The sequence below is a fragment of the Mesorhizobium sp. P2_E9 genome (assembly GCF_056403815.1).
The window spans coordinates 57,368-168,155 of record NZ_JBFUET010000012.1; the positions used below are offsets into that span (position 1 = coordinate 57,368).

General features: G+C 59.9%; 119 protein-coding genes, 1 tRNA gene and 5 pseudogenes (2 of these 125 cut by a window edge). 61 read left to right on the plus strand and 64 right to left on the minus strand.

Annotated features, from left to right (window positions below):
• From AC1D05_RS21835 to AC1D05_RS21855, 5 genes are all read right to left on the minus strand, one after another.
• On the minus strand, positions 1-544 hold the 5' portion of the coding sequence (locus tag AC1D05_RS21835; protein ID WP_477443842.1) for a replication initiator protein A. The gene continues 332 nt to the left of window position 1, outside the view; 544 of the gene's 876 nt are visible here — the first part of the coding sequence; it begins with the start codon at positions 542-544; the stop codon falls past the left edge of the window.
• Positions 545-552: 8 nt separating this feature from the next.
• Positions 553-843, minus strand: a complete 291-nt coding sequence (locus tag AC1D05_RS21840; protein WP_129554795.1) for a helix-turn-helix transcriptional regulator — start codon at positions 841-843, stop codon at positions 553-555.
• 134 nt (positions 844-977) lie between these two features.
• Positions 978-1,496: a DUF2285 domain-containing protein gene (locus tag AC1D05_RS21845; protein ID WP_477443843.1), complete on the minus strand. Its 519-nt coding sequence runs from the start codon at positions 1,494-1,496 to the stop codon at positions 978-980.
• 70 nt (positions 1,497-1,566) lie between these two features.
• Positions 1,567-1,773: a transcriptional regulator domain-containing protein gene (locus AC1D05_RS21850; protein ID WP_477443844.1), complete on the minus strand. Its 207-nt coding sequence runs from the start codon at positions 1,771-1,773 to the stop codon at positions 1,567-1,569.
• Between the two features lie 140 nt (positions 1,774-1,913).
• On the minus strand, positions 1,914-2,192 hold the full coding sequence (locus tag AC1D05_RS21855; RefSeq protein ID WP_477443845.1) for a DNA -binding domain-containing protein: 279 nt from the start codon (positions 2,190-2,192) through the stop codon (positions 1,914-1,916).
• Between the two features lie 125 nt (positions 2,193-2,317).
• On the opposite strand from AC1D05_RS21855, the gene AC1D05_RS21860 reads away from it, so the two are divergent.
• Positions 2,318-2,533, plus strand: a complete 216-nt coding sequence (locus tag AC1D05_RS21860) for a helix-turn-helix domain-containing protein (protein WP_352485883.1) — start codon at positions 2,318-2,320, stop codon at positions 2,531-2,533.
• A 256-nt stretch (positions 2,534-2,789) separates the two neighbouring features.
• Here the strand turns inward: AC1D05_RS21860 and AC1D05_RS21865 are convergent, their stop codons facing one another.
• Positions 2,790-3,995 (minus strand): DUF932 domain-containing protein, encoded by a 1,206-nt coding sequence (locus tag AC1D05_RS21865; RefSeq protein ID WP_477444012.1) that lies wholly within the window; start codon positions 3,993-3,995, stop codon positions 2,790-2,792.
• A 416-nt stretch (positions 3,996-4,411) separates the two neighbouring features.
• Here AC1D05_RS21865 and AC1D05_RS21870 point away from each other — a divergent pair, with 416 nt between their 5' ends.
• Positions 4,412-4,942, plus strand: a complete 531-nt coding sequence (locus tag AC1D05_RS21870) for a Ros/MucR family transcriptional regulator (RefSeq protein ID WP_477444013.1) — start codon at positions 4,412-4,414, stop codon at positions 4,940-4,942.
• Between the two features lie 87 nt (positions 4,943-5,029).
• Here AC1D05_RS21870 and AC1D05_RS21875 read toward each other — a convergent pair whose 3' ends face one another.
• The 7 genes from AC1D05_RS21875 to AC1D05_RS21905 form a co-directional block, all read right to left on the minus strand.
• Complete coding sequence (locus AC1D05_RS21875; protein ID WP_292661628.1) at positions 5,030-5,341, minus strand: DUF736 domain-containing protein; 312 nt, start codon at positions 5,339-5,341, stop codon at positions 5,030-5,032.
• Between the two features lie 430 nt (positions 5,342-5,771).
• On the minus strand, positions 5,772-5,936 hold the full coding sequence (locus AC1D05_RS21880; RefSeq protein ID WP_477443846.1) for a hypothetical protein: 165 nt from the start codon (positions 5,934-5,936) through the stop codon (positions 5,772-5,774).
• Between the two features lie 294 nt (positions 5,937-6,230).
• The gene (locus tag AC1D05_RS21885; protein ID WP_477443847.1) at positions 6,231-8,327 is read right to left on the minus strand and encodes a ParB/RepB/Spo0J family partition protein; all 2,097 of its coding nucleotides are present in this window, start codon (positions 8,325-8,327) and stop codon (positions 6,231-6,233) included.
• A gap of 439 nt (positions 8,328-8,766) precedes the next feature.
• Positions 8,767-9,597, minus strand: a complete 831-nt coding sequence (locus AC1D05_RS21890; protein ID WP_477443848.1) for a hypothetical protein — start codon at positions 9,595-9,597, stop codon at positions 8,767-8,769.
• Between the two features lie 11 nt (positions 9,598-9,608).
• A complete protein-coding gene (locus tag AC1D05_RS21895; protein WP_477443849.1) occupies positions 9,609-11,318 on the minus strand; it encodes a hypothetical protein in 1,710 nt (569 codons plus the stop codon).
• A gap of 312 nt (positions 11,319-11,630) precedes the next feature.
• Complete coding sequence (locus tag AC1D05_RS21900) at positions 11,631-12,518, minus strand: hypothetical protein (protein ID WP_477443850.1); 888 nt, start codon at positions 12,516-12,518, stop codon at positions 11,631-11,633.
• 285 nt (positions 12,519-12,803) lie between these two features.
• On the minus strand, positions 12,804-13,790 hold the full coding sequence (locus AC1D05_RS21905) for a 5'-nucleotidase (protein ID WP_477443851.1): 987 nt from the start codon (positions 13,788-13,790) through the stop codon (positions 12,804-12,806).
• Between the two features lie 288 nt (positions 13,791-14,078).
• Here AC1D05_RS21905 and AC1D05_RS21910 point away from each other — a divergent pair, with 288 nt between their 5' ends.
• From AC1D05_RS21910 to AC1D05_RS21925, 4 genes are all read left to right on the plus strand, one after another.
• Complete coding sequence (locus AC1D05_RS21910; protein ID WP_477443852.1) at positions 14,079-15,167, plus strand: hypothetical protein; 1,089 nt, start codon at positions 14,079-14,081, stop codon at positions 15,165-15,167.
• Positions 15,157-15,867, plus strand: a complete 711-nt coding sequence (locus tag AC1D05_RS21915; protein ID WP_477443853.1) for a class I SAM-dependent methyltransferase — start codon at positions 15,157-15,159, stop codon at positions 15,865-15,867. Before AC1D05_RS21910 ends, AC1D05_RS21915 begins: the two co-directional genes overlap by 11 nt.
• Positions 15,868-16,234: 367 nt before the next feature.
• Positions 16,235-16,828 (plus strand): SOS response-associated peptidase, encoded by a 594-nt coding sequence (locus tag AC1D05_RS21920; protein WP_477443854.1) that lies wholly within the window; start codon positions 16,235-16,237, stop codon positions 16,826-16,828.
• A 247-nt stretch (positions 16,829-17,075) separates the two neighbouring features.
• Positions 17,076-18,395: a hypothetical protein gene (locus AC1D05_RS21925; RefSeq protein WP_477443855.1), complete on the plus strand. Its 1,320-nt coding sequence runs from the start codon at positions 17,076-17,078 to the stop codon at positions 18,393-18,395.
• A gap of 181 nt (positions 18,396-18,576) precedes the next feature.
• Here the strand turns inward: AC1D05_RS21925 and AC1D05_RS21930 are convergent, their stop codons facing one another.
• The 4 genes from AC1D05_RS21930 to AC1D05_RS21945 all read right to left on the minus strand — a co-directional run bounded on the left by AC1D05_RS21930 (position 18,577) and on the right by AC1D05_RS21945 (position 24,814).
• Positions 18,577-19,248: a hypothetical protein gene (locus AC1D05_RS21930; protein WP_477443856.1), complete on the minus strand. Its 672-nt coding sequence runs from the start codon at positions 19,246-19,248 to the stop codon at positions 18,577-18,579.
• A gap of 103 nt (positions 19,249-19,351) precedes the next feature.
• On the minus strand, positions 19,352-22,618 hold the full coding sequence (locus tag AC1D05_RS21935; protein WP_477443857.1) for an error-prone DNA polymerase: 3,267 nt from the start codon (positions 22,616-22,618) through the stop codon (positions 19,352-19,354).
• Positions 22,615-24,138: a DUF6504 family protein gene (locus AC1D05_RS21940; protein WP_477443858.1), complete on the minus strand. Its 1,524-nt coding sequence runs from the start codon at positions 24,136-24,138 to the stop codon at positions 22,615-22,617. The genes AC1D05_RS21935 and AC1D05_RS21940 overlap by 4 nt, the downstream gene beginning before the upstream one ends.
• A complete protein-coding gene (locus AC1D05_RS21945) occupies positions 24,050-24,814 on the minus strand; it encodes an ImuA family protein (RefSeq protein ID WP_477444014.1) in 765 nt (254 codons plus the stop codon). The genes AC1D05_RS21940 and AC1D05_RS21945 overlap by 89 nt, the downstream gene beginning before the upstream one ends.
• Positions 24,815-25,376: 562 nt before the next feature.
• Between AC1D05_RS21945 and AC1D05_RS21950 the strand changes: the two genes are divergently transcribed.
• The 4 genes from AC1D05_RS21950 to AC1D05_RS21965 all read left to right on the plus strand — a co-directional run bounded on the left by AC1D05_RS21950 (position 25,377) and on the right by AC1D05_RS21965 (position 26,959).
• Complete coding sequence (locus AC1D05_RS21950) at positions 25,377-26,132, plus strand: hypothetical protein (protein ID WP_477443859.1); 756 nt, start codon at positions 25,377-25,379, stop codon at positions 26,130-26,132.
• A 113-nt stretch (positions 26,133-26,245) separates the two neighbouring features.
• Complete coding sequence (locus tag AC1D05_RS21955) at positions 26,246-26,443, plus strand: hypothetical protein (RefSeq protein WP_082826783.1); 198 nt, start codon at positions 26,246-26,248, stop codon at positions 26,441-26,443.
• Positions 26,444-26,704 carry a hypothetical protein gene (locus AC1D05_RS21960; protein ID WP_063170768.1) on the plus strand — a complete coding sequence of 87 codons (261 nt, stop codon included), beginning with the start codon at positions 26,444-26,446 and terminating at the stop codon, positions 26,702-26,704.
• 3 nt (positions 26,705-26,707) lie between these two features.
• Positions 26,708-26,959: a hypothetical protein gene (locus AC1D05_RS21965; protein WP_477443860.1), complete on the plus strand. Its 252-nt coding sequence runs from the start codon at positions 26,708-26,710 to the stop codon at positions 26,957-26,959.
• A gap of 8 nt (positions 26,960-26,967) precedes the next feature.
• On the opposite strand, the gene AC1D05_RS21970 is transcribed toward AC1D05_RS21965, so the two are convergent.
• Together AC1D05_RS21970 and AC1D05_RS21975 are read right to left on the minus strand one after the other, a co-directional pair.
• Positions 26,968-27,195, minus strand: a complete 228-nt coding sequence (locus AC1D05_RS21970) for a hypothetical protein (protein WP_063170770.1) — start codon at positions 27,193-27,195, stop codon at positions 26,968-26,970.
• Complete coding sequence (locus AC1D05_RS21975; protein ID WP_015314855.1) at positions 27,182-27,448, minus strand: DUF982 domain-containing protein; 267 nt, start codon at positions 27,446-27,448, stop codon at positions 27,182-27,184. The genes AC1D05_RS21970 and AC1D05_RS21975 overlap by 14 nt, the downstream gene beginning before the upstream one ends.
• A 380-nt stretch (positions 27,449-27,828) precedes the next feature.
• Here AC1D05_RS21975 and AC1D05_RS21980 point away from each other — a divergent pair, with 380 nt between their 5' ends.
• The 6 genes from AC1D05_RS21980 to AC1D05_RS22005 all read left to right on the plus strand — a co-directional run bounded on the left by AC1D05_RS21980 (position 27,829) and on the right by AC1D05_RS22005 (position 32,473).
• A complete protein-coding gene (locus AC1D05_RS21980) occupies positions 27,829-28,602 on the plus strand; it encodes an HAD-IIA family hydrolase (protein ID WP_477443861.1) in 774 nt (257 codons plus the stop codon).
• A 417-nt stretch (positions 28,603-29,019) separates the two neighbouring features.
• Positions 29,020-29,271 carry a helix-turn-helix transcriptional regulator gene (locus AC1D05_RS21985; protein ID WP_477443862.1) on the plus strand — a complete coding sequence of 84 codons (252 nt, stop codon included), beginning with the start codon at positions 29,020-29,022 and terminating at the stop codon, positions 29,269-29,271.
• A complete protein-coding gene (locus AC1D05_RS21990) occupies positions 29,268-30,503 on the plus strand; it encodes a tyrosine-type recombinase/integrase (RefSeq protein ID WP_477443863.1) in 1,236 nt (411 codons plus the stop codon). Before AC1D05_RS21985 ends, AC1D05_RS21990 begins: the two co-directional genes overlap by 4 nt.
• A 721-nt stretch (positions 30,504-31,224) precedes the next feature.
• The gene (locus AC1D05_RS21995) at positions 31,225-31,689 is read left to right on the plus strand and encodes an Hsp20 family protein (protein WP_477443864.1); all 465 of its coding nucleotides are present in this window, start codon (positions 31,225-31,227) and stop codon (positions 31,687-31,689) included.
• A gap of 182 nt (positions 31,690-31,871) precedes the next feature.
• A complete protein-coding gene (locus AC1D05_RS22000; protein ID WP_477443865.1) occupies positions 31,872-32,174 on the plus strand; it encodes a DUF982 domain-containing protein in 303 nt (100 codons plus the stop codon).
• 14 nt (positions 32,175-32,188) lie between these two features.
• Positions 32,189-32,473 carry a DUF982 domain-containing protein gene (locus AC1D05_RS22005; RefSeq protein WP_477444015.1) on the plus strand — a complete coding sequence of 95 codons (285 nt, stop codon included), beginning with the start codon at positions 32,189-32,191 and terminating at the stop codon, positions 32,471-32,473.
• Between the two features lie 886 nt (positions 32,474-33,359).
• On the opposite strand, the gene AC1D05_RS22010 is transcribed toward AC1D05_RS22005, so the two are convergent.
• On the minus strand, positions 33,360-33,989 hold the full coding sequence (locus AC1D05_RS22010) for a response regulator (RefSeq protein ID WP_477443866.1): 630 nt from the start codon (positions 33,987-33,989) through the stop codon (positions 33,360-33,362).
• Between the two features lie 279 nt (positions 33,990-34,268).
• On the opposite strand from AC1D05_RS22010, the gene AC1D05_RS22015 reads away from it, so the two are divergent.
• Positions 34,269-34,463, plus strand: a complete 195-nt coding sequence (locus AC1D05_RS22015; RefSeq protein WP_477443867.1) for a hypothetical protein — start codon at positions 34,269-34,271, stop codon at positions 34,461-34,463.
• Here AC1D05_RS22015 and AC1D05_RS22020 read toward each other — a convergent pair.
• Both AC1D05_RS22020 and AC1D05_RS22025 read right to left on the minus strand, forming a co-directional pair.
• Positions 34,460-34,732, minus strand: coding sequence for a DUF6894 family protein (locus tag AC1D05_RS22020; RefSeq protein WP_477443868.1), 273 nt, complete (start codon positions 34,730-34,732; stop codon positions 34,460-34,462). The genes AC1D05_RS22015 and AC1D05_RS22020 overlap by 4 nt on opposite strands.
• Positions 34,733-34,790: 58 nt before the next feature.
• Positions 34,791-35,501, minus strand: coding sequence for a Crp/Fnr family transcriptional regulator (locus AC1D05_RS22025; RefSeq protein WP_477443869.1), 711 nt, complete (start codon positions 35,499-35,501; stop codon positions 34,791-34,793).
• A 778-nt stretch (positions 35,502-36,279) separates the two neighbouring features.
• Between AC1D05_RS22025 and AC1D05_RS22030 the strand changes: the two genes are divergently transcribed.
• The 4 genes from AC1D05_RS22030 to AC1D05_RS22045 all read left to right on the plus strand — a co-directional run bounded on the left by AC1D05_RS22030 (position 36,280) and on the right by AC1D05_RS22045 (position 37,667).
• Positions 36,280-36,468 (plus strand): DUF3606 domain-containing protein, encoded by a 189-nt coding sequence (locus AC1D05_RS22030; RefSeq protein WP_477443870.1) that lies wholly within the window; start codon positions 36,280-36,282, stop codon positions 36,466-36,468.
• Positions 36,469-36,662: 194 nt separating this feature from the next.
• Complete coding sequence (locus tag AC1D05_RS22035) at positions 36,663-36,881, plus strand: KTSC domain-containing protein (protein ID WP_477443871.1); 219 nt, start codon at positions 36,663-36,665, stop codon at positions 36,879-36,881.
• 186 nt (positions 36,882-37,067) lie between these two features.
• Positions 37,068-37,259: a hypothetical protein gene (locus AC1D05_RS22040; protein WP_477443872.1), complete on the plus strand. Its 192-nt coding sequence runs from the start codon at positions 37,068-37,070 to the stop codon at positions 37,257-37,259.
• A gap of 240 nt (positions 37,260-37,499) precedes the next feature.
• Positions 37,500-37,667 carry a hypothetical protein gene (locus AC1D05_RS22045; protein WP_477443873.1) on the plus strand — a complete coding sequence of 56 codons (168 nt, stop codon included), beginning with the start codon at positions 37,500-37,502 and terminating at the stop codon, positions 37,665-37,667.
• A gap of 25 nt (positions 37,668-37,692) precedes the next feature.
• On the opposite strand, the gene AC1D05_RS22050 is transcribed toward AC1D05_RS22045, so the two are convergent.
• Positions 37,693-38,055, minus strand: a complete 363-nt coding sequence (locus AC1D05_RS22050) for a low affinity iron permease family protein (RefSeq protein ID WP_477443874.1) — start codon at positions 38,053-38,055, stop codon at positions 37,693-37,695.
• A 520-nt stretch (positions 38,056-38,575) separates the two neighbouring features.
• Here AC1D05_RS22050 and AC1D05_RS22055 point away from each other — a divergent pair.
• Positions 38,576-38,875 carry a DUF1236 domain-containing protein gene (locus AC1D05_RS22055; RefSeq protein WP_477443875.1) on the plus strand — a complete coding sequence of 100 codons (300 nt, stop codon included), beginning with the start codon at positions 38,576-38,578 and terminating at the stop codon, positions 38,873-38,875.
• A 197-nt stretch (positions 38,876-39,072) separates the two neighbouring features.
• On the opposite strand, the pseudogene AC1D05_RS22060 reads toward AC1D05_RS22055, so the two are convergent.
• A pseudogene (locus AC1D05_RS22060) lies at positions 39,073-39,680 on the minus strand (cysteine hydrolase family protein).
• A gap of 154 nt (positions 39,681-39,834) precedes the next feature.
• On the opposite strand from AC1D05_RS22060, the gene AC1D05_RS22065 reads away from it, so the two are divergent.
• The gene (locus AC1D05_RS22065) at positions 39,835-40,263 is read left to right on the plus strand and encodes a GFA family protein (protein WP_477443876.1); all 429 of its coding nucleotides are present in this window, start codon (positions 39,835-39,837) and stop codon (positions 40,261-40,263) included.
• Positions 40,264-40,286: 23 nt separating this feature from the next.
• Positions 40,287-40,706 carry an HD domain-containing protein gene (locus AC1D05_RS22070; protein WP_477443877.1) on the plus strand — a complete coding sequence of 140 codons (420 nt, stop codon included), beginning with the start codon at positions 40,287-40,289 and terminating at the stop codon, positions 40,704-40,706.
• A gap of 12 nt (positions 40,707-40,718) precedes the next feature.
• On the opposite strand, the gene AC1D05_RS22075 is transcribed toward AC1D05_RS22070, so the two are convergent.
• The 3 genes from AC1D05_RS22075 to AC1D05_RS22085 form a co-directional block, all read right to left on the minus strand.
• The gene (locus AC1D05_RS22075) at positions 40,719-41,126 is read right to left on the minus strand and encodes a DUF427 domain-containing protein (protein WP_477443878.1); all 408 of its coding nucleotides are present in this window, start codon (positions 41,124-41,126) and stop codon (positions 40,719-40,721) included.
• Positions 41,127-41,275: 149 nt separating this feature from the next.
• Positions 41,276-42,553 (minus strand): PQQ-dependent sugar dehydrogenase, encoded by a 1,278-nt coding sequence (locus AC1D05_RS22080; protein ID WP_477444016.1) that lies wholly within the window; start codon positions 42,551-42,553, stop codon positions 41,276-41,278.
• A 68-nt stretch (positions 42,554-42,621) separates the two neighbouring features.
• Entirely contained in the window at positions 42,622-43,062 is a 441-nt protein-coding gene (locus AC1D05_RS22085; protein WP_477443879.1) for a DUF2231 domain-containing protein, read from the minus strand.
• Positions 43,063-43,314: 252 nt separating this feature from the next.
• On the opposite strand from AC1D05_RS22085, the gene AC1D05_RS22090 reads away from it, so the two are divergent.
• Positions 43,315-44,895 (plus strand): M20/M25/M40 family metallo-hydrolase, encoded by a 1,581-nt coding sequence (locus tag AC1D05_RS22090; protein ID WP_477443880.1) that lies wholly within the window; start codon positions 43,315-43,317, stop codon positions 44,893-44,895.
• Positions 44,896-44,965: 70 nt separating this feature from the next.
• Here AC1D05_RS22090 and AC1D05_RS22095 read toward each other — a convergent pair whose 3' ends face one another.
• The gene (locus tag AC1D05_RS22095; RefSeq protein ID WP_477443881.1) at positions 44,966-46,360 is read right to left on the minus strand and encodes a phospholipase D-like domain-containing protein; all 1,395 of its coding nucleotides are present in this window, start codon (positions 46,358-46,360) and stop codon (positions 44,966-44,968) included.
• Positions 46,361-46,754: 394 nt separating this feature from the next.
• Here AC1D05_RS22095 and AC1D05_RS22100 point away from each other — a divergent pair, with 394 nt between their 5' ends.
• The 8 genes from AC1D05_RS22100 (at position 46,755) to AC1D05_RS22135 (ending at position 54,845) form a co-directional block, all read left to right on the plus strand.
• On the plus strand, positions 46,755-49,151 hold the full coding sequence (locus AC1D05_RS22100) for an FdhF/YdeP family oxidoreductase (RefSeq protein ID WP_477443882.1): 2,397 nt from the start codon (positions 46,755-46,757) through the stop codon (positions 49,149-49,151).
• Between the two features lie 61 nt (positions 49,152-49,212).
• Complete coding sequence (locus AC1D05_RS22105; protein WP_477443883.1) at positions 49,213-49,770, plus strand: c-type cytochrome; 558 nt, start codon at positions 49,213-49,215, stop codon at positions 49,768-49,770.
• A 17-nt stretch (positions 49,771-49,787) separates the two neighbouring features.
• On the plus strand, positions 49,788-50,759 hold the full coding sequence (gene coxB, locus AC1D05_RS22110; RefSeq protein ID WP_477444017.1) for a cytochrome c oxidase subunit II: 972 nt from the start codon (positions 49,788-49,790) through the stop codon (positions 50,757-50,759).
• Positions 50,756-52,666, plus strand: coding sequence for a cytochrome c oxidase subunit I (ctaD, locus tag AC1D05_RS22115; RefSeq protein WP_477443884.1), 1,911 nt, complete (start codon positions 50,756-50,758; stop codon positions 52,664-52,666). Before coxB ends, ctaD begins: the two co-directional genes overlap by 4 nt.
• Positions 52,663-53,265, plus strand: a complete 603-nt coding sequence (locus tag AC1D05_RS22120; protein WP_477443885.1) for a cytochrome c oxidase subunit 3 — start codon at positions 52,663-52,665, stop codon at positions 53,263-53,265. Before ctaD ends, AC1D05_RS22120 begins: the two co-directional genes overlap by 4 nt.
• A 122-nt stretch (positions 53,266-53,387) precedes the next feature.
• Positions 53,388-53,570: a hypothetical protein gene (locus AC1D05_RS22125; RefSeq protein ID WP_477443886.1), complete on the plus strand. Its 183-nt coding sequence runs from the start codon at positions 53,388-53,390 to the stop codon at positions 53,568-53,570.
• On the plus strand, positions 53,558-54,436 hold the full coding sequence (locus tag AC1D05_RS22130) for a cytochrome c oxidase assembly protein (RefSeq protein WP_477443887.1): 879 nt from the start codon (positions 53,558-53,560) through the stop codon (positions 54,434-54,436). Before AC1D05_RS22125 ends, AC1D05_RS22130 begins: the two co-directional genes overlap by 13 nt.
• On the plus strand, positions 54,429-54,845 hold the full coding sequence (locus AC1D05_RS22135; RefSeq protein ID WP_477443888.1) for a c-type cytochrome: 417 nt from the start codon (positions 54,429-54,431) through the stop codon (positions 54,843-54,845). Before AC1D05_RS22130 ends, AC1D05_RS22135 begins: the two co-directional genes overlap by 8 nt.
• 38 nt (positions 54,846-54,883) lie before the next feature.
• Here the strand turns inward: AC1D05_RS22135 and AC1D05_RS22140 are convergent, their stop codons facing one another.
• From AC1D05_RS22140 to AC1D05_RS22155, 4 genes are all read right to left on the minus strand, one after another.
• Positions 54,884-55,804 carry a c-type cytochrome gene (locus tag AC1D05_RS22140; protein WP_477444018.1) on the minus strand — a complete coding sequence of 307 codons (921 nt, stop codon included), beginning with the start codon at positions 55,802-55,804 and terminating at the stop codon, positions 54,884-54,886.
• Between the two features lie 365 nt (positions 55,805-56,169).
• Positions 56,170-56,529, minus strand: coding sequence for a hypothetical protein (locus AC1D05_RS22145; protein WP_477444019.1), 360 nt, complete (start codon positions 56,527-56,529; stop codon positions 56,170-56,172).
• Positions 56,529-57,749: an Nramp family divalent metal transporter gene (locus AC1D05_RS22150; protein WP_477443889.1), complete on the minus strand. Its 1,221-nt coding sequence runs from the start codon at positions 57,747-57,749 to the stop codon at positions 56,529-56,531. The genes AC1D05_RS22145 and AC1D05_RS22150 overlap by 1 nt, the downstream gene beginning before the upstream one ends.
• 1,066 nt (positions 57,750-58,815) lie before the next feature.
• Complete coding sequence (locus AC1D05_RS22155) at positions 58,816-59,154, minus strand: hypothetical protein (RefSeq protein WP_477443890.1); 339 nt, start codon at positions 59,152-59,154, stop codon at positions 58,816-58,818.
• Positions 59,155-59,454: 300 nt separating this feature from the next.
• Here AC1D05_RS22155 and AC1D05_RS22160 point away from each other — a divergent pair, with 300 nt between their 5' ends.
• Positions 59,455-61,206 carry a PAS domain S-box protein gene (locus AC1D05_RS22160; RefSeq protein WP_477443891.1) on the plus strand — a complete coding sequence of 584 codons (1,752 nt, stop codon included), beginning with the start codon at positions 59,455-59,457 and terminating at the stop codon, positions 61,204-61,206.
• A gap of 4 nt (positions 61,207-61,210) precedes the next feature.
• Here AC1D05_RS22160 and AC1D05_RS22165 read toward each other — a convergent pair whose 3' ends face one another.
• The 3 genes from AC1D05_RS22165 to AC1D05_RS22175 form a co-directional block, all read right to left on the minus strand.
• Complete coding sequence (locus AC1D05_RS22165) at positions 61,211-61,393, minus strand: hypothetical protein (RefSeq protein WP_477443892.1); 183 nt, start codon at positions 61,391-61,393, stop codon at positions 61,211-61,213.
• A gap of 298 nt (positions 61,394-61,691) precedes the next feature.
• Entirely contained in the window at positions 61,692-63,800 is a 2,109-nt protein-coding gene (gene katE, locus AC1D05_RS22170) for a catalase (RefSeq protein ID WP_477443893.1), read from the minus strand.
• Between the two features lie 183 nt (positions 63,801-63,983).
• Positions 63,984-64,277 carry a hypothetical protein gene (locus tag AC1D05_RS22175; protein ID WP_477443894.1) on the minus strand — a complete coding sequence of 98 codons (294 nt, stop codon included), beginning with the start codon at positions 64,275-64,277 and terminating at the stop codon, positions 63,984-63,986.
• A gap of 100 nt (positions 64,278-64,377) precedes the next feature.
• Here AC1D05_RS22175 and AC1D05_RS22180 point away from each other — a divergent pair, with 100 nt between their 5' ends.
• The 5 genes from AC1D05_RS22180 (at position 64,378) to AC1D05_RS22200 (ending at position 66,230) form a co-directional block, all read left to right on the plus strand.
• A complete protein-coding gene (locus AC1D05_RS22180) occupies positions 64,378-64,542 on the plus strand; it encodes a hypothetical protein (protein WP_477443895.1) in 165 nt (54 codons plus the stop codon).
• 2 nt (positions 64,543-64,544) lie between these two features.
• Entirely contained in the window at positions 64,545-64,736 is a 192-nt protein-coding gene (locus tag AC1D05_RS22185) for a hypothetical protein (protein WP_477443896.1), read from the plus strand.
• Positions 64,737-65,035: 299 nt separating this feature from the next.
• Positions 65,036-65,320: a hypothetical protein gene (locus AC1D05_RS22190; RefSeq protein WP_477443897.1), complete on the plus strand. Its 285-nt coding sequence runs from the start codon at positions 65,036-65,038 to the stop codon at positions 65,318-65,320.
• 124 nt (positions 65,321-65,444) lie between these two features.
• Positions 65,445-65,957: a YciE/YciF ferroxidase family protein gene (locus AC1D05_RS22195; protein WP_477443898.1), complete on the plus strand. Its 513-nt coding sequence runs from the start codon at positions 65,445-65,447 to the stop codon at positions 65,955-65,957.
• A gap of 87 nt (positions 65,958-66,044) precedes the next feature.
• A complete protein-coding gene (locus AC1D05_RS22200; RefSeq protein ID WP_477443899.1) occupies positions 66,045-66,230 on the plus strand; it encodes a hypothetical protein in 186 nt (61 codons plus the stop codon).
• 8 nt (positions 66,231-66,238) lie between these two features.
• Here AC1D05_RS22200 and AC1D05_RS22205 read toward each other — a convergent pair whose 3' ends face one another.
• A complete protein-coding gene (locus tag AC1D05_RS22205; RefSeq protein WP_477443900.1) occupies positions 66,239-67,162 on the minus strand; it encodes a glycoside hydrolase family protein in 924 nt (307 codons plus the stop codon).
• A gap of 299 nt (positions 67,163-67,461) precedes the next feature.
• Between AC1D05_RS22205 and AC1D05_RS22210 the strand changes: the two genes are divergently transcribed.
• The 6 genes from AC1D05_RS22210 to AC1D05_RS22235 all read left to right on the plus strand — a co-directional run bounded on the left by AC1D05_RS22210 (position 67,462) and on the right by AC1D05_RS22235 (position 74,204).
• Positions 67,462-68,634 carry a glycosyltransferase family protein gene (locus tag AC1D05_RS22210; RefSeq protein WP_477443901.1) on the plus strand — a complete coding sequence of 391 codons (1,173 nt, stop codon included), beginning with the start codon at positions 67,462-67,464 and terminating at the stop codon, positions 68,632-68,634.
• 2 nt (positions 68,635-68,636) lie between these two features.
• On the plus strand, positions 68,637-69,764 hold the full coding sequence (glf, locus tag AC1D05_RS22215) for a UDP-galactopyranose mutase (RefSeq protein WP_477443902.1): 1,128 nt from the start codon (positions 68,637-68,639) through the stop codon (positions 69,762-69,764).
• Positions 69,761-71,464, plus strand: coding sequence for a family 1 glycosylhydrolase (locus AC1D05_RS22220; protein ID WP_477443903.1), 1,704 nt, complete (start codon positions 69,761-69,763; stop codon positions 71,462-71,464). The genes glf and AC1D05_RS22220 overlap by 4 nt, the downstream gene beginning before the upstream one ends.
• Before the next feature lie 240 nt (positions 71,465-71,704).
• On the plus strand, positions 71,705-72,460 hold the full coding sequence (locus AC1D05_RS22225) for a DUF4142 domain-containing protein (protein ID WP_477443904.1): 756 nt from the start codon (positions 71,705-71,707) through the stop codon (positions 72,458-72,460).
• 33 nt (positions 72,461-72,493) lie between these two features.
• Entirely contained in the window at positions 72,494-73,111 is a 618-nt protein-coding gene (locus AC1D05_RS22230; protein WP_477443905.1) for a hypothetical protein, read from the plus strand.
• Positions 73,112-73,328: 217 nt separating this feature from the next.
• Positions 73,329-74,204 carry an alpha/beta fold hydrolase gene (locus tag AC1D05_RS22235; protein WP_477443906.1) on the plus strand — a complete coding sequence of 292 codons (876 nt, stop codon included), beginning with the start codon at positions 73,329-73,331 and terminating at the stop codon, positions 74,202-74,204.
• 18 nt (positions 74,205-74,222) lie between these two features.
• On the opposite strand, the gene AC1D05_RS22240 is transcribed toward AC1D05_RS22235, so the two are convergent.
• On the minus strand, positions 74,223-75,200 hold the full coding sequence (locus tag AC1D05_RS22240; RefSeq protein WP_477443907.1) for an SDR family oxidoreductase: 978 nt from the start codon (positions 75,198-75,200) through the stop codon (positions 74,223-74,225).
• Here AC1D05_RS22240 and ku point away from each other — a divergent pair.
• Both ku and AC1D05_RS22250 read left to right on the plus strand, forming a co-directional pair.
• Entirely contained in the window at positions 75,175-76,218 is a 1,044-nt protein-coding gene (gene ku / locus AC1D05_RS22245) for a non-homologous end joining protein Ku (RefSeq protein ID WP_477443908.1), read from the plus strand. The two genes, AC1D05_RS22240 and ku, sit on opposite strands and share 26 nt — an antisense overlap.
• 19 nt (positions 76,219-76,237) lie before the next feature.
• Positions 76,238-76,543: a helix-turn-helix domain-containing protein gene (locus AC1D05_RS22250; protein WP_477443909.1), complete on the plus strand. Its 306-nt coding sequence runs from the start codon at positions 76,238-76,240 to the stop codon at positions 76,541-76,543.
• Positions 76,544-76,567: 24 nt separating this feature from the next.
• Here AC1D05_RS22250 and AC1D05_RS22255 read toward each other — a convergent pair whose 3' ends face one another.
• The gene (locus AC1D05_RS22255) at positions 76,568-76,876 is read right to left on the minus strand and encodes a hypothetical protein (protein WP_477443910.1); all 309 of its coding nucleotides are present in this window, start codon (positions 76,874-76,876) and stop codon (positions 76,568-76,570) included.
• A complete protein-coding gene (locus AC1D05_RS22260; RefSeq protein ID WP_477443911.1) occupies positions 76,873-77,103 on the minus strand; it encodes a hypothetical protein in 231 nt (76 codons plus the stop codon). The genes AC1D05_RS22255 and AC1D05_RS22260 overlap by 4 nt, the downstream gene beginning before the upstream one ends.
• Positions 77,104-77,474: 371 nt before the next feature.
• Between AC1D05_RS22260 and AC1D05_RS22265 the strand changes: the two genes are divergently transcribed.
• Positions 77,475-77,630, plus strand: a complete 156-nt coding sequence (locus tag AC1D05_RS22265) for a hypothetical protein (protein ID WP_477443912.1) — start codon at positions 77,475-77,477, stop codon at positions 77,628-77,630.
• A 152-nt stretch (positions 77,631-77,782) separates the two neighbouring features.
• Here the strand turns inward: AC1D05_RS22265 and AC1D05_RS22270 are convergent, their stop codons facing one another.
• From AC1D05_RS22270 to AC1D05_RS22285, 4 genes are all read right to left on the minus strand, one after another.
• Positions 77,783-78,793, minus strand: coding sequence for an ATP-dependent DNA ligase (locus AC1D05_RS22270; RefSeq protein WP_477443913.1), 1,011 nt, complete (start codon positions 78,791-78,793; stop codon positions 77,783-77,785).
• The gene (gene ligD, locus AC1D05_RS22275; RefSeq protein WP_477443914.1) at positions 78,790-81,435 is read right to left on the minus strand and encodes a DNA ligase D; all 2,646 of its coding nucleotides are present in this window, start codon (positions 81,433-81,435) and stop codon (positions 78,790-78,792) included. The genes AC1D05_RS22270 and ligD overlap by 4 nt, the downstream gene beginning before the upstream one ends.
• A gap of 114 nt (positions 81,436-81,549) precedes the next feature.
• The gene (locus AC1D05_RS22280) at positions 81,550-82,704 is read right to left on the minus strand and encodes a zinc-dependent alcohol dehydrogenase (protein ID WP_477443915.1); all 1,155 of its coding nucleotides are present in this window, start codon (positions 82,702-82,704) and stop codon (positions 81,550-81,552) included.
• 195 nt (positions 82,705-82,899) lie between these two features.
• Positions 82,900-83,172, minus strand: a complete 273-nt coding sequence (locus AC1D05_RS22285; RefSeq protein ID WP_477443916.1) for a DUF6894 family protein — start codon at positions 83,170-83,172, stop codon at positions 82,900-82,902.
• A 428-nt stretch (positions 83,173-83,600) separates the two neighbouring features.
• On the opposite strand from AC1D05_RS22285, the gene AC1D05_RS22290 reads away from it, so the two are divergent.
• From AC1D05_RS22290 to AC1D05_RS22305, 4 genes are all read left to right on the plus strand, one after another.
• Positions 83,601-84,320, plus strand: coding sequence for a Crp/Fnr family transcriptional regulator (locus tag AC1D05_RS22290; protein ID WP_477444020.1), 720 nt, complete (start codon positions 83,601-83,603; stop codon positions 84,318-84,320).
• 151 nt (positions 84,321-84,471) lie between these two features.
• Entirely contained in the window at positions 84,472-84,978 is a 507-nt protein-coding gene (locus AC1D05_RS22295; RefSeq protein WP_477443917.1) for a YciE/YciF ferroxidase family protein, read from the plus strand.
• A 126-nt stretch (positions 84,979-85,104) separates the two neighbouring features.
• Positions 85,105-85,929 carry an amidohydrolase family protein gene (locus AC1D05_RS22300; RefSeq protein ID WP_477443918.1) on the plus strand — a complete coding sequence of 275 codons (825 nt, stop codon included), beginning with the start codon at positions 85,105-85,107 and terminating at the stop codon, positions 85,927-85,929.
• On the plus strand, positions 85,875-87,125 hold the full coding sequence (locus AC1D05_RS22305) for a glycosyltransferase family 4 protein (protein WP_477443919.1): 1,251 nt from the start codon (positions 85,875-85,877) through the stop codon (positions 87,123-87,125). Before AC1D05_RS22300 ends, AC1D05_RS22305 begins: the two co-directional genes overlap by 55 nt.
• 162 nt (positions 87,126-87,287) lie before the next feature.
• Here the strand turns inward: AC1D05_RS22305 and AC1D05_RS22310 are convergent, their stop codons facing one another.
• The 9 genes and pseudogenes from AC1D05_RS22310 to AC1D05_RS22350 form a co-directional block, all read right to left on the minus strand.
• A complete protein-coding gene (locus tag AC1D05_RS22310) occupies positions 87,288-87,965 on the minus strand; it encodes a methyltransferase domain-containing protein (RefSeq protein WP_477443920.1) in 678 nt (225 codons plus the stop codon).
• Between the two features lie 264 nt (positions 87,966-88,229).
• On the minus strand, positions 88,230-88,742 hold the full coding sequence (locus tag AC1D05_RS22315) for a DUF6894 family protein (RefSeq protein WP_477443921.1): 513 nt from the start codon (positions 88,740-88,742) through the stop codon (positions 88,230-88,232).
• A 235-nt stretch (positions 88,743-88,977) separates the two neighbouring features.
• Positions 88,978-89,211 (minus strand): hypothetical protein, encoded by a 234-nt coding sequence (locus tag AC1D05_RS22320; protein WP_477443922.1) that lies wholly within the window; start codon positions 89,209-89,211, stop codon positions 88,978-88,980.
• Complete coding sequence (locus tag AC1D05_RS22325; protein WP_477443923.1) at positions 89,208-89,429, minus strand: DUF768 domain-containing protein; 222 nt, start codon at positions 89,427-89,429, stop codon at positions 89,208-89,210. The genes AC1D05_RS22320 and AC1D05_RS22325 overlap by 4 nt, the downstream gene beginning before the upstream one ends.
• A 178-nt stretch (positions 89,430-89,607) precedes the next feature.
• Entirely contained in the window at positions 89,608-90,618 is a 1,011-nt protein-coding gene (locus AC1D05_RS22330) for a sensor histidine kinase (RefSeq protein ID WP_477443924.1), read from the minus strand.
• Positions 90,619-90,715: 97 nt separating this feature from the next.
• Positions 90,716-92,636: pseudogene (locus AC1D05_RS22335) on the minus strand (hybrid sensor histidine kinase/response regulator).
• 905 nt (positions 92,637-93,541) lie between these two features.
• Positions 93,542-93,844: a hypothetical protein gene (locus tag AC1D05_RS22340; protein ID WP_477443925.1), complete on the minus strand. Its 303-nt coding sequence runs from the start codon at positions 93,842-93,844 to the stop codon at positions 93,542-93,544.
• Between the two features lie 147 nt (positions 93,845-93,991).
• Positions 93,992-94,207, minus strand: coding sequence for a hypothetical protein (locus tag AC1D05_RS22345; protein ID WP_477443926.1), 216 nt, complete (start codon positions 94,205-94,207; stop codon positions 93,992-93,994).
• A 36-nt stretch (positions 94,208-94,243) separates the two neighbouring features.
• Positions 94,244-94,366 carry a hypothetical protein gene (locus AC1D05_RS22350; RefSeq protein ID WP_477443927.1) on the minus strand — a complete coding sequence of 41 codons (123 nt, stop codon included), beginning with the start codon at positions 94,364-94,366 and terminating at the stop codon, positions 94,244-94,246.
• Positions 94,367-94,621: 255 nt separating this feature from the next.
• Between AC1D05_RS22350 and AC1D05_RS22355 the strand changes: the two are divergent.
• Positions 94,622-94,762 (plus strand): annotated as a pseudogene (locus AC1D05_RS22355) (SDR family oxidoreductase); the annotation flags it as partial.
• A gap of 138 nt (positions 94,763-94,900) precedes the next feature.
• Here AC1D05_RS22355 and AC1D05_RS22360 read toward each other — a convergent pair.
• The 4 genes and pseudogenes from AC1D05_RS22360 to AC1D05_RS22375 all read right to left on the minus strand — a co-directional run bounded on the left by AC1D05_RS22360 (position 94,901) and on the right by AC1D05_RS22375 (position 97,922).
• Complete coding sequence (locus AC1D05_RS22360) at positions 94,901-95,125, minus strand: DUF2274 domain-containing protein (protein WP_477443928.1); 225 nt, start codon at positions 95,123-95,125, stop codon at positions 94,901-94,903.
• Positions 95,126-95,127: 2 nt separating this feature from the next.
• Positions 95,128-96,285, minus strand: a complete 1,158-nt coding sequence (locus AC1D05_RS22365; RefSeq protein WP_477443929.1) for a TraB/TrbI/VirB10 family type IV secretion system protein — start codon at positions 96,283-96,285, stop codon at positions 95,128-95,130.
• Positions 96,282-96,575: pseudogene (locus AC1D05_RS22370) on the minus strand (TrbG/VirB9 family P-type conjugative transfer protein); the annotation flags it as partial. The gene AC1D05_RS22365 and the pseudogene AC1D05_RS22370, both read right to left, overlap by 4 nt.
• 384 nt (positions 96,576-96,959) lie before the next feature.
• Complete coding sequence (locus AC1D05_RS22375) at positions 96,960-97,922, minus strand: ArdC family protein (protein ID WP_477443930.1); 963 nt, start codon at positions 97,920-97,922, stop codon at positions 96,960-96,962.
• 707 nt (positions 97,923-98,629) lie between these two features.
• Here AC1D05_RS22375 and AC1D05_RS22380 point away from each other — a divergent pair.
• The 3 genes from AC1D05_RS22380 (at position 98,630) to AC1D05_RS22390 (ending at position 100,378) form a co-directional block, all read left to right on the plus strand.
• Entirely contained in the window at positions 98,630-98,878 is a 249-nt protein-coding gene (locus tag AC1D05_RS22380; protein WP_477443931.1) for a helix-turn-helix transcriptional regulator, read from the plus strand.
• Positions 98,879-98,941: 63 nt separating this feature from the next.
• The gene (locus tag AC1D05_RS22385) at positions 98,942-99,157 is read left to right on the plus strand and encodes a helix-turn-helix domain-containing protein (protein ID WP_477443932.1); all 216 of its coding nucleotides are present in this window, start codon (positions 98,942-98,944) and stop codon (positions 99,155-99,157) included.
• A 30-nt stretch (positions 99,158-99,187) separates the two neighbouring features.
• Entirely contained in the window at positions 99,188-100,378 is a 1,191-nt protein-coding gene (locus tag AC1D05_RS22390; protein ID WP_477443933.1) for a site-specific integrase, read from the plus strand.
• 117 nt (positions 100,379-100,495) lie between these two features.
• Here the strand turns inward: AC1D05_RS22390 and AC1D05_RS22395 are convergent.
• A tRNA-Ile gene (locus AC1D05_RS22395) sits at positions 100,496-100,571 on the minus strand.
• Between the two features lie 134 nt (positions 100,572-100,705).
• On the opposite strand from AC1D05_RS22395, the gene AC1D05_RS22400 reads away from it, so the two are divergent.
• Positions 100,706-101,419 (plus strand): SIMPL domain-containing protein, encoded by a 714-nt coding sequence (locus AC1D05_RS22400; protein WP_477443934.1) that lies wholly within the window; start codon positions 100,706-100,708, stop codon positions 101,417-101,419.
• Between the two features lie 236 nt (positions 101,420-101,655).
• On the opposite strand, the gene AC1D05_RS22405 is transcribed toward AC1D05_RS22400, so the two are convergent.
• Both AC1D05_RS22405 and AC1D05_RS22410 read right to left on the minus strand, forming a co-directional pair.
• Positions 101,656-102,036, minus strand: coding sequence for a hypothetical protein (locus AC1D05_RS22405; protein WP_477443935.1), 381 nt, complete (start codon positions 102,034-102,036; stop codon positions 101,656-101,658).
• A 142-nt stretch (positions 102,037-102,178) separates the two neighbouring features.
• Positions 102,179-102,625 carry a YcgN family cysteine cluster protein gene (locus AC1D05_RS22410; protein WP_258582123.1) on the minus strand — a complete coding sequence of 149 codons (447 nt, stop codon included), beginning with the start codon at positions 102,623-102,625 and terminating at the stop codon, positions 102,179-102,181.
• Between the two features lie 197 nt (positions 102,626-102,822).
• On the opposite strand from AC1D05_RS22410, the gene AC1D05_RS22415 reads away from it, so the two are divergent.
• The gene (locus AC1D05_RS22415) at positions 102,823-105,108 is read left to right on the plus strand and encodes an OmpA family protein (RefSeq protein ID WP_477443936.1); all 2,286 of its coding nucleotides are present in this window, start codon (positions 102,823-102,825) and stop codon (positions 105,106-105,108) included.
• A gap of 295 nt (positions 105,109-105,403) precedes the next feature.
• A pseudogene (locus tag AC1D05_RS22420) lies at positions 105,404-105,524 on the plus strand (TIGR00645 family protein); the annotation flags it as partial.
• 142 nt (positions 105,525-105,666) lie between these two features.
• Here the strand turns inward: AC1D05_RS22420 and AC1D05_RS22425 are convergent.
• The 3 genes from AC1D05_RS22425 to AC1D05_RS22435 form a co-directional block, all read right to left on the minus strand.
• The gene (locus AC1D05_RS22425) at positions 105,667-106,533 is read right to left on the minus strand and encodes an SDR family oxidoreductase (RefSeq protein WP_477443937.1); all 867 of its coding nucleotides are present in this window, start codon (positions 106,531-106,533) and stop codon (positions 105,667-105,669) included.
• Positions 106,534-106,635: 102 nt separating this feature from the next.
• The gene (locus tag AC1D05_RS22430; protein WP_477444021.1) at positions 106,636-107,307 is read right to left on the minus strand and encodes a helix-turn-helix transcriptional regulator; all 672 of its coding nucleotides are present in this window, start codon (positions 107,305-107,307) and stop codon (positions 106,636-106,638) included.
• Positions 107,308-107,360: 53 nt separating this feature from the next.
• Positions 107,361-108,233 carry a S1C family serine protease gene (locus AC1D05_RS22435; RefSeq protein WP_477443938.1) on the minus strand — a complete coding sequence of 291 codons (873 nt, stop codon included), beginning with the start codon at positions 108,231-108,233 and terminating at the stop codon, positions 107,361-107,363.
• Positions 108,234-108,401: 168 nt separating this feature from the next.
• Here AC1D05_RS22435 and AC1D05_RS22440 point away from each other — a divergent pair, with 168 nt between their 5' ends.
• The gene (locus tag AC1D05_RS22440) at positions 108,402-109,352 is read left to right on the plus strand and encodes a S1C family serine protease (RefSeq protein ID WP_477443939.1); all 951 of its coding nucleotides are present in this window, start codon (positions 108,402-108,404) and stop codon (positions 109,350-109,352) included.
• A 9-nt stretch (positions 109,353-109,361) separates the two neighbouring features.
• Here AC1D05_RS22440 and AC1D05_RS22445 read toward each other — a convergent pair whose 3' ends face one another.
• Positions 109,362-109,787 carry a VOC family protein gene (locus tag AC1D05_RS22445; protein WP_477443940.1) on the minus strand — a complete coding sequence of 142 codons (426 nt, stop codon included), beginning with the start codon at positions 109,785-109,787 and terminating at the stop codon, positions 109,362-109,364.
• A gap of 66 nt (positions 109,788-109,853) precedes the next feature.
• Here AC1D05_RS22445 and AC1D05_RS22450 point away from each other — a divergent pair, with 66 nt between their 5' ends.
• Positions 109,854-110,480 carry a TetR/AcrR family transcriptional regulator gene (locus AC1D05_RS22450; protein ID WP_477443941.1) on the plus strand — a complete coding sequence of 209 codons (627 nt, stop codon included), beginning with the start codon at positions 109,854-109,856 and terminating at the stop codon, positions 110,478-110,480.
• Here the strand turns inward: AC1D05_RS22450 and AC1D05_RS22455 are convergent.
• On the minus strand, positions 110,413-110,788 hold the final stretch of the coding sequence (locus AC1D05_RS22455) for a LysR family transcriptional regulator (protein ID WP_477443942.1). It continues 584 nt past the right edge of the window; only the last 376 of its 960 coding nucleotides appear in the window; its start codon lies beyond the right edge, outside the window; the stop codon is at positions 110,413-110,415. The genes AC1D05_RS22450 and AC1D05_RS22455 overlap by 68 nt on opposite strands.

Sequence of the window (110,788 nt, forward strand, 5' to 3'; positions counted from 1 at the left end):
GAGCATCGTCGACAACGCCGGCATAAAACCAGTCGGCCAGAATGAGCTCGATGCCGAGCGGGCGCCCGCTGGCGTCCATTCGCTCCTTCCACTCGTTGATCCATGAGAAACGATGCCGCCGCCGTTCGGCCGGCTGTCGGATCGACGTGGCAACCGTGGTCGACTGCAGCCGGTCAAGCGCGGCCTTCAGCCTGTGATAACTGTGGACGGAATCGCCTCGGCCGATGAAGGCAAGAATTTCGTAGGGCGTGGCCGCCATGAGACGCGACGTGCGAAGACCGTTGTCTCGTGCGTCCACGATCTGGCTGGCGGCCCAGATCAGAATGTCGGCGTCCCAGATGGTCGCCATGCCATGTTCGACCGTCGCCTCGACACGGATCGACACGTCGCCCATGCGAAAGTCGATCGGTGTCACGCGGCGGGATTTGGCTAGCGAAAAGAACGGCCACGACATGAGATCCTGAGCGTCGCGCGGCGTGACGACACTGGCGCGAGCGTGAAACAGATCGAGTTGGCCTTCGGAACGGTACCGCACTGACGCCATCCCAGTGGTCAGGAGGCGCGATCGCGTCTGCCGGCATAGGCAGGTGCGCGGGCGGCATGTGGCTTGGCCGGCGGAACAAAGGTCGCGTCCGCATCACTGGTGGAGGTGCGCGCGCCGAGTTCGATCCAGGCATGAAGATCGTCAATGTCGTAGAGCACGCGCCCACCGACTTTCCGATACTTTGGGCCGGTGCCGTAGGTTCGATGTTTCTCCAGTGTTCGGGCGCAAAGACCGACGATCGGTGCTGCCTCCTTGGTTCGCAGGTATTTTTGGGGCGCGTCCGCGGGACCCTTCGACATCGCTCGATCTCCATCCGGTTTTGCTGTCATCCTGGCCTGCCGGGACGCGCGAAACGGACGATGGTCGAATTGAGGAAAAGCGAGGGAGGGCAAAGATCGGGGGATGTGTTTTTGCTCCCCTGCGAAGAAGGACTTCAGCGCCCGGGTTTCTGGCTGCGGCTATGGGGATAGAAGAGAAGGTCGCGGTAGTCGCCGGCGACCAGGCGATCGGCTCTTCGCAGGATCGCCCGCACCCTGTGCCTGAGGTGATGGTCGCGCCAATCCCGTGGCGCGATTGGATCTCGTGACAGCAGCACCTCCGCGATCGTGCGATAGGAGGCCGCTGCGCGGCGGGCGTCGTGAGCGCGCAGATTGAGGACATGCCTGATCTTCGTCTGCGGCGGCAGCGCGCCGTAGACTGGGCCGGGCGGTCGACCGTTCAGAGCCCGCCAGAATTGGCGTGCGGCGTCCAGTCTTGTTTCGAAGGCTTCGTCGAGCGGGAGAATGATGGCATCGATGCCAAGTGAACCGTCGTAACTCTCGGCAATCAGGCGATGCGTTGCGGTAGATGCCGACCAAAGAGCCTCAAGGTCTTCGCCCTGCTCCCAAACGCTAGCGTTGCGGAGCTCGCGAGGAAGCACGCTCTTATGCGAAGAGTCGATCGAGGCAGCCATCCGAGTGGCCCGGAGAACGCGCGGCGAGGCCTGTTCCGTCCAGACGATGTTCTCGGCATATGGAAGTCCGTCACCGGTGACAGTGAAATCGCGCGCCCCACCGTGCGGCGAAGTCAGATTGTCCCAGCAGGTCTCCGGTATTTGCGCCCAGCGACGCAAGCTGACTGCACTCGACGATGAAGGCGTCGTTCCGGATCAGATATTCGGCAGCGAACTCCTGCGCTTCGTAGTCGCGCATGTGCACATAGGCCGCTGGATTGGTCCAATCGCCTTGCAATTTGCCAGGCCCTCTCCCGATGCCAGCACCAAGCTGCGAGCTTCGGAATCAGCATCGAGGTCGATGCGCGGGCTGGGTAGTTGGAGAGTCAGCAAACCGCTGTGCTAATTCAGCAAATCGTGGCGCATGGCAGACTACGCCTAGTGGGGCGCACCGCCCGCCAGAAGATACCGGTAGCCGCTCGTCGTCATCCACCGCGCACGGGCAAGATGGGTCTCCCACGACTTGAAGGCTCGCTCCGGCTCCTGCTCAGGATCGATGTGCAGAACGATCCTGGCCACCTCGCGCCAGTCCGCTTCTTCGGCGGCGGCATCGAGAAGGCGGATGTAAGTGAGCAGCCGCTCCTCGTCATAGCCGGTCAGGATCGGCGCTTCCGGCGCAACGTCGGCGACATCGGGATCGAGCAGAGGCTTAAGCACAGTATTGATCGCTCATGTTTCGACTGCGGTTAGAAGGAACCTTCCTTTGGATTTGAGTTCTCATCATAGCGAATAGGAACGATCATTCCTAGAACGATAGTTCCCTTTCTGGTCCCTAATCCGTCATGGATCTCAAGGAGATCATGGCGGTCAATATGCGTCGTCTGCGCCATGACCAGAACGTGACGCAGGAGGAATTGGCCGCTCGCTCAGGACTGAGCATGCGTTACGTCGGATCGATCGAACGCGCCCGGGTCTCGGCCAGCGTCAGTGTTCTTGGTCGGATCGCAAGTGCGCTAAATGTGGACCCGTGTGAGTTGATCAGAAAGTCGGGACGGTGAGTTGGCGCGGGAATCACGATCGAACTTTCGATGGGTGGCGAGATCACACGAACGATTAGGTTGCTCCAGTCGCGGATATGACAGAAGTTGCATTGCGAGCCGGGCGGAGCCCGGCGAGCCGCGCCGTGCCTCATAGAGGCGCGCATGTCGATCCGGTTACTGGTCGTCTGTTGTTCCTATGATATGACAATCCGGTTGATGTGGCGGACCTGAAAGGCCGCGCGGCGAGATGTTCGCCGTGCGGTCTTTCGTTTTCTCATGCCGCCTTTTCTAACAAGGCTTTCGCCCTGCCTTCCAGCTCCAATCGGCTATCCTGATGCGCCTTAGTACGCGCATGCGCGGTCATGCCCTGGACGAAATCGAAGATGCTTTCGGGCGGGCGGCCTTCCTCCTGCAACACGGTGTCGATGATCTTGCCCGTTTCGCCCTTGGAGAAACCGCGCTTGCGCAGGAAGTTTTCGCGGTCTTCGTCGCTACGGGCGACGATCCTCTCACGCGCGGCCTTGATGCCGGCGATGAACGGCGCGGGGCTTGAGTTCGCGAACCTCGTCAAAGCGGGCGCTGCTTCGTGCGCAAAACGCTGCGCAGCAAACTTCGAATGCCGGATTGTGATTTCCTCGAAACCTTCCACGCCCCATAGATTGCGGTTCATGCACACGGCGCGGAGATAGAAACTCGCAATGCCCAGCGTCTTGCTGCCGACTTCCGAATTCCAGCAATAGAAGCCGCGAAAATACAAATCCGGGTCTCCATTCGGAAGACGTCCGGCTTCGATCGGATGTGTGTCATCCACCAGAAACAGGAACACGTCGCGGTCGCTGGCGTAAAGCGTGGTGGTGTCCTTTGTGATGTCCACGAAAGGATTGTGGGTCATCGTCGCCCAATCAAGAACGCCCGGCACCTTCCACATGGTGTCGCCGGTTCCATTGCCCGCTATCTTCATGACGGCGGCGACAAGCTCGTGATCCCAGATGCGGCCATAGTCCGGACCCGTGACGGCGCGAAGCTCAATGCGTCCGTCCTCTGTTTCCAGGGTCTTCATCAACTCTGTCCGATGGCTCAAAAGGCCATGCTGCAAATTGATGCCTGCCAGCGGCGCGGGAAGCTGGCGCATGTAGGTGGCCGGTGCGCTGACAAGACTGCAAAGCTGGCCAAAACTCCAATGCGTGGGCGCAATTGGTTGCTCCTGTCCAGGGAGGATAAGCGAAAGCCGCTCTGCATTGTCGCGGGCGGCTTCCACACGCACGGCGCGGCTCTCGACTGTGCGGGCGGTGGCTTGGTCCGCTCTCTGTTTGACGACATTATAAAGCTCGGTCAGGCTCAAATAGCGCTCGTCATCGGGACGCGAAAACCATTCCGAAGAAACGCGTCCGATCCTCTCGCCGCGCGAGATATCGACGCGAAAGCCGCTGGAAATCGCCTGCTGCTGGGTGTTGCTCTCGCTGTTGATAATGGTGGTCATGTTCATTGTACTCACTCCTTTTTCCGTCAATGCCGAAGGCATGTCTCCGGCATGCCTTCCGGGGGCGCGTGAGCGCGCGGGAGTGATGGGGGCCAATGCCGACGCGCGGAGCCGGGTTGCACGGTCGAGCGGAGCGGATGGAAATTGATGGCCACTGTTGCTGCAGTCGGCCGCTTTGCGAGCCTGCGGCCCTGCTCTGCACAGGCGGCAATGGCGGGGAAGCGAGGGGAAGTTCCTCGCTTCCCATCGGGTCGACAAGGGTATCCGCAGTCGATCAGAACGATGAAAGCGAAGCTTACTCTTACAATGTTGTGCAAGAGACGTAGATTTTACAAAGAAATGTACTATTTGCCTCGTTGGCGGGACGGGGAAATCAAACGTCGCTCAATTCGTCCGATACAATAAGAGGAAATTATATGACCACTGCTCTCGAACAAGACGGCCAACTGGATACCGTGTCGATCGCGGCCGACATCGTCGCCGCCTATGTGTCGAACAATCCATTGCCGGTTGGCGAGTTGCCGAAGCTGATCGGCGATATCCATGCCGCTCTGAAAGGCATCGGCACGCCGGCGATAGACCCCGGGATCAAGCAGGAACCGGCAGTATCGATCAGGAAGTCGGTGACGCCGGATTTCATCATCTGTCTGGAAGACGGAAAAAAATTCAAATCGCTCAAGCGGCATCTTCAGCACTTTAACCTGACCCCCGACCAATATCGGCATAAGTGGAACCTGCCGGCCGACTATCCGATGGTGGCGCCGAACTATGCGGCGACCCGGTCGGCCCTGGCGAAATCAATTGGACTCGGGCGCAAAGCGCCAGCGCCCACATCTGCCGCGGCAGAAAAACGGAAACCGGTCGTGCGTGCGGCGGCAGCGAGAACAACTGCGGCTGCAATCAAGTCGCCGGTGAAGAAGGCGCGCAAGGCGCCGGCCAAAGCGTAGGCTGCTGCGTCTGACATAGGCCTAGGCTGCGCCTGACCTGAACATGGCGAAGCCCCGCCTTGCGGCGGGGCTTCGTGTTTTGTCGGGTCACTCTGCGGTGCGGCGTGACCAGATGAGCGAGAAATCGCCCTCGGTGTCGGTCTCGACCAAGCTCGCATAGATCGGAGCGGGGAAGCTGGGATCGTCGAGCTTGACGGAGTGGTAGTCGCGGCCCTCGCGCGAGGTCTTCTTCCATGCTGCCCCGAACTCGGTGGCGCCGGCGAAGATGCGGAAGTCGGGGCCCTTTTCATTGTCGCCGTCGGCCGGAGAGAACGTTACCGTCTTGACGTTGAGGTTGAGGGTCTTGACCGAGCCGGAGAAGCCGTTAGCGGTGCGGGAGAATGTGCCGATCGTAGCCATTGTGGTGGTTCCTTCTGTTTTCTCGGGCCGCGCCCATCGCGGCCTCGATGGTGGTCGTGAGGCCGGAGACGATCGGTCTGCATCCCGAAGGGGCTGAAACGAAGTGAAAGACGGCGGCGCGAGGCTTTCTTGGACCGCGAGGAATGGACGCGCAGCGACCAGGGGAAGAAAACGCAGCGGCGTCGTTGCGGGAAGACGATCGAGACTGAGTGAAGCGAAGGCGGTCTTCGGTCAGACCCAATCCATTCGAGGACGCCGTGGGCGTGGCTTGGAACGAACCCGCGGAAGGAAACGCCACGAGGCTACGATCGGGCACAGCCAATGTCGCCCCCGCCGTTGCGCTTCTCCGTTCCTGTCAAAGAACTGGCCTCAAGCGCCAGGACAGTGTCGGTCACTACTCCAACAGGTGACGAAGGGACGCCCGATTTCTCTAATCTTTGGGCTGAATCGCCATCGCGTTCGGGGCGGCTCCGAAGGCGACCAATTCATTGCGGAAGGCAGCGAGTTCCAAGCCGCCAAATGCCGTGACGATTTCACGTCTCAAGTCGATCGGATGCGAGCCCGGGGTTGAGATCGAAGGCGAAGAGATTTTCATCACACCCGATCCTCCGCAGCATCGCCGAATGATCCCGCTACGCTAACCTGCTCGGCGCACGGTGAGGCATTGCCGGAAATGGGGTGCCTTAGCAGAAGACACTTGATGCAGAGGCATGTGCCACACGACAGGGCGACGTCGCGCCGGGACGATATTTGCCTCAGAGGACATTATCATCAGGGTTCAGCGCTTCGAAAACTTCGTGCTGTCGAGGTGTTCGGCCGCGCCAACGGCGCGGCCGAAAATTCTTGAAAGGCAGGCCGGAGCCGCGTGGCGGCTCCGGCGCGCTGCGGGTCACTCGGCGGCGACGTTAAACGCCTCGGCGTCCTCGATCATGTCAGGCTGAGCCGGTTTCGTGTCCTGCTCGGAAACGTCCGCCGATCTGGCATTTTCACCTGCTTCGTGCTGCTGTTCAGCAGACATTGCAAGTTGCTCGGTGCGCAAGACTGCAGGTAGCCATCCGGTTCCGGCGAGCAACTGCTCGGCGGCTTCCGCCATCGGCTGCTTTTTCAGGTCCGACAGCCTGTCTGCGGCCTCTGCGCTGGCAGCTTCCCGCACGGCGTCGAGGATATGTGCCTTGGTGATGCGCCCGAGATACGTCCGGACGGTCGGCGTCCAATGTGCCGTCATGTCGAGGTTGACTGCTGTCGCAAGCCTGTTCGCAGTCTCGTGGGCGCGAGGCTTGCGCTCCCAAGGTTGCTTTACGGCATTGACGGTGAGCGAGGCGCAGTGGGCGAACAGGGCCATGACGCTGGCATGGTCGAGTGAAGTGATGAAGCCCCACAGCTCAGCCACATCGCGAGGCATGTCCGCAGCCCACTCCGCGTGCCGGTCCGCCAGTGCCTTGCCTGCCGCTGTATCCTCGATGCCGTCCGCATGCCCGGCGAGATGGATGCTGGTCGGGCGGATTTCGAGGCAGTGGGCTTCCGCGCCTTGGTAGAAGGTCTGCGCGGCGAGCGCATGGGTGACCGCAACAAGGGCGATGTCCGGCTGTTCGCCAAGCGCAAGACGAAGCCCAAGCGTGCGATGGGCGGTCAGATCACGGACAAGAAGATCAGACAGCGGCTTGCCGTCGTCCTCAGCTTCTTCCTCGTTCCCACCATCGCAATCCGAACCGGTGCCGGCTTCGATGATCTCGCCATCGTCGTTGACGGCGTAACCTTCACCGCCTTGCAGCGTTACCGCTTCCTGCTCCGGCAACTCATCCTCGGCGCGAATGAAGCCACGTTCGATCCGCGCCGATCCGTCATGGGAAAGTACGACGAACACGCCGCCACGGGAGACAACATCAGGATCGAAGGCATGACGCAAAGCGTCGATGCGCTCGATCTCGGCTTCGAGCCTGCCGAAACTCTGATCGACATCATCCGGCAGTTCCTCGGCGCTATTCCATTCTTCCGTGAGCCGGTTGAACTCGTCGGATGCCGTCGCAAAGGCAGCTTGATCTTCATCCGACAAATTCACCGGTTGGGGGTAGGTGCGGCACAAGCCGTTTGCGTGGGGGAAGTCGATATGGACATCTGCCCATTTCCAGCCCTCGGCCTGCCTGACGGTTTCCGAGATGCCTTGCAGCTTGTCGATCACCAAGCGGTCGAGCAACGCTGCATCCTCGTAGAAGCCGCCGCGATCCTCGGTGAACAGGTCGCGCAGGATGGCACCACCCGCTTCCATATAGGTTTCCGCGCCAATGAAGATGGCGCGCCGGTCGCTCGCCGCTACATGCGTCCGCGTCAGTTCGCGACGGATGATGTAGGGATCTCGATTGTAGGTGAGGGTTTCGAAAACCTGTTCCTGCCGAGCGTGATCGTCGGTGATGGCGAAAGCCATCAACTGGTCAAGCGTTAGGTCGCCGTCGCGATAGACCTGCATCAACTTGGGACTGACCGCGCCAAGCCGCAGGCGCTGCCGCACGACATGCGCGGTAATGCCGAAGCGGGCGGCGATTTCCTCAGCACCCCATCCGCGTTCATCGTGAAGCTCCCGGAACGCCTCGAACTGATCGGCGGGGTGCATATCCTCGCGGGTGATGTTCTCGTCCAGGCTGATCTCGTGCGCATCATTCACGGTGTCAACGACACAGCGGATCGGCTCGGTCTTCTTGATCTGCTTGCGCTTCACGCGCAGCAACTGCGCCAGCCTACGCCCTTCGCCGATGCTGACAAAATAGAAGCCGGTTTCTCCGCCCTCCCCGTCAAGCTCCGGCTCAACCACTAGATTTTGCAGGATGCCTTTGGCGGAGATGCTCGCGGCATAGGCCTCAATGATCGCCTTGCTATGCGGCGTCTTGCGCGCATTGCGGGGCGACTTTTTCAGCTTGTTCAGTGGAATGAAAACCTCTGTGCCCCTTTCGCTGACAGTTGCCGCTTTCGCATTCGTTTCATTGGTGGTCATGGTACTGATCCTTTCCCGTTACATGCCGAAGGCATGCCCCTCGGCATGCCTTCCGGGGGCGCGTGAGCGCGCGGCAGAGAGGGGGGCGAATGCCGGCGAGCGGAGCTGGACTGCGCGCCGAGCGCGGCGGATCGGATCAGTTCGGAGGGCATCAGTTATGTCCGCCTTGCGAGCGGGCGGCCCCGCTCTGCGCAGGCAGCATTCGCGGGGGAGAGATGGCCAAGACCATCTCTCCTCTATAAAGTCAGCAAGGGGCCGAAACAGTCATCCGTCGCCAGTTTTCAGGGATGAGCGCAAGGAGCCGAAAGAGGCCCGTCAGCTTTCAGAACAACCGATTGCTTGAGCGGTCATTTGCGCTTCGTCAACAACCTGTGCCACCGTTGTCAAAGCGGTTGTAGCACCGCTAGCAATCCGAAATCGGTGTCGACGACCAGATTGGTCAAGTCGTGCCATCCATGCGTGACACAGCCTCCAAGGCTGCGACCAAGTTTGCATGGGTCCAACGTGCTTTCTCATCAGCCGTCATGAACCCGTCAAAGTAAGATGCATAGACGCAGAAACCTAGGTCGATCAAGTCGTTGCGCATCCTGTCCATCCGCTTTACTGGCTGGCTGCCACTGCGGATCCACCAAAGCAGATGGACGACGAGCCCGAGCGCATATCGAAAGAGATAGGTTCGAGCGACGCGATTGTCCCCAAGGTTCTGCCATGGCAGGCGGTATGCATGTGCGAGATACTCCCATAGCTGCACCGCGGCACCGTAAACGGTTTCCATCATCGCGTCCGGATATCGGCTGCTCGTCCTGATGATACCGATTTCGGCTTTGGTAAACATCTGCGCTTCCATTTCGGGCAGAGATTCCGCGATGTCGACTGCACCCTCAATCATCTCCGGAAGCAGACCGCTCGCAAAATTCCAATGGTCGTGCAGTCGCTCCAGGATGGTCGGATGATCGACTGTAGCGCTTCTGACTATGGCGGCCATCTCACGAATGCTGTCGGCAATTCCCTTGAACTGCATACGCTCAAGCAGGTCAGGCTCCGTCGGGTCGAGCGCGATTATCTCGCCGTTGGTCCGCAGCAGGATTAGCTGGTCAGGGAAATCGCCTACGACCGACAGGCCGTGCTTGACGGCTTCCAGCGACCGTTGTTTGTAGATCTCGATCCAGGCATAGTCGGCGAGCACCGCGAAATTATGTGGACTCGCCTGAAGATGGGATCGCAGTTCGTGCGATTGCAGCATGCTGCTGTCGATAACCAGAGACGGCAAATCGATCCCCACTATTCCACTTGATTTGCGACTGGATCACCTTTGAGGATCGCGATGATGGCTGCAAACCCATCAAGAACACCGCCGGCCAGATGCTCGAAGTGGGCGCGATAGGTCTGATGCTCGGCTATCGCCTTCCTTTGCTCTTGGGCTTTGGTCTTTCCGCCAGTGTGGGCCGTCAGCGTGCTTCGGAGTGCATGCAAGCGCTGCAATGGTGCAATGGTAGCTTTAGCCTTGCCCGCAGGAACGCCGGAGGCAACCAGAATTGCCTCGATCAGCCGGAGCGAACGCCAGTTAGTCTCGACTTGCGCCTCACGGTTGGTCGCGATTTTTCGCAGTTCACTTTCCTTGAAGCCCTCTACGACGAGCTGGTCGAGATGCATGATTTCATGGCCCCACTCCGCCGCGTTATCTTGGGACGGGTACTGGGCGGCCAGCCGTACCGCCTCCCCACGTGGGATCCACCAAGGCGGACACGAACCATCCAGCGCAGCCGTATCTCGCTTGAGTTCGTCCAAGGGATCCGCGTCGTTTGTCCACTGACCCAGAAAGTCGTTGGTGAAGCTGCGCTTCGAGATTGATGCCTTGGGCTCTTCGTTGAATGATTTCCAGTACAGCTGCTCTTCGTAGGGCAGATGGGAGAGGTCCTGCAGGTAGGTGTGGACCTGTCCGGCCTCGTTGATGTCGAACGAACGAAGCTCCCAGACATCGCGACACCGGATCATGCGAGCGTCGATCTGGTACTTGTCCGTGTCGGCCTTGTATTTCGACATGACGTCTGCGCGGAAGAAGACCGGGGAGAGCTCAAACGGCAGGCCCTCAACGGCATCGAAGTAATTTGTGCTGGCTCCTGGCGCGGCCGAACAGGTTGCTATCCGGCCGTACCGCGCGTCCTGGATTATGAAGTCGGCATGCTGCCTCTTGGACCGATCCGACGCCGTGTTTTCGTCATCTATCACCTCGGCCAAGGTCTTGTTGGGACGGACGATGATCCATCCATTCACGAAGCTGGATCGGCCGGGAACCCGTCCCGAATGATACGCTAGGTCGGGTGCTGCGAAGCTGTCACGCTCGGCGTCCTGCCAACCGTCAAAGCCCACCTTCTTGTGATCGATCCGGGTAAAGTCGAACTTTGCGGCAAGGACCGTCCGAGTGACCGCCATGTACTTCACAAGATCCTCGGTCTTAACGGTGACCAAGGTTCCACTATGGCCGTCTTCGTCCGCCGGAAGCTGCTCCACCTTAATAATCGGTTCAATATCACCACGCCGGTTTACGCGACAGTATGCATTTCGCTCACTCAGGAAATGAACGTCCAGCGCCTGGACCAGTCGCTGGTCCAGCTCGACATATGGATCGAGGCCGTGCATCCGGCGCCGGTACACCAACTGCTGGCCGCCGGCGAGCGGCGAACCGCCGCTCTCTCCAATTCCGGCTGCGAGGTACATCCGCTCCGGTTCCCCGCCACCCCAAACGTGCTCGAGCCGCCAACTGGAGCTGGGATCAATGAAGACAGGTCCGAGTTTTGCGTGATCAACCGGGTTAGCCTTCTCTGCTTTCATCAGAACGGCAAAGAGATAGAAGCACTGCGCGCTGACGTAGATTGGGGTCCATTGTCCTGTCAGGACGAGCTTTAGGTACTCCACCGATTCGACCGCGTTCTCCAACCACTGGCCGGGTGTGTCATCAGGTATGCACGTGTATTTCTGAAGGTTTTTCATGGCAGAGCGTGGACATCGTTGGAGTCTGCGAACTGGTGGATAAGGCGCTCTCCGCTCTCACGCGCGACCGCGACATGCTCGTTCGTCAGGACAAAGATGTGGTCGCCGAGCTTCAAGTACCATCCGCCGCCGAGCCTTGGGCCATGGTCGCCGCGATCTCTGAAGATCGGTGTCCGGGACTGCCTCAGGTATTCCGTCATGCCCGCGACAATTCAGGCAACGCGGCATGCCACTCGGTTTTGGTACACACGAGATCAGCCATCTCCTTCCTTTGACACCCGGTCGTACTCATGCGCGCTGGCGGAGACGGACTCATTTGACAGTCCCAAAGCCACTCTTCGTGATGACGGCGAACATCGCCGCTGAAAACCTTCGGTATTCGACAAGATGGTAGGTCATCAACTCCACGATCGGTATATGCGAAGCGGCTGGCCGGAAGCTGACCTTGTGCTGGATGGTCTTTACTGCCCCGTCCGGGAACGTAACTTCGCCGTGAGATTCCATGCGGTCGAGCCCTAAAGGAACATCGTTGTCCATCATCCGCGACCGTCTGGTGTCGAAGGCGCGTTTGGGCGTGCGGCGGGGGACCACAACGGGCATGATTGCCTTGGAGGTCTTTCCTTTCGTAGACACCAGCCAGCCCTCGGCCGGCGCTTGAACGACTTGGCGGTGGACGACCTCGTCGCGGTAATCCCGCAGCTCGGCCAGCCATGCCTGATGGGTTTTGACGACCTCGAGGATCCCACCCTGCTGCCCCTTGTCGACCATCTTCTCCAAGGTATGAATCGAATGCGCGAAGATGCCGGGCATCGTTCGGGCCGCCGCGACTCCTAGGAAGTCCAGTCCGGAACGGACGGCAGCCAAGAATGCAGAGAGCTCGTGGACGTAAGCCGTGGACCGTCCGCTGTTCATGACCAGCAATGCCGTAGAGGCGACAGCATTGTTGGCTGGCTTGCCTTTGTTCTTCATCGCTGCAATTGCCGCAGCTTCGGCCGTCTCCAACATGGACTTGACGTTGCCGATGTGGTGTTCGGCCGCCTGCTGCTTCCGGAACGAAAACATCAATTGCGTCTCGAAGTATTCCTTGTCGTCCCACTTCTTGAAGATCGGGTGATCTGGCGCAGTTGGAGCGTCATCGATCGCCTTGAGCAGCCCGTCTAAAGCTTCGCGATACGTCAGTGGGTGGGTCGGCTTCTTCATCTGCGGGCTAGCGAGCATGGGGATGGATTGGGACCTTGCCGGATGTTGACACTGATATCAACAGGGGATGCTTGGACCGTGTCCCCGGAGATGCCGGCCGCATGGCTGAATGTCCGAGACAAGGCGCAAACGAATCTGCTCGCCCAGATGACCGCGCTTAGCTGCGATCCGCTCTCCGTCCGACATTGAGGCGCAAAGCCGCGATCCACTTTCCACGACCCCCAGGTCACTTGCCCTCAGATCGTTCGCGCAACAAAAGCGCAACCAGATCAAGGCTCCGCAGAGTCAGCCGGCCGGAATTACCGGCGCGGCCGGATCGTGTGGTCCGGGAACATGGCCGGCAGGGACCACAGCCGATGCGCCGAGGACGTGCTTCTCCTGATCGTCAAAGAAAATGTGAGCACCGAGTGCCTTCAGGATGGGTGCCTTTTCGCGGCTGCCGACGAAGTGGGCCTCATCAGCTGGCGTCCCCCATGCCCTCAGCGTGCGTATGACGCGCTCGTGGGCAGGGGCGTTGCGAGCTGTGACAAGTGCGATACGGACCTTACTCACGTTACCGTCATTGAGGAAAACGCGGCGCAATGCCGATAGCTTATGAAGAAAATTGCCAAACGGGCCACGCGCCATTGGATTGGTGGCGTTCTCTGTCTCATGAGCTAGGAAGGCGTCCAGGCCCTTTTCCTTGTAGATTGCGTCGGACTCGGGGCCAAAGACGACAGCATCGCCGTCGAACGCGACCCGGACCTCGCCCTGCGGCGTTTCGGCACGATCCTTAGGTGCCAAGCCGAGCCGTGCAGCCGCTGCTCCGCCGTCCACTGCTCCCTTTACATCTGCGTCAGCGTTTGAGAGAAACAGGTCGATGCCCCACGCCGGGACAAACGGCGCAAGCGATCGTCCGCTAGTAAAACTGCCCGTCTTGACGACAAGCTCGTAATGATCGATCGACCTGAAGGCTCGGAGGGAGAGGTCGGGCGAGTTCTGCGACAAGAGGATCACTTCAACATAAGGAGCAGCGTCAGGATCATTCAGCGCGAGTAAGCGCTCGACTACCTCAAAGCCTGCGCCCTTGCGCAGGATTACGTCCTCCCGTTGGAGTTGCATAGCCGCATACGCCTTGACGCCGTATTTCTCAAATACCCGATGCTCCTCCTCCAGGTCAAAAAGAGCGCGCGTAGAGATCCCGATGCGAAGAGGGCTAGCCCTTAGCAAAGCCACCGGATCTACACGCCCCTTTTCGGCCTCGGTCATAAGCGAGGCTTCCGCCAGTTCCATATGCCCTCCCTCCCGTATTGGACCCGCCGCAGCGGTGCTCCCTTCTGTACTTGCGCTATTTCGAAAGAATTGGACACTTAGGTTCCGTGCCTATCTTTGCCATGCCATCGCTATTTCCTGACTTTTCAAAACGCGAGGTGTTATTGGAAGCATTGTACACGTCGTGGCGAGGGTCCACAGAAGCCAATTTTGTCCCCAATGATGAGGCGATCAGCGGAATGCGCTGGCGCAGCAGCTGTACGTTCGGTAGAAAATATTGAGATTGACTTGGTTTGGGGGAAGTCGGCAATGGACGCAGTCAGACGGGTATCGGTAGGGATTGGTGTAGTCGGGCGGGCTTCTCTGCGGATATCTCTATGGATTCTTGCTGTAGCTATTGTGTTACTCCTTGTCCTGCACCCGCTGCTACCGGATACGATCAGCGTGCCAGTTTCCCAGCTGGGAACAGTGACGCTGTGGTTGCGCGATCCTTTTCGTCTCTTATGGTCCGAAATCGTTGCCCCGTGTGCCAGTTTTCTTAATCAGCATTTCGACAAGGTTCTCGCCTGGCCTGTGGCTGCGGTCCAGATGGTCTACCTGCTGCTTCGCAGCGGTGTTCTTCCTGCTGTCCTGCCGTCTGCCATGGGCAGAGTTAGGACGTTGAATCTTTTCGGTTTCAAGTTGGAATTAAGCGAGCAGATCACGGAAATCGCACGGGAGCGCGATGATTTGTCGAAGGCGCTGTCGAGCGTGCGCGCGAAGATCGAAGCGCAACTGCGCGTGAAGGTCGTCGAGGCGAACATCCCTCAGAACTTTGCGCGTTTCGTTTCCGACGTAGGCAGTCAGCTCAAGGACCGCAACACGAATTTCGATGGCGCGAAATGCCGCGCGACTATCTACATTGAGGATCCGATTTTCGCGGGACAATTGATGCAGCTTTTGGAATACGTTTCGGGAGACGGAATTCCTCTCCCAGGTCTCGCAGCTGGCCGTTCGTTTTCTATCCGGCGAGGAATCGTGGGCCGCGTATGGCGCTCACACCTGCCAGAAATAGAGGGCGTATTGCCGGACAATCTAGCGACCGTGGGGCCAGAGGACAAATACAAATATATCGCGCGCATTTGGGGGATGACTCAGTTAGAAGCCGAGCATGCGGCGAGATACCCATCTTATATTAGCGTACCATTCAAATATACTCTTACTCGATACGGCGTGTTTTACATGGACTCAACAATGGAGAATGCGTTCACGGACGAAGACAATAAATCTGGGTTGATCATGTTCATCCAGCAAAAATTAAAAGAATTGCGCATGGATGGCGCGATCGGCGAACTGGATGCCTCCCTTGCTGCGAGCCGTCAGCAGATTCCGCTACTGGAGCCTTTGGATGCAAAATAGTTACTCCGCCGTCGCCAATGAGTATTATGACGCTCAACTGCATCCTACCTGTGCCGGTTTCGGTGTTGCTAGTGGCGCTCTGATGAAGCGGCACTTCGAGTTGGTTCCTGACAAGGGAACAATTTTCGAAATCGGCGCGGGACGATCCGGGCTACTGGGGGTCATGCCGAAGGCCACCGGCGCCAGGCTTTTGATTTCCGACATATCTCTCGACATGCTCAATCATTCGCGGTCAGCCTTCAACGGAAGGGCAGAATTCCTCGTTTGTGACGCAGGTGACCTGCCCGTTGAATCGTCAAGCGTCGACCTCGTCGTGGCACTTCTGGGGGACCCATACAATTCTTCCGCCGTTTGGACGGAAGTCTGTAGAGCTCTGAAGAATGACGGCGGCGTGTTCTTTACAACGCCTTCATGGGAATGGTCGACGGCATTTCGAAATTCAGCGCCTGGCGAGCGAACCGGGTCGGCCTTTTTCTTCACCGGGTCGGGGAACGCTCTCTATCTCCCGTCTGAGATATTGCCTGTTTCAAGTCAGATTCAGCTCATGGGTGACAGCGGCCTCGAGGTTCAGTGGGTCGACCCATTCACGTTAGGTGATCTCAAGAGCACAGGCGCCAAGATACCCTCCAAACTTGGCGACTATCTCCATGACGCAACACCAGTAGTCACGGGATACTGGGCGACCAAAGTTTCGTTGTAGGAGTAGCGAAATTGCGGTCCACCTCCATAACGGCGTTGCGAGAATGCTATCGGTCATGGGATCGGTACCCACATCATGGCACGTGTGCTTGCTCAGGTGTCGACGGGTCGATCATGCCGTGCATTGGCCAAGTGGTTTTCTGTGAAGGACGGCAAGGCGCTTGGGCGCGGCTTTACGCAAATGGTCTGGCGAACCGGACCTTGAGCGCATCATTGTGAGCCACAGCGATAGTATTACCGCCCAGCCGCGCAAGGTGTTCGGGCGCGTTGCGTAAGATTTCGGGGCATACCAAGATCTTCGGGAAGCTGGCGCCGCATACAAACCGCGCTATCTGGGTAGTCTGCAACTGACCGAAAGCGGGGCAGCTATGTGCAACGATTACGAGCAGCATATCGCCTGGGCCGAATATTGCCGCATGATGCAATCGCTGGCGCTCGACGTTCCAACCCATCAAACCGAACTGGATTTGCCACAGGCGGGCGACATTCGCATCAGTGACCCCGCCCCGATCATGCGTGCCGTCGGCGAGACAATCGAACTCACGCGGATGACCTTTGCCTTTCCTCCCTCTGGCCCCAAAGGCGGGCCGGTCTTCAACTTTCGCTCAGACGGACGGAGTTTCGCCAACAGCAATCGCTGCCTTATTCCGGCATCGGCCTTCTTCGAATTCACGGGAAAGAAGTCGCCAAAGGCGAAGCATCGGTTCACCCTCAACGACGCCCCCTTCATGGCGATCGCCGGACTTTGGCGCGACGGCGAAGGCAACAAGCCGCCGACATTCGCAATGCTGACGACTGAACCCGGGCCGGATGTAGCGCCTATCCACAATCGCCAGATTGTGGTGCTGCGCCCGGAGGATTGGGCGGCATGGATACATCTCACAAAACCCGAGGCAGAGCTATTGAAGGCACTCCCGGCAGGGTCGCTGGTGGCAAGAACCGTACGGGAGGGGAGTGACTGACCTTCTTGCGACGTTTGCCTTGCCTTGACAGCTGTATTGAGGAACCGAATAGCGGAAGCCAGGGTGAATTCGGCGCGTCCTGGATCGTAGGGTTGGCGACGATACGTCCACGCGGAACATGAGCACCTCCCGATCACCGATTGCCTAGGGGCCGCGGCTTCCATCAGCTACGCTGGCTTCACTAAGTCCTCGACACACACATTAGGCCGTTGCTATCAAGCTTATGCTGGATGGGAGGGATGCACGAGTGTCAGATTTCGTGAAGGAGTGGATGGTCGAACGAAGGGAAAGCCGCTTTCCGAACACTGTGACCATGGCCTTTTTTTCTCCTCAGTCCCAAATGATTACTTTGGATCAGTACAGCCGCACGGACCTGCCCAAAGCGCTCCTGGCCAACGACCACAATAAGACTGCGGAAATCCTGGCGACCATGAGTCACGAACTCACACATTGGGCTGACGTCGTGGGAACCGTTTGGGGACGCGATTACATGAAACGCGTCTATCGGGCGTTCAGGCTGCTTCCTACAGCCTACAAGCCGCCCTTGGAGGTAGACTTCCCGTGGTTTGTGGACCTTTACGACGAGACGCGCCGCCTGACGTTTCCGAGATACTATCAAACGCTAGAGGAACCCAAGGAGCCTCACGGTGCCGCGCGTCCCTGGCAGATCGCATTCTCGGCCGGCCAGGAGATCGACCCCTCAGGCAGATTGGACCCGTCCAGACCTATCCTGTTCGTTCTCTTCCTGGACCACGAAACCGGCGCCCGCCTCATACGGCAGCCGTTGACTGTCGGTGCTCTCCTGGAAACAACGGCGGTCGCGTCAGAGTATTCGGTCGTCCGTACTTACCTCGAAGCCAAAGTGCCCGAAAACCAACGGGCTGCAATGGCCGATCACATAACGAAGGACGCTCTTGCGAGGCTATACGCGCCGACTCTCACCTTGTACTCTGCACCGGTCCATCTGTTTGCGCACTACGCGAAGATCAAAGACGCTGCATTGGCGTATCGGCTCGCAGCCATCATCGCGCACCTTTGTCTCAACCTTGGCGATGACCATTTCAAGGGCGTTCAGCTCCCGGCCAGCATGGAGCCGTGGGCAAACCTGTTTCCATCTTTCAAGCAGAGGGGCGACCGCGCGTTTGTTTTCGCTGTGGTCAGTGCCAATCTCGAACCTTGGCAAGATGGAATGGACGAGACCAAGTGGATCGATGCAGCGCTCGTTCGGACGGGTCTGCCGGATCGGCGATCGATCATCGAGCTGGCGTTGGAAGCGATGGCGATGCAACAGCCCGGAGGACAAGGGGCTCCCTTGGACGAAGCCGAGCGCTACATGCTTGAGTTAGGGCTCGGGGTCGCGAAGGGACGGTCGAACAACCCGTCATTTAGCCCGATGGACGCTCAATCTTATTCAGGGGTGGTTCCTCCAATGTTCGACTCGGAGGGCGAGATCTATCTGTTCCCGAACGACAAGTTTGACCTTACAAGGTTCGCGCCCAAGGCAATGATCGATCTGGATTGGGCACTGGACAGGTATACCCGCAATCTTCTGTCGGGCTGTCGCTAAGCTCATATGATCTGACCACTTGAGGGCTCTTGCGTTACGATGCTCCGGGATGCGTCGACCGATGTCCAACCCGACACTTCTTCAAATCCGCATCCGCTAACAGACGCTACTGCACGGTGATTGAGGCGGCTTGACGCACTGTTCAGAACGTTTTGGGTCTCAATTGACACGCTATGGCGATTTATGGCGCGTATTCCACCGGGCCGAAACCGAAAGGCACACTTTCAATTACCCGAAAACCCCCATCGAAATGCTCGATTGCCCTCCAGGCGAGTAACGCTGCCAGCAACGCGGAAACCTCGTTGCTGTTCTGTCCTTTGACGTAGCCGTAGGCGTCGACAAGGATGCGCCCTGCGTCGGCAAGATCGTCGTCTGAGACTTTTCCCTTGATGGCTGCGATCTGGTTCATGTGGTGAAGAAGTGCCGCTTCACCGTAGCCGATGGGCTGTGCAAATGCTCGCAACCACGCAAGGGCGATGGCTAGCAGGAAACTGGGAAAGGTTGCCGGCGGTGCCGCGACCAGAGCAGGAAGAGCGCTTGCCCCTGTTGCGGTCAGCCCAAGTGCCGGCACGAAAGCGAAGGGATCCCGCGCCAGGTTGGAGAGCTTCAGAGAATAGGCGAGTTGCCGTCGCTTGCGCGCCAGCACCATTCCCAGAAATCCCTCGCGTCGAGGCGAGACGATCTCGGGAGGAACTTCCTGCCAACGACTGTCGGCGACACCGTCGAGCGTGTTGATCGCACCGTGAAGCTCGGCATCGGTCACCTTGGCCAACCGCGAGGGCGAAGGGACTTGATCGAGCAGTTCCTTGATCGACGCGATCTCAGTGGAAGTCAGCGACTGTGCGTTCTGCATGGTACTCCATCTATCCTTGTCTGGTCCCTCGCACCAGGCAGTCAGGACTGCCGGGGACGCATCGCACCACTATGGCATTTGCCGCCTGGGGGCTCCAACATATCTATCTGAAATCCCGTGTCTTCACCTTGATCTGGTCGATGTGCAGATAGGGATCGATGATGTTCCGGGGTCTCGGCCCCTTCGGCATGCCGCGCGGGTCAGGCGTCGGGCTGCCGTGGTGGAACTCATCACCGCGCCCATGCGGCAGCGGGAAGGCAGCATCGCGATCGCCAACGCTGGCGAGATCAGCCGAGAGATCACTCAGCCGATGCGCAACGAGATGAACCACCTCGCCTTCCCTTTGGATACGACCATAAACGCCAATCATGCCGGCGCCGAGGACGACCCTGCGATATTTTTCGAAGACCTTGATCCACACCACCAGATTGGCAATGCCGGTCTCATCCTCGATCGTAATGAACATGACGCCCTTGGCCGAGCCAGGTCGTTGGCGGACCAGCACGAGGCCAGCCGCCTCCAGCCAGTGTCCGTCGCGCGCTCGCATGGCTTCGCGACAAGAAACGATGCGCTTGCGCCCCAGGTCGGCGCGCAGGAACGAAACAGGATGGTCGCGCAGGGTCAGTCCAACATGTCCATAGTCCTCGACCACTTCGCCGCCGGCGGTCATGGCACGCAATGTGACGGCGGGTTCATGAATCTCCGGCACCGTCCGCTGCTCGCGCGCGGAGGCGGCAGCAAACAACGGCAGCAGCTCGTCACGCAATGCCTTGATCGCCCACAGGGCCTCACGCCTCGCCAGCGATAGGGACGGTTGGAACGCGTCGGCCTGGGCGAGTTCAACCAGAGAGGCAGCAGGAACACCGGCACGGTGCCACAGGTCATCGACCGAGGCAAAGGGCTGGTCGGCACGTGTGGTGACGATCGTTGCCGCGTCGGCATTGACAAGACCTCGAACCATACGCAGACCTAGGCGAACGGCGAACCGATCGTCCTCCGCGATAGGCTCAAGCGTGCAGTCCCAGCGCGAAGCGTTGACGCACACTGGACGCACTTCGACACCATGATCGCGCGCATCGCGAACGATCTGCGCCGGGGCATAAAAGCCCATCGGCTGGGCGTTCAGAAGAGCCGCGCAGAAGACATCGGGATGATGACATTTCAGCCAGGAGGAGGCATAGGCGATCAGCGCGAAGCTCGCCGCATGGCTCTCTGGAAAGCCATAGCTGCCGAAGCCTTCCAACTGCCTGAAGGTCTTTTCGGCGAACTCGCGCTCATAGCCGTTCTTCACCATGCCGCCGATCAGCTTGGCGCCGAAGCTGGAGACGCCACCGGTATGCTTGAATGTTGCCATGGCGCGCCGCAATTGATCGGCCTCGCCTGGCGTAAAGCCGGCGCATTCGATCGCCACCCGCATCGCCTGCTCCTGGAACAGCGGCACGCCCAGCGTCTTTCCAAGCACCTTTTCCAACTCAGGCTTGGGATAGACCACCTCCTCCTTGCCTTCGCGCCGGCGCAGATAGGGGTGCACCATGTCTCCCTGGATGGGCCCAGGCCTGACGATCGCCACCTCGATGACCAGATCATAGAAGGTCCGCGGCTTGATGCGCGGCAGCATTGACATCTGGGCACGGGATTCGATCTGGAAGGTGCCCAGCGTATCGGCCTTGCGGATCATCGCGTAGGTGCGCGGATCTTCTGCAGGGATCGTTGCGAGATCGAGCGTGATGCCCTTGTGTTGTGACAGAAGATCGAAGCCGCGCTTCATGCAGGACAGCATGCCGAGCGCCAGCACGTCGACCTTCATGAACTTCAGCGCATCGATGTCATCCTTGTCCCATTCGATGACCTGACGATCCTTCATCGCGGCCGGCTCGATCGGCACGAGATCGTCCAGCCGGTCGCGGGTCAGGACGAAACCACCGGGGTGCTGTGACAAATGCCGCGGCGCCCCGATCAACTGCCTGGCCAGGTCAAGCGCCAAGCGCAAACGGCGATCGCCGAGATTGAGATTCAGCTCCTCGGCATGCTTGGGTTGGACGCCTTCGTCCGACCAGCCCCACACCTGCGACGACAGCATCTTGATGAGGTCTTCGGGCAGCCCAAGGGCCTTGCCGACATCACGCAAGGCTCCTTTCGAGCGATAACGGATGACGGTCGAGCACAAGGCCGCGTGCTCACGGCCATAGGTGTCGAACACCCATTGCATGACGATTTCTCGCCGTTCATGTTCGAAGTCGACGTCGATGTCGGGAGGCTCGCGGCGCTCCTCCGAGACGAAGCGTTCGAACAGAAGGTCGTTGCGGTCGGGATCGATCGAGGTGATGCCAAGGACATAGCAGACAGCGCTGTTGGCCGCCGACCCCCTGCCCTGGCAGAGGATGTCCTGACTGCGCGCAAAGCGAACGATCGCATTGACCGTGAGAAAATACGGCGCGTAGTGCAGCTTTTCGATGAGCTGCAACTCGTGCTTGAGCGTGCCAACGACCTTGTCCGGCACGCCTTCGGGAAAACGCTCTGTCGCGCCCTCCCAGGTCAGTTTCTCCAACGCCTGCTGCGGCGTCAGACCCGGCAGCATCCGCTCCTCGGGATATTGATACGCAAGCTCGTCCAATGAGAACCGGCAGCCCTCCGCGATCTCGATCGTCCGCGTAAGCGCTTCTGGGTAGCGGCCAAAAAGCCGTGCCATTTCTTCGGGCAATTTCAGGTAGCGGTCGGCATGTCGCTCGCGCCGAAACCCGGCATCATCGATCGTGACATTGTGCCGGATGCAAGTGACCACGTCCTGCAGGATGCGTCGTGACGGCTCGTGGAAGAGCACGTCATTGGTGACGACCGTTGGCACGCCGGCCTGTCCGGCAAGGTTGGACAGATCGTGCAGCCGCAGCGCGTCATTGGGACGGCGCCGCAGCGTCAGCGCCATGTAAGCCCGATCGCCAAATGCTTCACGCAGCCGCCGCAGCCACATCGAGCATGTATCGTCAGCTTGATCCGGGATGAACACCGCAACAAGGCCTTCGCCATAGGCGACGAGGTCGGCCCAATGCAGCACGCATTTCGCCTTGCCGCCACGCTTCTTGCCCAGCGACAGCAATCGGCAAAGTCGGGAGTAGGCCGCGCGATCGGTCGGGTAGATCAGGATGGAAATCTCCTCGGCCAGATCCAGACGGCAGCCGACGATCAGCCTGACACCGGTCGCCTTTGCCGCCTCATGGGCTCGAACGATGCCGGCCAGGCTGTTGCGATCGCAGATGGCAAGTGCGGGCATGTCCATGATGGCGGCCTGCGCAAACAATTCCTCGCAGGAGCTGGCCCCGCGCAAAAAGGAAAAATGCGAGGTGCATTGCAGTTCGACGTAAGATGCAGTCATCCAAAAATGCCGTGCAGAAACCACAAATGGGAACCGGTCGCGGCATCCTCGCCATCGCCCGCGCGATAGATCCAGAACCGTTCGCCGGCTTCGTCTTCGACCTGGAAATAGTCGCGCACCGCGGCAAGCTCGGCGTCGCGCTTCCACCATTCGCCGAAGACCCGCTCGGGACCATCGGCGCGCTTGACGCGTCGACGGATGCCTCTCCAGGTAAAGCTTGCCGGAGGATGATCCGGCAGCAACGCGATCGCCTCGATCCGTTCCGGCACGGCAAACAGACGCGCCGGTCGCGGCCAATGATCTGGCCAAACCTTGCCGGCTTCCACTGAGGCAGGTGCCACACGCCGAAACGATCGCTCGGGCACGTCGCTCGCCACCGGGGTAAATCGATAGAGCTTCTCCTCACCAACACGATTGCCGAGTACGTCGATCAGATCCGAGATGTCAGCGTCCCGTTGCTCGATGAGCGATGAAATGGTCTGCTTTGGCGTCAGCGGTTCAGCCAGGGGCGCGGACAGGCGCATCAACTCGATACCGAAACCCGGATCGACCGTCTCGATCTTGTCGCAGATGAGACGCGTCAGCCGCTTCACATCGCGGACAGGCAAGGCCGTACCGATGCGAATGGCTTCGATCCGGGTGTCGACGCGGTAGAGCAGCAGATCGAGGCGGCGAGCGCCCAATCCCCTGGTCTCCAGTTCGGCACACAGCGCCTGAACAAGCTTGCCGACATACCGGGCGATTGTCTCGGCCGCACCGATGGGCTCACCGAAGGCACGTCTGATCTCGACCATATCGGCTGGCCGTACCGGCTCTATCGGTTCGGCAAGGCGTCCTGCGGCCTGGTCAAGGCGGCGACCAAGTTCCGGCCCGAAGCGCAGTGTCAGTGGCGCGCGCGGTTGCTTGAGAAGCTCACCCACCCGGTCGAAACCCAAAACCCGCAGACCCCCGACGATTGCATCGGGCAATCGCAGCGCCGCGATGGGCAGAGGGACGATCGCATCATGGGCTGCGTTGACGGTGACCACACTGATGGCCTGCCTGGTGTAGCGCGCAACGGCGTGAGCGGCGCCCCAGCTATCGGCTACCGCGGCCCGCGCCGCAAAACCTACCTTGCCGAGACGTTCTACCATATCGGCGAGCATCAACTGTTCGCCGCCATGAAGGTGAGCGGCACCCGTGGTGTCCATGACCAATCCGTCCCGAGGATCCACAGCGACGATCGGCGCGTACCGCCGCAATGCCCACAGGGCCAGCCGCTCCAATGCCTGCGCGTCTGCTTCAGGTTCGGCATCCATGACCGCCAGACCCTGAACGAGTGCCTGTGCCTTCGTCGCCGGCATTCCCACGCGCAACCCTGCTTCCCTTGCGGCGCGATCCACCGCAATCACCAGGCGACGGTTGCCTTGCCGACCGACCAGCACCAAGGGTCTATCCGGTGGCGGCGAGACGTCGCCCAATTTCCTTCTGAGTCGGTCGGTCGACCAGCTTGGAAGGAAGAGCGAGACGACCCTTTGCATCACAAGCCTCCACTTCGATATCGAGCGTTTCCCCTCCACGAGATCTGATCAGTTCAAGTTGCCATCGTGCCCTGCCAACGCCAGGCACGGGCAACGGTCGCGATGGCAGCACGGAAACCCGCCAGCGGGTGACAGACGCCGTCGGCTGCCCGAAATCGGCGGCTTCGGTCTGGCGCCGCCACCGGCGGATGGCGATGCCCATCGCGCCGGAGCCTTCAGACGCAAGCTGCAAGCGGCGCGAGGCCGTCATCGACAGACGGGCAACCTCTGCAACCACGGCCCCAAGTCCGACGTGCCGCAGGCCTTCCTCGAAGCAGGCGAGCAAGGATTTGTCGTCACCGGCTTCGACATAGATCACCCGGTCGGGATGAAGTCCGACTTGGGCGATTGCCGGTGCAAACAGATCCTGGCGCGTCACACACCACAGCACCTTGCCCTGCGTCCTGGCCGCAATTCCCGCCGCAAAAAGCGATGCGGCAGCGCCATCGATCGCACCATTGCCGCCGCCGGCAACTTCATGGAGAGCACCAAGCGCCAAACCGCCCCCCGGCAGGTGGCTGTCGATCGGAGCGATGCCGAAGGGGAGCACCGTTCGTTCGCGCACATTGCCGCCTTCGAGACGCGCAATGCGAGTTCGGAGATCGGAAATGGCAGCGTTTGGCGCCGATGCACTCATCTGTCCCTGAACGCGAAAAACTTGCGATGTGTTCCTCATTTGTTCTCTTCCTAATAAAGAGTCAATGGCATGGTGAGGTGGCGCTGCGGAAGAAATGTTTGGAGCGACCACTGCCCGGTCGCACCGAGAGAGTCATTTGCCGACAGGACGATGCGGTTGAAGGCCACGATGCCGCGTTGGACGTCGCGCCGGCGACTGCCGGCGCCCAAAGGAAAACTGGCGCATAAACCGCAGTCCTGCGCGCGTCCGCACATACGGACATTGTCGCGCGCGGGACGGAGGAAATTCGCCCCCGCCGCGGGCGGTTAACAGGACAGCCGTAGGAGCGTCAGCATAGCGCCGGCCGCAGGACGGGACGCGGGACCGACTGTCCCCGTCCGCGGCAGTCCGCATTTTGATCGGCGATGGAAGGAGTTGCCTTGGAAATCGGGATGGAGTGCCGATCATTGTCTGGTGGCTGTTGCGTGAAAAACAGCCCCTTATTCCACCGTTGCCAAGAGCCTATTGACTCCTATGTTCTTATTTTGTTCACTGTCGACACGATTGGCACAGGAGGCGAACCATGGAACTTCGCTTGAACATTGAACGTGCAACGCCCGAAGAACTGGCACGCGGTGTCGCGGCAGCCGAAGCGGTCTTCGCGCGAGCTGGCATAACGGCCTTGCAAGGCGCGGAAGGTTTGTTCGCGTTGGAAGGGTGGGATATCAAAGGCTTTCCGGAAGACGACCAGCCAACTGAGGACGAGGACCGAGCCGCTACAGTCTGGATGGAAGCGGACGAGGCCGCGACGAACGCATGTTGTGCGGGCTGGCCGGAGGACACAATTCCGCGCCATCAGATCATGGAACTGATCAACGTTCCCCGAACGAGATTGCAAGCCGAGGCGCTTCCGGACACGTGGCCGGCGCGCAAGCAGCTCTATCCTGACGTTGTCACCCGGTTGGAGACCACGACCGGGCCAGACCGCCAGATCGATTTCGATATAGCCTTCGTTCTCGGTTGGGTTCCCGAGCGGCCGACGCTGGATCGGATTGAGCCGCTTTCGGATGATGGTGACCGTATCCCCTTCTTCACCAGTAACCTTGCCCAGGTCGAAGAAATGGCTCGCAAGGCGCTCAAGGACTGGGCGATCGAGATTGACCGAGATCCCTGTGATGCCCACGTTTTCGACCCTGCAGCCGCCGATGACGGTGACGAATTGCGCATGGCGGCGTGGCGCGATTTCGACGGCTCCCTGCTTATGGAGAAGCCGCCTGCAAATCCTGCAATCGCACTGACCCTGGCGATGATGCGCGGCCAGTCGATGCATTTCGAATAGTGGTGAACGGATCACACGGCCGCCATCGTCGATCGATCGTACTTGGCCACTCCAGGTCGCAAGCCAGATGGCCAAAAGCCTGACAAGCCCACACCGCATCCGAGGAAAGAACCGTGTCAGAAAAACCACCCTATATGCCGACCGGCATTGGAATGGGCATGATGAGCGACGCCGAGACCAAGGTCGGCGTTCTGATATTCGAAACGGTGCAAGGTAACTTCGATTTCGCCGTCAATCTGCAGGCTGTCGATGTCCTCACCAAGGCAATCAACAAGATCGAGATGCATCTCCGCTCCGGCAGGACGCACTGAGTGTCCGACGATGTGCCAGATCAGAAAAAGCCGAAGCTGATCGTTGTCGTCGCGTTCGACCGCGGCGAGGATGGCGACCTGTTCACCGCATACGGCCCGACCGACCAGCAAAGCGAAGACCGCGCGATCCGCACGGCAAAGGCGCTGGCTTCAAACCACGTCGGTGTCATAGCATGGAGTCGCGACGCCGACCCGGCGCTTGGCGACTATGGGCCGCCGACAGTGCTGTTCACCAACGGCGAAGTGCCGGACATGGAGTGAAGAATGATCGATTCGCCCAGACACCAGGATGACCATGACTACGCAGACCGCGCGCTAGACTGCCAGGAGGCCATGGAGCCCGGCTTTCAGGCGATCATCGATTGCATGTTGGAGGTGGGCTGGACGCGGGGTGAGACATTGCGGGCACTGAAGCGGCTCATTGCCGCCGACAACATGACCCAGAAAGAGAATGCCAAGACGGAAGCCGAGCTCGCGATCGCACGAGCTATGGTACGCGCCGGCAAGCCGCTCTAGCCTGTTAGCTACAGTTTGCTGACCCCAGCTTCATCGACCTCCGCTTCCATCTGATCGCCGACGGGCTCGGCCTTGCCGGCACCCTGGATGGACTGGCCATCGAAGCCCTGCAACCAGGCGTCGGCATATTCCCTCCAGAACTCCGGCACGACCCGCTCCCTTCCGTCCTTGCGCGCTTGTACCCCATAGAGCCAGGCATATCCGACGCGCTCCTGATCCTTCTTAGCCACGGCCATAATCGTCCTCGCGCAAGATGTCTGCGTCAGCCGCGGCCTTCACGAACGCCGCCCTTGCCACGCTGGCTTCTTTGATCCCGTCCAAGACCGCCAGGCAGGCCCTTCGAGCGGCCACATGGCTTTTCCCCGTCACCGCCGGCCAACGATTGAGAAGCACATCGGCCGCCTGCGCCACGCGCTCAACCTTGTAGATAGTGTTGCCCGACCGGCCTAACGCGACCGAAACGGGCATATCGAAACGCTTGTCTTGCATCACGCCACCCAGAGCTACTCGAACCCGATTCAAGCATCGGCGCGCGATTCAGTTCCGCGTGGCACCCCGGAATGCCGCCCGTGCTGTTGGCGACGGCTGCGACCATGATCGCGAAATACCGACCTTGGCTGCATACTCCATCGCCCGGTCGGCAAGATCTGTCAGCAGGGAAGGATCAGTTAAGGGGCATTCGGGCCGTGCGATGGACCCTTTTGCACGCCGCAATGTCCTAATTGCCCCACCAGCGACCCCATGCCGTTCCCACACTGCTCTCGGTGCGTACATTGCCCGCGCAAACATCTGGAAAAGGGAACAACGCACGTGACCCAGAACCGACTTATGCCATGCGTCCATCCAACAACACCAGGGGTCGAAGTCTGATGATCGTAGCGCACCTGCTCGATATGGACGGGGTTTTAGTCCGCGGCGGCCAGCCGATTGCAGGCTCGATCGACTATGTCGCCGGGCTGGTCTCAAACGGCAAGCCGTTTCAGATCTTCACCAATAACTCCCGCTTCACGCCGGAGGATCATGCCGAACGTTTGAGGGCGGTTGGCTTCCTCGTTCAGCCTGAGCACATCTACACATCGGCGCTCGCCACTGCGCGATTCGTGGAGCTGCAAAAGCCCGGATCATCCGCGTATGTCATCGGCGACAACGGACTGGTCGAGGCCCTCCGGCACGCAGGCTGTCGGATCACGCAGTTTGCCCCGGATTTCGTGGTCCTCGGCGACACCACTTCGTACCACTATGAGCAGATTGCCGCCGGCGCCGAGCTTGTGGCAAAGGGCGCGTGGTTTCTCGCCACCAATCCGGATGCCACCGGCCCGACCGAGCGCGGCTTCCATCCGGCCTGCGGCGCGGTCGCAGCCCTGATCGAAAAGGCTACCGGCCATCAGCCCTATTTTGTCGGCAAACCGAACCCGTTCATGATGCGAAGCGCGCTCGACCGCCTAGGAGTTAGCGCAGCCGACACGATCATGGTCGGAGACAGAATGGATACGGACGTTGTCGCTGGATTGGAATCGGGTCTGAAGACAGCCCTTGTTCTTACTGGGGTGAGCACGCGGGCTGACATGGAGCGGTTTCCATTCAGACCGGACCACGTGATCGAGAGCCTGGCCGATCTTGGCGAGATCCTCATGAAAGAATAAACATGTGGAAACGACGCGCATTGGTGCCTACTCGGTCCGGTCGCAATCTATTTGTAGGCTTCCGTTGTCCCGAACCCGTCGAGCGCATCCGAAAGGATTCGAACCTGTGACCTCTGCCTTCGGACGGCATCGGCTAACCTCTGTCCCCAAATTGGAAAGTTTTGGACTAAGGCGCGTGCCTCCGATAGCAGAAGAACGCCTCTTTGAGAGTGGGTGTTGCGATGTAGCGCTCTCCCGACTCGAAGCCCCGCGGCCGCGGTCTGCTATCCTATTTTCACGTCGCCACCGCCGTTTGCCGCATTGGCCGGACAGATCCATTCCAGACATTCCAAGGAAAGGGTAGCGTGATTGCTTCTTAGGTGAATGCTCCGCTGTCGCGGAACTCAGCCCGCGAGGCGATGTGCAGCGAGAAAAGCAATGAAACGCTCACTTGGCGGGCTCCCGCTGTTCGGCATTAATCGAGAACAGGCAGCGGTAGCTATCGGCGTCAGTCCAACGACGTTCGACCAGATGGTCGCGGATGGCCGTATGCCACAACCGCGGATGCCCAGCAAAGAGCGCTATGTCTGGGACGTGGAGGAACTGGCAGAGGCATTCGGGCGGCTACCACACCGCAACAGCAAACTTGACGGCATGTCCTCCAGCGATAATCCTTGGGATCGCAGATGATGGACGTGGCGAGCACCATGGTGAAATTCAATCTGAAAGGCGTTGTCGAAGACAGGGATCGGCACGGCAATATCCGGCTGTACTTCCGCGCACCGGGTAGAAAAAAGATCCGTCTGCGAGAAAAGCCAGGTTCAGCCGAGTTCCACGAAGAAGTGCGCTGCGCGCGAGATGGCGTTCCTTATGTTTCGGCTCAGAATGTGGTCAGGCCTGTAGTGAGGCCAGTGGCCCCTCGGGGCAGCCTGATGTGGCTTTGCCAAGAGTATTTCCGGCGCGGTGGCGCAGAGGTCGGCGAAGGCACGATGCTTCGACGACGAACAATACTTGAAGGCGTTTGCAAACTGCCTCACCCGCTGACCGGGCCAGTCAATCCGGACTTCTCGACGAAGGGTTCATTACCATTCGCGGCCATGAAGCGGTCTCACGTCAAGGAGCTCCGTGATACCCGGTCAGACGCTCCGGGGGCAGCCAACAATATTACAAAAGCCATTAGCGCGATGTTCGCTTGGGCCAAGGATGCCGAGATGGTCGAGGTCAATCCGGCAAACGGAATAAAGCGCCTGACTTCGGGCAATGGCGAAGGGTTCCACACCTGGGAAGTGTCGGAGATCGTCCAGTATGAGAAACGGCATGCGCGCGGCACCATGGCTCGTATGGCGCTGGCGATTTTCATGTTCACAGGCTTGCGACTGTCCGATGCAGCAATCTTGGGCAGACAACACATTACCCAGGTTCACAACAAGGATACCGGGGCCTGGGAGAAGTGGATCAGGATCAAGCCAGGCAAGACCGACAAGAGCAAGGTGCGCAAGGAAGCGATTGTCGTCGAACTGCCTCTGCTCCCAGAACTCGAGGATGAGCTTTCCTTCGCCCCGGCCGGCAACCTGACATTCCTCGTCACCGAGTATGGTCGGCCTTTCTCGGAAAACGGCCTTGGTAACAAGATGCGCCAATGGTGCGACGAAGCGGGGCTCCCTGGCTGCAGCGCCCACGGGGTCCGCAAGGCAGGCGCTACCGTTGCCGCAGAAAACGGTGCCACGCATGAACAGCTGAAGGCGATTTACGGCTGGACGACGTATCAGCAGCCCGATCATTACATCCGCAAGGCACGCCGCCGGATAGTGGCGCAGTCTGCCCGGACGCTTCTGGTATTCGATCGAAACGAGAACGAAAATGTCCCACTTTTGGAGGGGGTGGATGAAAGTGGGACAAAAAAGTACAAAAAACCCAATTGAATCAACGGCAGGGAAAGCCGATGGTGGGCCCGGAGGACGTATTCAGAGCGTTGATTTTATTGAGTTTTTCGTGGGCCAGAATCTCAAATCTTCCCGTATCGTTCCGCATGATCCCGTGACGCCTAACAGTCGACTGTAGGTAACGTCGTTTGCAAGCGTTCGACATCGTGCTCCGCAACTAGCCGGAAACCCTCGGTTCGCTTCTGGGGCTAACCAGGCGGAAAAATGCCAGTCGCCGCTTCAATCGAAGGGTACGCCGTTTGGTGCTTGCATAATCGAGGCACCCCTGACCTTCTGGCCCGCCTAGAGCCGGCGCTCGGCGCGCCGCTGGCCTGCAAACAGGCTCACAACGATCAGCGATAGCACAGTCTCCAGTGCTGCGCTCTGCAAGACGCCGAGCCCTACAGCCATACCAATGGCCCAGCCAGATGCCGCTCGAGTGACAAGCCGATTTTTCCCTGAAGAAGAATATCAAACTGGCACCCAGAAACGCCACGCCGGCCAAAGACGCGACGGGTGTTGTGGCACGAGCGGCCGGATCACGAGCCGCTGGAATTGGAACGATGTCCTGGTGGCGCAAAAAAAATTTCGAGATGATCTTGAACTCATTTGGGACGCCTCCTAACTCGATTTTCGCCAAGGCCATAAGGCTCGGCAAAAAATGGCGGCGCCGCATGGGGCGGCGCCCTTGTACCCATGTTGCTTCAAGGAGAATGTGGCTATGAGAACCTTTGATACCCTCTATCGGACCACCGTCGGTTTCGACCGCCTTTTCGACATGCTCGACAGCGGCACGCGCCCGGACTGGCCTCCCTACAACATCGAGAAGGTCGGCGAGAACGATTACCGCATCGCCATGGCCATCGCCGGCTTCAGCCAGAACGAGGTCGAGTTGACCCAGCATGGCCCCGAAATTGTCGTGGTTGGTCAGAAGGCTGATGACCAGAGCGGGCGCCAGCTGCTGCATCAGGGCCTTGCCTATCGCAGCTTCAGGCAATCGTTCAGGTTGGCCGACCATATGAAGATCAAGGCAGCCAATTTGGAGAATGGCCTCCTCACGATCGACATTGTCCGTGAGATTCCCGAAGAGTTGAAGCCGCGCCGCATCACCATCGGCATGGGTGACACGCCGAAGGCCGCCGCTCAGATCACGCAAGACACGGACCGCGCGCGTAAAGCCGCGTAATTCTGTCGATTGTCACTTGGAACTGCGGTCCGCCTCCCGGCCTCGGCTGGGAGGCTCCGATTGCGGAGAAACGGAGATGATCACTTACGGCAAAGTACCGCCGCGCCTCTATCGCGTGCGCGCAGTTGGCCTGGACCGTGCAAACCATAAAACTCAATGGTTCGTTCGATTTGGAGGATCCTATGAACGATCGGATGTTCGACAGCGCCGTGTTCGTCAAAAGCGGTAACAATCTTGTCCAGGAAATCGCGTGTCTCGAGGACGCCCTGGAATTCCTCTATGAATGGCCGAAGGACAGGCGTGGCCCCATTCACCAGACCGCATTGCGCGCCTGCCAGCGGGCTTTCGATAGCCACTATCCGCTGTCCGCAGCCAGAGACGCGTTCAGCGGTTTCGCGAAAGCAGCCAGAATCCTTGAGGACGTGTCCATGACCATGCCGTGGATGACTGGCAAAGGTGGCCAAAGTGGAGGAGTGACTGCCTAGAAAAGGAGGTCATGATGCTATCGAAACCCTTTGAAAAGCCCGTCCGTGTGTGGGTGGGATTAGGCTTTCCCCGCCAACTCAACACGGTCGCAGACGCCTATCAATTCGCAGCGGAATGGTGTGGCAACAGCCCGGAGCAGAAAGCTGCCATTCGCGCTTGCAAAGCCGCATTGATTGGCGATGTAGAACCCGAGACTGCGCGAGGCATCTTCATAGCGTTCGCTCGCAAGAAGGACATTCTCATGGAGGACGGCATTGAGCCTGCGCCTTCCAGGAAGGCGAGGCCGCACCACGTTTAAATGCCGAAAACGAGGCGGCTGCCATGACTGGTGGCCGCCTTGATAGCGACGACAAAGCTATCAGACGCCGGCCCGCCCATCCCGGGACGCCTAGCCGATGGAGCGGCTTGCCAAAAGGCTCGTTCTTCGCGCGAAGGAACAAGCGCTCGCACAAGCGGGAAGCCCTGTGCACCCAAATCGCCGAAGCCTACAACAGCTTGGCTGAGATGTCCGAACGGCTCAAGGCTGCTGATCTCACGGATCGGCGCCTGAAATCTACAGCCGACCTACGCAGGCAGTTTCTCTTGCCCGATCTGTTGGGCGGAACGCGGCACTATTAGGATGCTTCGTCCCGGAACCATGCATACCGCCGCGCCTATCGGCTCTTGCCCTTGCCTGTCGTTTGAGACCCAGTCATTGACCGGCTGGCCTCTTTGAGAAGTCTTAAAGCTTCTTCTCGGGTAAGGCCGCACCTGCGGGCATAGAAATCGGCCTCGGCGCACGTTCGCTGTCGATTGATTCCTCTCGGATTTTCTTTGCCTTCTTACCCACGGTACAGAGCATAGAGCATGTGGGACCTCAAAAAGTTAATTCCAAAAAATCGACGCCGCGTGTGCTCATGCGGTCACAAGCTTGGGACTCAGTTAGGTTCCGCGAGCCGTGTGGTGACGGGTTGTATCGATCGCTTTGATCGAACTCAGCGCCCTGTCCTCAGCCAAACCAAGAAGGCAATCGATCTCGAACATCGCCTCGATGTGACCTCGATCACTTACCGTCCGACGCAAGGTGTGGAGCGCGTCTCGCGCTTCGCATAGAGTTGTATGCAGGGTGAGTGGCATGGAAGCCCGCCTTATTTACCCCAACCTCCAGCAGGTCTGTCTGGTTCCGTACAAAACGGAAATAATGGCTATGCCCCCTCAACCATTCGCTTCAACACGTCGACAATTTCCGGGGTGCCGGCCGGCTTGTTGATCAATGTTCCTCTTTGGAAGACTGGATCGCTGTCCATCCTGAGCAGGCCACTATGAACAATAAAAGGCACGCCTTGCTCAACAAGCGTCCTCGCGGCCTCCGTGCATTCCCCGTCGGCAAGGAGAATGTCGAGAACAGCCGCATCAGGCCGATTGTCAGCCAAAAATGCGGCTGCGTCCTTGCAGGACCTCGCCAGGGCGACGCTGAATCCGGCGCCGGCCAGCGTTACTTCTAGGTCGACCCCGATCAAGGCTTCGTCTTCAAGGACAAGGATAAGGGGTGTCGCCATATTGTGGCAAGCTGGACCCGGTCGTTGCAGAGAGTCAACAACGTGATTTTGTGGCGCCTCCGACTCCGTCGACCCCGTTCCGTGCTCTGCGCGCAGCCGCGTGAACTTGTCGAGATGCAGGCGCATCCTTTGGCCTTCGGCAAACGATAGAGCGTAAGACTCGACATCGAATGAACGGATGTCTTCCTTGCCGTTCTCTACCACGCGGACAAACCACTCGCCGCAAGCTTCGATGACTTCGATGAAGGTTGGGTCCGCACTGTTCGGGCCATCCATGGCCGCAACTCCCCAGAATGGCGGAGCCGTTGTGAACGCTCGGCGCCGAGCCATGGCTACCAGCTAGCGACGAAGGCAATTCATAATCCCTTCTTTTGAAGGTTCAATGAGATTCCACTGTACGCTTTTTACCAAGTTGCGAGGTGGTGTTGCCGGCCTTTTAGTGAGCGCTAACTCGACAGTGCGGAGACCAATATCCGTAGTGGCCGGCGCGGGTTTCACTTTGTCTCACCGGGCAACATCGCGCCGGCCATTTTGGACACGTTCGAGGAGGCGAAAATGTCTAAGTCGCAACGAGTGCTAAATCCGGAATCAGACGGCCGCCCTTATCCGATGGGGTTCTTTGCCGAGAAACACGGGCTCTCCCTGAAGGCGGCTGAGGTCATTCTCTATTGCAACGGCCCCTCGCAAATTGCGTGCGACGCCGCGGCGCGCGCCTTCATCGCGGCGCTTGCGTTGCGTGGCCGCTACTAGACGTGTGAATCCGGAGATCTGCTGCCGTGGGAACGGTGCTCTGCCTCGACCTCGAAGTTTAGCGAAACCTGGATGACAAGGCCGCCGCCGTCGTCACGGACCTTGATCATCAGCCTATGATGATCGCCATCCGGGAGACTTTCCGCAATCATTTCCACGAGAGCGTGGATGGCTTCTTCTTTTACCTGATCGAAGGTATCACATTCGGTACCCTGATCGTCAGGGTAGACCGTGCCGTTGTCGTCGACATCGAAATAATAAAGAGCCATTTGCCGAAACTCGCGCCTACGGTGTTCGTTCCCGTTAAGCGACAATCTGCAGGTGAATCTAGATTTCGCCAACAAGTCGCCTGTATTCCGCTTCCGATGCTCCATAGCTACCGTTTGCGAGATCAACCAGCCCCTTTCGATCGCGAATGATCACTTCACCGCGTCGGGACTGTACGAGCCCGCGCCCCTCAATTATTTGCAGCGCGACCGTGACGCCGGGGCGCCTTACGCCAAGCATCACCGACAGGTATTCATGGGTGATGACGAGGCGATTGCCAACGACGCGGTCGTCACACATCAGCAGCCATCGAGCCAGGCGCTCCTCGATCTTGCATCGCGCATTGGTCAAAGCGGTGTAGGTGGCTTGTATATGCAAGGCGTGGACGTAGCGCATCAGAAACGGCCTGAGGGTCTCGCTCGTGTCCAAAGCTGATTTGAACTGCGCGGCGTCGATCACTAGCGCCTCGCTGGTCATCTGAATAAAGCAATCGTGCGTGGCGCGGTCATCGCCCATGACTAGTGCCGAGCCGGTCATGCCCTCGAAACCGATGATGCCGACTTCTGCGTCGGCTCCTCCCTTTTTCTTTGCCACCACCGAGGCAAGGCCCGTGTAAGGGAAATAAACATACTCGATCTCATGTCCGGCGCTTTCCAGCGGCGTGCGTAGTTCAAGGAAGGTGTCGCGCAGATGCGGCTTGAGACGATCCAGATCGGCAGGATCGAAGCGCCGCAGAAGCGCGTTTTTGTTTGTATCTAGATGCAGATCCATAGCGCTCGCTCCTAAGGGCGAGAGCACGCGTTGCCTCAGCCGTCAGCGCCCAAGACAATTTGCCGACGATGCAGATGGAATAGCGACAGCAGTAGAGTCTGTCCGCATCGGTACAAAACCGACAATTACGTGCTCACTTACCTCTTCTTAAGCAGGCGAGCTTCCCGCAATATTGAGGAACGATCGGAGCCGATCAACGAAATTATCTCGGTGATCTGCTGGTCCGTGGCCCCCGATTCCAGCGCAAGGGCGCGGACGATTTCGGGTTTAAGGCCGGGGCGACGTTCGTCTGTCATCGCGTTGCTCTCGCTGCAGGGCAAGAGTGCGATGGTCGCTCCCAAGCGTCAGCGCCCATTGCTGTTTGGCTGACGACGCCACCTTGTACGCTTTCGGATGGACAGTAGCTAGTCAAATACTAAGTCCGTCAATTATTCGCCATCCTCCTGAGAGGCATGCCGTGGCCTTCCTCGCCGCTCAGGTGCTCAAATTTTTCGACCGAGCAGTCTTGGCTTCTCTCGCTATGCGTTCCGCATCGATGGTCAGGCGCGACTCCCGGTCGGTTCGCGCATCCTATCTATGTTGCTCTGGCAGCCGGTTTTTCAGCGGTCAGCTGCTTGGGCACGTTCTGTATAGCTTTGGTGCGCGAGCCCGTACCTTGGGAGGCCTTTTGGTGGTGCGATTCAATTAGCAGGCGCTGAAATAGCGTCGATCGGAAATCTCAGCATCACTGCAACAAAGGACGGCAATGGACGTTTCGAAAAAACACGGAGGAAAATAGATGACCGACGACAAGAGCAAGACGGACAACCGCGATCGCAGCCAAGTCGCCGGGGATGAAGAATATGAGGTTGGCTACCTTGCCAGTAAATTTGGCTTGAGCATCCCAGACGTCCGCCAACTGATCGCAAAGTTTGGCAATGACCGCGATACGCTAGAGCGCGAGGCCAAGGCGATTAGCACCAGATAGTGACAGCTAGAATGCCGGCGTGTCAGATTGAAGAAATGTACGGGAAAAGGTCGTGTTTTCGCGCATTGCAGAGACGGACGGCCCGGCCGCAGCCGTGGAAAAGATAACGGGACAGATGATTAGGCGAGTTGTGGCACGAGCAGCCGCGACGAGCCGTTAGAACCGCCCAGCAGCGTTACTGGCGGATTTGGATAATGCCGTCGACCTCAATAAAAAAGTTCGATTATGACGCAAACACCAAGGTTCTCTCGGGCTGGTTCGTAGCCAGCGGGAAGCAGTATGAGTTCTTGGACGTACCGCCCGAGGCCTTTGCCGCGTTCAGATCCGCGTTTGCTAAGGGCCGCTATTTCAACACCCAGATCCGAAACCGCTACGAGTTCCGCCTTGTACATGAGGGCGACGGTTCCCCCTGATTGGGGAGTCGACCCAGGTAGCGGCCTGCGCAGCCTGTCCGAGCAACCGGGGTGCGGATCGGTCCGCACATCATTTGATGGTGCCATTGGGAAAAAGAGAAGTACGATCCTGTTGTCGTCCGCCTTCTCCGGCATCGGACGCTTGGAAGTCAACTCAGGTGCTTTCGCCCAACCGGGATGAAAGCCATGATTGAGCTTCCGTCAAACAACATCCCAGATTCCGTTGAAATCACCGAAAACCTCGGCGAGTGGTTCGTCCGTGTCGTCCGCAACGGCGAGGCCACCATCAGCACGTTCGAAATCGAATCCTATGCTCGCGCGTTCGCAGAAGGACAGCGATTGGGTTTGGGCTTGGTGAAGGAGAACTCCAGTGAGTGACTTCACTTATGCCCGAAAACCCTGCCATCCTGGCAATCCAGGTGATCCTCCCTACGACGTGGAGTCCTTCGCCGAAAAGTACGGGATGACACTGAAAGCCGCTAAAGTCGTTCTTTATGCCAATGGGCCATCGAGGGTTGCGTGCGACGCCGCGGCCCGTGCGTTCAATGAAGCTGTGGAAATGCGGAACAGGCAGTGGCAACGCGACAAACAGGCAACGCGTTAAGGAGGAGAGCCGCGGTGATTGAGCATCATATCTGTAAGAGCGGAATAGGTTATCCAGAGGATCTGACCCTCCTGAAAAAAGCTTATGACCGCGTCCTCGCCGAGCGTGGTTTGTCTGAAGGGTGCCCGCAAGCTGATGAGGAAGTCCTGCACCATGAACTGCAGCGAAACTTTACCGAGTAGACGCGCGGCCGTAACAATTTCCTACTTAAGTGCGAGGACGTGACCGGCCGGCCTCTTCCCTTAGATGCGACGCTTCGGCCTCCAGCGCCGCAACCTTTTCTCTGATCTCCTCGGGTTCGGCATGCTCCAGTCCGACAACGTCGTTTCTGGTCTCCTCTAGGGAGACGATGATTTCATCGAGCTTAGCGTGGATGGCGGCAGTGTCGCGATAGCCCTGTATCAGGACCACCCCAGTGATTACGATGGCCGCGACCGATAGTGCATAGGTGACCGCGTTGGTCAGGCCGAAAGGCACCAGAAGCGTGCTTAATACCATGGCCATCATCATGACGTAGAACCCGGGCGGGCGGGAAAGAAAGTCGGCCGCTATGAACAAAATGCGGTTCATCCCCTCACCAAAACAGTGCGAGCAATGCGGCTATGACTACGCAAATCGGCACCGCCGCGAGCAAGCCTGCCTCTAGGAGCCGGGTCCCTTTCTCGCGCAACATCAGAACCTCACACTGTAGCATTGGCTTGGATCGAGGGTTCGCTCGCCGCCATGTGCCGGAACCAACCCCTATTAGCGCAGAAAGGGACATAGCTGCGCGGATTTGCAGTAATGTTATGCAACGACTACTCCCAGGATTAGAAACGTTACAGCAGTAATGAAAATCGGTGCGAGCAACCATCGCGCTTGGCCAACACTCCTGTCCATCTGTTTCCTCCCACTTTCGGAAGAACAACAATCGTGTCCGGCGACCGTTCCGTGTAATAGCGTTGCCAGACCATTGCGTCTTGGTGTGGGACTTAGGTCCGCAAGCCTATGCGGACTGAAGTCCTGCCATGGAACGTTCCCACCGGCCAAGGGTTGGCCCCCGTACGCCGGCCAATCAGTCCGTCGTCGATGTCAACGAAGGAGCGAAGCTATGAGAATGTATCTTCCTGCCGCCGCTGCGGCATTTTTCCTGCTGGCCGGTTTAGGCGTTGCTGCCGCCGAGGACATCATCATCCAGCCCGAGCAGGACACGGTCATCCAGAAGTATGTAAAGAAGCAGCCGCTAGCGTCGGTGAAGCTCCCCGGGGTGGAACTCAATGTCGGCACAGCTCTCCCCGATACGGTCGAACTCCATGAAGTTCCTAATGTCAAATATCGCTACGTCGTGGTCGACAACCGGACGGTTCTTGTCGATCCCGGCACTCGGAAGATCATCAAGGTCTATAACTGATCTTCGACGTAACGAATAAAAGCCCGTCGTCTTCAATGGCGACGGGCGAACACCATGAACTGGATGCTGAGCGCGATCGGCGATGGCTCGGGGGACGGCAAATCGAACCTCCACGTCCATGCCGTCCTTGGATTGAGCGACGGCACCACTAGGGGGCGGACATTTGCTCAGAGGCACCGGTGCAGAACCCGGCAAACTCAAACCCAAGCCGAGAGTAGTGTCTCCATATCGACGGTCTCGACCTGCTGTGCAAACCGCTGACTGTATACGGTCAACAGCGCCTCATGGGTTGCATCGGAAGAACTGCATAGTGCGTCGGTCACCAAGACGACACGATAGCCGAAATTGATGCCTCCTAGCACCGTGGCCAGAACGCATACGTCCGTCTCGCCGCCGGTGATGACCAGCGTATCGATGTTGCGCTCCATCAGAAGCGCCCTGAGGCGACCTTCAAACCAGGGCGAATAGATGTGCTTGTCGATAACGACCGCCGACGGACAGTACACGGCCAATGAAGGCAACAGGTCGACCATCTCTGGACCGATCGTATCGATCGTCATGCAGGCCCAGCGCTCATAGTAGCGCTTCCATGTTCCGACACCCTGACCCGCGCTTCGCGCGGGGACGAAGCGTGTGAAGACCGTCTGTGACGCTCGTTTTCCACCAGTTGCTCAATCCGCGGAAGTACCCGAGTGATCCAAGGGGTTGCCCATTGCGACGGTTCGGCAAAGAGCCGCTGCATATCCACACAGACATGCATGCAGCGATCACCCAAGGGGCCGTATGCCAAACCCGGCATCGACATCAGCGCATTCCTTGGGGTTCATGTCTTTTCAAGAACTCCTCCCATTCGGGAGCGCAACGTTGCATGGGGAGACTTGTTCCCAGCAGACCCTGAGGAACCGACACCCCGAGCCTGCGTTTCGTCGTCCAAAGAACGTTCGCGTGGAATCGGCAAGATGACTATTGAACAGCAGCGTCGCAAGACGGAGCCGGAACTTGACGGTGGATGTCTGTGCGGCAAGATACGCTTCCACGTCGGGAGCGATTTGCGGGTCCACTACTGCCACTGCGATATGTGCCGGCGGGCGACCGGCAGTGCTTTCGCCGTGCTGGCATGGGCACCGGTCCAAGGCCTGACCTGGGATGCCACCGCACCGACCTATCGGCGGTCGTCGCCGATAGCTCGAAGAGGGTTCTGCCCGGACTGCGGCACGCCGCTCACCTTGGCGTATGACGCATCGCCAGGCGAGATCGCACTTCATGTAGGCTCATTCGACGACCCGGCTCGTTTGGAACCGCGCTATAACTATGGATCGGGGCAGCGGCTTGGCTGGGTTTGTTGCGGAACGAATCTGCCTGACCACGATACCAAGGAGCGATGGTAGATAATCGTGTTGGGATCAAGCGAATGAGCATTTTCTACCGGGCGGCCAAGATTGCGGAGGAGGCGCACGCGGGGCAGCGCGACAAGACCGGGCGGCCGTACATCGAGCACTGCCGTCGTGTCGTCGACGCAGTCGGGACGCTGGACCAAAAGGCCGTCGCCTATCTGCATGACGTCTTGGAAAAGGGCAAGGGCTGGAACAGGGAAAGACTTGAGCGAGCCGGGTTTGGGTCGGCGATCGTTTCTGCGGTCGAGGCGATGTCGCGCAGGGACGGCGAAGAGGATTCCACGTTCGTACGAAGGGCTGCATCAAACCCCTTGGCGTTGCCGGTAAAGCGGGCTGATCTTGAGGACAATCTCTGGCAATCCCGGCAGATCGGAGCATCGACAACCAGATACGACGAAGCCCTGCGCATCTTGGATCAAGAATTCTCCGGACCGTGACATTGGACCCGACTATTCCATGACGTGCGGCGTATGCCGTTTGTCCTCGGCCGGATCGGCTTCGATGCGAGCCTTTTGTGGATCGAAAGTGCCGTGATCTGCAAGGGCGTGAGCCACCGTATCCTGCGTCTCGTATGCCCACAGGAAGTCGTCTGCCGAGGCCCCGACGGCGTGGACGCGCCAGTAGCTGGCCGTTCCCTTCAGGGGGGAGTGGCTCGTGGTGTTCGTCTTTTCGAAAAGATCGAAATAGATGTCTTCGAAAGGAATATAGAACGCCGGCTCATGGCCGCCTTCCCGCACAACCTTCGCCCGCTCCGTGGCGGCCACGATGGCATCGGAAAACCGCACCGTGACCGTGCCGGCGTATGGCTCTATCGTGAGTTGGTCTCGAGGGTTAAAAGTTTCGGCCGCAACTTGCATTTTAGGTCTCCCTGCATTCCAGTTGATAGCGCTCAAGTGTCTTGATTGCTCGTCAGTTGATGAAATGCGCGGCAAGGCCATGAGGTTCCGCGGTCGAAATCCCCGCCTCGGCTGAACGATCGCATGGTCGGGCGTGCCTAACGGCCCGACTAGGGCGCCGCCGATGTCACGCGCCACACTGTGTTTCCGACATCGTCGGCAATCAGCAGCGCTCCTGCCTTGTCGATGGCAATACCGACTGGCCGCCCGTGCGCCTTGCTGTCGCTGTCGAGGAAGCCGGTGACGACATCCTGCGGCTTGCCGTTCGGATGACCGCCGCTGAACGGCACAAAGACCACTTTGTAGCCATTGAAGCGCTTGCGGTTCCAACTGCCATGTTCGCCGACGAAGGCGCCGTTGCGATAGGCTTCGGGTAGATTGGTCCCGGTGTAAAAGGCTAGCCCGAGCGGCGCGACGTGGGAGCTTAAGGCATAGTCCGGAGGGATCGCCTTGGCGACGAGATCCGGTCGCTGTGGCATCACGCGCGGATCGACGTGCTGGCCGTAATAGCTGTATGGCCAGCCGTAGAACGCGCCGTCCTTCACGGATGTCATGTAATCCGGAACCAGGTTGGGGCCGAGCTCATCGCGCTCGTTGATGACGGCCCAAAGCGCGCCGCTCTGCGGCTCCCAACTCAGCCCATTGGGATTGCGCAGCCCGCTGGCGAATATCCGCGAGCGGCCGGTGGCTCGATCAACCTCCCAGATTGCGGCCCGATCCTTTTCTGCCTGAATGCCGTTCTCTGTGATGTTGCTGTTGGACCCGACGCCGACATAGAGCAGCGATCCATCCGCGCTGGCGACAAGAGACTTGGTCCAATGGTGATCGATAGGGCCGCCGGGCAGCGGTGTGAGCACAACCCCTGGCGCCGTGATCTTGGTGTCGCCGGTGGTGTAGGGGAAACGAACGATCGCGTCGGTGTTGGCGACATAGAGATCGTTGCCTATCAGCGCCACGCCGAAAGGCGAACTGAGGTGGTCGAGGAATACGCCCTGGACATCGGCGATACCATCGCCGTTGGTGTCGCGCAGCAAGGTGATGCGATTGCTCCCCTCCGTCCCTCCTCCCGAAGTCGCCAAGGACTCGATCCAGCCCATGATGAGATCCTTTGGCCGCCTGATCGCGGCACCGGGCGGAGCAATGGACTCCACGACCAGAATGTCGCCATTCGGCAAAGTGTAAACCGAGCGCGGGTGCTTGAGGCCCTTGGCAAACGCCTGTACCTGCAGGCCTTTGGCGACTGCAGGTTTTTCATCCTGCTTCCAGCCGACGACCGAAGCGACGTGCATGGGTGGAACCAGATACTGGGTGGGTTCGGGCAGCGTCGGGTTCGATCCGACCTGCTCGCCCGGGTCCGGTTCGTCGCCGCTGCACGCGGGCAGTGCCATGAGCGATCCGCAGAGCAGGCCGAGACCCACAAAAGGTCGGATTTGGCGTTTGAATGCCCATGCGGTGCTCATTGGACGACCTCCACACGACGGCGGCTGGCGCTCCATCCAGCAAAACATGCGACAAGAAGAACGATCACGGCAGCGGCGGAAAGCATGAGGCCCGTCGGCACCACCGAAGTCCAGGCATCACGGCTGTGCACCAGCGCGTTGAAAAACGACAGGACAAGCGCCACCAGGCTTCCGAGGATGTACGGCCAGAAAGGCCGGCGCGCACGGTATAATCGTCCGCTGAAAACGTCGAAAAGCGCTGCAATGAAAGCGATGACACCGACCACCAGACCGGCAAACAACAGCCAGGCGGAAAAATCGGCCCACATCATTTCCGCACTTCGCCAGTACGTTACGTCAGTCAGCAGCGTCCCGATGAAGCAGGCATTGGCGACTGCCATTGGCGTCTGGTGGATTGGAGGCTTGGCGACTACCGACACGGATTGCGAAGTGGCCACTTGCTCTCTCCATCTGAATTTCAAGCTGGAACTGGTGATCAAACCAACTTCAAGATGAGAGGTTCCACGAACCTATTGATGTTCAAGGAGTCGTGATGGCCAAGGAGCAATCGCCCACGGTGCTCAGATCCTGACCCGCTGTTGAGACCGCCCGGTCCGCGTTCTAAGGTCTGGGTTTTCTCCATCTACGCCGGGAGCGCCATGAACCACGAGGCTTCAACCAACCTGTCTGGCCGTGCCAGGCGCTGGGCTATGAAATTGACCGAACAGAAAAGTGTTACCGGCACCGATGGCGAGGCCTCCTTCGGGCCATGGTTCGCCAAAGCGCTGCTCGGCGACGCCGTCTTACGCGACGCGGCGATCTGGACGATCGAGGTGGCGCCCGGCGATGGCCGCCACTGTGTCGCAATGCTGGTCCGTGGTGACGGGCGTGGCACCATCGTGCTGACCGGTCACTACGACACGGTGTCGACGCGCGACTATGGCGAATTGGAAGACCTGGCAGTTAAACCGGAGCAACTCACGCGCGCCTTGGCTGAAAGATTGAGCGCAGCCGACACCGCTGCCGCGCACCTGGCGAGAACCGATTTTGCCTCCGGGGAATATCTTGCCGGCCGCGGACTGCTCGATATGAAGGCAGGGCTGGCCGCAGGACTGGCTGTTTGCGGTGAATTCGCCGGAAGCGTCAACGCCCCGGGAAATTTGCTCTTCATCGCGGTTCCCGATGAAGAGAACAACTCTGCCGGCGCTCGCAAGGCGGTCCAGATGCTGCCAGAAATAGCCCGAGAACACGACCTGGATATTTTGGCGGCGATCAATCTGGACGCGATCGCCGACGACGGCGACGGCAGCAAAGGCCGCGTCATGGCGCTGGGAACTGTCGGCAAGCTTCTGCCGACCGCCTATGTGGTAGGCCTCCCCTCGCACAGCGGTTTTCCGTTGAACGGTATCAACGCAGCCGCAGTCGCGGCCGCGATAGCCGCCAGGGTCGAATGGGCATCGGAACTTACCGACGATTCCCAACCGCTGCCAGGGACACAGCCAAGCCTGCTCAGCATCCGTGATGGCAAAGCCGGTTATGACGTGACGACGCCTGCGACCGCCTATGCAACGTTCAATGTTCTGAGCTACCGCCGGGCCCCCGGCGAGGTGCTCGATCATTTCGACAGACTTTGCCTTGATGCAGCGCACGACTTCCTGGCGGAACTCAAGCGACGCCTCGGCACAGCGCGTAGCAACCATGCGATCCAGCCAATTGCACTCTATCGGTACGAAGCACTGCTGGGCTTTCTGGACGTGGCCACGAGGTCGCAACTCGCTGCGTTCACTGCGTCACTGGTCGCCGGTCCGCTATCCCTGCCCGAGCAGTGCCGGCTCGCAACCGAGGAGGCTTGGAGGCTTAGCCGATTATCAGGCCCGGCAATCGTCACCGGCTTCGGGTCGATACCATATCTGCCCACGAACCTCTCCGAGACGTCCATAGCAGCGCGGCTGAGGGCGATCACCACTGACATCGAGGCTGCGTCAACTGTCCGCTACGGCTGCGCAATCAGTTGCACGGACTATTTTGCCGGCATTTCGGATATGAGTTTCTTCGGTGAAGTGGGCGCATCCGGTCTCGATGTTGTCAGCCGCAACACGCCGATGTGGCACGACGGCGTGCGATGGCCGCAATCAAATGGCCTGGCCAATATTCCGACCATAAACATTGGCCCATGGGGCCGAGACTACCACACGCCGCTCGAACGTTTGCATGCAGGCTATGCATTCGATGTGCTGCCGCGGGTCGTGAGCGATGTCTGCGCGGCCCTTCTCGGTCATCGGACCGAGTGACCTATCACGCCATCCAGGTTTGCCCGCGAGGCATCCTGGTTCTCGCGACGCCGACGAGCGTTCCTGCTGGCTAAAGTTGCGACTCGATCGGAAGGTAGCGGACCAGGGCGGCAAGGATGCGGCGGAAAATTCCCGCTTCTGGCTCGTGAAAATACCTTTGGGGCTTTCCTTCGTCGTACCCATGCCAGCGCAGAACATTGTTTTTCAGTTCGAGTCGATAGCTCGATTCAGGGGATATCTCTGATTGGAATCGCTGCCGCAGTTCAGCTACCAGTCTCTTGTCCTCGAACAGCACGCCCATTTCCGAGTTCAAGGATACAGACCGTGGATCGAAATTAAAGGAACCCACGAAACCCGTGTTCTCGTCAACGCTGAACGCCTTCGTGTGCAGACTGGCGCCCTTGGAACCAAATACCGAGATCGCCGGGTGCCGGCTGAAGGGCTGAAGTTCGAAAAGCTTGACGCCACTGCGCAGCAATCGCTTGCGGTAGTTTGCATAGGCGCCATGCACGGCTGCGACATCGGTCGCTGCCAAGGAATTGGTCAAGACCGCAACGTCCACGCCATCGCTGACCAGGTCGGACAAGATCGCGGAGCCTCTTTTCCCAGGAATGAAATACGGAGAGATGATCTCCACACGATTGCGCGCCGACTGAATGATGGGGAGCAGTTCCTTCGTCAGCCAGCTGCGCCGCCTCCAGCCGCGGACCTTTTCTGGAGGATCGGAAATGACTCGAACACGCTTCACCCAATGGACGTCGTTGCTGGCCGCGATGAGCTCCGCGATAGACCCTTGGTCGTCGATCAAAAGCTCTGACCCGGCTTCGGCATCGCTTGCCTCAAACAATCTGGCATGCCTGGTCGCAACGTCCGACCCCAGGGCGTCAATTGGTTTTGCTTCCTGGCACGCCCAGAAAGTCTCGAATATCTGGGAGGTTTGCCGCACAGCGGGGCCGAGGAGCAGCACGTCGAGGTCTCGGAAATTGGTTTGCGCGACATCAAAGTAGGCATCGCCAATGTTGCGCCCCCCAACGATGGCGATGCTGTCGTCGACGATCCACGCCTTGTTGTGCATCCTGCGTGTCAGCGCAAAAAGCCGCAGGAGAACCTCCCCACTACGCATGACGCCGCGTGCCCGGATGCCGCTCGGATTGAACAGCTTCAACTCGATGTTTGGATGGCTGTTCAACGCTGTGTATGCGCAATCGTTCTTGCGCGGATTGACGTCGTCGAGCAGCATCCGCACGTGCACGCCGCGCTCGGCGGCCCGGATAACCTCCCGCAGGAGCATGCGGCCAGTATGGTCGTCGTGCCAGAGGTAGTACATGAGATCAAGCGTGCGGACCGAGCTTCTGGCCGCCAGAACCCGTGCCACGAACGCCTTGTGGTTGTCGGAGACAAGCAGCAGGCCGCTTTTTCCCGCTTTAATGTTGTCGTCGGCTGTTCGTGTGACCGACACGTCCATGATCTGGTTGCCTTTGAATGGCGATCAAACCCGCCCCTGCTCAAAATCATAGCAAGAACATTTCAGGGATCATCTGGTTGCATGCGAGTGTCCGATATCGAGAGGTCCGAACGTGCGAAAAGTGCGTCGGCGTCCGGCTTGACGCCTGGCTGGTGGTCAGCGGTCCGTGCTTCATTCTTCTTTCCCGATTGTAAGCTGTCGATGTCCAAAGGACAGATCGCAAAGAAGTCTGCGTCGACCGGGAACCGACCGGCACATGCCAAGTTCTATCTGTCCGGGCTCGGCAGGCTGATCAGTAAGTTGGGTAATTCCATCCATTTTCGGATGCCGCTTCACTTGCCGGCGGAGTTTGGGTTGGGAAACCAGCGATGGCGGCCATTGCAGCGAGGCGGAAATGACAGCGAAAACCAGGTCTGCCACCATCAAGCCCTATGATGGACCGACCGGTGGCTGGGGCTCTGCCAAATCCGTGGCCGCGATCATCGCAAGAGAACACGTCCCGCTTAAAGGGCCGAAGCTCCTTTCGACCCAGAACAAGCCTGAAGGCTACATGTGTGTCAGTTGTGCCTGGGCAAAACCTTCCCAACCGCATCCGCTTGAATTCTGCGAGAACGGAGCAAAGGCAACAGCGTGGGAAATCACCTCTCGGCGGGCCGACCCTGCGTTCTTCACCAAACACACGCTGGCGGAGCTGGAACTGTGGCCTGATCATGATCTGGAGGAGCAGGGCCGGTTGACCAATCCCATGCGCTGGGATGCGGCTAGCGACAAGTATGTCCCGGTGACGTGGTCGGAAGCGTTTGCCGAGATCGGCAGGGAACTGCGCGCGCTCGATCCCCACCGGGTCGATCTCTACACCTCAGGGCGTGCGTCGCTTGAGACGAGCTACATGTACCAGTTGTTTGCGCGCATGTATGGCAGTAACAATCTGCCCGACAGTTCCAACATGTGCCACGAAAGCTCGTCGGTGGCGCTTCCTGAAAGCATCGGCGCCTCGGTCGGCACGGCAATCCTGTCGGATTTCGAAAACACCGACTGCATTTTCTACATTGCGCAGAACGTAGGGACGTCTTCGCCTCGCCTGCTGCACGACCTCCAGGACGCGGTGAACCGTGGCGTCAAGATCGTCACCTTCAATCTGCTTCGCGAACGCGGGCTCGAACGCTTCGTCAATCCGCAGTCCCCGGTCCAGATGCTCACCGGCAAGGAAACCCGGATCTCATCGGAGTACTATCAGGTCAACAATGGCGGCGATATCGCGGCTTTGTTCGGCGTCTGCAAGGCGCTGATCGATGCCGACGATGCTCTCAAGGCTTCTGGCACGAAACGTGTTGCCGGAAAAGACGACAAGCCGAAAGACCCTGACAACGCGGCAATGGTGGCTTTCGCAGCCTCCATGGCATCGGCCGACAAGAAGCACGTGCTCGATCATGATTTCATCAATGAGCATACCGCGGGGTTCGAGGAATTCGCCCAGGCCGCACGGGCACACCAGTGGCATGAGCTGGAGCGTGTCTCGGGGCTCAGCCGCGAGCAGATGATGCAGGCTGCGGCCACCTACGCCAAATCCGATGCCGTGATGATGGTGTACGGGATGGGCCTGACGCAACACCTCATGGGCGTCCAGAACGTCCATATGGTCTGCAATCTTGCGCTGCTGCGCGGCAATATCGGCAAGCCTGGCGCAAACATCTGTGCCGTTCGCGGTCACTCCAACGTGCAGGGACAACGGACGGTCGGTATCACCGAAAAGCCGGGGCTGGCGCCACTCGACAAGCTGTCTGAGCTCTACGGATTCGAACCACCGCGATGGACGGGCCGCTCGACGGTCGAGACGTGCGAAGCCATCATGAATGGCCAATCCCGCGCCTTTGTCAGCCTTGGCGGAAATTTCTTGAGAGCGGTGCCGGACACTGCCGCCATGGAAGAGGGATGGCGCAAATTGCGGCTGAGCGTGCAGATCGCAACCAAGCTCAACCGCAGCCATGTCCTGCACGGCGAGATCGCTTACCTCCTGCCCTGCCTCGGCCGCATCGAACTCGACCAGCAGGCGACAGGTCCGCAAGCCGTGTCGATGGAAAGCTCCATCGCCCATTTCCACGGCTCGCGCGGCAAGACGAAACCGGCAAGCACGGAGCTGCTGTCGGAGCCAGCCATCGTCGCCGGCATAGCCAAGGCCACGCTCGGCAAGACGAAGGTTCCATGGGACAACTGGGTCGGCAACTATGCCGAGATCCGGGACGCCATCGAGCGGACCTACCCGGAGACCTTCAAGGACTTCAACAAGCGGATGTTCAAGCCCGGCGGGTTTGCAAGACCGCTGCCGGCGCGCGAACGCAAGTGGGTGACAAAAAGCGGAAAGGCGAATTTCATCACGCCCGGCAAACTCTTTCCCGAATTCTCAACCGCTGGCAGGACCGACGTCCTGCATCTTGCGACACTGCGGTCGAACGATCAGTTCAACACCACGATCTATGGTTACAGCGACCGCTTTCGCGGCGTTGAAGGCACACGCCGCATTGTATTCCTGAATGGGGACGACATCGGCCGGCTGGGCTTCGTCGATGGCGAGACGGTCGATATGACCACCGCTATCGACGACGATATCGCACGCACGATTACCGGTTTGAAGATTGTTGCCTACAACATCCCGAAGGGCTGTTGCGGGGCATATTTTCCGGAAACCAACCCGCTCTTTCCACTAGCCCATCATGATCCAAAATCGAAGACGCCGTCATACAAACTTTTACCAGTCCGTCTTAGCCGATCACACCTGACACCAGTTGGTTGACACCAGAGGTACCGATCGCTTGGCAGAGAGGGTTTTGATAAATTCAAGGTTTGCCTTGGCGATGGCAGGGTTTCTGCTCCTCGCCAGCGGAGGTCTGTTTGGCTATTTGCGGCAGCCAAGAGAACTGCGCCTCGACCCGCCGGTTTCGTCTGATCTTGAGCGCCTCCGCCTCATGCCCAACGGCATCAGCGGAACACCGCCCGAGAGCTATTTCACACTCGGCAAGCCATATGAAGCCGACGCTTACAATCTGAGCCAGGGCAAGCGGCTCTATACCTGGTTCGGTTGCCCGGCATGTCACGGCGATGGCCGTGGCGGTGTCGGACCGTCTTTCCTTGATGGCTGGTGGCTTTATGGACCGGAGATGGTCTCCATCGTCGCGTCGATCCGTGACGGCCGCCCGCACGGCATGCCGGCTTTTCGCGACCGGATGACGATCGAGCAGGTCTGGCAGCTTGCGGGATATGTCCAGACGATCGGCTCCTATACGCCGAAGGTTGCGGCTCCCAGTCGCAACGACGACAAGCAAACCCGCCCGGCCGAGAATCGTGGCCCCGCGATAATCCTCTTCGATCAGGGGCCCGTAGGCGTCCACCCAGACCAGGGGCCGCCGCCGTGAGCACCCTGCGCGGCCTAATGGTGTCGATCATCGTCGTCGTGTCGGGCTGCAGCGGCAACCAATCCGCGCTTGATCCCCATGGCGCGCCGGCAATTCATGTCGAGCACCTGATCATCGGCATAGTCGCCGTGTGCACGGTGATATGGATTTTGGTGATGATCATGCTGGGCATGGCGCTTCTCAGGGAACGCCCTGCCGGACAGGAAGGCGCGGCATCCGAGAAGCGACTGACAACGACCGTGACTGCCGCGGTTGCGGTCACTGTTGTCATCATCGCCGGTCTGACGATCGCGAGTTTCCTGACCACCCGCAGCATCGGGGTTCCGGAAAGCGCCGCCCTAACGATCACGGTCAAGGGGCAGCAATGGTGGTGGCAAGTGTTCTATGGCAGTTCCGGCGAAACGCCCGGCTTTCAGACTGCCAATGAAATCCACATCCCAATTGGCGAGGATGTCCAACTTCGGCTTGAAAGCGCCGATGTCATCCATTCGTTCTGGGTGCCTAGCCTGGCCGGAAAGCAAGACCTCGTGCCAGGGCGATCCAACACCTTGCTTCTGCGGGCAGAAAAACCGGGCGTCTATCGGGGACAATGCGCGGAGTTCTGCGGTCTGCAGCACAGCCACATGGCGATCATGGTCATCGCTGAGGCGCGCGCGGACTATGAACGCTGGGCGGCGGCGCAACGTGCTGATGCGATGATGCCGGCGGATCCGGACGCAGCCGCAGGACGAGAAGCTTTCCTTGGGAAGCCCTGTGCCGCCTGCCACACGGTCCGGGGCACGGCCGCCAACGGCACGACAGGCCCCGATCTCACGCATATAGGCGGCCGGCAGACGATCGCCGCCGGACTGCTGGAAACCACGCGCGGCTCGTTGGCTGCCTGGATCGCCGATCCGCAGACGCTAAAGCCCGGCAACAACATGCCAATGGTCGCGCTGACCAGCGCCGAGCTTCAGAACATCTCCGCCTATATGGAGAGCCTGAAATGAGCGGCAGAGTCGGCAGCGAGTCGCGAGACACCGCCTTTACCGATGCGGAACTCAAGCATCGTCTCGCATCGGTCTGGTCAACACCGCCGGGCGTGTGGGGCGCCCTATCTACGGTCGATCACAAGATCATCGGGCGGCGCTACATCACCACGGCATTCGTATTCCTGGCGCTTGGCGGATTGCTGTCATTGCTGATGCGGCTGCAACTGGCGCAACCTGAAGCCCGGTTCATTGGTCCCGATCAATACAATCAGATTTTCACCATGCACGGCACCAACATGATGTTCCTCTTTGCCGTGCCCGTGATGCAGGCGATGGCCGTCTACCTCGTGCCTTTGATGGTGGGAACCCGGAACATCGCTTTCCCGCGCCTCAATGCGTTTTCCTACTGGATGTATCTCGCCGGCGGCTTGCTGTTGTGGATCGCCTTTCTGCTCGATACCGGACCGGATGTCGGTTGGTTCGCCTATGTCCCGCTCTCCGGCCCTCAATATGCGGCCGGGAAGCGAGCCGACATCTGGGCGCAGATGATCACCTTTACCGAAGTATCCGCGCTCGCCGTTGCCGTTGAGATCGTGGTGACGGTCTTCAAGCAACGCGCACCGGGGATGTCGCTCGACCGAATCCCGTTGTTCGTTTGGTCGATGCTGGTGACGTCCTTTCTCGTCATCCTGGCCATGCCTGCGATCATGATCGCCAGCACGGCGCTTATTCTCGATCGGCTGGTCGGCACACACTTCTTCAATCCGGCCGAAGGCGGCGACGTGTTGCTATGGCAGCACCTGTTCTGGTTCTTCGGCCACCCGGAAGTCTACATAATCTTCCTGCCGGCGGTGGGGATGGTGTCGACCATTGTCGCGACGTTCATGCGGCGGCGGGTGTTCGGCTATCTCAGCATGGTCATGGCGCTGATCGCCACGGGCATCCTGGCGTTCGGACTGTGGGTGCATCATATGTTCGTCGCCGGCCTGCCGCGGCTCGGGGAAAGCTTCTTCACCGCCTCCAGCATGGCGATCGCGGTTCCGGCTGGATTGCAGATATTCTGCTGGCTGGCGACGATGTGGGCCGGCAGGCCCATCTTCAAGACGCCGTTCCTGTTCGTCATCGGCTTCATGGTCATCTTCGTCCTTGGGGGCCTGACCGGCGTGATGGTGGCTTCGGTCCCTTTCGACACGCAGGTCCACGACACTTACTTCGTCGTCGCGCACTTTCATTACGTCCTGGTCGGCGGCGCGGTCTTTCCCTTGCTCGGCGCGATCTACTACTGGTTCCCGAAGTTTACGGGACGGATGATGAGCGAGGCCCTCGGACGGTGGGTGTTCGGCCTGATTTTCGCAGGATTCAACCTGACTTTTTTCCCGATGCATATTCTGGGCCTGCGCGGCATGCCGCGCCGCATCTACACCTACCAGCCGGAGATGCCATGGTCGGGACTCAACATGTTCATCAGCCTCAGCGCGGTCATCCTTGCCGCCGGTTTCCTTTTGTTTTTCATCGACGCGATACGCAGTGCCAGGTCCGGGGCAGCGGCGCCGGCCAACCCATGGGGAGCCTCGACGCTTGAATGGGCGACCTCGTCGCCGCCGCCGCCATACAATTTCGCCCGGCTGCTGGTCGTGGGCAGCCTTGAACCGCTGGTCGGCGACGCGAACGTGCCTGCCGTGGCTGTCGGCCTGCGCGTTGACCGTCGCGAACTGTTGATCACCAGCGTCGTCGAAGCGAACCCGCAAGCGCGTGAATCGTCGCAAGGAGATTCAATCTGGCCGCTATGGGCGGCGCTCGCGACCAGCGTGACGTTGATCTGGTCGATATTCACACCCTGGGCGGTTGTGTGGGGCTCGATCCCGGTAGCGGTCGCGCTCATAGGATGGTTCTGGCCAAAGGGCGTTGCGGAGGACGAGTCATGAAGGACAGCGCCGTACTCGACCTGACCGAGCTTCCGCCACACGGTCTCGGGACTGCAAGCCAAAGCTGGTGGGGAACGCTCGCCTTCATGCTCATTGAAGGAACAGGGTTTGCTCTTTCGATCATCGTCTATCTCTATCTCATGAGCCTGGCGCCGCATTGGCCCCTGGACGCCGCGCCGCCTGATCTGCTCGCCGGAACGACTTTGACCGCCCTCTTGGTGGCGAGCCTTGTTCCCAATGTCTTTCTCGCCCGCTGGGCGCGGAAGCAGGACCTGGTGAAGGTTCGTATCGGCCTGATCGTCATGTCCCTTCTGGGGATAGCACCGCTGATCCTGCGTGCCTTCGAGTTTCCGGCAATGCATATCATGTGGGACCAGAACGCCTATGGCTCGATCGTGTGGGTCATGCTCGGCCTGCACACGACGCATATCCTGACCGATCTGGTCGAGACGCTGGTGCTGACTTGCCTCATGTTTTCGCGGCACGGCGACAATCCGCGTCGCTACGGCGATGTCAGCGACAACACGATGTACTGGAACTTCGTCGTGGCAACGTGGTTGCCAATGTATGCCTGCCTCTATTGGGTTCCACGGCTTTGACCAGAAGTTGGCTTCGATACGCCGGACTGCTCGTAGCGCCCTTCGCCTGGGCGATCAGCACCCAGCTTGGCCAGATCACGCCCTACATCGAGTGCCGACAGACTGTTCCCTGGACCGCTGTCTTGAGCGGCACGCTTCTTATCGTGTCCGTCGCCGGCGTCGCTGCATCACGGCCCCGGTCAACGGGATTGGTCAAATCGAAGCGCTTTGTCGTCGATGCGGGTTTCCTGATCGCATTGGCGTTTGTCTTTGCGTTGTCGTTGCAGGGAGCGGCCGCAATGCTGCTCGACCCATGCCAGCGCTGATCCTCACCCTGACCTTCCTGATGCTCGCCACTCCAGCGACGGCGCATGGCGACGAGGCCCATGGTCCTGGCTTTCCCTGGACGTTTGACCCGTGGATCGTCGTGCCGCTTGCGATACTCGCTATACTGTACGGCGTCGGCGTCATCAGGTTGGCATGGCGAACCGGACGGCCCGGCGGCATGCTCATCCGCGCCTTGCTGTACTGCGCTGGCCTGCTGACATTGGCGGGGGCACTGCTTTCGCCACTTCACTGGCTGGGCGAACATCTTTTCACCTTCCACATGATCGAGCACGAGATCGTCATGGCCGTCTCGGCACCCTTGATCGTGTTTGCGCGGCCGGTTGGCGTGCTCTTGTGGGGATTACCCGGGGCAGCGCGTCAGGCAGTGGGGTCCGTGATGCGTTCACCTCTGGTACGTGGATCATGGAACTGGTGTACGGGCGCCACCAACGCAACCGTCATTCATGGCGTCGCAATATGGGCCTGGCACGTCCCGGTGTTTTTCGACGCGGCCGTGACCGACACGACAATGCATCGCCTTCAGCATCTCAGCTTCTTTGCAACGGCGATCTTCTTCTGGTGGGCGATTGTCTGGCGCAGCGATTACGGTTCGTCCGCCTGGCATCTGTTTGCAACCATGATCCACACGAGCGTCTTGGGCGCCTTGATGGCGCTTGCCCCGCGCGTGCTCTACGTTGCGCAAACCCAGGCCGCGATGGAATGGGGGCTGACGCCGCTGGAAGACCAGCAATTGGCCGGTATGATCATGTGGATCCCAGCCGGCACGATCTACGCGGCGGCGGCACTGACGATGCTGGCGCTCTGGATTCGCGGCTCGAGCGAAAGGAGGGCGCAAAATGCCTGACCTGCTTTGGTCTCCCGCTGGCCGCGCCGCCTTGATGGCCATTGCCCTCATCGTAGCACCGGCCGCTTTTGTCGCGGCCAATGTCGTGCGCGACAACCACACTCAGGCGGCTCTGGCCAAAACGATCACCGGCGGCGATCCTGTACGCGCTCCGGAAATCTTTCGCCGTTACGGCTGCTCCGGCTGCCACACAATTCCCGGCGTACCGGGAGCGGACGGCCAGACCGGTGCGCCGCTCACGGGACTGTCAAAGCGCGTGTACATAGCGGGGGTGCTGGAAAACAACTCCGACAACCTTGTAGCATGGATTGTTTCGCCCCGAAGCTTCTCCCCGCGCACGTCAATGCCGGAGAGCGGTATCTCGCAACAGGAAGCCAAAGACCTTGCAGCGTACCTCTACGCGCAATGAGCTTAGGGCGTTGTTCGGCTCACTCCGCATGGATTGCTTCAGGGATGCGGCGTCGCTATCGGCGGAAGCCCGTTGATGTAACGTGCAATCGCCTGGCGGTCGCTGTCGGGCAGCATTGCCGTGTTCGCCACGACATCGGCCATGGAGGACCCGACGCGACCGTGGTTAGGGGTCTCACCCGTTTTAAGCATGGTCGCGATGTCGTTCTCAGTCCATTCGCGCAACCTATCCTGGGTAATGTTCGGGACAAATCCCGTGCCCTGCGGATCGACGCCGCCGGCAAAGCGGGTTGACGGTTCGATGGCGCCAAAGGCGTTTCGGGTCGAATGGCACTCGGCGCAATGTGAGACAGACTCGACGAGATATGCACCTCGATCATGCACAGGGTCGCCGTCGAGACGAGCAACGGTTTTCCCTTGGCTGAAGAACAGCAGTTTCCAAATCCCGACGGACCGCCGGATGGTGAACAGGATCGCGGGGCTGTGCGGCGGCGCCCGCCCCGATACCTGGGGAAGCGTCCTCAGATAGGCGTAGAGATCCCTGACGTCCGTGGCCGTCATGCTCGTGAAGCTCGTAAAGGGAAAAGCAGGGTAATAGTGGTCACGCCTTGGCGAAACGCCGCCGATGAGCGCGTTCGCCAGATCAGTGACGCTCCATCTGCCGATGCCATCGACAGGGTTAGGCGAAATGTTGGGGGGCCGAAAGGTCCCGAATGGTGAAGAGAGCGCCATACCGCCGCCAAGCCTCAGGCGGTCGGGCTGCCCCGGTGTTGCGTGACAGGATGCGCAATCGCCCGCATTGAAGACAAGCTCACCGTGTGCGACATCGCCGGGGCCTGCAAATCGCTGGTCCTGATCCGAAAAAGGCGGCCGTGCCGCTGTCACATACCACAGGGCAGCGGCAGCGCCTGCTGCACAGAGAAAAACGACGAGCGCAAGTCTCCACACAGCACCCGGCATGACGCGGCGCAAGCTCCAGGAAGACGGCGCCTCGTCCTCGCCTTCCATTCCCGCCTTCATGTGAGAAAGTTGCTCGAGCGTGCATCGCAGCCGGGGCTGGAGCGGGTCAGAGATATCGAGTTGGTCCCAGGGAATGCGGTACAGACAATCGCGATGGCGCAGGCGCAGGAAGTCCAGCATCGCGATGCCGATCGCGGAGGTGGAGAGACGTTCGAAAGCAGCGTAGATGCCGACGTGGAATTCGGTGAGCACGAGGTCGTCACCGTCACGCTCCGCGCGTATCTCCTCTATGTGACCGACGCTTTTGCCGCGCAGCGACAGCACACGTCGACCGGCAAGTTGTTCGAGCTTGACGGTGGCCATCGTCAAGCTCCAGGGATGCGGCCGACGACGTGGTCGCGCAGCCAGTCCTGCCAATCGAAGATCGCCGTCTTGCGCACGTCGACGTCGACTTCGATATCGACGCCGACGTCGCGCACCTTGTCCCACGCGATGCGGTGCGGCTCGGCATGGCGTTCACCACCAAGCCTTGCGGCGAGCCATGCCATCCAGCGCCCGGGCCGCGCACCGAGGCGGCGCGCCAGCGCGATCGACCCCAGTTCGATCGCAACTATCCTGGGTGGCATGTCCGGCCTCACCTCGGCCACCAATCCGTCCACCTTGCCGATCTTGACCTGGTTGCGGTCAACGACCTGTTTGTCCAGTAGATCGCGCAGCAGATCCATCATGAACCTCCGAATATCTGCAAGGGAATGGTCACGACCGCAAGGACGAAACCGAGGGCGATGATGAAGATCACCGCAGCGTTCGAAATCATGCCGTTGCGGTGCTCGCCGACATAGCGCTTATCGTTGAGCAGGAAGAGAAACGGAACCACGGTCAGCGGCAGGCTGGCGGCCGTCACGGCCATGGAGAAGATGGTGAGCTTCAGCGGATCGAGGCCAAACGTGATCGGGATCGCGGCAAGCAGCAGCGACAGCGTATAGACGCCGCAGAAGGCTGGATCATCGCGTGGTTTGCGATCCTCGCCCCACGTCCATCCAAAACCTTGCGCGACGAGATATGCCTGCTGCAGCGCAATCTCGAGTGCCGCCCCAAAGCATGCTATGGCAAGCGAGGCAACGAACAGGACAAAGCCCCAGAAGCCGAATATCGGGATCAACATCAGCGGCAATTGGTGGTAGTCGTTGACCTGGTTTATGCCGTGCGCGCCGAGCACAAGCGCGGCCACGACCAGCACGCCGACCGAGATCGTGCCGCCGAAACTCATGCCGAGCCCCGCAATGGCCCGATTGGTGCCGAGATAGGTGTTGTCCCAGTGATCCTCGACGGCGCCCGAGGAATAGAACATGAAGAGGTAGGGCGATATCGACGCACCCAGAATGCTGACCGCCATGAACCAGTAGTTCGCCGCGTCATGGGCCGGCAGGCTGGGCAGCGCGCCACCGGCGACCTTTGTCCAATCCGGCTTAAGCATCACCGCGGCGACCACGAAGCAGAGCGTGACAAGCCCAAGCACGGACACACCCTTCTCGATGAAACCGAAAGTGCCTTTCCACAGCAGCAGCCACGTCAGGAACGCCACCGGCAGCGCCCACCATTGAAAGCCGATCCCGGTCGCAAATTCCGCCGCCAGCGAAACGCCGCCGATTTCCGCCGACATCACCATGAAGTTGACCAGCAAGGTGGCCAACAACGGCCACAGGAAGGCGTTGAAGCCGAACCGCTCGCGGATTCCGTCGGCGATCGTGTGGCCGCTGACGGCGGCGAAGCGGCCAGCCATCTCGACCAGGAAGATGATGCAGATGGTTCCGAGGAGAATTGCCCAGATCAGCCGAAAGCCGAAGGTCGCGCCGGCCTGCGCGGCCGTCGCCATCGATCCGACCTCAAGGAACCCGCCGACGCTGGTGACGATGCCAAGCGAGATTTCAAGCAGCTTCTTCACGGTTTCGGCGCGACTTGTCTGGCGTGAGCGGCAAGGTCGGTCGCGGCCGTCTTGAGCTCCTGTCGCGCCTCGCTCACCCGCAGTGGGTTGTCAGCCTCAACCCCGGCCTGAGCGTGCCGTGCCGCTGCCGACAGCCGACCGATCGCCGCCATGACCGCGCCCTCCGCGGAGCGTCGAGAAATGTCAGACTGCATCTTCCGACCGGCCTCGGTAAGGATCTCGGCAGTCGATTGCAACGTAGCCGATGCATAGTGGGAGGGGACGGCCCTAGTGGCCCAGGCGTCCAGCACCATGGTTGCCGTCTGCGAAGCCGACGCCGCGATTTTTGCCTGCTGTTCGGTAGGCTCAGCAGACGAACACGCGGCCAAGGCAAACATGATCGACAATAGGCGAAGACGGCAAAGCCGATCGTTGCCAGCCAGTCGCGCAGCTATCACCCGGCCAGCTGGATGTCGGGCGGACATCAGGGTTCCCGGACTGTGGATTTGGATTTGCAGGGAAAACGGAGCACATCGTGGGGCAACCGCCGATTTGACGTCCGGAAAGGATTGGGACCCGCCTGTTGCCCGCAGTGTGGCCCACGAGGGTGCAACTCCGTACTGCTTGACGCCGAAAGAGCGACCCCCTGCGCAAAAAGGCGTGCAAGTTCGGGGTGAAGTCCGTCACTTCGGCGCGCGGCCACATGGTGAAGAAATAAGAACAACTCCATTGCGAGTACTCTTCCACGGGTATTTGCAGTCGGCCGGCGCGACATCCCTTCGTCTCATCTGGTAAAGCTGCTGCGGTCGGAAGGTTCCGCAGAACTCATAAATTGCCCGACAGGGCGGAAGCTGAGCCAGCGGCTGGCGACAAGGTAGCATAACCTTCCGCGGGCGTGGCCCGCGAGCAGCGCCTAGCATGCCACGCCCACGCCGCGCATACCATTGGTCGGCGCCGGACCGTGGAGAGTGCACGAACGACCGCATCGATCGAGAGCAACCCGAGATACACAGGGGCGGACCTCCCGGTTTAGGGCGAAACCAAAAGCTGGCAGAGGCGGGCGATGCTTATGGGCGCAAGCGTTGCGTTAAGGCGATGCCGGCTGCGCCGGCGGCGTGCCCGGTTGATCACCACCGGTGCTCGACTGCGGTGTCGGGTTTTTATCAACCTTCGGATTCTGATCGACCGGCTCGCTATTCAAATTATCGGTCTTGGATTGCACAGGATCGGCTGATGCAGGGTCAGGGCTGAAGGCCGCTTTCGGCCGGCTGCTCTGCTCGGTCGCTGGGCTCTTGATAATCACGCCATATACTTCGGCAATGCCCCAAGCAACAACTGCCAGTAGCAGCGCCCCCAGCAGAACGCCGAGTACAGGCCGGCCCAAGCCGCCTTGGCGTGCCTCACGTTCGGGAATATTGTTCGGCATAAGGTGTACCTCGAGAAAAAGAGGAGTTGCCCGCAGCGACTATTCACATGACGCGGGCCGACCAAGATCGAGGGGTGATCTTGATCGGAGGCAGGGACCGGTCGGGGACCTGCCGCGTATGGCTCAACAGTCTGTGTCAACCGTTGTTCCGGTCTCGCGTCGATAATCTGATCGGCTCCGTCTCGGTACATCTGGAACCATTGCCGAGTGCCGGCGTTGCGTAGGGTTATCGAACTGCCAGGGGACCTAGGATTAATGCGTAGCGGTGTGGAGACAGAGGCCGGGGTTGGCCTTGCGCCAATGAATTATGAAGATTTTTTCGAGAACGGCGGCGTCGGATTGCATGTTGTCGATGAGACTGGTCAGATACTCCATGCCAACAAAGCCGAATTGTCCCTTCTGGGATACGAGGCTTCTGACTACATCGGCCACGACATCGCCAGCTTCCATGCCGACGATCACGCCATCAAAGACATCCTCGCCCGCCTGACACGAGGTGAGGCCGTGGAACGCTATCCGGCCAGGCTGCGTTCTCGCGACGGCTCCATCAAACATGTAGAAATCAGTTCAAGCGCCCGGTTCGAAAACGGTCAGTTCTTGCACACGCGGTGTTTCACCTTCGACGTCACCAGGACCAAGGCGGCCGAGCAGGCCATGAACCAAAACGAAGCCCGCTTCCACCAAATTCTCGATGCCTTACCGGTCGCGGTCTATACGACCGATGCGCGAGGGATCCTGACCTATTACAACAGTGCCGCAGCCGAACTGGCGGGCAGGGAGCCGAAGATCGGCGAGGACGAGTGGTGCGTCTCCTTCCGCCTGTTCACCGCCGAAGGTCAGTTGTTACCGCACGATCAGTGCCCGATGGCAATTACGCTCCGGGAAAACCGACCCGTCCGCAATGTCGAGGCCATTGCCCAGCGCCCAGACGGCAGCTTTTTTCCGTTCTTGCCCTTCCCGACACCGTTGAGGGACGAGTTCGGCAATCTGACTGGTGCCGTCAACATGCTCCTGGATCTCACGGACCGCAAAAGAGGAGAAGATGCCCTTCAACACCTCTCGGCGATCGTGGAGTCGTCATTCGATGCGATCGTCAGCAAAGATCTCGACGGCATCATCAAGAGCTGGAACAACGGCGCCGAGCGGCTCTTCGGCTACAGCCCCGCGGAAGCCGTCGGGCAACCTGTCACCATGTTGATTCCAACCGACCATCTGGATGAAGAGCCCAAGATACTTGCGCGCATCCGTAACGGCGAACGGGTTGAGAGTTTCGAGACCATCCGACAGCGCAAAAACGGAGACCAGGTGCCGGTCTCGTTGACCATCTCTCCCGTCCGCAATGCTACGGGACGGATCGTCGGCGCTTCCAAGATTGCGCGCGATATCACCGCCGCCAAGGAAAGCGAAAACCGCATTCGCATGTTAATGCGCGAGGTCAATCACCGGGTGAAGAACCAATATTCGGTGATCCTGTCGATGATCCGCGAGACCAACAAGCGGTCAGACAATCCCGATATGTTTGAAAAGCAGGTGCGCGAGCGGATCATGGCGCTGTCTAGATCGCACGATTTGCTGGTCTCGGCTGACTGGAAGGGCGCTACTATCTCCGAATTGCTCTTAGCCCAGGCGACCCCCTTCGGCCGAGAAGACGCAATCGCGATCGCAGGTCCCCCCATCACCCTCAGTCCCAATGCAGTGCAATACATCGGCATTGCTTTCCACGAACTGTGCACGAACTCCTCGAAGTATGGGGTGTTGTCCAGCCATGAGGGCACGATCACAGTATCATGGATCACAGTCGGAGAAAAAGGCCATCAAATGCTCAGACTGACGTGGGCAGAGCAGGGTGGCCCTGAGATCAACACGATCGGGAAAAATGGTTTCGGCAGCATCGTCCTGAGACGCGTCGCACCACAGGCGTTGAGCGGGAAAGCCGATCTGGAGTATGGCGCCAATACTGTGGTGTGGACACTCGAAGCCCCACTATCTTTCGCCAGAGCGTCCCTGTTTGATAAAGACGCAACTGACCCAACCGACATCAAGGCCTTTTGAGCGGTCAATCGCGCTGACGTCGGCCATCGGTGTCTTCGGCCTCGGCATTGTGCGATGGCTCGTTCGGCAACACCCTGGGCTTGGCGCTCGCCACGCCGTCGTTCTTTCGGCCGTGGCCGCCCTGCACATACTGGCCTTGGGCGTCCTTTTCCACCCGCTTTCTGCGTGGATCTTTGTCTTTGGTCACCGTTCATCCTCCGCTGCGATTTCGATAAGTGGTTGAAGGGACGTGGAGCAACGCAAAATAGCTACGCGCTGCGCTTCGGCAGAAGCCGCGCCTCCCGCAGGATCGACGCGCGGTCCAAGCCGACGAGGGAAACGATTTCTCATATCTGCGCCTCCGTCACACCCCATTCGCGTGCGAGCGCCGCGATGGCTTGCGCGTTTGATGCCCGGCGGCGATCTTCTCCGTTAGACACGGCCACATTCCTTCAGCTTGAGACAAACCCATCCGACAGGTGCTTGCTATCGGATGGGGTGTCTTCCTATAGCTTGACGCTCGCTTCCCGTGCCCACAGTCGCAATTTGCGGCACGCCTCGGTGTAGCTTTGCACGGCATCACCATCGGTCAGAGGAATGAGCCCTTCATCCCCAGTTGGCTCGACCCCAGCCTTCGTCAGGAGCGGCACCGCCCCGGTTGTGAAGCCGATGAATTTGCAATGGGCGAAAGCATCCGCCACGAAATCCCGGGCCGCCGATTCTCTGGTGAGCAATTCCGCCCCTTCTTCGGTGAGCAAGAGCGCCACGGCGTCGAACAGCACGGACGGCGCGCCGTCGATCATATGCTTGGCGATGATCTTGGTGCCGTCGTCAGCCTGCACCCCGCCTACCTTCAGGGCAATGACTTCCATCGTGGCCCCTTCTTTTTCGATCGCAGCCTGCAACCCTTTGAACAGGGCGGCGTCGATGCCGTTGCTCACCAATACCCCCACCTTGCGGCCCTCGAAACTGTCGGGGCCGTTTTCGACGATGCTTAACGCCGGCGACGGCTCCAGATCCTTTCGCGGCGCAATCGCTGCATCCGCCGCTTTCGGCAATTCTGTGATGCCGAGCTTGTCGGCGACGGTCGCCGCCAAGCCTTCGTCGATGTTGAGGAGATGGGCTATCATCCGCTCGCGAATGACCGGCGTTTCAACCTTGCTCAGCTCGAAGGTCAATGCCATCGCGATATGGCGCTGCTCGGTCGGCGTCTGGCTGTTGAAGAACTGGCTTGCCTGGCTGTAATGGTCGGCAAAGCTTTCGGGGCGCAGCCTGACTTTTTGTCCTTCCTCGCCGTCGGCGAACGAGCGGAAGCCGCGCTCCGGCGATTCACGGGGGCCCTCGCCGAACGAATTCGGTTGATAGTTGGCGCGACCAGTTGGGTTGCGCATCGCCATATGCCCGTCTTGCTGGAAATGATGGAATGGGCATTTCGGCGCATTGATAGGCAGATGAGTGAAATTGGGACTGCCCAAGCGCTTCAGCTGCGTGTCGAGATACGAAAAATTCCGGCCCTGCAGAAGCGGATCGTTGCTGAAGTCGATGCCCGGCGGCACATTCTGCGTCATGAACGCGACCTGTTCGGTCTCGGCAAAGAAGTTATCGGGCATACGGTCGAGGACGAGGCGGCCGACGGGGATCGGCGGTAAAAGCTCTTCCGGGATCAGCTTGGTCGGATCGAGCACATCGAAATCGAAGCTGTCGGCAAATTCCTGGTCGAAGAGTTGCAGGCACAACTCCCATTCCGGGAATGCCCCCGACTGGATTGCATTCCAGAGATCCCGGCGGTGGAAGTCCGGATCGGCGCCGTTGATCTTGACGGCCTCGTTCCAGACCACCGACTGCATGCCGAGCTTCGGCTTCCAGATGAACTTCACAAAGGTGGATTCGTCTGCGGCGTTCAGCATCCGGAAGGTGTGCACGCCAAACCCCTGCATGAAGCGGAACGAACGTGGAATCGCGCGGTCCGACATCACCCACATGATCATGTGCATGGATTCGGGCGTCAGGCTGATGAAATCCCAGAATGTATCGTGCGCAGACTGGGCCTGGGGGAAATCGCGATCGGGTTCCGGTTTGACCGAGTGAACGACATCGGGGAACTTGATCGCATCCTGGATGAAGAACACCGGAATATTGTTGCCGACGATGTCCCAGTTGCCTTCCTTCGTATAGAGCTTGACCGCGAAGCCGCGCACGTCGCGGGCAAGGTCGAACGACCCCTTGCTGCCGGCAACGGTCGAGAAGCGCACGAAGGCTGGCGTCTTCTCACCGGCCCGTTGGAAGATGTCGGCGCGCGTGTACTTGGCCAGCGATTCATACGTCTCGAAGAAGCCATGGGCACCGTAACCGCGTGCGTGAACGACGCGCTCGGGAATGCGCTCATGATCGAAGTGGAAAATCTTTTCGCGGAAGTGAAAGTCCTCAATGAGCGTCGGGCCGCGCGCACCGATCTTGAGGGTATTCTGGTCGTCAGCGATCGGGCCGCCCTGGGCGGTGGTCAGAATGTCGGTCTTGCCGTCGGCAACCTGATGCAGTTCTCCGCCCTCCCCCCGGACAAGGGTCTGGTCGTGAATCGTAGCCACGTTGGGATCGGTTGCTGCCTTGCGCGCCATGCGGCTCTCCTTTGGGCTTGCTTTGAAATAAGCTGCTCAGCAACCTGCGGAGTGGCTACTTGTTCCCCGGAACTATGAAGAAGGCTTTCTTTGATCAGGAAGTTCGCGATCGCCTTGAGCGCGGCGGTATTCGGCGTCCCCTTCACGCTTCGCCCAACTAAGGCGGAGCGCCTTTGCTCGGGCCTAGCCTGACCGGATTACACCAGGCTCCTCAGTTGAGGAGTCTGCGTCCGGCGAGGCAAGCTGCGCACTGTTTCGAGTGACATCGGCGGAACTTACCGTTGCGACGAGATACCCAGCCTCGTCATAGACCTTTGTGAGTGACCCGCATGAATAATCACCCGTGGGTGCAGCCGCCTTGAGGGCGGCATTTGCGAGTTCGGCTGCCTTTAAGTTGGCAAGATCAATGCTGGCCAACACCTCCGCCACTGTCGTGGTTTGATCGAACGCAGGGGTCTCGAAACGGAATTTGGGCATGGTCACCTCCTGTTCCCATGCAATGTTCGTCTCCGCGTTGCGTTCCAGGGAACGCTCTAACCCCAGGCCCGTTAAGCTGCATCAATCAGGAGATACAATCATGGCGACCAAACAAGGCAAGAAGGACAACCGCCTTTCGGAGAAGGAAGCGATGCATCTGGCGGAAACCACCGATGTTTCGCCGCGGCAAGCCAAGATTCTCGTCGAGAAACACGGCAGGGCAAAGGGCGAAAAGGAAGCAAAGAATTTCAAGGCGGAGGGTTGAGTTTGACACGCAGGATCGACACCGACCGCGACGCTCGCGCCACAAGAGTTGCTCTAGAGGTCATCAATGTTGAGCGCACCGAGCGCGAGGCGAAGACAGCCAAGTTGCGAGAAGAACGCTTGGCCTACGAAGCAGCCAATCCATCATTGAAGAGCAAGCCTTTAGCAAGCAAGGCGGCCAAGCGATCCGGGTGAACTGGGTTTGGCCAGCGCTCAAACAAAACGCGTGGCAACCAAGTTGCCTTGGCGAGCGGCGCGCTACCCGGATTGGACGCGTCTCTAGCGGTCGGCAAAAAGCCGTGTAATGGCTGACAAATTATTTGGAGCCCTTCGACCCGGCGTAGTCGCACGCCGCCAGCCGACGCAAAATTCAATCTGCAGATCTGTACGATATCGACACATCATTTGAGTGCTGAGCCTCCAAGCGTATCGTCATCTGGTTGCCGACGATATTGGGCTGCGGCACTTGGGCCTCTCAGGCCCCGAGGAGTACGATGGACGAGCTGGCCTCAACCCTTTCTGCTTATGACTTTGATATCCTGCACAAGGCCTTTAAGTCGGCCGTCCAGGACGGCCTTGTGGCCCCCTCACACAAGAAGGCCTTCGCTGTCCAGTTGCTGGCGTATCTCACAGGCATGACCGTCTTCGATCCAGACCTTATCGAGTGCCTCATCGGTGACGGTGACGTTAAGCAAGGGACGTGTTCGCAAACTCGGCATGACAGTACTGCGGCCATTCCTATGCGGAAATTTATTCACGCAGTCGAGGAACCTCGCTGAGAGTTGCAGATTTGACGCTGAGGCAAGCCAACTGCGGGGTTCGCCATTTTGCGCCACCAAACGAGCAGTGAACGCGGCTGTAAGCAAAGCCCAATGACGGGCGCTCATCAAAGGAACAAACCACATGGCAACGACCAAAGCATCATCCAAAGGTCTCAGCGACCTGTTTCATGACACACTCAAGGACATCTACTTCGCCGAGAAGAAGATCGTCGCGACCTTGCCGAAGATGGCAAAGGCGGCCCAAAGCCCTGAACTGAAGGCCGCATTTCAAAAACACCTCGGCGAAACGCAGGAACATGTCGCGCGCCTCGAATCCGTGTTCGAAGCGATCGGCAAGAAGCCTGCCGCCAAGACCTGTGCTGCCATCATGGGCATCACCGAAGAAGGCGCCGAAATCATGGAAGAATACAAAGGCAGCCCAGCTCTTGACGCCGGTCTCCTGGCCGCCGCGCAGGCGGTCGAGCACTATGAGATCTCGCGCTACGGGACCATGCGCACCTGGGCTTCCGAACTTGGGTTGACTGAAGCTGTCGACCTTTTGGACCTTACTCTTGCCGAAGAAAAGAAGACTGACCTCGCGCTCACAAAATTGGCTGAGTCGGCCGTCAACGTTGCGGCGGAAGCAGCGGAATAAATCGGGCCTGTGGGTCACGAGCCCTGGTCTTCGCCAGGGCTCAAATCTGGTCGATCGGCGCCAGCATTGCGCCAACGGGAGAGTAAGATGGGCTTTTTCGGAAAATTCTTCTCGGGCCTGGGACGCAAAACCCCGTCCGACAACAAGAAGAGCGGCGATATGCGCAAGGCCACCGGTGCCGGCCCCGCGATAGCCGCGCACTCCAAGGATGCCAAGACGTCAGCCGCGACCGGTCAGAATCCCGTGGCTGCAAGGAAGAAGTCCGATACTTGAATGGAGCGTCACGCTACGCGTGAGAGAATATCGCCATCGAGGTCGCACCTGGCCACTCCATAGCGCCAGCGATGGTTCGTTCCGGCACGGCGGCACTGGTAGAACAGCAGGAGCTGACGACCTTCGATCACAACCGTCGAATGCCCGTTTTCGCCGGGTTCGCCAGGTTCAAGCACCGGCCCAACGGTTTGATACGGACCCTCGATCCGATTGGCGACGGCGAAGAAGACGCGTTGACGGCTGCCGCGAGGCCCATCCGGCAGAAAGCACGTCGCATTCAAAAGGATACGGCCATCCGGGAGCTCGACCAGCTGTGCCCCTTCAATACCCCATTCGTAATCGGGGTGGTGCCGCGCATTGTGGTGAGGCAGATCGGCGTGGTCCAGTATCTTGCCAACTCGCTTCCATGGCCCGAACCACGAATCCGATTGGCTACGTGCCAGGTAGATATCGGGTTGCGGCACCCTCGTGAACTTCGGCATGCCTGAATAAACGATGTAGCGCTTGCCTCCGATGACAGCCGGATGCGGATCGTAGATCCCGTCTTCATCGGTTTCGGGCAGAGCGAGAATTGCCGAGCTCAAAACGACCCAGAGGAAGCCGTCGTTCGAGACGGCATGTTCGCAGCGACCGCCCGACTTCATGAATTCCGTCTGTATGAACATATGGAAGACGCCATCCTCGTGGATCACTCCAGGCGCAGCGACGCCCGATCCGCCGACCCCCAGCACGATTGCGTCATGCTCCGTCCAAGGGCCATAAAGGTCCGGGGCCGTGGCGTGAAGAATGCTCCAGGTTTCGCTGCTGACCGTGCCGCGTGACCCAAACATGTGCCAGAGCCGCCCATCAAACACGGGGCATGGATCCTTCACATCATCAACCGCAGTGGGCTGAAACAGAGGGAAGATGTTGGTTTCGAAGTTGATCGACATCGCTTTCACTCAATGGCGTCGACGGAGGTCCGTCAGCAAACCGAATCATTTCATCGATTGTTAACTTTGTAGCGCCGGATATTAACGCGCGATGAATGTGTCGGCACTGCGTGTGAGATCGCGCTACCACCGCAATCCGCTTGTCCGGATGTGCAGGCAGCCCGGCGCCACATTGAATTCCCTTTGCGACGGAACGAGTTATCGCAGCGCAAGTTAGCCCCTAGCGAATATCACATCTCAATGCTGCGATTAACATTTGTTGTATTCACGCGTTTGGGAATGAACCGAAGGATCTCGAAATGGAAAAAATGATGGGCGAGTCAACCCAAAGACGTCCGACAGAAGAAAATGGCATGCTTCTATGCTTTTCTCACCTTCGGTGGAACTTTGTCTACCAACGCCCTCAACACATTCTGACGCTGGCTGCGAAGGCGAAGCAGGTGGTTTATTTTGAAGAGCCGGTGTTCGAAGACGTGTCGCAGGCGTTTATGCGTTCAAACCGCGTGTCTTCATCGATCGAAGTGGTCACGCCGGTCCTGCCTGTCGGAACCGGTCCGATCGATGCAGAGGCCGCTCAGCGACGGTTCGTCGACCGCGTCGTTGCATCCACCCCGGCACACTTGTTGATGACCTGGTACTACACGCCCATGGCCTTGCGCTTCAGCGACCACCTTCTTTGCGACGTCTGCGTTTACGACTGCATGGATGAGCTTTCAGCGTTCAAGAACGCCTCTCCGGAGCTTGTTCCTATGGAGAAGCGGTTGCTGGAGCGCGCGGATGTCGTGTTCACCGGCGGCCAGAGTCTGTATGAAGCCAAACGCGGCATGCACGCCTCGATCTTCCCGTTCCCGAGCAGCATCGACTTCACGCACTTTCACCAGGCCAGGGCGCCAGGACAGGACCCTGTCGATCAGCACCTGATACCTCACCCCAGAATAGGCTATTTCGGCGTCATCGATGAGAGGCTGGACGTTGATCTGGTAGCGCGCACGGCGCAAATCATGCCGGACGTTCATTTTGTCATGATCGGGCCGGTGGTCAAGATTGATCCGGACTGCCTGCCGAAGGCAGACAATTTGCATTGGCTGGGTGGCAAGACTTACGCGGAGCTTCCATCCTATCTCGGGCATTGGGACGCCGGATGGATGCCATTCGCGCTCAATGCCGCCACTCGCTATATCAGCCCGACCAAGACGCCGGAATTCCTGGCGGCCGGCATCCCGCTGGTTTCGACCGCGATCGTGGATGTGGTCCGAACCTACGGTTCGGAAGGCCTTGTCGACATCATTGACGACGAGGATGCCGAACTGAAGCTTCGGTCGCTCCTGGCTCGCCCACGCGACGCCCTGCTGAAGCGAGTGGACGCCTACCTCATGGACATGTCGTGGGAAAACACATGGATCGCCATGGCGGGTCACATCCAGCGCGTGCGGTCCACCAAGAACGTGCTTCCGTTCCGGCGGAGTGCGTGACCATGTTCGACTGGCTGATTGTCGGCGCCGGCTTTGCCGGCAGCGTGCTGGCGGAGCGCATCGCTTCGCAGCGCAAAGAAAGCGTTCTGCTCATTGACAGGCGCAACCACATCGGCGGCAACGCCTATGATTGCTATAACGACGCAGGAATTCTGATCCATCGATATGGCCCGCATATCTTCCACACAAATGCGCAGTCGATCGTCGACTACCTTTCGCAGTTTACGGCATGGCGGCCTTACGAACATCGCGTGCTCTCAAAGGTCGACGGCCAGCTGCTGCCGATCCCAATCAACCTCGACACGATCAACAAGCTCTACGATCTCGACTTGACGTCTGAGCAGTTGGAACATTTCTTCATGTCCCGGCGCGAAACGGTGGAAGAAATTCGGACCGCCGAGGATGTGGTCGTCAGCACGGTGGGTCGTGAGCTGTATGAAAAATTCTTTCGCGGTTACACCAGGAAGCAGTGGGGCGTCGATCCGTCCCAATTGAACAAGTCAGTGACGGCGCGCGTCCCCACCCGCACGAATCGCGATGACCGGTATTTCAATGACAGCTTTCAGAGCATGCCGTCTGGCGGCTACACTCGCATGTTTCAGCGCATGGTCGACAATCCCAACATCAAGATCATGCTGCAGACGGATTACAGGGAAATCCAGTCGAGCATACCATTCCGTCGAATGATCTACACCGGGCCTATCGACGAATACTTCGACTGGTCGCTGGGTCGCTTGCCCTATCGGTCCCTGCGGTTCGAGCATGTGACACTCGATCGCGAGCAGTTCCAACCGGTTGCCGTCGTCAACTATCCGCAGACGGAAGACTACACGCGTATCACCGAATACAAACATCTGACAGGTCAGAAGAGCCCGCAAACCAGCCTCACCTACGAGTTCCCAACCGACGTCGGCGATCCATATTACCCGGTGCCTCGGGCGGAAAACGAAGCGCTGTTCAAGCGGTATGAAGCGCTTGCAGCTGCCATTCCAGATGTCTGGTTCGTCGGCAGACTAGCGACATATCGCTACTACAACATGGACCAGGTCGTGGGCCAAGCTCTTGCGACTTTTGGTCGAATTCAAAAGAGCCTGCCGGCAACATCGGTGCAGGCTGAGGCTGCCGAATGAGCAGCGCTCTGGAAATGTGGGGCGGCGTTGAATGTAGCCATGTCCGCGTGCACGAGGTGGTGCGTGATCAGTTGGAGGAGACTGGCCATCTGCATCGCATCGATGATCTCGACCTGATTGGCGACCTTGGCATCAAAACGCTTCGATACCCTGTTTTATGGGAGATGGTTGAACGCGATCGCGGCTCCTATGACTGGAGCTGGAGCGATGCTAGGCTTAAACGTATCCGCGACTTGGGCATCCAGCCAATTGCCGGCCTGATGCATCACGGCAGTGGGCCCTCATGGTCGCACGTGCTCGACCCTGATTTCCCGGGATTGTTTGCGCACTATGCGGGTTTGGTTGCGCGACGATACCCGTGGGTCGAAGCCTTCACACCAATCAACGAGCCGCTCACGACCGCCAGGATCAGCGGACTATACGGAGTTTGGCACCCGCACGGCACGAGCGAGACTATGTGCTTGCAGCTGGCAGTGGCTCAATGCCGGGCGACGGCCCAGGCGATGAAAGCGATCCGCGAACATACTCCACTGGCTCGCCTTGTGCAGACCGAGGATGTCGGCCGGATCTTTGCCTCTGAGCGCCTCTCCTACCAGGCGGACCATGAAAACGAACGCCGCTGGCTGGCGCTGGATCTGTTGGCGGGACGCGTCGACGCCGAGCATCCTTTCTACGGCCGTCTGTTGGATGCAGGAATTTCGGAAGCACATCTCTCAGAGCTGCAGCGCGAGCCCTGTACGCCGGACATCATCGGAATTGACTATTACCTCACCAGCGACCGGATGCTTGACGAACAAATCGATCGATTCCCGGACGAACAGATCGGGGGCAACGGCATTGAAGCCTATGTCGATACCGCGGCCGTTCGCCCTGTCGGCCAGCGCGATACCGGCCTCAAGCATAGGATAGATGAGGTCTGGAACCGCTACCACCTGCCGATCGCGGTTACGGAAATCCACAATGGTTCGACACGCGATGAACAACTCCGCTGGTTGGTCGAGGGATGGCAGGCCGCTCAGATCGCAAAGGCAAGCGGGGTTGACGTCCGTGCTGTCACGGCATGGTCCCTTTTCGGTGCCGTCGACTGGAACTCAATGCTTTCAAACCAGGCGGGCTACTACGAAAGTGGCGCCTTCGACATCCGCTCCGGGGCACCACGTCCAACCGCGCTCGCCTCCGTGATTGCAGATCTCGCCAGGCGTGGCGCCACCAACCATCCGGTATTGGATCGGCCTGGCTGGTGGCAAGACGAGCACGATTGCGCGCGCAACCGTGGGCGGCCTCTCTTGTTGATCGGCTTCGGTCGCCTGATCTCGGTGATCGAGGAATGTTGTATCGTTCGCAGATTGTCGGTCCGCGCCGCAAGGCCGGAGCGAGTGCGGCAGCTGATGAAAGACCAAGGCGCGTGGGCGGCGATCCAGGTCGACGAACGAGGCTTCAGCGGCTCAGGAGTATTGACGAACGTCGCAAAAATGCTTTGCCTGTTTCCCCAAGGCAGCGATCTTCTGCTGCAATTCGATCCAAAGTCCTCGGCTCAGGACGCGGCAAACGCGCTTCTCGATCTGGTCATCGACGGCCAACGCGGTGCAATTGCGTTGCTGCAATCGGGTCCCCACAATCAGTACCAAATAGGACAAATTGCCGACGAGGAGCAACTGCTCAGACGCCAGGCCGGTGAAGATATGAGTTATGTAGCGTGACCGACAGGCTCGGCTAGATCGATCGGGTCACCCGCGCCGATCATTCAGCGAGGCAGCAACGCAATTACACGCCGCCGGCAGTGTGCGGCTGGAGATTCAAGCCTGGCGCGCAAAGCTCTGTGAGCTTATCGCCGACGAGGCGCCGCATCTCCATCATCAACCGATTTTATCGACCTTCGGGAACAAAGCGGGCGAGCGCAGGTTGGGTCTCAGCACATGTGTGCAGGAAAGGACCTCCCCATGAAAACCCGCTATCTACTGGCTTCGCTGGCCACGGCCACAGCCATGACTTTCGCCCTGCCCGCCTTCGCCGCCGACAGTGCGCAGGATTTTGTCAACAAGGCCGCCATCGGCGGTTTGTTCGAGGTGGATTCGAGCAAGATCGCCCAGGGCAAGGCCCAGGACCAAAGCGTCAAGGATTTCGCGCAGAAGATGATCGACGATCATGGCGCGGCCAACGCCAAGCTCGAGACCATCGCCGGCGAGGAGAAGCTGACGGTGCCCAAGGAACTGGACGCCAAGCACAAGGCTGATCTGGACTCGCTGCAGACTGCCAAGGATGCCGTCGACAAGCCCTATGTCCAGTTGCAGCGCGATGCGCATTCGGAAGCGGTCACGCTGTTCGAAAGCTACGCCAAGGACGGTGACAATGCGCAGTTGAAGACGTTCGCCTCCGAGACCTTGCCGACGCTCAAGATGCATCAGGAAATGATCGAGAAGATCGCTTCCACAACGGGCGACGCAGCTGCCGCGACGAGTTCAACAACGCCAGCCGTAACCACGACCGACACCGCCAATCCGGCTGCTCCCGTTCCCGGCGCCAACTCCTTCACCGAGGACCAGGCCAAGGGTCGCATCCAGGATGCCGGCTTCTCCGACGTGTCCGCACTGACGAAAGACGACAAGGGCATCTGGCGCGGCCAGGCGACCAAGGACGGCAAAGCCACCACCGTTGCGCTCGACTACCAGGGCAACGTCGTTGCCGGCACAAACTAGAGAGACTGTAACCAGATCGAGGAGATCAAGACCATGAAAACCGTAACCGGACTTTTCGACAATTACGAAGACGCTTCCGATGCCGTGGGCGAGCTGGAGGCCAGCGGCGTTCCGCATGCCGATATCAGCATTGTCGCCAACAACTCGAACGATTGGTACGACGACGGCGACACCTCCAAGGCAGCGGATGACGCAGCCGGCGGCGCCGGCGTTGGCGCCGTTATCGGTGGCGCCGGCGGGCTCTTGACCGGGCTCGGCCTGATGGCCATTCCGGGGGTCGGTCCGGTCGTCGCAGCCGGCTGGCTGGCCGCCACCGCGGTCGGCGCTGTGGGCGGCGCGGTCGTCGGTGGTGCGGCCGGCGGCATCGTCGGCGCCCTGACCGATTCCGGCGTGCCGGAAAAGGATGCGCATGTCTATGCCGAAGGTGTTCGCCGCGGTGGCACGCTGGTGACGGCCAAGGTTAGCGATGAGCTGGCGGACGAAGCCGAACGCATCCTTGGACAGACCAACTCGGTCGATCTGCAAGAACGTCGTGGCGCCTATGAAGCCGATGGCTGGACCCGATTCGATGCCGATGCCGACCCCTATACTGACATCGAGGCGGAGCGTGACAGAGCGAGCAACGCCAACCGACGCGTAAATCGAGTTTGATGCGACAGGCTCCCGGCCTGGTTCGAAGAACCGTTGCCGGGAGTCTGCCCTCAGCCCATAAACGTTAGGACCGTGACGTCGGTGGAAGTTGCGGTGTGCTTCTGCTTCCACGCCAATGCAGAACCGGACAGGCATCCCGAGCCGCGATCGATCGACGACGAGCCCGCCAGTCTTCAACACGTGCGCTGCTTTGGTGGCCCCATTGCGAGGACGGCCCATGTTTGATGGATTCAGGCTTGAGATCGTAGACTTGGCGGAAGCTTCACTTCGGGTGCGGTACGGAGGCTCTGGGCCGCCCTTGCTTTTACTTCATGGACATCCTCGGACCCACGCTACCTGGCATCGGGTGGCGCCACTTCTGGCCGCCGAATACACTGTCGTTTGCCCTGATCTCCGAGGCTTCGGGCAGTCGTCTGTTCCGCAGGATTCTGACAGCCACATCGGCTCTTCGAAGCGGGCAAAGGCGAGGGACTGCATAGCGCTGATGGATCACCTTGGCTTCGATCGCTTTGCCATTGGCGGACACGACCGCGGCAGCTACACGGCGTTCCGGACGGCGATGGATCATTCCCAGGCGATTTCCCATCTCATCGTCATGGACTGCGTTCCTATTCTCGACGCTCTCGAGCGCTGCGATGCACGCTTCGCAGAGCTGTGGTGGCACTGGTTCTTTTATGCACAGCCGCAGAAGCCCGAACGCGCGATCATGAGCGATCCCGAAGCGTGGTATGGCGGATCAGCCGACGCAATGGGAGCTGAGGCTTATGCCGATTACCTCAAAGCTATCCAAAATCCGAAAGTGGTTCACGGAATGCTGGAAGATTATCGAGCTGGACTGACCATAGATCATTTGCACGATTTACATGATCGAGAAGCTGGCCGGCGCATCGCCTGCCCGACGCTGGCGCTTTGGTCGACCGGCGATGACCTTGAAACGATTTATGGCGATGTCCTCGATGTATGGCGGCCATGGACGACGGCGCTCACCGGCCAAGGCATAGAGAGCGGACACCATATGGCGGAGGAGGCGCCTCAAGCGGTAGCCGAAGCTATCGGGGCGTTCCTGCGCCCACCCAAAATGCCGATGGACTGATGCCGCGCCGCTTAGCCGTCAATAGCCGCCGATAATCGGCAGGATTTCGCCGGTGATGTAGCTGGAGCATTGCGGCGACGCCAGAAATACATAGGCCGGCGCAATTTCTTCCGGCTGGGCTGGGCGCTTCATAGGCGTCTTCGCCCCGAACTTTGAGACATCGCTTGCCTGCTTTTCGGATGGATTGAGTGGTGTCCATACCGGCCCTGGCGCGACGGCGTTGACACGAATGCCCTTGTCGATGAGGTTGCCTGACAAGGCACGGGTGAAGGCATGGATACCGCCCTTGGTCATCGAGTAGTCAACCAGTTCTTTCGACCCGTCTATGCCTGTCGTCGACCCGGTGTTGACGATTGCAGAGCCCGGCTTCATGTGAGCTACGGCTTCCTGAGCCATATGGAAGTAACCGTAGAGGTTGGTCTTCACTGTCGTGTCGAAATGGTCCTCGGTCAGGTCGGCAAAGTCGTATGAATGGATCTGGAAAGCAGCGTTGTTGACGAGCACGTCCAGGCCGCCGAGTTGTTTCACCGTAGTGGCCACAGCCTTGCGGCAGAAGGTTCGAACAGCGACATCCCCACGGAGCGTAATGCAGCGTCGGCCCTCGGCCTCCACTGCTTGCCTCGTCGTTTCGGCGTCACCATCCTCCGACAGATAGACGATCGCAACGTCAGCGCCTTCGCGCGCGAACAAGACGGCGACCGCGCGACCAATACCGGAATCGCCGCCTGTGATGAGTGCAACCTTTCCTTCCAGCTTGCCGGAGCCACGCCAGAAGGGCGCGCCGTAGAGTGGTGCGGGCTTGATATTCGCCTCTTGGCCGGGTTTGGGATGATGCTGCTTGGGAAACGGCGGTTCCGGGTATTTGCGGGCGCCCGCCTGCATGGCGCCGCTAGGCTCCGATTTCGGTTTGGCCCGGTCGTTCGCATCGACCTTGCGCTGTACGCGCCGCTGCTTTTGAGAGGCTTTGGAAGTGTCGGTTTTGATTGCCGTCGGCATGGCTGTCTCCTCAGGGTTACCTTCGACAACGTGCGTTGAGGGAAACCGTTGCGGCGACCGTGTCCGTGACATTTCTCCGATCAGCGCTTTGATCCTACATCGCGGCGCATCGCCGTCACCCCACTCTCAGCTTCGCAGCAGCAGGAACGATTTGAGCTGGAACTCGTTTGCCCTCACCGGAAACAGGATGAAGAAGATGGTTGCGCCGCGTGCTGCCTGGAAGGGCTTCTTGAAAGTTGGTTCGGTTACCTGCGGTGTGAAGATCGTTGGCGCTACCAGCGAGGCGTCCAAAATTCATTTCAAAATTCTGAACCGCAAAGATGGCCTCCCGGTCAAAAGCATCTACGCCGATGAGAAGACGGGAAAGCCTGTCGACCCCGAGGATCAGGTGAAGGGGTTCGAGGTCGAGAACGACGAATTCCTTCACATCGAGCCCGAAGACATCAAGGCGCTGAAACTGACATCGGACCACACGCTGGAAGTCGGCGAATTCGTGGAAATTGACCAGATCGATACGCGCTACCTCGAGAAGCCTTATTATCTTATCCCCGCCGACGGTGCAGCGGTCGAGGCCTACGGCGTCATTCGCGACGCGATGAAAAACAAGCGCGTCGCGGCTCGGTCGTGTGTCGTTCTCTATCAGCGCGGCCGGGAGGTTTTGATCCAGCCTTATGGCAAGGGCATGGTGATGACGGAGTTGCGAAACCACAACGAGATGGTGTCCGAGGACAGTGTCTTTGGTGGTTTGACAAAGGCGAAATACGATCCCGAGTTGCTCGACATCGCCGGCATGCTGATCGACAAGAAGGTGACGACCTTCGACCCTTCCAAATTCGAGGACACCTACGAAGATGCGCTGATCGCGATGATCGACGCGAAGCGCAAGGGCAAGGCGCCGCCAAAGCCGGCGCCTCGACCGAAAGAGAACGTCATCGACCTGGCTGACGTGCTGAAGAAGAGCTTGAAACAGGAAGGCCTGGCGCCCAAAGAATCCGCTTGGAAACGCAAGACGGCTTAGCCCGACCAAGAAGGATTCTATGACCCTACTGACTTCAGATCAATGCCGTGCGGCAAGGGGCTTGCTGGATTGGCCACAGGCGAGGCTCGGAGCGAAATCCGGGTTAAGCGAGGGAACGGTCAGGGATTTCGAAAAGGGAAAGCGTGGTCTCCCGACCGAGAAGCTGATCGCGCTGCGATCGGCGCTCGAACTGGCCGGCGTTGCCTTCCTGGGCAACGGCGAGGCAGCCCAGGGCGGACCCGGCGTCCGCCTCAGAGAGTCAATAGTCTCACGTGCTCACATCCATGAGGGTGAAGCCGGGATCACTCGCAACAGCGAGATGTAAGCCGGCATCGACGCCAATTGACGGTCACATCTGGTCGTTCTGAGGCTGCTTGGTCTGCCCGACCATCTTTGCCAGCTCCGAAAAAGGTGGAATGTCCGTTTCCCCTTGAGCATTGTTGGCGATCTGCAAAAGTCGGATCGGGAAGCACATCACGTCACGATTGGCGGGCGACATATCCTCGTAGCTCCGCTCGTCTCCCGTCAAAGAGGCTTCAACCTTTCGCAGCGCGGTGTCGATATCGTCTATCGAGAGCAAGCCTTTGTAGACAAGCAAATTGTTGATCGAAGCCACTGCCGTCATAAGACCCTCGAGCTGAAGATTTGCGACATTCATGGCCGAGGCTTCTTTCCCGATAACGGCACTGCCGAACGCGGGGGGTTCTGGCCGTCCGCCTGGTGCGTCTTGTCATCCACATCATTGACGGGGCGTGTCAGTCCAACCCCGCTCTTGGGCTTCTTGTTGCCAGCCGCATCCTGGGAGAACGCATCCGAAGGGTCAGCCCCGGTTTTGGCGGGATATTTGCTTGCTCCGGTTTCGCGATGGTTTTCGTTGCCAGACATTATCTTTCCTCCAGTGTGACGACCCATAACAACCAGTGTGACGACCGATAACAAAGTGAAAGCTGCTCAGTTCCGCGGCGGGTGGAACAATCACCACACTTGGTCGTTGGCCCAAAAAGGAGCCAACGCAAATGGGCAAGGTCAAGAAGCCGAGCGATGCAATAGTCAAAGGGCCAGAGCCTACGGGTGCCGAAACGAGCGCACGAGCCTTGGCGGCAAGGACGACAATCAGGCGCCACGCAGCGCCAAGACGGCAGGCGCTCCATCAAAGACGTGAGGCCTCGCGCGGATCTCTTTCCGGCCTGGCAAAGCAACGCCCGGTCTGTGACCGCCAAGACACCGCGACCGACCGACGAACCCGGAGAATAGTGATGGCGCCAAAGCCCGTGCCCAGTGAAGAACCGCCGGTCGATGCACCGACATGGACGCCGGACGTGCGTGAACCTGATCCCGACCTGCTACCGGATGAAATGCCGGTTCCCAATCCCGACGAGAACCGCGATGCGCCGAAGCGAGCTCTGACATGAGCGAAATGACGGTTCGCGCTGGGGGTAGCCTTTGTGGGCTCAAGGAGGACGACCACTCGCTGGGCAAGGTCCGGTTTCGTAAATGGAGACTATCAAATTAGCGACCGGTTGTGGAGCACTGCCCGGCAAAAACAGGACCAGGTCGCAGCACATCAATTCTTCAATATCTGTTCAAACGTGCACTGCGACGGGTTCTTGTCGGGGCGCCATCTCAAGAACTTGGTGCCATGCCGGAATCGATCGCCAGTGACGTGATCGAAACGAACTTCCGCCACCAGCTCGGGTCGCAATGGCTCCCATTGTCCACTCCTTTCCGTGCTCCATCGGCTAGGACCGCCCGGCGCCTTGCCGGTAAAGCCAGGAGGCGAACGCAACGCTTCAAGTTGTCGGGTCAACTTTGGCCGGTCTTCCCGCGCAATCGTCGAGGTGAAACCCACGTGATCGAGTTTGCCCTGATCATTGTAAAGGCCAAGCAAAAGAGAGCCGACTTCGCGTGAGTTCGCCAGGTAGCGGAACCCGCCCACCACACAGTCCGCAGTGCGCAGGCGCTTGACCTTGACCATGGCGCGTTCGCCAGGCCGATACTCGTCATTGAGAAGCTTGGCGACGACGCCGTCCGTTGAGCCGTGGCCGGACTTGCTCAGCCATTTCGTAGCGGTCGCCAAGTTCCGGGTACACCGCGACAACACAAGATCGGGAAGACCTCCTGCTTTCACTACTGCTTCCAGCGCTTTGCGACGCACAGACAGAGGCTGATCAATCATGATGGCATCCGCACTCGCCAACAAATCAAACAGGATCAATTTGGCCGGGGTGGCTACAGACAGTTTTCGTATCCGGCTTTCCGCCGGATGCAACCGCATCTGCAGCGCATCGAAGGAGAGTGCGTTGTCCACTTCTATCGTGATTTCACCGTCAACAACAAAGTCGGCCTGCAGATTACGCAAGGTCGAAACGACTTCCGGAAAATACCGGCCAAGCGGCTTGCCCGATTTTGCTCGCAACTCCACCTCATCGCCGGCTTTGAAGGCAAGGCAGCGGAAGCCATCCCATTTGGGTTCGTACTGCCACTCCCCGGCAGGCAAGGCGTCGGCAGCTTTGGCCTCCATCGGCGCGGTGTCCAAAGGCAGGCGAAAACTTGGCTTCATCGTTTTCGCGGTCATGCGGCGAGCTTTGCTGAACCCAGCCGTTTGATCGCACTGCCGATCGACCGCTCGCCTTCACAATAGTCCGCCCATGCGACGGTCTTCTGCAGGAGGCTCGGCACGGTCCGGACCGTGTATTTTTTGGGATCGAGATCCGCTTTGACCTGCCCCCAAGTCAGCGGCATGGAGACAGTCGCCCCTTCTCTCGCTCGAGGTGACAGTGGAGCGACGGCGGTCGCCATCCGATCATTTCGAAGGTAGTCGAGAAATATGCGCGATGTCCGTAGCTTCTTGGCCATGTTGACGAGGTAGAGATCCGGGCTGTCCGCTGCCATTCGCACGCAGACAGCCTTCGCAAAGGCCTTGGCTTCGGGCCAGTCTGTCTTGCTGCGCTGACTGGCCAATGGCGTGACAACATGCAGGCCCTTGCCACCAGTGGTCTTGCAAAAGCTGACCAGGCCCAGATCTTCGAGACGATCACGCATCTCCTTGGCGGCAGCGACCACCGCCGCGAACGCGACTTCCGGGCCGGGGTCCAGATCGAAGACCAATCGACCGGGCACCTCGGGATGACCGGGCTGGCAGTTCCACGGATGCAACTCCAGGCCACCGATCTGGGCAATCGCAGCCAGGCCCTCGACGCGGTCGATCTGCAGATACGGCTTGTGGTCGCCGAAGACTTTGACCAGTTCGAGCAGGTTGGATGTCCCCGGCATGGCGTGACGCTGAAAGAACTGCTCGCCGGCGTAGCCGTCGGGCGCACGCACGAGCGAACAGGGGCGGCCTTTGAGATGTTTGATCATCCAGGGGCCGACGGCCTCGAAATACTCTGCAAGGTCGAGTTTGGTCACCGGATGGCCGCCGGCGCCGGCATCCGGCCAAAGCGGCTTGTCCGGCTTCGAGACGATGACACCCATGACGATCGGGCTTTTCCCCGTCCTGCGAACGCCCTTGGCGGGTTCGGCAATCTGGGTCTCCTGAGGGTCGGCGGGGCGCTCGGCCTCTACCTCACTTGCCGGCTTGTCTTCGCGCAAGCCCTTGAAGGCCGCCTGCCTGACATTGCCGCCGCCCGTCCAGCCCGCGAACTCGATCTCGGCAACCAGTTCCGGTCTGGTCCAGAACACTGTCCGTTCCTTCTTAGGGGCGCCATCGCCCGTAAACGGCGATACGGCGGTTTTCACCGCCTTTAACCTTGGCAGCAGCTGCTTGACCTTTGCCTCGCTGTAGCCGGTTCCGACGCGGCCGACATAAGCGAAATGCTCGCCGCGATTGACGCCGACCAGCAAGGACCGGAACTTGCCGTTGGTCGTCGACCAGCCGCCGATGACGACCTCATGCCCGGCGCGACACTTCGATTTCGCCCAGCTGTCGGTTCTGCCCGAGACATAGGCTGCATCGGCCTTTTTTGAGATAATCCCTTCAAGCGAAAGCCGGCAGGCGGAACGCAGCACGGCGTCGCCGCCATTGCTGAAGTGCTCGACATAGCGGATGAGGGTCTCCTCGCCACGATCGACCGCATTGAGCATCGCGTTCAGCCGGTCCTTGCGTTCCAAAAGAGGCAGCTTTCGCAGATCGACACCGTCCGCAAACAAAAGATCAAAGGCGAAGAAGACCAGATCCTTTGTCCGGCGCTCTGACAACGCCGCTTGAAGAGCGGCAAAATCCGGTGCGCCGTTCTCGCCGAGCGCCACGATCTCGCCGTCAATTATGGCATCGGGAAAGGTTGTCGCCTCTTTCGCGATCGCGCCGAACTTCTCCGTCCAGTCCAGGCCTTTTCTGGTCTTCAACGTGGCGACGCGGTCTTCGACGCGCAGCTGAACGCGATAGCCGTCAAACTTGATTTCGTGAACCCAGTTGGTTCCTGCCGGCGGACGGGAAAGCGTTGCGCAAAGTTGCGGCGCAATGAAGTCGGGCATCTTGATTGCACCGGTACGAACGGCCCGTCTGGAACGCGGCGAAGGTTTAGTCGATTTGGCGCGCTCATCGGCGGCGTGGCCGCGATTGCTGTCCCATACTGCATCCGCATCGGCGGCCGATCCGCCTTGCAACATGAAGGGTTTCGGGCCCGCTCCCTTTCCTGCTGCAATCCTGTCCATGCTCCGCCCCGAAGCTATGGACCGATCCTGGGCGAGCACAGCGTCACCATTGCCATCCGTCGCGTATTTGTCGCGGTGTTTGATCAGCAGCCAGTTGGTGCGCTTCCCGCCATTGCGGTCATGCTTCATGCGCACAAGGACAAAGCTACCATGCAAGCGCTTGCCATGGAGCGTGAACTTCAGATCGCCCTTTTCCAAGGCTTGTTCGGGAGACATCGACCCTTCGGGCTCCCAATATCCGCGATCCCACAGCAATACCGTACCACCCCCATACTGCCCCTTGGGTATCGTGCCTTCGAAATCGCCATAGTCCAGCGGGTGATCCTCGACTTCGACCGCAAGACGCTTGTCATGAGGATCCAGCGATGGCCCTTTGGTGACGGCCCAGGACTTGAAGACGCCACCGAGTTCGAGGCGGAGGTCGTAGTGCAACCGCGTGGCGGCGTGTTTTTGGATGACAAATCGAAGCCGGTTTGAACCCGCCCTCGACCTCTCGCCGCTGGGCTCCTTTGTCTTGGTGAAATCCCGTTTGGCCCGATAGGTTAAAAGTTCACCGTGCTTCATTGAAATGCCCCGACCGAATGATGCAACGCGCTACTCAACGTCGGGAGCGCCCTTTGGTTCGGTTACGCTGCAGCGAGAGTGCGGATCGAGCGCTGGCAGGCCGCAACGTGTCCGCTATGGCCTGATAACGACTTTGATGCAGCCGTCCTTCTTGTCGCGGAAAGTTTTGTAGGCTTCGGGGCCGTCTTCCAACCCGATGCGATGGGTAATAAGAAACGAGGGATCGATCTCGCCGCTCTCTATGAGCTTCATCAAAGGCTCTAGGTAGCGTTGAACATGCGTTTGTCCTGTCTTCATGGTCAGCCCCTTTCCGACGAACATTCCCATCGGCACCGTCACGCTGCCGACAAAAACGCCGGGGAGCGACACGGTGCCGCCGGGTCGGCATGCCATCAGCGCTTGCTGCAGTGCGTAGGGCCGCTCCATCGCCGTCAGGTCGGTCTGCAATGTTTCCAAAACACCTCCAGGACCGTGGCTTTCCATGCCGACGGCTTCGATGACCGAATCTGGCCCTTTGCCGTCTGTCATATCGAGGATTTTCTTCTGCAGATCCTTGTGGTCATATCTGACCGTTTCAGCGCCGGACAGTTGCGCAAGAGCAAGACGCTCGGGCACGATATCGAGAGCGATGACACGTCCGGCGCCGAGAAGAAACGCCGACTTTATCGCGAACTGGCCGACCGGTCCGCAGCCGAAGACAGCCACCGTATCGCCCCGTTGGATGTTGCAGTTCTCCGCGGCCTGGTATCCAGTCGGGAAGATGTCGGAGAGAAACAGAACCTGCTCGTCTGACAGACCATCGGGCACCCTGATCGGGCCAACGTCAGCATAAGGGACGCGCAGGAATTCGGCCTGACCGCCCGAGAAGCCGCCATAGGTATGGGAATAGCCGAACAGTCCAGCGGTCGGGTAACCCGTCTGTTTGGCTTCCTCAGCACCCGCTGGATTGGATTTCTCGCAAAGCGAGAACAGTTGCCATTTGCACATGCGGCATTCCCCGCAAGCGATGGTGAAGGGCACGACGACGCGCTCGCCTATCCGAAACTTGGAGTGACCCTTGCCAACCTCGACGACCTCGCCCATCGTCTCGTGGCCCAGGATGTCATGGACATGCATCTCGGGAACGAATCCGCCCATCAGGTGCAGGTCGGACCCGCAAATTGCGCAAGCCGTAACCTTGATAATGATGTCGCGGTCGGCCTGTATGATCGGATCGTCGACCCGTTCGCACCTTATGTCGCCTTTGCCGTGCCAAGTCAGCGCTTTCATCCGTCAGTCTCCACCAGTTGCTGGTGGGGCTAACCAGCCGGCTGGCGAAACGTTCCTAAAGCGTCGCGATTTGCCCGAAGCACAGGTCCATTGGATCCTGGCTCCACGCCTGCTCCGACGTTCATATGATCCCAAGGCCGGCATTGACCCGCTCTGCGAACAGGTCACTGGAAGACAGCGTATGAGTATTTGGGACTAGGGTTGTGGCTCCGGAACGCTCGCCCCGTCGAAGCGATGCTCGGCTTCGACGGCGAAATTCAGCGAGACCTGCAAGACGCGGCTGCCGCCGTCATTTCGCACCGCGATCGTCAGCCTGTGATGATCGCCATCAGGCAGGCTTTCCCTGATCATGTCGACAAGGGCGCGGATGGCCTCTTCCTTGACCTTGTCGAACGCAACGCAGTCCGTTCCGTGATCGTCGCAGTAAAGGGTACCGTTGTCATCGACGTCGAAATAATAGAGAGCCATTCTCCGGAATTTGCGTCGTCAGGATTGGTTCCGCGTCAGGTAAGCATTCGGACCTCTATGTCGCGAACGAGCCGCTTGTCCTCGGCTTCCGACTCTCCATAGCTGCCGGCAGCGAAAATCCATCAGGTCCTTGCGGGGATGACCTCGCCGCGCCACGGCTGAATGAGTCCGCGCCTCTTGAGCATTTGCAGTGTTACCGTCCCGACCGCGCGCCTGACCCGGTCGGGAGAGCTCGCCGGCTTCCCAGAAAAACACGATGTCGCGCCAAGAGCTGCCGAGCTGTTTTCGAACGCCTTCCCGCAGGGCATGCGACGCGGCGCCCTCGACCAGGATTGAGGCGCGCGCTGCGTCCGGCAAAGGCCGCCAACGCAATCTCCCGCTATGGAACGAACGATGGCGGGTCCCGTTTGTATCGCGCGAGGACGATGATGCTTGAATCCCTCTTCTTACAGCTAGAACAACACGACGTCGTTTCGCCGGCGGAAAGAGCGTCGCTGGCCGAAGCGATTTCACAGGGACGAGATTTCGCGACCGGCCAGGACCTCGTCTCCGTCGGCTCACGCCCGACCCACAGCACGCTGCTGATCGAGGGACTGGCGGCTCGCTACAAAGTGCTTGAAGATGGCGGCCGGCAGTTCACCTCGCTGCAGGTGCCGGGCGACTTTGTAGATCTGCACGCTTTCCTCCTGAAGACCATGGACCATGGTATCGTCGCGCTGTCGCCGTGCCGCGTTGCCTTCGCCAATCATGTCGGGCTTCGCAAGATCACCGAAACGTCGCCTCACCTTACCCGTCTTCTCTGGCTCGATACCCTCATCGACGGCGCCATCCACCGGGAGTGGATCGTCGCCATGGGGCGAAGATCGAAAACATCCCACCTCGCCCATCTCGTTTGCGAGCTCTTTGTGCGATTGCAGGTTGTCAAGCGAACGAGCGGCTTGAGCTTTCATCTGCCTCTGACGCAGGTCGAGGTTGCAGATGTTCTGGGACTGTCTGTCGTCCACATGAACCGGATCATTCGCGAATTACGCGAAACGAGTCTCTTCAGCTGGGCTGGTCACACGGTGACGATCCTCGATTGGGAGCGACTGCAAGACGTTGCAGAGTTCGATCCGACCTATCTGTGCCTGTCGCCTGAGCCCAGGTAATTTCGACTGCACTGAGAATGCCCATCATTTGAAAAAACGCGGAACTGCCTCACAGGCGGGACGTTGCAGCCATTCGCACGGGGGCGCTTGGCCGCTGAAGGCTGGAAATCCCGCAGGCGGATATTGAAACCGACATTGAAAGGACGAAGCCATGGGCTTTTTTTCAAAAGACATCAAAACCCTCGACGATCTCTTCGTGCATACGCTCCAGGATATCTACTACGCTGAGCAGCAGATCGAAAAGTCGCTACCCAAGATGGCGGGTAAGGCCACTGATCCCAACCTCAAGGCTGGGTTTGAAGAGCATCTTGAACAAACCAGAGGCCATATTGCGCGGCTTGAACAAGTGTTCGAATTGCATGGAGAGGCGGTGAAAGGCGTCGACTGTCCGGCAATCGACGGCATCCTTGAAGAGGCCGACGACGTCAGCGCCGACGTTGACGACAAGACTGTCCTGGACGCCGCCTTGATCGCCTCCGCGCAGGCGGTGGAACATTACGAGATGACCCGCTACGGCACGCTCATCGCATGGGCGAAAGAGCTGGGGCACGAGGATACCGCCAGCATATTGGCTGAGACACTCGAGGAAGAGCGCGCGACTGACGAGAAGCTGACCCAGATGGCAGAAAGTGGCGTCAATCGCCAGGCCGCCGAGTAGGACAATGCAGGGGCCGCTTTTTTGCGGCCCCTGCCGTCCTTGGCGTGGTTCTCTGGATCACCCAACAAACATGAATTTTGCAGATCGTCCGGAACGAGCAGCGACCAGGCAAGTTGTCAGCCCGCTATGATGATTGATGCACACCTTCATACTTCCGGCCAGGAAACGACAACTGACGTGCTCCGCTCTCTGGACGAGGCGGGCGTCGACGTCGCGTTCCTGCTTGCTCCGTTTCTGACGCCGCCCTTCTCACTCAACGACAGGGCGTCGCTACGCGCGGGAAACCGCTATTTGTCGGGTCTGGTGAAGCACCACCAAGACCGCCTGGTAGGCTTTGCAGTCGTCAATCCGCTTCATGCGGAAGCCGCCGACGATCTTGAGGAGGCGGCCGCATTGCCCGGCATCCGAGCGCTGAAAATGGTGCCGACCGGATGGTTTCCCTACGATGATTGCGCGCATCGCGTTTACGCCACCGCGGCCAAGCTTAACCTGCCGATCTTGTTTCACAGCGGGATCTTCATCGACGGCCGGTCGGGGCGTTTCTGCCGTCCATCGTTCTATGAGGCGGTACGCGATCATCCCGGCTTGCGCGTCACGCTGGCCCATTTGGGCTGGCCGTGGTGCGATGAAGCGAACGCTGTCGGCGTCATCGATCGTATCAACGGCGTCGAACCGGCCGAAAGCCAGTTCCGGTTCGACCTCTCCTTCGGGCCACCGCCAATCTATCGGGAAGAGACTTTTCGCAAGGCGATCGATGTCATCGGATCGCGTTCCCTGCAGTTCGGCAGCGATCGGTTCCTGCCGTGCAGCGGCGCGCACATTCGCGCGGCAATCGACGAGGTCGTCGCCATCCTCGACAAACTTGGCGTCGCTGCCGCCGAGCGGGAGGCGATCATGTGGCGAACGGCTTCGGAGTGGCTCAGACTCGATTTGGCAAAGGAATTTGGTTGATGGCGAGCACGCCGCGAGCGCTTCCGGGAGGCCATACCGACGAGCGTATTCATGTCTTGCAGGTGTTAGGCAATGCCATCGTCGGCGGCATGGAAAACTATGTGCGCAATCTTGCCGCAAACCTTCCCCCGAACGAGTTCAAGGTTTCGATGCTCTGCCCTTTCGAAAGTGCTTATACGCACAAACTGCGTGCCGACGGGCGCGAGGTTTATATTGCGCCTTTGCGCGACGATCCTCCGTGGCGGACCATAGAACTGATATGCACGGTCGTGCGAGAGGCAAGGGTCGATCTACTCCACGCCCACTTGATGAACGCACACACGGCTGCGGCCATCGCCGGCCGGCTGAGCGGGACACCCACGGTAGCCACGCTCCATGGCATGAGTCTCCAACCACAAGAAATCAGCGTCGCGCGCAACACGGGGACCCATACTATCGTCGTTTGCCGCGAAGCTTGGTCACAGGCACTTGCCGTCGGGTTGGCGCCCGAACTGGTGAGCCTTGTGCCGAATGGTGTCGATGTTTCTCTGTACCATCCCCTGTCGGCGGATCCGGCGGAGTTCCGCCAGGCAATCCAGGTCGGCCCCACCGACATACTGATCGGCTTCGTCGGGCGCCTTGCTTGGGAAAAAGGTCCCGATAAATTCCTGAAGGCCGCCGAGTACATCCTGCAAAGGCGTCCAGATGTGCATTTCGCCATGGTAGGAACTGGGGCCATGGAGACGGAGCTTGCCACGGCGATCCAATCTGCTGGGCTTGAAGCTCGCATCCACATGGCCGGACTCGCGCCTGAGCCCTACAGGGTTTATCCGGCCCTGGATCTGCTGCTTCATACGTCCCGTGCCGATGCGATGCCCCTCACGATACTCGAAGCTATGGCGTCGGGAATTCCCGTAATCGCGATCGGCGTTGGTGGCGTACCTGAAATAATCGCAACGGGCGAGACCGGCGTTCTCGTCGGAACCGCTGAATGGCCGGGTATCGTCTCGGAATATCCTGGCGATTGGGAGGGCGTGGCTCAAGCGGCGCTCTCCCTTCTGGCGCAGCCTGACCGGCTGGAAGCGATGGCGGCGGCCAGCGTTGGGCGTGCGCAGGCCAACTTTGATATTCGTCAATCGGCTGCTTCCACCGGCCAGATCTTTCGCCAGATGCTGCGAAACCGCCAGGACAAGGCGCGCTTGCACTCAGTCCCCTGAGCTCTTTGACCCGGGCCTCGCGATCCAGGCCAGCCGATGGTGGGCAGAGGTCGCCATAAGGCTGTGGAACGAGCAACCGGAATGACATTCCACACAGGTGATCACCCCAACAGCGCTCCCACCCGATGAAAACGATGCGTGCCTCAGGATTCGTCGACTTGCTCAGGACTTCACTGCCCGGACGCCCGTGATGACAGGGTACAGCGGGTCAACGATGTCAAGAGATGAACGATCAACTTCCTCCAACGCCAGCCCCTGCAGAAAAGCTGTCGCAGCAAGGACATTCCCGAATTGCTCGACCTGCACGCTGGACCCGAACCTTTCCTCGAACAGGCGTCTCGCGGCGCTTTGTGTCATCGCCCAAAACCATTTTTCCGGTCCGTCGCAGGCGTCGATCGAAGTGATGCCGGGAACAGTGGCGAGTACAACTCCACCCGGCACCAAGGCATGGTGGATCGTCGCAATGGCACTGCGTATTTCGTAAATCATGTGCAGGGTTTGGGTGACGATGATACAGTCGAAGCTGTGAGCCTCGATTGATTTTTCGTTCTGAAGATCGACTTGAATGGTGGCGTTCGGGTTGCAGCTTTCCGGCGCGTCGACGATCTCAGAGGTCGTGACATTTTCGCCGCCGAAACGCTGCGTATAGAAAGCGTCGCCAATCTCCGCGACACGTCCTTTAACATCAAGGGCATGGCCGGCCAGGAAGCTCTCGATGTAGTACCTATCGAGAGGCGTGCCACGATCGCCGCCAAATGCCCGGCTGAGAGGCTCGACCCGACCAAGGTCCCCGAATTTCACAGTCCCTGGCATCGGGATCGGACGGTTGCGACAGATCATCGTCACGTTCCTTTGTCAGCTGCCGTGCGGCGCCGTTGGCGCCACCGCAATAGAGGCGTTTTGTCGGACGGTTGTGCATACGTGATGCGTTGAGATCGCCAACATCGAGGGAACTGTGAGTTGCAGAAAATGTTCCCAGTCAATGGAGTTCATCGAGCAGATCCCTGCGCATGCAGACGCCGGCGTCTGCCCGGAAACCAAGCTTCCGCCTTCCAAAAAAGTTGGCTGTGGAATGCTACGCCGCCGCACGCCGCTCGTAGGTCGCTACTCAACTGTCTGTCTGGCAGCCTCCGCATCGGCTACGTCAATCGTGAACAGCAGGTCACCTTGTTGGTTGAAAACCCGAACCAGCCAGCCGGACAGATCGTCTGTGCCGGGTTGAAGATCCACCAGCAGATCGACTGCACAGCGAACTGCTTCGGACCGGGCAGCCTCAAGGCTGGGCATCGTGGAATTCGGGATCCGCCTCGTGGTCTCGCCGTCGCGATACTCGAACACATACACCGCGCCATCTTGGTTCCCCACCGAAGCGACGGCGACGTCATCGAAATTGCCATTGCTCTTCGCGTCATAATCGTTGACCGCGTGGGGGAAAGTAGCCGTCTGAACAAGGATCGCCTTGGCGCGAATGAGAGACGCCTCGTCAGTGTCCACTTCATCGAGTGCGCCCATATCCACCGTTACGCACTCACCGCCTTCGCCGCAAAACCTGACGCGGCGGATCGGTTTGCCATCATATGCCGTGGTGCCCAAGACTTCAGTACGAATGATTTGCATGGCAATCTCCCGGTTGTGTCTGACAATGTCGCGAGATGGCTTAGGTTCCTGCAGACTGGAGCTGCCAGACGAAACCGTCGGCACCCGGCCGTTCACGGATGATGATCAGGTCTGTTAGGCCAAGAGCTCCAATCCAGATCGGAGCCATCGCGCAACTCGATATCGTCGGCACGGGCAAATTCGAACCGTGGACTGGGAACAAGTCGACAGTTCCGACCGCCAGTGAAGGCTGCGCCTAGTGAAGCGTTGGGGACACCAGGTGGCGTCGCGCCATCTTATCGACGAGTCCCCGGCGGATATCATCCCAGCTTTCGACTATTTCGCCTTCACTGATCCCAGCAACCTCTGAGTCAAAGAAAAGGCGCGTCGCGAGATCAAGGATCGAGACTTCGTCATCAGCCAGATGGCCGCTGAGAACATCATTTCTTTCCAGCCACAGGTGCAGGAACTGGACGGCGCGCTCACTCATTCGGGCATGCCAGGGTCGAAGTGGAAAACCGCGTCCACCAACGTCTGATAGAGGCTGGAGACTTCCTCATCGATTTCGTCGCGCTTGATCCCGAGGGCCTTGGCATCAGCGAAAAGCTTGTGTGTGAGTTCGCTCACGGCAACTGCATCGACCGTTGCTGTTTCTGGAATGTTGTTGGCGATCCAGCGATCGAGGAAGTTGATGCCGCGTGTGCTCATAAATGCATAAGCTTGCGCGGTTTATTAGGTTCCGCTGATGACCTTACCTAGCGTCAGAACGATGCCTGAACCATCTGAGAACGAAGCGGGAAGGTGTTTCTGACCGAATTCCCTCGCTAACCCATCTACTTAACTCGCCTAATAAACATTTTGTTTAAATCATAACACTACCGGGATATCACCGCGATAATTTGGCGGCGTTCATTTTGACGGTCACGATAATTCCTTCGTTAGACCAGTCCGTGACGATGGAGCCGCCAAGTTGGGTGGTCACGCTTAGGTTGAGGAGCCTGCTTCCGTATCCCTCGCCGCCTGCCGAAGCCACGGCGGGACCACCACGCTCGGTCCACACCATACAAACCTCTCCGTCCGCCGAAGAACCCGAGACGTCCAACGTCCCCGAACTCACCGACAAGGCCCCATATTTGAGCGAGTTGGTTGCGAGTTCATGGATAACGAGCGCGAGCGTCATGGCGGACTGTTCGCCTATGCCCATTCGTGGAACGGCAACACGTATCCGGCCACTAAAGGCTCCTGCATCTTCGTAGGGGGCCAGCAATATGGCAAGGAGGTCGCCGAGCAGCGCAGCCCGCCCCTGGTTTCCGGCGAGCGGCCGAACGACGTCGTGCGCCCTCCCTAATGCGGTCAGCCGTTGTGTGAGCTCCTTCGCCATCTCCGTGACCGATGTCGCAGAGCGAGATGTGAGGTTGGTCAACCCAGTAGCAATCGCGAGAAGGTTCTTGACCCGGTGGCTCATCTCGCCTGCCAGGAGTTCATGCCCCTCCTCCGCCTGTTTGCGACCGGTCACGTCGAGGAAGACGCCCGACATCTGTCCTCTGTGCAGCCCCTCGTCATTGCCAAGGCCACGAGCGGAAATCCAACGGATTTCATCCCCCAGGATGATGCGGAAGTCGATTTCGTAGGCGCCTACAAGCGCCCGTGTCGCGGTAAATGCAGCCCGCACCCTGTCCAGGTCCGCCGGGTGGATTCTGGACGACAGATCCTCGAAGGTTACCGTCTCGGTCTGGGGCAATCCCCACAGCTTGAAGCCCTGTTCATCCATGGAAAATGCGTCGGTTTCCACTCTCCATGACCACAGGGCTACACCGGCGGCATGAAGCGCGCGCTTGAGATTATCGGCTTGGCCAAGGGGATGGTTTGCATCGCGAAAAGGCATGACGGCTTTCATCCGGGAGGTTTTCAGCAAGCATGTAAAGCCTGCTGCCAGTGCCCATGGAAGAGTTGTACGTGCGTAACCGTGACGGGACAACCGCCTTGATCCTCAGCTATAGCGTCAAGCTCCGCTCGATCGCTATTTTGAGGTCCTGCTCGGTGAACGGCTTGCCCAGACGCTCGAATTTCCCCTTGTACTCTTCCGGCATTTGCGCGTAGCCCGTCGCAATCAGCACCTTGATGTTTGGCCAGCGCGTCGTGGCCGTCGCGGCCAAGGCGCCACCAGTCATCTGGGGCATCGAGTAGTCGGTGATGAGCAGATCAACGTCTTCCCTGTCAAGGATGGCCAGCGCTGCCTCGCCCGACGTTGCTTCGAATACTCGATGTCCGAGATCCTCCGCCATTGTCACGGTATTGAGGAGCACCAGCGCATCGTCATCCACCACAAGGATGCGCTTGCCCTCGATCACGGCAGACACCGGTATAGCGGCGGGTTCTTCGGGCGAACTTACGTCGCCCGCTGCCACCGGTAACCACAACTCGGCACGAGTTCCTTCGCCGGGCTCGCTGGCTAACACGAACCGCCCGCCGGATTGTTCGGCAAGTCCATGGACCATTGACAGACCCAGGCCGGTCCCTTTTCCAACGCCTTTGGTTGTAAAGAACGGCTCTGCTGCGCGAGACAACGTGGTTTCGTTCATCCCTTCGCCGGTATCGGTTACCGAAAGCACCACGTAACTTCCAGCCCGGCGTGCATCTTCGCCTTGCGAAATGACCTGCTGATCGGCAGCGATCACAAGTGTGCCGCCGTTTGGCATCGCGTCACGCGCATTGACGGCGAGGTTCAAAAGGGCGAACTCAAGTTGTGCCCGGTCGGTATGGACCAGCGGCAAGGACGGGGGAAAGCGTGTCGTGAGGTCAACTGGCGGTCCGACGGTGCGCTCCAGGATGTCGGCCATCCCTCGCACGGTGTCGATGACGTCCACGGATTGCATCGCCAGTTCCTGCTTGCGGGCAAAAGCAAGCATGCGTTGCGTGAGGGCGGCGCCGCGCCGCGCCGCCTGGATGGCGTTGTCAATAAACGGGGAGACTTGGGGATGGGGCTCCATGCGTCGAGCCGCAATCTCGAGGCTTCCCAGAACGGCCATCAGAAGGTTGTTGAAGTCGTGAGCGATTCCCCCTGTCAGTTGCCCAATAGCCTCCAGCTTCTGGGACTGGAACAGTGCCTCGCGGGCCTGATCCAGCTGCCTCTGGGTTTCCCGACGATCCGTGATATCCCGGATGACCTTGGCAAATCCGATGAGGTCACCGCCGTCATCGTATAGGGCGTCAATCACCACGTGGGCAAAGAATAAAGAGCCGTCCTTGCGCAGGCGCCATCCTTCCAGCTCCACACTCCCCTTGCCGCGCGCAATATCGAGGTTCTTCCCGGGTTCGCCACGATCGCGGTCCTCCGGAGCGTAAAATCGTGAGAAATGCTGCCCGATAACTTCCTCTTCTCGATAACCCTTTATGCGCTCGGCACCGGAATTCCAGCTTACGACATTGCCGTGGGGGTCGAGCATGAACAGGGCCCGTCACGCCTTTGACGAGCAGGCGAAACTGCTCCTGACTCCTACGCAACGCTTCTTCCTGGGCGCGCCGCTCCGTCAGGTCGCGGGTGACTTTGGCAAATCCCAGTAACTTTCCTTCAGGGCTGAGAATGCGGTCAATGACCACGCTGGCCCAGAAGCTTGTACCGTCCTTGCGGTAGCGCCAGCCCTCTTCCTCGAAATGCCCATCTTTGGCAGCCCGCTCAAGGTTGCGTCGCGGAACGCCGCCGGCGCGGTCCTCATCCGAATAGAACTTCGCGAAATTTTGCCCAATGATCTCGTCGGCTTTGTAGCCTTTGAAGCGCTCGGCGCCCTGGTTCCAGCTCACGACGTTGCCGTCCGGATCCATCAGGTAGATGGCATAGTCGCTGATGGACTCCACGAGGAGGCGATATCGGGCTTCCGAAGCGCCGAAAGCATGCTGATCGTCAACCAGAGTCATCCCAATCCCCTGCACGTTTGGAGCGACAAAGACTCCGAACGGACGCGTCGAGGGTTGGTTCCGAGTAAATGCTGCAACTACAAAGGATTATGCATTGCTCCCAATTTCCGCTGCGAACGACAGGACAACCGCGCGGAATCCGGAAACCAGCAATCGTCGTGTAGGTTGAAAGCGGCTAACCGGCGTGTCGGCTTAGTCGGCCGAGGCGTCGTCAACGCCGAGATCCGTCGATCTCAATCGCCGGCCTCATCGTTTTCAGGGTCCGTCACCGCTTGACCGCGCCTCAGCAACTCGCGCACAGCCTCAGAGAAGCTTGGCACGCGTCTCTGAAAGCGCCAGGCATTGATGATGGCGATTTCCCTCGCGTTGAGCATCACCTGCAATCGGTACGTTCGCTTAGCGGCCAACATCAGTTCTTTGTCGGTTCTCACAGCCCGACAGTTTGCCACGCAAGAGTCGCGATCGACAAGAGCTGGTCGTCAATTGCAAACTATGGCCGTGCTTGTTTCGAGCAGTTCCAAACCCTCATATGCATATTTAGAACACTCGAATGGTGTTGTGCATGCCGGACCTGGACCCACCGCTCGGTGGAAGACACGATAAGCCTGACCCGCGATCTTTTGCGGCGATCGCGCTTTGCCCATGCCAATCGTTTGCTCAACCGGTCCCGCGACATTCTCTTGGAACCGCCGCAGCCAACCGATACCAAAGACCCGACAATGGAAGGCCACACGCGATGAATGACAACCGCACCAAGGAAGACCGTCTCATTGCGATAAGCTTGGCCCCGCACGCCGCTTTGGAAGGCCTGGGGACGCCGGCCGAATTGCTGTCCGCACTCCGCGCCGGGCTGGCTCCTGCCATCATACCCGAGCAAGCCTTGACGTTGCCCAATGAGATAGGGTCTATGTGAGCTCGTAGTAGAAATCACAGATCAGGTCCGCGACTTTCACCGCTTCAAAATCAGTCATATGCGCGGTGGTTTCGAGGGCGACTGTCTCGATATCCTCCTGGTCGACGGCGAGCAGGTCGAGTAGCTTGGCAAACTTGAACTTGAGCTCGCGGTCACCGTCAAATTCCTCGATGGTGACGTGCAAGATGTTTACATGGGCATCGATCAATCGGGTCTGGATGGCGTCGGTAGAGGCTGCCAGCGCCCGGATTGCCGCGAAAAAGTGCTCGCGTGCATTTACATATTTCTCGGCCATTTTTTTCCTTTGGTTGGACACGTGCGTATCGAACGTATTCGGAAGCGGGTCTGCCTTGGCGCAGCCCTGCTCTTCAACTTGATTGTGTAGGGGTTGCTGAAGCTGCCGTTACCGGTCAGCTTTAGGAGCGCGTTTGCCGCCCGGCGTCTATTTCTTCGTGATATTGCCGTGGTTGAGGTCGAAAGCTTGAGTGTCCCCGGCTTGCCTGTGAAAATCGTCTTGAAGTTCACCCCATTCGCCAAGATATCCACCGCAGATGCTGCAGTGGATCGGGGCGCTCTCCGTGGCGTCGTCGGGAATATCCATTAGGATCGTCCCGCACACCTTGCAATCGAGCTTGTGGTCGAGCTGCTTGGCGATCATTGAGGATTGATCCTTCCGAGTGTCCGTATAACCGCCTTAACGCCATCCGTCCAGCAACTTGATGGGCGTGGCGATCCCCGTGCGCGATGCTTTCATCTCCATCGGCACATATTTTTTATCTTCCTCGTCCACATAGCCATCGCGAGTGAGGATGCTCATGTGCGATCCGTTTCTGACGTACCCCTCAGGCTGCAGTGTTCATAATGGAGCGCTGGGATGCATTGGGAAACAGGGGGGACACGTCGCGCAACTCGTGCGGTGAAATTCCTAATCTGTAGGTCACAGGGTTCGATTCCTGTCGAGGATCACCACTTAGTCAATGTAGATACAGCTCATGTCGGCTGGTGAAGGCGGCGGCGGAGGCGCAAGGCATTACGCAATAGGAAGCCGAGCAGTAGTTTCTCAAAACGACGCGCCCCGATCACGCTCATCAAGCGCTTCGCAACGACTGAAGAAGTGGCAAACCTGATGGTCTATGTCTGCTCGGAACAGGCGTCGGCAACGACAGGTGCCTCCCTGCGTGTTGACGGCGGCGTCGTTCGGACAATCGAATAAGCATCTCGGCACGCGTGAGCGGCTCCGCGAAGGAGCAAAAGCAAATTGGTTCCTCGCGACGTAGATGGCGATTCAAAGGGTAGACGGCAGTTCAATTCAGATGTGCGATGCGTCCGCACTCATTGCCTTGCGGCGAGGTCAACCTTTCCGTTCCTGCTTGGCTCTGGCAAAGCCCCGATCCGTCGCGATAAATCGCTCAAGCATGGGCACAATCAGGCGAAGAGGATCAGTGGATGGCTGACCCGCCTCGCGGCCAAGGATCTCGGCATATCTGGACAGATCACGGTGCAGCGGCGCCGGCAGTTCCACTGTGACCTTAACCGGCTTGTCGTCTGCAATCGGACCGAGTTTCAGCTTGGCCATTGTCAGCCTCCGTAGGGTTCGAGGACGAGATCGCGCGTGACGACGACACGCACATTGACGCCCGGCCGTATCGTCAATGTCGGTGCGATGTTGAGTTGGCGCTGGACAATCTGCTGGCCCACCTGGCTGAGGCTGTCGGAGGCGCCGCCGCGCAAGGCGCGCACGATGTCACTTTCCTGGCTGGACGAGCCGGCCTCCGCGCCGACGCTGAGAATGGTGGTGAGTGCGGCCGCCTTGAACAGCTCGGCCCAATGGTAGTCGACGCCGTCCTCAAGGCCGGCATAGCCTTTGGCGTCAGTGCCAGGCTGGCGTTCAAGCACAATGGAACGTCCGTTGGGAAAGACCAGCCTGTTCCAGACAAGCAGCACGCGCCGCTGGCCGAAGCCGACGCCGTTGTCGTATTGGCCAATGACACGCGTGCCTTGCGGGATCAGCAGCGAACGACCCGTCGGACTGTCATAGACATTTTCGGTGACCTGCGCGGTGATCTGACCGGGCAGATCGGAACGGATACCGGTGATGAGGGCCGCCGGGATGACGGCCCCTGCCTGGAGCACATAGGGCGACACCGGTGGCGTGACTCGATCCGGTGCCACGGTGCGCCGATCAGCGGCCGCATTCAAAAAGCCGAGTTGACGGTCTTGCGTGGTGGACTGGCCGATCTGACCGGCAAGGTCGGGGCCGCCAAGGTTCGGCGGGGAAGGTCCTCCGGGTGGGGTTTGGGCCATCGCCGCGGTTGACTGCCCAGTCTGGAAGAAGACAAGCGAGGTTCGGGCCGCCTCCTCTTCGGCCCGCCGGCGTTGTTCCGCCTCATCGACCACGGGTGTCGCAATCGTTGGCGGCACGACGGGCTGTCCCTTGTTTTGGGCATCAAGCATCGGCCGGCCAAGATCGCCAGGCAGCGGCGGTCCAAGAACAGGGCCGGTATAGTCGCGCGGCAGGCTGGCCAGTCCGTCGGCGGGCTGCCGGTTGGAGGTCGAGTAGAGCTCGTCGCCATGCCTGCCGGTTTCACGCGTCTGAAGCGCGTAGATCAGCGCGCCGCCGACGCCAAGCGATGCACATAGGCCGATGCCGGCGAGCACCTTGCGGGACAGGCGCGTGACGCGCGGCGGATCGGCGCGAAGCTGTATGGGGGCAGCCGGGATTTCGTTCTCGTTCATGGGTACTCCCCTCCCCTTTGACGAAATGCGTTCCTTGCATTCGGCGCCGCATTGGCGCCTGACATCCACAGACCTCTCTTCGTGGAATCGGCGCGCACGATCCTGACGGTCTGTTGCCGCTTGCCACTGCCAAGCCGCAATTCCGCCGCGCCAAAGAGACGGTCGACGATCAGGATGTTCTGGTAGACGCGGCTGTTGGCGATCTCGGCCTCGCCGTCCGGGCCGATGACGAAGATGGGCGGCATCTCGCCTTGCACGATCCCGCCTGGAAACTCGACCTTGATACGTCTGACATTGGTCTGGGCGAGCACGAGCTTGTTGAAAGGAATGTCGCGCGAGGGCGACAGGGTGATCTTCTGAACGGCGTTGGCCATCGAGGTTTCTCCACGACGGGCCGCTGAGAGCCTCTCTCTCGGCCTTGAACCCGTCACGAAATCCCTCCAACCCTCTCCCTCTCCTGCCACCACGATCCGGCACGCCGTTGTTCGACAGCCGAGCCGGCACGGCGCGCACGCTTTGGAAAGGTTTGTGGCCGTGAACTCGCGGCTTAGCGCTTGATACCTATGCCGAACGGCAGGGCCGCCGCGTGCAATTCCAATTCGGAACCCTGCGAATCAGCGCATTCCGGTCTGTAGTCGACGGGACTGCGCTTGCGCTGGTGCGGTCAACGAAGGTTATGCTGCCTTTCTATCGTTGCCTGCGCCCAAGTCGATCGATGCTCCGACCTTGTCCGGCAGGTGGCCAAGAAGCCACTCCGCCGCCTTGCTGGCCTGGCTGGCGGCACGAACGATGGCCCGATTGTCCTCCCGCAGAACCTCTAGCCATGAGCCGATATAGTCCGCATGCCGAACCGTGGGCACGATGCCCAAGGCCGCGCAGCAGAAGGCCGCGTTGATCTCTGCCACGAGTTCCTCGAACGCATATTTCCTGGAGGCGATAGAACCAGAGAATTTGCGATCCAGCCGTGAACTGTGACCGGTGGCATGTCCGAGCTCATGCAAGGCTGTCCGATGCCAATTGATCGGCTCAAAGTAAGCTTGGGGCGGAGGCACCTGGATATAATCGTGGGCAGGCACATAGAACGCCCTGTCGCCTCCAATACGGAAGTCGATACCGGTAGCCTTGATCAGCGCCTCGACGCGCGGTTCGATCAGGCTTGCCACCGGCGGCGGAGCCGAAGCTGCGACTTCGTCAGGTAGCCCTTCACATTGCTCGATGTTAAAAACGGTGAAGCGCTTGAGGAACGGGATGGCTTGAGCATCCTCGCCCGTCTCGCGAGCGCGCTTTTTCTCGTGATCCGGGACAAAACGATCGGCATAAACGACCGGTGTCCCGTGCTCGCCTTTGCAGACGTTCCCGCCGAGCGCGAAAGCCTGTCGATAGGTTATCCAACTCTGTGTTGCGAACCCGCGTTCGACGACGGCGCCCCAGAGGATAAGCACGTTGATCCCGCTGTACGCACGTTGCGTGCTGGCATTCTGCGGCAGGGAAAGCGACGCTTTTGCCGCGGACGTCCCCCATGGCTGAAGCCAAGGAAAGCGGCCCGCTTCCAGCTCGGCAATTATCTTGCCGGTGATCTCGTCGTAGAGGTTCGACCGGTCGGCGACGGCATGGGTTCGATTGGTCCGGACAGACATTGCGGTTCTCCGCGACAGGCGCCGAAGGCCTCTCCTTCCGCTTTAAACCCGTCACGAAAAACCCGCCCCTCCTCTTACTCTCCGTCGGGAGAGCCCCTGCTCTCCCGACCAATGTGAAAAAGGGCGTACAAGGCGGAAGCACCGAAATGTCCGTCAGCGGGACCAAGTCAGTTCGGTGCTGGAGCAGGTTCGTGGCCCTGAGACCGGTTCAACAGGGCGGCCGAAGGAGCATCAGCATAGCGCCGCCGTGAGGCGGGATGCGGGACCGACCGCCCCCGGCGAAGGGCGCCGTACGAATCCCGTTCAACGGCAGGGGCGTGGGATCAGCCACCATCATTTGTGGTGGCCAGGCCTTCTTCGACCCATCGAGATACTTTTCGGCAAGACACGCCCCGGTGCTGTGCATCGCAAGGCCCCCCGAGCCAAAGGAGGTATCGGAAAGGCCAAATAGGCACAATCACTCAGAGGCGCAGAGAACTCGGGACTGGCAGTTGGGTGATTGGGGAAAGACGGTCAGCACATTTTGGCGACTTATCGTCCATCCCATTTGTACGCCGCGGCCTCCCTTTCAGCGAAAAAGCAAACGAGACGGCTGCCGCGCGTGCCGATTTTCGCTAGGTGGACCGCACAACTCGCCACCACCCGGACATCGATATGCGGATATTGTTACGACGACGGCTCAGGACCCCAATGTTGGGTGGCCTTCGATGAATGATGCCATCTCCTATCCGCCGCGAGGCCTTTCACGTGATGAAGCTGCACGATATGTCGGCGTCGGATCTACCCTCTTCGACGAGATGGTTGCCGACGGACGAATGCCGAGACCTAAGCAGGTCAACAGTCGCGCGGTCTGGGACCGCGTAGCACTTGACATCGCATTCACCTCCCTGCCCGATACGGGCAGCGATCTCCAAAAACTGTTGGAGCGGAGCAGTCGGGCTGAACGCAAGAAGTAAGCGTATACGCACCTTGCGTATACGCTACAGGCGTAGTAACGTGAACGATGCGAAAGGCGGGACGTGAGCGAGAATGAGAAGCTTGCCCAAGATGTGAAAGCCTGGCGGGCCAATGAAGGATTGACCGCAGAGGTTGCGGCCAAGGCATTGGGAATACCGAAGCGCACCTTTGAAGGTATTGAGCAAGGCAGAGGTTTCCCCTATCCCTTGCTCTTGCGTTTTGCCATGAAAAGCTTTGCTTTCCGGCTAGTACAGGGAAAACCTTCGAGCGAGGATTAGTTGCGGCAGGAATGCCGGAGGAGAGATCAGATGGCAAGACCATTCAAGGACCCCCGCTACCCCGGCATCTCCTCGCGTACCAAAAACGGCAGACTGTTTTATCGCTATCGGGCAAAAGGCCAGCCCGAAATTCAGCTTCCCGGCAAGCCAGGTGATCCGGAATTCGAAGCCGAATATGAAAAGGCAACGCAAGGCCAAGGCCTGAAGGCAATTATTATTGACCTGCCCGGCCGTGCGTTGCCCAAGACTTTTGGGCACGCCGCACGGCGACTTGAAACTACGATGGAATGGCTTGATTTCGATGAAGCCACGCGACGGAAGAACGCGCGCCTGATCGAACGCTTCCTGGAGATGAAGGTTGATCCTGATTATCCACTGAAGTGGCGCGATACCCCGGTGGAACACCTAGATGCCGACCGGTTGCGCTTGATTGTGGAGGCCATCTTCGCGACCAATCGGACTGTCGCAAAACACCTCCTGGTTGCGATAAAGAAGCTGCTGTGGGTAGCGATGCATGTCGAGAAATGGATCAAACCGCAGAACGACCCTTCACTCTCCATCCGTGTCCGCATACCCAAATCCACCGCCAATCCGGCTTGGCCAATTACGATCCGCGAGAAGTTCGAGGCGCGCCACCCGATCGGATCTGCCGCGCGTACCTGCTATGCACTCGGCTTCTGGCTCGGCAACCGGCGTGGGGATGTCGCGGCGCTCGATTGGGGGCATCTTGTCGTCGAGGAAGTCGAACTGTTTGACGGTTCGATCGAGGTGATCGAGGCCTTCGATTTCCGGCAAAAAAAGAACCGCAACCGCCATGGCGGCCGCGAGATGTTCATTCCAATCGTCGACAAGCTCGCCCAAGCATTGGCGCCGCTGGATCGGTCGAACGGCGGCGCGGTACTCAAGAATGGCTATGGGCTCCCGTTCGCGGAAAAGAGCCTTACCGGAATGATCGCGCACTGGAACAAGCAGGCCGGCATTCCCGAAGGATTCACCCTCCATGGACTACGGCGCACCTTCGGCACCTACCTTGCCGAATGCAACATTCAGGCGCGCGCCATCATGGAAGCAATGGGCCATTCTTCAATGACTGTGACCGACGAGTACGTACGCGAGGCGAACAAGAAGCGGATGGCTGTCGATATTGCCCGTGCGATCAATCAGCGAGAAGCAAAACGTGATGCCATGCGCCAAAAGACGCCTCTGCGCGTAATCAAATGAGCGAACGAACCAGACCGAATTGAAAGGCGGCTTTCTGGCCGCCTTTTTCATCGGGCCCATAACGGGCCCATAACGTTTTGGGCCGAGGCACTTTTTCCTTAATAAAATCAATGGTTATGGTGGGCCCGGAGGGACTCGAACCCCCAACCAAGCGGTTATGAGCCGCCGGCTCTAACCATTGAGCTACAGGCCCCACGCGGGCTGGATTAATGTTTTTCGCTTCGCGGCACAAGGCTTTCCCGACAGGCTTTCGCGGATCGCCCAAATCAACCCATAATCGCCCTCTACGCGACCTTTGCGACTGGATCGCAGACCAAGGAGATTTTCATGACCAAACATCTTTTGCCCATCGCGCTCGCCGCTGCAATCGCTTTTCCGGCGATGGCTGGAGCCGCCGATTCGCCGACGCCCGCCCGCATCATTGTTTCGGGTGAAGGTGAAGCGACAGTCCCTCCCGACCTGGCGTTGCTGTCGCTCAGCGTGATGCGCGAAGCCAAGACGGCGCGTGCGGCACTCGACGCCAACAACGACGCCATGGCCGCCGTGATCGCGGCGATGAAGGCAGCCGGCATCAAGGATCGTGACCTGCAGACCGCGGGCATCCAGATCAACCCGCGCTACAACTACACCAACAAGCCGGACGGCAGCCAGGAGGCCGAGCTTGTCGCCTACCAGGTGACCAACACGCTTGCGGTGCGGGTGCGCGACATCGACAAGACCGGCGAGATCCTCGACAAGGCCGTCTCGCTCGGTGTCAACCAGGGTGGTGGCATCTCCTTCACCAATGACAACCCGGCGGCAACCATCGACGCGGCCCGCAAGAAAGCGGTGGCCAGCGCAATCGCCAAGGCCAAGACGCTTGCGGAAGCCGCCGGCGTGAGCATTGGCCGGGTCCTGGAGATCTCCGACCAGAACATCGCCCCGCCGCCGATGGCGATCAACGCCAAGGCCTTCGACGCCGCCGCCGGCGCGGCAGTGCCGACGCAAGCCGGCGAGAACGCCTACAACGTTCAGGTCACCGTCACCTTCGAACTGAAATAGGCAGCCCAAATGATGCGTGGTTGGGCCTTGCCCGGCCACGCATAAACCCTTCGGCACATGCCGAGCAAGGAAAACCCCGCGGGATCGCTCCCGCGGGGGTTTTTTCGAGCCGCACCCGACCGCTCTGGACAGGGGCTCTGCTAGACCAGACCGACCTTCGCCGAAGGTCGTGTCTCCTGGCTAACCCTCTCGGAGGGTTATGCCGCGCTAACCCTCGGAAGGTTATGCCGCAAGCCTCAGCGATAGATAACCGGGCAACCGCGCTCGTTGGCGAACACGATGACGACGCGGTCGCCGTCCTGGCGGCCCATGACCTTGACCGTGCGGCGGCTGACGTCGACGATGCGGGCCCGGTAGAGACCCATGCGCTCGGCCTTGTCGAGGGCGCGATCCGGCGAGCAACCACGGCGCCAGCCATCACCACGTCCGTCGCGCCAGTCGTCGCGGCGTTCGTCGCGGCGGTGGCGATAGCCGTCATCACCGGCATAGACGCCGAAGCGCGGATCCTGGTTGTTGCCGAAGCCGAGATAGAGGCTGTCGGCGTGGGCGGGAATGGCCGCCAGCGTGCCGAGGCCGACCAGGGCCGAAAGGGCCGCCGTCTTGATCTTGTTGTACATGGTTCTCTCTCCTTGTTGCGGGCTTGCGCCCGTCCTCGTGAAACCGATGCAGGGAGAATGCACTGGCCTGCCTGAACTGTTTACGAACCCGTCGTTCATCTGCGGTTCATGTGGGCGGATGGGCAATGGTGTAACGCTGGCCTTACGGCTCGTCGTCCAGCATATAGTCAAAATAATCCTCAGGCTCGGCCAGCTCGGTCTCGCTCGCCTTGACCCGGCCGCGCATCGAGATGCCGGCCTCGTGCACGGTTTCGGCACTGCCCGACACCAGCCGGTGCCACCAATAGAGGTCGCGGCCCTCGGCCACCAGCCGGTAGGCGCAGGTGCTGGGCAGCCAGCTGATCGTGCGCACATTCTGCGGCGTCAGCCCGACGCAGTCGGGGACACGCGCCAGCCGGTTGGCGTAGTCGGAGCAGCGGCAGGTTTGTGCGTCGAACAACCGGCAGCCGACGCTGGTCCAGTAGATCTCGCCGGTATCCTCGTCCTCGAGTTTCGACAGGCAGCATTTACCGCAGCCGTCGCAAAGCGATTCCCATTCGGCCGGACTCATTGCTTCCAGCGTCTTTGTTTTCCAGAATGGCGTTTCCATCCTGGGGATGTGGCCCCGGCCGCCGCCGAGGTCAAGCGCGGCAGTGACTGAATGGGACCTTAGGCCGGCCGAATGACACGAAGTTGCCTTCAAAAGGCCGGCCATTCGCCCCGTACAGCATCTATCCCAACCAAACTGGAACCAATCGGGCTAAGAACGGTTTCGGCAAGGATGGGACCCCACAAGGAGAGTTTTCGATGAAACGCCAACCACGGATTCTGGCAGGCACCGCACTTGGCCTGTTGATGGCGTCCGCGCCGTTGGGCGCGTACCCGCTGCAAGGCAATGCCGCATTCGGCCCGGCCCAGCGCACGTCAGCCCCGTTCACTTTGACGCAAGCCGCTTGCGCCGAGGGCGAATCGGCCGAAGCCTGCGCGCAGAAGCAAGGGAAGAAAAAGCAGGAGCAGCCCGCCCAGGCGGAGCAGCCGGCGCAAAGTGAGCAGCAGCCGCGCAAAAAGCGTGACCAGCAGCAGCAGACCGAACAGGCGCCTGCCGAGCAACCTGCGCAAGGCGAGCAGAAGCCACGCAAGAAGCGTGATCAGCAACAGCAGACCGAACAAGCCCCCGCCGACCAGCAGGCGCAGCCGGAACAGCAACCGCGCAAGAAGCATAACCAGCAGCAGCAAACCGAGCAGGCGCCCGCCGGCGAGGCCGCTCCGGTAACCGACGAACAGCAGCCGCGCAAGAAGAAGCGCGATCAGCAGCAACAGATCGAGCAGGCACCGGCCGGCGAGGCCGCTCCCGCGACCGACCAGCAGCAGCCGCGCAAGAAGAAGCGCGACCAGCAGCTGCAGACCGAGCAGGCACCGGCCGGCGAGGCGGCTCCCGCAGCCGACCAGCAGCAGCCGCGCAAGAAGAAGCGCGACCAGCAGCTGCAGACGGAAACCCCCACCGAGCAGGCTCCCGCTGGTGAGACACAGCCCGCCAACGACAACCAACCAGTCAAGCCGGGCAAGAAACACAAGCAGGACCAGCAGAAGGAGGCGCCTGCTGCCCCGGCGGTGACGCCGGAAGCCGCCCCCACGCCGAAGGAAGCTCCGGCCGGCGAAGCAACGACGCCGAAGGTTGAACCGGCGCCTGCCGGCGAACAGCCGGCTGTCCAGGGCGAGCAGCCCCAAGACAAGACAAAGAAGCACGGCAAGAAGCCGACGGGTGAACAGCCTGCAAACGGTGAGCAACCGGCTACGGGCGAGCAACCTGCCAATGGCGAACAGCCGCTGACGGGCAAGCAGCCGGCGACAGGTGAACAACCGGCCAATGGCAAAGCGGCGCCTGTCCAGGGTGAAAACCCGGTACAGGGTGAAGCACCGGCCGACAAGAACGCTGCCCCCCTCCTCGACAGCCAGAAGGATGCCGAACGCAAGGCTGGTGGCCGCAAGCACGGCGACAAGAACGGCCAGCAGAACGGCGATCAGCAGAATGGTGGCCAGAATGCCGGGCAAGGTGGCGATCAAGCGCAGAAGCCCGTGGTCGCTCCTGTCGACCAGGGTCCGCCTCCAACCGACGACAAGGCAGCCCAGCAGGAGATCAAGCCCGAAAAGATCGTTCCGGTGACGGAGGAAAAGGGCAAGCGCCTCGACCGTGCGCCTGACGAGAACATCCGTGACCGCCGTCGCCCCAAGGGTGTCGACGTCCTCAAGGAGATCGGCGACCGCGTCATCATTCAGCTCGGCGGCCAGACGATCGTCCAGAGCGATGAAGGCTCGCGCATGCATCGCGGTGCCAAGGACGTTTATTACGAGGACCTCCCGCAAGGCCGTCGACGTGAGACGGTCCAGCGCGACAATGGCGTCCAGATCGTCACCATCCGCAACCGTTACGGCGATGTCATCCAGCGTTCGCGCATCACGCCTGACGGGCGCGAATATGTGCTGAGCTATGTCGACGAGCGGGACTATCAGGATGAAGGCGACTGGCGCGATCCCGGCGACGACCTGCCGCCGATGCGGCTCAACATTCCGCGCCGGCAGTACATCCTCGATTCCGAGGACGTCGAAAGCGATGACGACTACTACACCTTCCTCGACCAGCCGCCGGTGGAGAGGGTTCAGCGTCTCTATTCGATCGACGAGGTCAAGCGTTCGGCCCGCGTGCGCGACATCGCACGCCGCGTCGACCTCGACACGCTGAACTTCGAATTCGGCTCCTCCTCGATCTCCGACACCGAGGTGCAGAAGCTTGAGGGCGTCGCCAGCGCCATGGAGAAGCTGCTGAAGAAGAACCCGGCCGAGACCTTCCTGATCGAGGGCCACACCGACGCGGTCGGCACGCCGGAAGCGAACCTTGCTTTGTCGGACCGCCGCGCCGAAGCGGTTGCCGAAGCACTGACCAATGCCTTCGGCATCCCGCCGGAGAACCTGACCACGCAGGGCTATGGCGAGGAGTATCTGAAGGTCAACACCTCGGCGCCCAACCGCGAGAACCGGCGTGTCGCCATCCGCCGCATCACCTCGCTGGTGGCGCCTGTCGCCAGCAACAATTGACTTGGCTTTCCAGAGGCTTGAAGTGGCTTCTGGAATCAAGTCGGCAAGCAAGTCCCATCCCGGTCAACCGGGGTGGGACGGAGTGCGGACCACATGCGCTCGGTCAACAAGATTTGTACGGGCATCAGAGCCGGCTCATTGAATCACGGGCTCGTACACCCCAGATTCTGGTCTGGGCGTTCCCTGCCCCATCCCGACTCCAGCGGGATGCATTGAGCCCCGCCGGCCCCCTCCGGCGGGGTTTTTGCTATCTTGCCAAAAGCGTCGGCGTGGCCGAAATACGGCCTGACCATCGATCAGGAAGCGTCTCGAACTCGCCATCGCATCGATCATCTGCTTCGCGCTGGCTGCTGCTCGTCTTCTATCTCGGGCTGGGCGTGGCGCTGGCCATCTATGCGCTGTCCTTCGGCAAGAAGGGCGAGGAGTAAGCAGCTTGCCTTGTCCGCGTCACTATACAGGGAGGTGAGAAGCGGTCCGCGCAGCGGACGAAAAGCCAATTGCTTGGCTTTTCGAGCGACGAACGCCGGCAGGCAGATGAGGGGCAGCGCCGGTGCGGCATCAGTAGATATTCTTGATCTTGCTGTCCGTTCGCGCAAACACCTCGTCCGGCACAAAAAAGTCACCGGCCAGCGGCCCGGTCGCGCTTGGTGAATAGACCGAAAAATCGCTGACGCCCTCGGCGCGCAGCACTTCCTCGTCGATGTAGAAATTGCCTGTTGTTTCGCGCGACGGCCGCATGAAGATGGCATGCGCGGCATCGGCCATGATGTCGGGCGAGCGGCTCATAGCCACCACCGTGGCACCGCCCAGAAGATTGCGCACCGCCGCCGTGTCGATGGTCGAGATCGGCCACAGCGAATTGACCGCGATGCCGTCCTTGGCGAACTCCGCGCTCATGCCCAGCGTGCACATCGACATGCCGAACTTGGCCATGGTGTAGGCGACATGGTTCTTGAACCATTTGGCCTTCATGTCGAGCGGCGGCGCCAGATTCAGGATGTGAGGATTTTGCGCCAACTTCAGGTGCGGAATGCACATTTTGGAGACCAGGAAGGTGCCGCGCGTGTTGATCTGGTGCATCAGATCGTAGCGCTTCATGTCCGTCTCCAGCGTGCCGGTGAGCTGGATGGCGCTGGCATTGTTGACGCAAATATCGATGCCGCCGAATTTCTCGACAGTTTTCGCGACTGCCTCGGCGACCTGCGCCTCCTCGCGGATGTCGCACAGCATCGGCAGCGCCTTGCCGCCCGCCTGCTCGATCTCTTCAGCGGCGGTGTAGATCGTGCCCGGCAGCTTCGGATGCGGCTCGGCGGTCTTGGCGGCGATCGTCACATTGGCACCGTCGCGCGCGGCCCGCAGCGCAATCGCCAGCCCGATGCCACGCGACCCGCCGGAGATGAACAGCGTCTTTCCCTTGAGCGACATTTCCTTGCGCCTCCCTTGCAGCATGGCAGGCGCGAACCTTTGCGCGGCAGGCGACTGTAGCGCAAGGCCCGAGATGCCTGGATGTGGGTTACGCAGCGTAGGCTAAACCAGCACCAGCCCCTGCCGCATCGCAATCGCAATCGCGTCGGTGCGGTTGGCGGCCCCCAGTTTGATCAGGATCGCGGCGACGTGGAATTTCGCCGTGTGCACGGAAATGTTGAGCCGCCGCGCGATTACCTTGTTGGGCGCGCCTTCGGCCAGCAGCGCCAGCACTTCCGCCTCGCGCGGTGACAGCGTGGGCCGGTTGGCGGCGCCATCGTCGAGTGGCTCCTCACCGAACAGCCCACTGTGGCTTCCAGCCCCATTGGCTGCATCGCTGCGATCGAAATCGTCATGTCTATCCGGCGTCGAACGCCCATCGCCGGACACACGGTAACCGGCCGCCGCCAGTCTGACGGCAGCAGCAATCAGAGTTGCATCCGCAGCCAACGGCAGCACGGCAAACACCTGGCCTTCTGGCCGGATAGCGCGCACGGAGAGCAGAACCTGCGGGGGCGGAGTATGGCCCGCCCTCACCCGATCGATCCAGGCCGCGCTGTTGGCAACAGCGTCATCGACGATGGCGACATCGGCGACCCCGCCACCGGCCACGACCGGCAGCAGGTCTTCTGCGATGGCAAGCGAAGCGGACAAGCGCTCGGCGCGCGCGGCATCACGCAGCGCGATCAGCACCACGAGCTGGCGTTCGCCGCCCGCCACGTCAGGCCCAGCCATGTCAGGCCCAACCACGTCTAGCCTTGTCAGCGTGTCGCTTTCCATCGATCCTCTCAGCTCAGCGGCTTCTCGCCGATGGTCAGCGCAACATCGCGCTGTTCGCCGCCACGCACCACGCCAAGCGTCACCGAAACGCCGGCACTGTCGGGGCCGAGCCTGCGGATCAGGTCGCGTGGACCATGCACGGCTTCGCCGTTCCAAGCCACGATGATATCGCCCAGCGACAGGCCGGCGGCCTTGGCCGGGCCGTTGTCGTCGAGGCTCATCACCATCGCGCCATGCGCATCGCGGTCACGCACCGGATGCAGGCCCGCGCCAAGATAGCCGCGTGCGACATGGCCCTTTTCGCGGAGCGTCGCCACCGCCCGCTCGATCGTCTCATAGGGCATGACCAGCGCCCGGCCACGCGGTCCAAACAACAGCATGCCGATCAGCGCGCCCTTGGCGTCCAGCACCGGTCCGCCCTCGAAACGGCCACCAGCGCCGACGGCGAGATTGATGCGCCGGTCGATCGTGCCGCCACGCATCGAACGCCAGGCTGGGCCGACTTCGCCGACCGAGCCCGCCACCGCCAGTGCCGAGCCCTGGCTGTTGCCGATGGCAATGGCGATGTTGCCCGGTCGAACGGCATCGGCCTTGGCAAGGACGGGTGCTGCGGCCGCATCCGCGGGCTTCAGCAGGGCCACACCCGTCGAAGGATCGCGGCCGACCAGCTCGGCCTTCGCCGTCTCGCCCGAAGCCAGCGTCAGTTCGATCTCCTCGCCGGCCTCGACGGCTTCCTCGGCGGTGACGAAATAGCCGTCACGCCAGTGGAAGGCGCTTGCCGAGCGGTGATGATGCGTGGCGAAACTCGCGGTTGCCGGCGCTGCCTGAGCGGCGAGATCGGCGATGGCGTCGGAAAATGCGCTCAGATTGAAATCGCTCATAGTGGTCTCCTGGGTTCTGTCATGCCCCAGATATCGCTCGGCAGCGCGTTCAGAGGTACTCGCCTGACGGCTAGTTGCTGGTTTGACTGGCCATCTGGTCAGGTCGCGGCGGTTCCGGCCGCTCCGCACATATAGTCATCCTGTCGCCTGAAAACACGGAGCCCGACCATGGCCCTTGCCGCTGCCAAATTCCAATCTGACGAGACGTTGCTCGATGCCTATTCGACGACAGTGGCCGATGCCGTCGACCGCATCGGCCCGGCCGTCTGCCGCATTGAGCGCATTGGCGGCCAGGGCGGCCATGGTTCGGGCTTCGTCATTGCGCCGGACGGGCTGGTGGTCACCAATTTCCATGTCGTCGGCGACGCCAGGACAGTCCGCGTCTCGATGCCGGACGGTGCCTCCAGCGAGGGCCGCGTGCTTGGCCGCGATCCCGACACCGACATTGCGCTGGTGCGCGCCGATGGCAGCTTCGCCGATGTCGCGCCGCTCGGCGATTCCAAGCGGCTGCGGCGCGGCCAGATCGCCATCGCCATCGGCAATCCGCTCGGCTTCGAATGGACGGTCACATCAGGCGTCGTCTCCGCCCTCGGCCGCTCGATGCGCGCCTCGACCGGCCGGCTGATCGACGACGTCATCCAGACCGATGCCGCGCTCAACCCCGGCAATTCCGGCGGCCCTCTGGTGTCGTCGGCCGGCGAGGTCATCGGCGTCAACACCGCCATGATCCACGGCGCGCAAGGCATTGCCTTTGCGGTCGCCTCCAACACCGCCAATTTCGTCATTTCGGAAATCATCCGTTTCGGCCGCGTGCGCCGCGCCTTCATCGGCGTCTCGGCCGACACCACCAATCTACCGCGCCGCGCGGCGCTGTTGTCGCAAGTGTCGACCAGCACCGCGGTGCGGTTGCGCAGCGTCGAAAAGGAGGGCCCGGCGGCCAAGGCCGGCTTGAAGGAAGGCGACATCATCGCCGCGATCGATGGCCGCCCGGTGACCGGGGTCGACGACCTCGTGCGCATGCTCGACGCCGAACGCATCGGCCGCGAAACGCTGTGCACGGTGGTCCGCCGCACCGGCGTCAGCCAGCTGACGGTGACGCCGGCGGCAAGGGCGAGCTGAGGTTGCCGCTCAAGCCCCCGCGGCACCCTCAGCATACTGCGCTAGAAATTCCTCGCTGGGCGGGATCGGCTTGATGACGTCGATCAGCACGCCATTGGGATCCCTTGTGATGAAATGGCGCTGGCCGAAGGGCTCATCGCGCAGCGTTCGCAGCACCGGCAGGCTGGCGGCAAGGACCCGCTCATAGACCACATCGGGATCCCTGACCTCGAAATTGATCAGCAGGCCTGACGCGCGCCCTCGCCCCTCCTCCGGGATCGTCTCGTGGTCGCCCTGGACGATGCCGAGGTTGACGCGTTTGTTGTCGACCGACTGCAGGTGCACATACCAGTCGCTTTCAAACAGCGGCTGGAAGCCGAAATGCTTGACGTAGAAGGCCGCCGTGCCGGCGACGTCGCCGGTCATCAGCACCGGGTAATAGCTTGATATCTTCATCTTTCTTTCTCCCTGGACATAACATACAGTCTGTATGTAAATCGAACTAACATACAGGCTGCATGTATGCAACGGGAATCCGCGCGCCGTTCGAACCGAGACCGCACCGAGGCAACGCGCGCCGACCTGGTCGCGGCGGCGCGAAAGCTGTTCACGCAAAAATCCTATGCCGAGACCGGCACGCCCGAGATCGTCACCGCGGCCGGCGTGACGCGCGGCGCGCTCTATCACCATTTCGCCGACAAGCAGGCGCTGTTTGCCGCCGTGGTCGAGCAGGAGGCGCAGGCGGTGGCAGAAGAGATCGACCGCGCGTCGCCACCTTCGCTCGAAGCCCGCGAGGCGCTCATCGCCGGCTCCGACGCCTATCTCGCCGCCATGCGCGCGCCCGGCCGCACGCGGCTGTTGCTGCTCGATGGCCCGGCCGTGCTCGGCCGCGCCGCCATGGACGCAATCGACAACCGCCACGGCAGCCGCTCGCTGCGCGAGGGCCTGGTCGCGGCGATGCGGGCCAATAAGATGACGCGATTGCCGGCGGAGGCACTGACCGCGCTGCTTGCATCCGCCTTCGACCGCGCCGCGCTCGCCATCGAGGCCGGCGCCTCAGCCGAGGATTACCGCGCCGTGCTCATGGCGCTGATTGACGGACTGTCTCCGGATCGTCTTCAGGCACCTCGCCCGGTTCGAACTCGTTGAAGCAGCCGAGCCCGCGCTTGAACCGGTCGATCAGCCAGGCCGCCGCCGGCTTCGGGGTACTGTCGTTACGGTACATGGCAAACATTGGCGAGCGCACCTCGCTAAAGGGTTCGAGGTCGAGTTCCAACAGCCGGCCAGTGGCTAGGTCGTCGGCGATCAGCCAGCGCGGCAGCCCTCCCCAGCCCAGCCCCTCGCGCATCAGAATATGCTTGGTGCGCACATCCGTCAGCCGCCAGGTGCGATAGGCAAAGACGCCGAAGTCACGTCCCTTGGTGCGTTCGGACTGGTCGGTGACGACAAGCTGGGTG

Coding starts and splice junctions, on each gene's coding strand:
- AC1D05_RS22025 (WP_477443869.1), bottom strand. CDS start 35,501: ATGGATCTGCATCTAGATACAAACAAAAACGCGCTTCTGCGGCGCTTC.
- AC1D05_RS21990 (WP_477443863.1), top strand. CDS start 29,268: ATGATGGACGTGGCGAGCACCATGGTGAAATTCAATCTGAAAGGCGTT.
- AC1D05_RS22425 (WP_477443937.1), bottom strand. CDS start 106,533: ATGTCGCTCAAGGGAAAGACGCTGTTCATCTCCGGCGGGTCGCGTGGC.
- AC1D05_RS22310 (WP_477443920.1), bottom strand. CDS start 87,965: ATGATCTGTCGCAACCGTCCGATCCCGATGCCAGGGACTGTGAAATTC.
- AC1D05_RS22340 (WP_477443925.1), bottom strand. CDS start 93,844: ATGGCCGAGAAATATGTAAATGCACGCGAGCACTTTTTCGCGGCAATC.
- AC1D05_RS22450 (WP_477443941.1), top strand. CDS start 109,854: ATGCAACGGGAATCCGCGCGCCGTTCGAACCGAGACCGCACCGAGGCA.
- AC1D05_RS22320 (WP_477443922.1), bottom strand. CDS start 89,211: ATGAGTGAGCGCGCCGTCCAGTTCCTGCACCTGTGGCTGGAAAGAAAT.
- AC1D05_RS22195 (WP_477443898.1), top strand. CDS start 65,445: ATGGCAACGACCAAAGCATCATCCAAAGGTCTCAGCGACCTGTTTCAT.
- AC1D05_RS22035 (WP_477443871.1), top strand. CDS start 36,663: ATGCCGTCGACCTCAATAAAAAAGTTCGATTATGACGCAAACACCAAG.
- AC1D05_RS22130 (WP_477443887.1), top strand. CDS start 53,558: ATGCCAGCGCTGATCCTCACCCTGACCTTCCTGATGCTCGCCACTCCA.
- AC1D05_RS22015 (WP_477443867.1), top strand. CDS start 34,269: ATGTCTAAGTCGCAACGAGTGCTAAATCCGGAATCAGACGGCCGCCCT.
- AC1D05_RS21965 (WP_477443860.1), top strand. CDS start 26,708: ATGATCGATTCGCCCAGACACCAGGATGACCATGACTACGCAGACCGC.
- AC1D05_RS22270 (WP_477443913.1), bottom strand. CDS start 78,793: ATGACCGCGAAAACGATGAAGCCAAGTTTTCGCCTGCCTTTGGACACC.
- AC1D05_RS21970 (WP_063170770.1), bottom strand. CDS start 27,195: ATGGCCGTGGCTAAGAAGGATCAGGAGCGCGTCGGATATGCCTGGCTC.
- AC1D05_RS22390 (WP_477443933.1), top strand. CDS start 99,188: ATGGCAAGACCATTCAAGGACCCCCGCTACCCCGGCATCTCCTCGCGT.
- AC1D05_RS22005 (WP_477444015.1), top strand. CDS start 32,189: ATGCTATCGAAACCCTTTGAAAAGCCCGTCCGTGTGTGGGTGGGATTA.
- AC1D05_RS22230 (WP_477443905.1), top strand. CDS start 72,494: ATGAAAACCGTAACCGGACTTTTCGACAATTACGAAGACGCTTCCGAT.
- AC1D05_RS21895 (WP_477443849.1), bottom strand. CDS start 11,318: ATGAAAAACCTTCAGAAATACACGTGCATACCTGATGACACACCCGGC.
- AC1D05_RS22285 (WP_477443916.1), bottom strand. CDS start 83,172: ATGGCTCTCTATTATTTCGACGTCGATGACAACGGTACCCTTTACTGC.
- AC1D05_RS22200 (WP_477443899.1), top strand. CDS start 66,045: ATGGGCTTTTTCGGAAAATTCTTCTCGGGCCTGGGACGCAAAACCCCG.
- AC1D05_RS22365 (WP_477443929.1), bottom strand. CDS start 96,285: ATGAACGAGAACGAAATCCCGGCTGCCCCCATACAGCTTCGCGCCGAT.
- AC1D05_RS22430 (WP_477444021.1), bottom strand. CDS start 107,307: ATGGCTGGGCCTGACGTGGCGGGCGGCGAACGCCAGCTCGTGGTGCTG.
- AC1D05_RS22135 (WP_477443888.1), top strand. CDS start 54,429: ATGCCTGACCTGCTTTGGTCTCCCGCTGGCCGCGCCGCCTTGATGGCC.
- AC1D05_RS22120 (WP_477443885.1), top strand. CDS start 52,663: ATGAAGGACAGCGCCGTACTCGACCTGACCGAGCTTCCGCCACACGGT.
- AC1D05_RS21860 (WP_352485883.1), top strand. CDS start 2,318: ATGGATCTCAAGGAGATCATGGCGGTCAATATGCGTCGTCTGCGCCAT.
- AC1D05_RS21865 (WP_477444012.1), bottom strand. CDS start 3,995: ATGACCACCATTATCAACAGCGAGAGCAACACCCAGCAGCAGGCGATT.
- AC1D05_RS21915 (WP_477443853.1), top strand. CDS start 15,157: ATGCAAAATAGTTACTCCGCCGTCGCCAATGAGTATTATGACGCTCAA.
- AC1D05_RS22345 (WP_477443926.1), bottom strand. CDS start 94,207: ATGATCGCCAAGCAGCTCGACCACAAGCTCGATTGCAAGGTGTGCGGG.
- AC1D05_RS22410 (WP_258582123.1), bottom strand. CDS start 102,625: ATGGAAACGCCATTCTGGAAAACAAAGACGCTGGAAGCAATGAGTCCG.
- AC1D05_RS22155 (WP_477443890.1), bottom strand. CDS start 59,154: ATGCCGAACAATATTCCCGAACGTGAGGCACGCCAAGGCGGCTTGGGC.
- AC1D05_RS22400 (WP_477443934.1), top strand. CDS start 100,706: ATGACCAAACATCTTTTGCCCATCGCGCTCGCCGCTGCAATCGCTTTT.
- AC1D05_RS21880 (WP_477443846.1), bottom strand. CDS start 5,936: ATGAAAATCTCTTCGCCTTCGATCTCAACCCCGGGCTCGCATCCGATC.
- AC1D05_RS22250 (WP_477443909.1), top strand. CDS start 76,238: ATGACCCTACTGACTTCAGATCAATGCCGTGCGGCAAGGGGCTTGCTG.
- AC1D05_RS21845 (WP_477443843.1), bottom strand. CDS start 1,496: ATGGCTGCCTCGATCGACTCTTCGCATAAGAGCGTGCTTCCTCGCGAG.
- AC1D05_RS21945 (WP_477444014.1), bottom strand. CDS start 24,814: ATGAGTGCATCGGCGCCAAACGCTGCCATTTCCGATCTCCGAACTCGC.
- glf (WP_477443902.1), top strand. CDS start 68,637: ATGTTCGACTGGCTGATTGTCGGCGCCGGCTTTGCCGGCAGCGTGCTG.
- AC1D05_RS22065 (WP_477443876.1), top strand. CDS start 39,835: ATGACTATTGAACAGCAGCGTCGCAAGACGGAGCCGGAACTTGACGGT.
- ligD (WP_477443914.1), bottom strand. CDS start 81,435: ATGAAGCACGGTGAACTTTTAACCTATCGGGCCAAACGGGATTTCACC.
- AC1D05_RS22030 (WP_477443870.1), top strand. CDS start 36,280: ATGACCGACGACAAGAGCAAGACGGACAACCGCGATCGCAGCCAAGTC.
- AC1D05_RS22075 (WP_477443878.1), bottom strand. CDS start 41,126: ATGCAAGTTGCGGCCGAAACTTTTAACCCTCGAGACCAACTCACGATA.
- AC1D05_RS22260 (WP_477443911.1), bottom strand. CDS start 77,103: ATGTCTGGCAACGAAAACCATCGCGAAACCGGAGCAAGCAAATATCCC.
- AC1D05_RS22080 (WP_477444016.1), bottom strand. CDS start 42,553: ATGGCACTGCCCGCGTGCAGCGGCGACGAACCGGACCCGGGCGAGCAG.
- AC1D05_RS22070 (WP_477443877.1), top strand. CDS start 40,287: ATGAGCATTTTCTACCGGGCGGCCAAGATTGCGGAGGAGGCGCACGCG.
- AC1D05_RS22140 (WP_477444018.1), bottom strand. CDS start 55,804: ATGCCGGGTGCTGTGTGGAGACTTGCGCTCGTCGTTTTTCTCTGTGCA.
- AC1D05_RS22375 (WP_477443930.1), bottom strand. CDS start 97,922: ATGTCTGTCCGGACCAATCGAACCCATGCCGTCGCCGACCGGTCGAAC.
- AC1D05_RS22315 (WP_477443921.1), bottom strand. CDS start 88,742: ATGCAAATCATTCGTACTGAAGTCTTGGGCACCACGGCATATGATGGC.
- AC1D05_RS22265 (WP_477443912.1), top strand. CDS start 77,475: ATGGCGCCAAAGCCCGTGCCCAGTGAAGAACCGCCGGTCGATGCACCG.
- AC1D05_RS21950 (WP_477443859.1), top strand. CDS start 25,377: ATGGAACTTCGCTTGAACATTGAACGTGCAACGCCCGAAGAACTGGCA.
- AC1D05_RS21930 (WP_477443856.1), bottom strand. CDS start 19,248: ATGCAGAACGCACAGTCGCTGACTTCCACTGAGATCGCGTCGATCAAG.
- AC1D05_RS22360 (WP_477443928.1), bottom strand. CDS start 95,125: ATGGCCAAGCTGAAACTCGGTCCGATTGCAGACGACAAGCCGGTTAAG.
- AC1D05_RS22145 (WP_477444019.1), bottom strand. CDS start 56,529: ATGGATCTGCTGCGCGATCTACTGGACAAACAGGTCGTTGACCGCAAC.
- AC1D05_RS22020 (WP_477443868.1), bottom strand. CDS start 34,732: ATGGCTCTTTATTATTTCGATGTCGACGACAACGGCACGGTCTACCCT.
- AC1D05_RS22405 (WP_477443935.1), bottom strand. CDS start 102,036: ATGTACAACAAGATCAAGACGGCGGCCCTTTCGGCCCTGGTCGGCCTC.
- AC1D05_RS22255 (WP_477443910.1), bottom strand. CDS start 76,876: ATGAATGTCGCAAATCTTCAGCTCGAGGGTCTTATGACGGCAGTGGCT.
- AC1D05_RS21870 (WP_477444013.1), top strand. CDS start 4,412: ATGACCACTGCTCTCGAACAAGACGGCCAACTGGATACCGTGTCGATC.
- AC1D05_RS21920 (WP_477443854.1), top strand. CDS start 16,235: ATGTGCAACGATTACGAGCAGCATATCGCCTGGGCCGAATATTGCCGC.
- AC1D05_RS22205 (WP_477443900.1), bottom strand. CDS start 67,162: ATGTCGATCAACTTCGAAACCAACATCTTCCCTCTGTTTCAGCCCACT.
- AC1D05_RS21940 (WP_477443858.1), bottom strand. CDS start 24,138: ATGCAAAGGGTCGTCTCGCTCTTCCTTCCAAGCTGGTCGACCGACCGA.
- AC1D05_RS22440 (WP_477443939.1), top strand. CDS start 108,402: ATGGCCCTTGCCGCTGCCAAATTCCAATCTGACGAGACGTTGCTCGAT.
- AC1D05_RS22280 (WP_477443915.1), bottom strand. CDS start 82,704: ATGAAAGCGCTGACTTGGCACGGCAAAGGCGACATAAGGTGCGAACGG.
- AC1D05_RS21905 (WP_477443851.1), bottom strand. CDS start 13,790: ATGGAACTGGCGGAAGCCTCGCTTATGACCGAGGCCGAAAAGGGGCGT.
- AC1D05_RS22175 (WP_477443894.1), bottom strand. CDS start 64,277: ATGCCCAAATTCCGTTTCGAGACCCCTGCGTTCGATCAAACCACGACA.
- AC1D05_RS21975 (WP_015314855.1), bottom strand. CDS start 27,448: ATGCAAGACAAGCGTTTCGATATGCCCGTTTCGGTCGCGTTAGGCCGG.
- AC1D05_RS22435 (WP_477443938.1), bottom strand. CDS start 108,233: ATGAGCGATTTCAATCTGAGCGCATTTTCCGACGCCATCGCCGATCTC.
- AC1D05_RS21985 (WP_477443862.1), top strand. CDS start 29,020: ATGAAACGCTCACTTGGCGGGCTCCCGCTGTTCGGCATTAATCGAGAA.
- AC1D05_RS22300 (WP_477443918.1), top strand. CDS start 85,105: ATGATGATTGATGCACACCTTCATACTTCCGGCCAGGAAACGACAACT.
- AC1D05_RS22000 (WP_477443865.1), top strand. CDS start 31,872: ATGAACGATCGGATGTTCGACAGCGCCGTGTTCGTCAAAAGCGGTAAC.
- AC1D05_RS22350 (WP_477443927.1), bottom strand. CDS start 94,366: ATGAGCATCCTCACTCGCGATGGCTATGTGGACGAGGAAGATAAAAAA.
- AC1D05_RS22330 (WP_477443924.1), bottom strand. CDS start 90,618: ATGAAAGCCGTCATGCCTTTTCGCGATGCAAACCATCCCCTTGGCCAA.
- AC1D05_RS22225 (WP_477443904.1), top strand. CDS start 71,705: ATGAAAACCCGCTATCTACTGGCTTCGCTGGCCACGGCCACAGCCATG.
- AC1D05_RS22040 (WP_477443872.1), top strand. CDS start 37,068: ATGATTGAGCTTCCGTCAAACAACATCCCAGATTCCGTTGAAATCACC.
- AC1D05_RS22295 (WP_477443917.1), top strand. CDS start 84,472: ATGGGCTTTTTTTCAAAAGACATCAAAACCCTCGACGATCTCTTCGTG.
- AC1D05_RS21980 (WP_477443861.1), top strand. CDS start 27,829: ATGATCGTAGCGCACCTGCTCGATATGGACGGGGTTTTAGTCCGCGGC.
- AC1D05_RS22055 (WP_477443875.1), top strand. CDS start 38,576: ATGAGAATGTATCTTCCTGCCGCCGCTGCGGCATTTTTCCTGCTGGCC.
- AC1D05_RS21840 (WP_129554795.1), bottom strand. CDS start 843: ATGTCGAAGGGTCCCGCGGACGCGCCCCAAAAATACCTGCGAACCAAG.
- AC1D05_RS22325 (WP_477443923.1), bottom strand. CDS start 89,429: ATGAGCACACGCGGCATCAACTTCCTCGATCGCTGGATCGCCAACAAC.
- AC1D05_RS22190 (WP_477443897.1), top strand. CDS start 65,036: ATGGACGAGCTGGCCTCAACCCTTTCTGCTTATGACTTTGATATCCTG.
- AC1D05_RS22095 (WP_477443881.1), bottom strand. CDS start 46,360: ATGGACGTGTCGGTCACACGAACAGCCGACGACAACATTAAAGCGGGA.
- AC1D05_RS21935 (WP_477443857.1), bottom strand. CDS start 22,618: ATGACTGCATCTTACGTCGAACTGCAATGCACCTCGCATTTTTCCTTT.
- AC1D05_RS22105 (WP_477443883.1), top strand. CDS start 49,213: ATGGCAGGGTTTCTGCTCCTCGCCAGCGGAGGTCTGTTTGGCTATTTG.
- AC1D05_RS22380 (WP_477443931.1), top strand. CDS start 98,630: ATGAATGATGCCATCTCCTATCCGCCGCGAGGCCTTTCACGTGATGAA.
- AC1D05_RS22220 (WP_477443903.1), top strand. CDS start 69,761: ATGAGCAGCGCTCTGGAAATGTGGGGCGGCGTTGAATGTAGCCATGTC.
- AC1D05_RS22240 (WP_477443907.1), bottom strand. CDS start 75,200: ATGCCGACGGCAATCAAAACCGACACTTCCAAAGCCTCTCAAAAGCAG.
- AC1D05_RS22415 (WP_477443936.1), top strand. CDS start 102,823: ATGAAACGCCAACCACGGATTCTGGCAGGCACCGCACTTGGCCTGTTG.
- AC1D05_RS22160 (WP_477443891.1), top strand. CDS start 59,455: ATGAATTATGAAGATTTTTTCGAGAACGGCGGCGTCGGATTGCATGTT.
- AC1D05_RS21875 (WP_292661628.1), bottom strand. CDS start 5,341: ATGGCTACGATCGGCACATTCTCCCGCACCGCTAACGGCTTCTCCGGC.
- AC1D05_RS21910 (WP_477443852.1), top strand. CDS start 14,079: ATGGACGCAGTCAGACGGGTATCGGTAGGGATTGGTGTAGTCGGGCGG.
- AC1D05_RS22210 (WP_477443901.1), top strand. CDS start 67,462: ATGGAAAAAATGATGGGCGAGTCAACCCAAAGACGTCCGACAGAAGAA.
- AC1D05_RS22235 (WP_477443906.1), top strand. CDS start 73,329: ATGTTTGATGGATTCAGGCTTGAGATCGTAGACTTGGCGGAAGCTTCA.
- AC1D05_RS22180 (WP_477443895.1), top strand. CDS start 64,378: ATGGCGACCAAACAAGGCAAGAAGGACAACCGCCTTTCGGAGAAGGAA.
- katE (WP_477443893.1), bottom strand. CDS start 63,800: ATGGCGCGCAAGGCAGCAACCGATCCCAACGTGGCTACGATTCACGAC.
- coxB (WP_477444017.1), top strand. CDS start 49,788: ATGGTGTCGATCATCGTCGTCGTGTCGGGCTGCAGCGGCAACCAATCC.
- AC1D05_RS22090 (WP_477443880.1), top strand. CDS start 43,315: ATGAAATTGACCGAACAGAAAAGTGTTACCGGCACCGATGGCGAGGCC.
- AC1D05_RS21995 (WP_477443864.1), top strand. CDS start 31,225: ATGAGAACCTTTGATACCCTCTATCGGACCACCGTCGGTTTCGACCGC.
- AC1D05_RS22050 (WP_477443874.1), bottom strand. CDS start 38,055: ATGAACCGCATTTTGTTCATAGCGGCCGACTTTCTTTCCCGCCCGCCC.
- AC1D05_RS21885 (WP_477443847.1), bottom strand. CDS start 8,327: ATGACCACCAATGAAACGAATGCGAAAGCGGCAACTGTCAGCGAAAGG.
- AC1D05_RS22290 (WP_477444020.1), top strand. CDS start 83,601: ATGCTTGAATCCCTCTTCTTACAGCTAGAACAACACGACGTCGTTTCG.
- AC1D05_RS21900 (WP_477443850.1), bottom strand. CDS start 12,518: ATGAAGAAGCCGACCCACCCACTGACGTATCGCGAAGCTTTAGACGGG.
- AC1D05_RS22010 (WP_477443866.1), bottom strand. CDS start 33,989: ATGGATGGCCCGAACAGTGCGGACCCAACCTTCATCGAAGTCATCGAA.
- ctaD (WP_477443884.1), top strand. CDS start 50,756: ATGAGCGGCAGAGTCGGCAGCGAGTCGCGAGACACCGCCTTTACCGAT.
- AC1D05_RS22100 (WP_477443882.1), top strand. CDS start 46,755: ATGACAGCGAAAACCAGGTCTGCCACCATCAAGCCCTATGATGGACCG.
- AC1D05_RS22445 (WP_477443940.1), bottom strand. CDS start 109,787: ATGAAGATATCAAGCTATTACCCGGTGCTGATGACCGGCGACGTCGCC.